We start from the raw sequence: 114,143 nt of genomic DNA on the forward strand, positions 1-114,143 counted from the left end.
GTCGGCGCTGAGCGCCATCGGCGAAGTGTTGGGCGAAATCTTGCCCAGGCGCGCCGTTGCTGCTCTGGGCATTGCCGGCGACTTGGTCGAGAGCTTCGGCAAGGCGGCCGCCGTCGGCGCCGATGGCGAGCTCGAACATGCCGCCGCCATCCTTCATCCAAAGCTCGGTGCCCCGTTCCGCGATGTGCTTGGCAAGGGTGCCGCGCTCATTCCTTCATCGAAGAAGCGCGGCGGCCTCGGCGTGCCACTCGACATTCCGCTCGGTCACAAGGATGCTGCGCGGGTGCGCAGCCATTTCGACGGCATGGAGGTTCGTGTTCCCGACGCACCGCGTGCTGACGAGATCGTCGTCGCTATCGCCGTCACCGATTCCGGCAGGCCGCACCCGCGCGTCGGCGGACTGACCAAGGACAAGATTGTCGGGATTGACGGCGTCGGCTGACCGTCAGGCAGCCAGGACTTCCGGCACCCGTAGCGCCGGCGGGGTGTTGCGGCTCCGGCCGGTCCGCACCACGCCGTCGATGACGACCATTCCAATGCCTGGAAGATTGCCGAGCGCCACGCTGTCGAGCAGCCCGTCGCCGGCGCCGCCGATCGCCTGATCCATGAAGATCAGGTCGGCGGCGCGACCGACCTCGATGATGCCGCGATCCTCCAGTCCGCGCACGCGCGCCGTGTTGCCGCTGGCAAGACAGAACGCCACTTCCGGCGCAATACCGCCCAGCGAAGCCAGCATGGTCAGGGTTCGCAGGATGCCGAGCGGCTGTACGCCGGATCCGGCCGGGCTGTCGGTGCCGAGGATGACGCGCGAAAGTTCGCCGCGCTGCCTTGCCAGGTCGAGCACGAACAGTCCGGTGCGCAAATTGCCGTTATGGACGATTTCAAGCGCCCTCGAGCCCTTCTCGCAGATCTGCCGTATTTCCGCCTCGGGCAGGGCCGTTGGCCCGCCATTGACGTGGGCGACGATGTCGGCGTCGACCTCCAGCACGACATCCGCGCCGATGCGGCCGGAGCCCGGCAGCGACGGGCCGCCCGTGTGGGTCATCGAGGTCATGCCATATTTGCGCGCCCAGGCGATCATCTGCCGGCCGGTCGGCCCATCCTTGACGCCGCCAAGCCCGACCTCGCCGACAAGCGTCACGCCGGCCTCGGCGAGACTGCGGAAGTCTTCCTCGGTAAGGCCGGGTTCCAGGATCGGTGCCCCGGCCAGGATCTTCATGCCGTTCGGACGGAAGTTGGAGAAGGTGCGTTGGGCAGCGATCGCCAGCGCCTTCAGACCAACAAGGTCGCGCGGTCGGCCCGGTGTGTGGACTTCCCCCGCCGAGATGATGGTGGTGACGCCGCCATGCACGGTCGAATCCATCCAGCCGATCTGGTTCTGCCGAGGCGTCCAGTCGCCGGCCACCGGATGGGCGTGGTTGTCGATAAGACCCGGCGCGACCGCGCTGCCCATCGCATCGATGATCGTCGCCGCGCCGCCGCCGTCAATGCCGCCTGCCTTGCCGATCCCGGTAATGCGGCCGTCGGTCACGACGATGGTGTCGGCGTCGATGATTGGTTGTGCGAGATCGCCACTCAGCATGAGACCGATATTGCGGACGACGAGCGTGTTGGCAGACGACTGGAGGTCGGACGACATCGGTTCTCACTTTTGCTGTTATGGAAAAAAGGACTGGACGCGGCTTATTTGCCGCCGTCGCCATTCGATGGGTCGTCGTCGTTGATGCGCTGGAGCAGGCGAAGCAGCGTCGCCTGCTCAGCCGGTGAGAGCGGCGACAGGAACCGCCGCCCGACCTCGACGCTGCGTTCGAGCCGCTCCAGCGTATAGTCGGTCCCTTTGCTGGTCAGCGCGATCATCGTCAGGCGTTGGTCGGTTTCGGAGGCGCTGCGCGTGATCAGCCCGTGTTTGAGCAGTTTGCGCATGACGATGCTGATGGTCGACGGGTCCATCGCCGTCAGGCGGCCGAGATGGTTCTGCGAAACTTCGCCATGCTTGAGGATCGTGGCGAGCGCCGCGAACTGGGTTGGCGAAAGATCTTCGCCGGCCATGACCTGCTGGAAGCGCAGCGTCGCGCGCTGATGCGCCCGGCGGATGACGTGCGCCGGGTGGCGGTCCAGTTCGTAGCCGGTCTCGGCATATTGCTGCAGCACCTGCTCGCGGCTCGGTGACGCTGCATTGCCGCTGGGTGTTTTCAGCGTCGCGCCTTTTTTGGATTGCGGTTTCTTTTCAGTCGTCACACCGGACTCCTATCGCCGCTGTCTCGGATGTCGCCGGTTGGAAAAAGCTCAAGCCGCGACCTCCGCTGGTTGAAGCGACGTCCCGTCGCGGAGGGCTGCGACGACATCAGCCGAATTGCTGACCACGCCGAAATGCGTCGCTATGTCGTAGAGCGAACTTTCCTGCTCGCGCGGCCCCGTCGCCGCGCAGCAATCGCTGGGCACCACCACCTCATAACCCTGGAAAAAGGCGTCATGGACGGTCGAGCGCACACAGATGTTGGTGACCACGCCGAAGATGACCAGCTGATCGGTCTGCATGTCTTTCAGCGTCAGATCGAGGTCGGTTTGAAAGAAGGCCGAGTAGCGCCGCTTGATCACATGGATCTCATCGTCGCGGGCGCCGAGATCCTCGATGATCTCCGGCCCCCAGCTTCCGTCCAGGCAATGCGGTGTGCGCTTCAGCCATTCGCGCTCGCGTCGCATGCCCGGCCGGTGGCTGTCATGGACCCAGATCACCGGCACGCCGGCGGCGCGCGCCGCCTCGATCACGGCCAGCTGCGGCGCGACCAGCGTCTCGTACCCAGGCAGGACCATGGCCCCGCCGGGCTTGCAGAACTCATTGACCATATCGATGACGACAACGGCTGCACGGCGTGGATCGAGGCGCACCGCGTCATCGTGCCGATGTGAGGAAAAACTGTCCACGGGCATGGCGAGCTCCTTTGACCGATCGTTGATGCTCATACAAAAAGCCTTGACGGATGCCAAGTCAATCCCGTTCGACGCAAAGCGTGCTGGTCGGCCTTGCGCACCGCGCTCCGACAAGCGTATGCGCTATTTGTCCATCGCGAAATGGCCTTGACAACGCTTGTCAGGCATGTGCTCGATTTGTATGACCATCAATGATATTCAAGCCGCTGAATTGCGGAGCCGAGGCCGAGATATGAAAACCATCGTCACCGGAGCCAGTGGCCTGCTTGGCCGCCATGTGGCCGAGGCTCTGGTTGCGGCCGGCCACGATGTGCTTGGTGTCGATGCCGTGATGCCGGGTGAGGTCGCATGGCGCCACGCAACCGCCGATTTGACCGATCTGGGATCGACGCTGCAACTCGTGCGCGATTGCGATGCCGTGGTGCATGTCGCGGCCATTCCGCGACCGACCGGCCGGGCCGGCGGCGAGGTGTTCAAGACCAACGTCGCGACCGCCTACAATGTGGTCGAGGCAGCTGTCATGGCCGGCGCCAGGCGCTTCATCTATGCCTCGTCCTTCAGCGTTTTCGGCTATCCCTTTTTCGAGAAGCCTGTGCGACCGCCCTATCTGCCGGTCGACCTGAACCATCCTGTCGGCGCGCAGGACCCGTACGGCCTGTCGAAATGGCTGGGCGAGGAAATCGTCGACGCGGCGGTGCGCCGCGGCGCCTTTTCGGCGGTCAGTGTTCGCATGCCGTGGATCCAGACGCCGGGTTCTTTTTTCGAGGGCGTCGGGCCGCGCCGCGCCACTGCCGACAGTGCCCGCGACCTGTGGGCCTATCTCGACGCGCGCGACGCCGGGCAGGGCTTCTTGCGGGCGCTTGAATGGCAAGGCGACGGCCATCTGCGCGTCCTCCTGAGCGCCGCCGACACCTTCATGGAAGAGGAAACCGAAGCGCTCGTGCACAGGGTCTATCCTGATGTCGTTCTATCGCGGCCGATCGTCGGCTTCGGCGCTGTGCTCGACACGGTCCATGCGCGCGAAACGATCGGCTTCGAGCCAAGCCATTCGTGGCGTTCCTATCCGAAGCCGGAGGCCGGACAATGAAACGGTTCGACAAACAGAATGTTCTCGTCACCGGTGGTGCCGGCGCGATCGGCAGCGCAGCGGTGCGGCGTTTCCTTGGCGAAGGCGCGCGGGTCGCCATTGTCGACCGCAATGGCGCGGCGGCGCAGCAACTGGCTCGCTCACTGGGTGAAAACGCCATTGCCATCGAAGCCGACGTCACCGATGAAGCGGATGTGCGGCGTGCCGCCGCAACGACCGTCGAGACGTTCGGCGGCCTCGACGTGGTGTTCAACAATGCCGGCATTTCCGGCTTCGTCGCTCCCGTTCATGACCTGCCGGTCGAGGATTGGGATACGACCATCCGCATCAATCTGCGCGGCATCTTCCTCGTTCTGCAGGCCTCGCTTCGGGCGATGATCAAGGCCGGGACCGGTGGCTCGATCGTCAACATGGGCTCGTCCATGGCCGGTTGGGACGTCCTTTCGGGCGGTGCCGGCTATGTCGCTTCCAAACACGGCGTGGTCGGGCTGACGCGGGTCGCGGCGCTCGATGCCGCGCCCTACGGCATACGCGTCAATGCCATCTGCCCCGGCGTGATCGAGACGACGCTTGGCGTGCCGGCTTCCGGCGACGGCGAATTCAAGAGCAGCGTCCAGCATTTCGCCGACCGCATTCCGTTGCGCCGCATCGGCCAGCCGGACGATGTCGCGGCCGCCGTGGCGTTCCTGGCCTCCGACGAGGCGAGGCACGTCACAGGCGTGGATTGGCTGATCGACGGCGGCCAGACCTTGCAGAGCTGGGCCAACGCGCCGGCCGGCGGCGCGTTTCCGAAGTTTCGCTAGAGCTGCTTTGGCGGCATTGCCTGGATGATCCGGACGGCGAGATCGAGATCGGCGAGCCCGTCCGAAAGCGGCGTGCGCGGCTTCGCACCGGCATGGATGCAATCGGCGAAATGCAGCCACTCGCGGCGAATCCAGCGCTGCCGAAGGTTGAGAGGGACAATGTGGCGTCTGGGCGTCAAGCGCTTCAATGGCCAGGTGACGACCAGAATTGCCGGTATTGCCTGATTGGACTTGGCCTGTTCGGCGGGGCCCGTGCGGTGTTCAATTTGCTTGGGCATTGATCTGTCAAGAAGGTCGGGCGACCCAATTGTCGGATGCTGGCTGCTCCCGGTAACGGACAAGCCCCAATCTTCGCGATCTACTTCACGCCGATGCCGGCGGTCAGGCCGCCATCGATCTTGTAGTCCGCGCCAGTGCAGAAGCCGGCCTTCGACGAACACAGGAAAGCGATGAGTTCCGCCACCTCCTCCGGCTCGCCGATGCGGCCGATAGGATGCGCTTCGCCGAAGCGCTTGTAGGCAGCCTCGACATCGGCATCCGTGCCGTTCTCGCCGCGCGCGGCCCTTTCCAGGATCGGAGTGCGGATCGAGCCCGGGCTGACGGAATTGACCCGGATGCCGGAGCGCGCGTGGTCGAGGGCCAGGGCACGCGTCAGCGTGTGGATGGCGCCCTTGGTGGTGGCATAGGCGGCGACGTTTTGCTGGCAGGCAAAGCCCTGCACCGAAGCGACGTTGACGATGGCGCCGCCGCCCCTTCGGACCATTTCCGGGATACCGAAATGCGCTGTCAGATAGATCGACCCGACATTGACCGACATCGCCTTGTTCCAGGTCTCGAAATCGGTGCTGGTCACGGTTCCATACGGATGCACCGCCGCCGAATTGACGATGATGTCGAGGCCGCCGAACCGTTCCACGCCGACTGCTACCGCGTCGCGAACCTGATCGGGCACCGAGACGTCGGCGCCTATGACCAGCGCCCCGACTGCAGAACTTTCCAGTTCCGCTTTCAGCGCCGCGTTGGCCGCGCGGTCGATGCCGCAGGCGATGATCGCAGCGCCCCCTGCAGCGAGGCGTCTGGCGGTTGCGAGGCCAATCCCGGTCGTCCCCGTCACCAAGGCAACCTTGCCGTCGAAATCCTTCATTGGGAAAACTCCTTCATTCGCTGTCTGAAACCGTTCCTAGTTTGACACCCATTGTGGTCCAACAATAGGTTGCCGTTCTCTCGCAGAAGGAAGCGGCAATGGAACAGTGCTGGCGCTGGTATGGACCGAACGACCCGGTAACGCTCGATCATGTCAGGCAGGCCGGTGCGACCGGCGTGGTGAGCGCCTTGCACGATATCTATGACGGGCGCGCCTGGCCGCTCGAGAGCATTCTGGAGCGCAAGCGTGTCATCGAGGCCGCCGGCCTGACATGGTCGGTGGTCGAGAGCATTCCGGTCCACAACTCCTTCAAGATCGGCGCGCCGGAACGCGAGCGCTACGCCGGCTATTATCGCGACTCAATCCGCGCGCTGGCCAAGGCCGGCATTGCGACGGTCTGCTACAATTTCATGCCGGTGGTCGACTGGACCCGCACCGATCTCGCCTATCGGCTGCCGACGACGGGCTATGCACTGCGTTTCGACGCGATCGATTTCGCGGCCTACGACCTGTTCGTGCTGAAGCGCGTCAATGCCGAGGCCGGCTATACCGCCGCCCGGATCGCCGAGGCGGAAGCGCGGCTGAAGGAATTGAGCAGCGAAGCGATCGACAGGATCGAGCGCAACCTGATCGCCGGCCTGCCGGCGACCGAGCGCAGCTATGACAGGGACAGTTTTCGCGAGGCCCTGGCGGACTACGATGCGATCGGGCCGAAGCAATTGCGCGACAACCTTGCCTGGTTCCTGCGCGAGATCATTCCGGTGGCCGAAGAGGAGGGGGTGCGCATGTGCATCCATCCCGACGACCCGCCCTTCTCGCTCTATGGCCTGCCACGCATCGTCTCGACCGCCGAGGATGCGCGTTTCATCCTCGACGCCGTCGACAGCCCCGCCAATGGCCTGACGTTCTGCACCGGCTCTTATGGCACGCGCGCCGACAACGACATCGTCGCCATGGTCAAGGAGTTCGCTGGCCGCATCCATTTCGCCCATCTGCGCAACATCACCATCGAGGATGACGGCTCGTTCCATGAGGCAGAGCATCTCGAGGGCGGCACCGACATGGCCCATGTCATCCTCGCTCTGATGCAGGAAGAGAAGCGGCGCCGGAAGGAGGGCCGCGCCGACTGGCGCATTCCGATGCGCCCAGACCATGGCCATCTGCTCGCCGACGACATCGGCAAGACCAGGATCAATCCCGGCTATTCGCTGATCGGCCGGTTGAAAGGCCTCGCGGAGCTGCGTGGCATCATGCGCGCCATCGAGCGGTTCGAGCTGGCTTGAAGCCCTCCCGCCGGTCGGCTGGCGGGATTTACAGGCGATCACGCGCGGTTGCGCTTCCGCTGTGACGTATACGATGTCGCACTGGAAAGTGCGGCCCACGACGTGGCGGGTAAAGCACGTGTCGGGAAATTATTTGCCGGCAGTTCACAATATGCAGCGCTGACGTTCTTCCATTCGGGCCGGATTGGACTTCCTGTTGCTTTGATCAGCACGCCTTGCGTGTCACTTTGAGATGCATTCATGCTCGAAGCTCTTGCCGGTGGTCGCTTCTGCTTCTCCTAAGCCAAGGCAGAGAAAAGAAGGAACCTGACCATGCCCAGAATTGTGCCGGTGCTTGATCTGAGCCGTCTCGAACAAGGTGCGTCCGAGTATCGTACCTTTCTCCTGGACCTGCGCACGGCGGCTCGGGACGTCGGCTTCTTCTACCTCAGCGGCCACGGAATTTCGGCCTTGGAGATCGACGACGTGCTTGATGCATCGCGCCGGTTCTTCGCGCTGCCGGAGGCCGACAAGCTGGCGATCGAAATGGTCAAATCCCAGCAGTTTCGCGGCTACACCCGCGCCGGCGGCGAACTGACCAAGGGCGCGGCCGACTGGCGTGAGCAGCTCGACATCGGCGTCGAGCGCCAGCCCATAGCACAGGGGCCTGGAATTGCGCCCTGGACACGGCTGCAGGGGCCGAACCAGTGGCCGTCGGCACTGCCGGAACTCAAGCCGGCGCTGCTTGCATGGCAGGCCAAGGCGACCGCGGTGGCGATCCGGCTGTTGAAAGCCTTCGCGCTGTCGCTCGATCAGCCCGAGGACGCTTTTGATGCGATCTACCGGGACTCGCCCAACCATCGCATGAAGATCGTCCGTTATCCCGGCCGTGACGCGACAGAAGGCGACCAGGGCGTCGGCGCGCACAAGGATGGCGGTTTCCTGACCCTGCTGCTGCAGGACGACAACAAGGGGCTGCAGGTCGAATATGACGGAAGCTGGGTGAATGTGGATCCGCTGCCTGGAACGCTGGTCGTCAACATCGGCGAACTGCTCGAACTGGCATCGAATGGATATCTGCGGGCCACCGTGCACCGGGTCGTGACGCCGCCTGCCGGCGTCGAGCGGATTTCGGTTCCCTTCTTCTTCAGCGCGCGGCTCGATGCGACCATACCGCTGCTCAGTCTGCCTGAAGAACTGGCGGCCGAAGCACGCGGACCGGCGAGCGATCCGGACAATCCACTGTTTCGAGACGTTGGCACCAATGTGCTTAAAAGCCGCCTGCGGTCGCATCCCGACGTTGCACGCCGCCACTATGCCGATCTGCTCGAGACCGGAACGCCTGGTTCGTGAGGTCAGCGGCGCACGGATTTTTGCTGTTTCATATTTTTTTTGGAATACCATTCGTCGCCAACGCTTCGAAATACGCCCAAAAAGGTAAAATCGTTCGGCGGTTTCCTCCCATTCCGCTGGACGGTGTTCCCCTCTGAAGGTTTTGACCTTCTTTTGGCCGGGCCGCATTCGAGCCCGGCCATTTTTTGTCCCGAGGTCTCGGGCACAAAACTGACATGCTGCAAAAGCCCGATGTGGCGGAACAGGATACCTTCCCGAGCCGGGCGTACCGTCCGATCCTGAGGTAAGGATTCGAGCACTGTGCTCGACTGTATCGATCGGTCGGAACGACTTTCATGACACAAAAACAATTGCACCTCGGCGCCTTCATGCGCCCCGTCAGCCTGCACACCGGCGCCTGGCGCTATCCGGGTGCCTATGCCGACGCCAATTTCAATTTCGCGCATCTGAAGCGCTTCGCCCAGACCCTGGAGGCGGCGAAGTTCGACGCCTTCTTCATGGCCGACCATCTGGCCGTTCTCAACATGCCGATCGAGGCGCTGCGGCGCAGTCACACGGTCACCTCATTCGAGCCGTTCACGCTTTTGTCGGCGCTCGCCGCCGTCACCGACCACATCGGGCTGGTCGCCACCGCATCGACGACGTTCGACGCGCCCTATCATGTTGCCCGCCGCTTCGCCTCGCTGGACCATATCAGTGGCGGGCGCGCCGGCTGGAACATCGTCACCACGTCCAATCCGGATGCGGCGCTCAATTTCGGCCTCGACGAGCATGTCGAGCATGACGAGCGCTACCGGCGGGCGCGGGAATTCTACGATGTCGTCACCGGCCTGTGGGACAGCTTTGCCGACGATGCCTTCATCCGCGACGCCGAAAACGGGTTGTATTTCGACCCGGCCAGGCTGCATGTGCTCGACCACAAGGGTGAGCATCTCTCGGTGCGCGGCCCACTCAACATCGCGCGTCCAATCCAGGGCTGGCCGGTCATCGTCCAGGCCGGCGCCTCGGAGGCAGGACGCCAGCTGGCGGCCGAAACAGCGGAGGTCATTTTCGCCGCCCATGCCGATCTCGCGGCGGGGCAGCGCTTCTTCGCCGACGTCAAAGGCCGTGCGCAGAAACTCGGCCGTTCGCGTGACGATATCAAGATCCTGCCCGGCGCCTTTGTCGTTGTCGGTGACAGCGTCGAGGACGCGCAGGCCAGGCGGGCGAAGCTCGACAGTCTCATCTATTACGAGAGCGGCCTCGCCTCGCTGTCGATCGCGATCGGACATGATGCGTCCGGCTTTGATCCCGACGCGCCCTTGCCCGAAATCCCCGAGACCAATGCCTCGAAGAGTGGCCGCGAGCGCGTCATCGAACTGGCGCGCCAGGAGAACCTGACGGTCAGGCAGCTCGCGCAAAGGCTAGGCGGCTATTCCGGCCTTGCCTTTGTTGGCACACCTGAAACAATCGCCAACGAGATGGAGGAATGGCTGGTCGGCGAGGGTTCCGACGGGTTCAACATCATGTTTCCATACCTGCCCGCCGGGCTCGATGATTTTGCCGAGAAGGTGGTGCCCGAACTGCAGCGGCGAGGGATCTTCAGGCGGCAATATGAGGGGTCGACGCTGCGCGAGAATCTCGGCCTGAAGCGGCCGCCCAACCGGTATTTCGATTAGAGCGTTCTTCGCAGGGAGGTTTTCGATGTCGATCCAGTCCAACACCCGCATCGTGCTCGCGGCGCGACCGCAAGGCCAACCAAAACCGAGCGATTTCCGCACCGAGACAGTTGACCTTGTCCAGCCGGGAGAGGGCGAACTGCTGTTGCAGATCCTTTATCTGTCGCTCGATCCCTACATGCGTGGACGCATGAACGCCACGAAATCCTATGCCAGGCCGGTCGATGTCGACGGCGTGATGGAAGGCGGTACCGTTGCGCGCGTGGTGATCTCTCGCCACCCGGAATTTGCCGAAGGAGATATCGTGTTGTCCCATTCCGGCTGGCAGAGTTTTGCATTGTCCGACGGCGTCGGGCTGCGCAAGCTCGATCCCGCGGCTGGATCCGTTACGACGGCTCTCGGCGTGCTCGGCATGCCGGGCTTCACCGCCTATGCCGGTCTGCTCACTATCGGACAGCCGAAGCCTGGCGAGACGGTCGTCGTGGCGGCCGCCAGCGGCGCGGTCGGGTCGGCCGTCGGCCAGATCGCGCGCATCAAGGGGGCGCGTGCCGTCGGCATCGCCGGCGGTGCCGAAAAGTGCGCCTTCGTGCGAGCCGAGCTCGGCTTCGACGCGGTTGTCGATCACCGTGCCAATGATTTTGCCGAGCAGTTGAAGGCAGCCTGCCCCGGTGGCATCGACATCTATTTCGAGAATGTCGGTGGCCCTGTCTGGGACGCGGTGTTTCCGCTGCTGAACGAGTTTGCGCGTGTGCCGGTCTGCGGGCTGATCGCGCAGTACAACGTCATCGCGGATGCCGGCATCGACCGGCTGCCGGTATTGATGCAGCAAGTGCTGCACCGCAGCCTGACGATCAGGGGTTTTATCCAGCGTGAATTCGTCGACCAGCGCCCGGCCTTCTATCGTGAGATGGCCGAATGGATATCGTCCGGCCGCGTCCGCTACAGGGAAGATGTCGTGGATGGCATCGAAAATGCGCCACAGGCCTTTCTCGGCCTTCTCGAAGGCAGGAATTTCGGCAAGTTGATCGTGCGTATCGCGGAATAATTGTTGCGCAACGATCAGTCGGGCTGCCTAGGTAATTTCTGCCGCGGCCGTGACCGCGCCTTTCTGTTCACCACATCATGAAGGAGGCGACGTCTGCGTCCGAAACCTTGCCGGCATTCACGTCGGCGATCGCCTGGTCGACGATTGCCACGCCCTCCGCCACCTCGTCCTGCGTCAGCGTCAGCGGCGGCATGAACTCCAGCACATTCGCCTTCAGCCCGACATAGGTGAAGGCCGCACCCAGCTCATAGCCGCGATAGATGATCTTGGCCGTGGTCGTCGCCGCAACCGGCTCACGTGTCGCACGGTCCTTGACCAGGTCGACGCCGATGGCAAGGCCGCGCCCGCGCACGTTACCGATGATCTCGTGCCTGGCGCCGAGCGCCCGCAGCGCGTCGGAAAACAGCACGCCGATCCGCGCCGAGCGCTCGACCAGGCCGTCCGTCTCGATCGTCTTCAGCACCGCGTTGCCGGCCGATGTCGCCACCGGGTTGCCTGCGGTCGTCTGCAGAGCGAAGGCCGGCGCATGGTCCATGATCTCCTTAGGGCCGATCACTGCCGACAACGGCAAGCCACCGCCGATCCCTTTGCCGAAGACGACCAGGTCCGGCGTCAGTCCTTCATGCTGGAAGCAGTGCATCATGCCGCTGCGGGCGAGCCCGACCTTGACCTCGTCGACGACAATCTTGATGCCGTGCTTGCGGCAACGCTCCTGCAATGCCTTGAGAAAGCCGGGCGGCGGCACGATCAATCCGCCATCCGACATCAACGGCTCGATGAACACCGCCGCGACCTGATGCGGCGGGCAGGTGGTCCCGAACTGGTAGTCGAGCAGCGCAAGCACGTCCTCGCTGCTGAAGTTCGGCCGGAAAGGATCGGGATAGGGCAACAGAAGCACGCCTGGTCGGGGCAGTGTGTGGGTCATGGCGGTATGGCCGCTGATGCCCATCGAGCCGGAGAGATTGCCGTGATAGGAGCCGATGAACGAGATGAAGCGCGAACGGCCGGTGGCCGCCTGCAGCACGCGCACCGCGCAGTCATTGGCATCGGACCCGGAGTGGCCGAACCAGACACGCCGTTCGCCTTCTCCGGGCGTGATTGCCAGCAGCCGCTCCGCCAGCGATACGGCGGGCTCGTTGGGGTAGAGCAGCAGGCTGGCGCCGGCCATGTCGCGGATCGACGTCTCGACTGCTTCGACAACAGCCGGATGGCCGTAGCCGAGCACCGCCGGACCGGCCGATCCCGACAGGTCGAGCAAGGAGCGGCCGCCTTCCTCGATCAGCCGGTTGCCCCGGCCGCCGATGACGCTGAGCGGCGAGAAACGCAGCTTGCCGATCTGGGCGATGGTCGCGGCGTCGCGCTCGCGCAGGCTTAGTTTGCTCACGACACGGTTTCCGTCTCGAGTGCAGGCAGTGCCGCCGCCAGCCGGTCCGCCCATTCCTCGATGCCGGACCGTGTCGACAAAAGGTCCTGCCGGATCTCGACGAGGACGGCGGCGATGCCGCGATCGTCGCCATGGATGGGCACGGCGTAGTCGGCGTCGCGGCTGATCACATAGGGCACGTTGGCCGCGACATTGAGCCCGGCGTCGGTGCGCAGGCCCGAAAGGATTGCTTCGGCGAGACCGCTTGCATGGTCATGCAGCACGCCGGCATGCCAGGGTCTGCTGACACCGAGGAAGACCGGCGTGAAGGAATGGATCGTCACGATCCGTGTCTGCCGGCCTGCCTGTGCCCGGCCATCGAGATGGGCGGTCACCCGGTCATGAAACGGCGAAAAGATGATCTCGGCACGCCGGGTCCGCTCCGTCGCGCCGATGCCGACATTGCCGGGAATGTCGGTGTCTTCCGACAGCACCGGAATGCTGCCTTGGCTATGAAGCGGCCGGTTCAGGTCGATCAGCAGCCGCGAATAACCGCTGAGGAAGGCCGGAGCATCGAGCTTAGACGACAGCAAGCGGGTCACTTCGGCGGCGCCGATATCCCAGGCGATGTGGCGCTGCAGATGGTGGGCATCGAGGCCGAGCTGCCGATATTCGGCTGGCATGTGGTTGGACGCATGCTCGCACAACAGCACGATATCGGAACGGCCGTGCTCGTTGAGGACCTCGACGGCCTCGGGCCAATCTTTTCCGGTCTGTGCGGTCATCAATAGAGCGTCCGGTAGAGATCGCAGATGGAGGCCGGATCGAGACCGGCAAGACGCTCGGCTTCATGTTGCTTGAGGCCGACGAAGGTTTCGATGAAGACAGGCGCGAACCATCCCGTCACGGTGCCGTCGGCCAGCAACGCGTCCAGTGCCGCGGGCAGGGTTTCGGGCAGGCGCACCAGACCGAGACCTGCCCGTTCCGCCTCGCTCATCAGCGTCGGGTCGCCGGTGACCAAAGGTGGCGACGGCAGGCCCGCCTTCAGCCCTTCCAGCCCGGCGCGGATGATCGCCGCCAGCGACAGATAGGGATTGCCGGTGGCGTCCGCCGCCCGGTATTCGATGTTGTATTGCCGCGCCGGATCGCGTCCGCCCATCGTCACAGTCGGACAGATGCGCAAGGATGCCTCGCGGTCGCGGTCGGCAAGCCAGGTGTAGGACGAGCTCCAGCTGTGCGGCTTCAGCCGGTAGTAAGACGACACGCTCGACGCCGTCATGGCGGTGAGGCCGGGCAGATGACGCAGCACGCCGGCGCAGAAGGCGCCGGCTTTGGCAGAAAGGCCGCCGGGTTGCGCCGGATCGTAAGTCACCGGCTTGCCGGCCTCGTCAACGAAGCTGAAATGGATGTGGACGCCGTTGCCGACGGCATTCGGCGCTGTCTTGGGGGCGAAGCTCGCACGCCAGCCGGCATTGCGCACCAACTCGCGCGTGATTTCGCGGATGGCGACGGCGCGGTCGGCCGCCGTCAGCGCGTCCGCCGGTTCGTGCGTCACCTCGAACTGCTCGTCGCCGAATTCGGCGATGACCACTTCGGGCGCGACGCCGGCTTCCTCGAGCGCCGCCATCAGATTGGGCGCAAACGGGTCGGCGCGGCGCAGTGCGGCGAAAGACATCGAATGCGCCGGTGCGAAGCCGCCATTGGCAACATTGAATTCATGCTCGAAGGCGGCAATGACCGACAGGCCGGTTGCGGCTTTCAAATCGGCCAACGCGTCTTTGAGCATCGTGCGGGTGCAGCCGAGCCACGGGCTGCCGTCGAGCTCGACGATGTCGCCGGCAACCATGTCGAATGGCGTCGCCGATCCGGTGCGTGTCGTGCGAAAGCGCGCCTTGAGATCGGGGATCAGCCGCAGGTCGCCCGACGAGCCCCAGGGGTTGGGATCGACGATCGAGTTGAACGGCGTCAGCGACAGATTGGCCTGCAGCCAGCCGACGCCGGTCGTGGCGGTCTTCTGCAACTTGCTTTCGGCAACGAAACGGCCCCGCGTGACGGCGGAGAGATCCGTGGTGACGACGGCAACCAGAGTCTCGACAGTCGATGTCATGCCGGTTTTCCCAAAGCGTTGAAGCGGTCGACGACCGTGTCGGTGTCGGCCACCCAGCAGTAGCCGCCGAAGGCCTTGAGCGCGATGTCGTGGCGTTCCTGGGTGATGGTGGCGCAGGCATCCGATACGCAGGTGACAAGATAGCCGCGGTCGGCGCCGTCACGCACCGCCATGTCGACGCATTGATCGGTCAGCACGCCGACCACGACGAGATAGCGGATGCCGAGGTTCTTGAGGAGATAGTCGGCATTGGTCGAATTGAAGATGCCCGACGACGTCTTCGGCAGCATGATCTCGTCGCCAACCGGCGCCAGCGATGCCACCGGCAGTCCCTCGGGGAGGCTGGGGGCAACATGGATCGGTGTCAGCTTGTGGTCGAGCGAGCGGTCACGGCCGTCTTCGGTCAGACTCTGGATGATGGTGTGCAGCACCTCGACGCCATTGGCCCGCGCCGCCGCCAGCAAGCGCTCCTGGTTGGGGATCGTCCGCGAGGATGTCTGCCGGTAGAAATAATGATCGGGGCCACGCTCCGGATGCGACGGATCGGCGCCCGGCTCCAGCCAGATGCGCTGCATGTCGACGAGCAGCAGTGCCGTCTCGCCGGCACGGAAGGCTTCGTCTCGCTTGGGTAGGGCCTGGGTCATGCTTTGTCGTCCTGCTTTGCTGATTTGGGTCCCGGTGTCTTGCGGGGGCCGGGTGTCTTGCGCGCGCCGTTCTCTTGCGGGTCGCTGTCGAGTGTCACGGCATTGGCATGCCGAACGTTTTCGAGCCGCTCGATGCGGGCGCGGCCCTCGTCGCTCAGCGTCGAAACGATATGGGCGACCAGCGCTTCCATCTGTGCGATCGCCGGCGCCAGCGTGTCATAGGGCGAGGCAACTTCGAGCGGGCTGACGATGGTGACTTCGGCGAGATCTGATATCGGCGACAGCCATTGGTCGGTGAACAGGACGATGCGAACATCGAGCGCCGCCGCCTGTCTTGCATAGGCCATCACATCGAGCTGGTAGCGGCGATAGTCGAAGACGACGAGCACGTCGCGGCGGCCGAGGTCGGCCAGCGTGTCGAAGGTCTGCGGAGAGAGCACGCCGAGATCGCGAACCCCGGAGCGAAACTGCACGAGATAGCCGGCCAACATGCCGGCGATGTGACGGCTGAACCGGCCGCCAACCATGACAATCTCCCCCTTGACCTCCATCAGCAGGCGGGCCGCCCGCTCGTATGTCTGGACGGGTGTCGCGGCGGTGGCTTTCTGCAAGGCCGTGGTGACGCTATCAAGGTAGGCCAGCACTGCGCTGTCGTTGGAACCGCTCTGCCGCTTGGCCTCCATCATCAGCAGCGGCGAGTGCAGTCTTGCCTCGACTTCGGCCAGAAGTTTCGCCTGGAAATCCGGAAACCCGTCATAGCCGAGCTTGACGACCAGCCTCACCACGGTCGGATCGCTGACGCCAGCGCGCCGGGCGAGCGAAGAGGCGGTGCCGAGGCCGGAGGTCGGATAGTCCGTCAACAGCAGCCGGACGATCTTCTCCTCCGACGGCGTCAGCGCAAGATCCCCGCGCATCAGAACATCGCGTATCGCCATCGGCCTCCCCGGAAATCCGTGTTCTCTTGTTCTGTCGAGTTTATTACAGAGATTTAAATCTCGGTCAAGAATGAAGAGATGTTGACATTGCGTGGCCGCCGGCCCTACCTTGTCGGAAAGCAGCCAAGAGACTGTGGGGAACAGCCATGCGAAATGGAAGCGACGTCATCGTCGTCGGTGCGGGTATTGTCGGATCGAGCGCCGCCTATCATCTGGCCAAGGCCGGTGTGAAGGTCGCGCTGGTCGAGCAGACCCATCCCGCCGGCGGCCCGTCGGGCAAATCGTCGGCGCTGCTGCACGCCTTCTACCTGATGCCGGAACTGTCACAGCTTTCCATCCGTGGCCGCGAGATACTGGTGTCACTGCCGGAAATCGCTGGCGAAGGGTCCTTTGTCACCGAAATCGGCATGATGTGGGTCTGCGGCAACGACAACAAGGTGAGTTGGACGGCGGCAGCCGAACGCATCCGCGGCGAGGGCGCACGCATCGAGACATTGTCGCCGCAGGCCTTTGCCGACGCGGCACCGGGCTTTGCGCTGGACAATGTCGCGCTGGCGCTGTGGGAACCCGAATATGGCTATGCCGATGCCTTCGGTGCCACCAATGCCATCGCCCGTGCCGCCCGCGCCAGTGGTGCCAGGATCATGCAGAACACATTGGTCGAGAGCCTCCAGCGGCAGGGCGACCGCATCACCGGCGTCACCTTGACCGATGGAACGATGCTGGAGGCCGATACGGTCGTCCTGGCCGCCGGGCCATGGACGCGCCGGCTGCTGGCGACGGTCGGCCTCGATCTGCCGCTGCATGTCGAGCGCCATCCGATGGCCGTGCTCGACGCCGCCGGCAAGGCAAGGCAGGTCATGCCTTTCGCCTGGTGCGACGACATTTCCTGCAACTATGCACGACCCGACAATGACGGCGTCATCCTGGCCGGCGCCTGGGCCGGCGGCGGCACCGGCCTTCGCCACGAACATGCGGGCCGTCCGCGCTTTGTCGAAAATCCCGACACCTACATGGAAGGTGTCGAGGAGCAGGAATCGGTCGAGATCCTGGAGACCTTCGCTACCCGCGTGCCGGCCATGGCCGAACTTGGCATCCGGCCCGGCTATGCCGGTCTCTACGACATGAGCCCCGACGATCTGCCGGTTATCGGACCCATGCCTGGGGTTGAAGGGTTGGTCGTTTCGGCGGGGTCGTCCGGCCACGGCTTCAAGACCGGGCCGGCCGTCGGCGAGGCGGTGGCCAGGCTGGTCACCGAAGGCGCGCAACCGATCCTGGCGCCGTTTTCGCCCAGCCGTTTCAAGGCCGCGTGATGGCGTCGGTGACGATCAGCGAGAGCAAGCTCCGCGGCTTCATGCCGGCCGCGTTTCGCAACGCCACGGCCGATGCCTTGTGCATGGTGGCAGTGCTGCTGCTGGTGGCGCTTGCCGCCTTCATCTTCGGCGGCGCCGCCATGCAACGCGTCGTCACCTATGCCGCGATCATGCTGACGGCGGTGCTCGGCCTGCAGATATTCTCCGGCAACAGCGGCATCGTCTCGTTCGGCCAGGCGGCCTTTGTCGGCCTCGGTGCCTATGCGACCGGCATCCTCACCATGCCGACCGCACTGCAGCGAACGGCGCTGCGCGAGCTGCCGCAATTCCTCGCCGGCCATCAACTGTCCTTCCTCGCGGCGCTGGCCGTCGTCCTGGCTCTGGCGGTTGTCGTCGGCCTGCTGACCGGTACGCCGCTGCTCAGGCTTTCCGGATCGAGCGCCTCGATCGCCACGCTTGCCATGCTGATCATCGTTTACACCCTGCTGGTGGCCGGGCGCGAGATCACCCGCGGCAGCCAACCCTTTTACGGCGTGCCGCGCGAGGTCGGGCTATGGACCGCCGCCTCCGTCGCTTCGGTGGCTTTGGTGGCGGCGAGGCTGTTTCGCGAAACCTCCTTCGGCCTTGCTGCCCGTGCCGCCGCCAATGACGAGCGCGGTGCGGCCGCCGTCGGCGTCGACCAGCGCACGGCGCGTCTGGCCGCCTGGATGGCGGGCGTCGTCGCCGCCATGGCCGCCGGCGCCATGATGGCGCAATTCCTTGGCGCGTTTTCGCCGCGCGATTTCTATTTCGACCTAGGCTTCACCATGCTTGCCATGCTGATCGTCGGCGGCATGACCTCGTCGCTCGGCGCTTTCGCCGGCGTCATCGTCACCATCGTTTTGGTCGAAGTGGTGCGCCGCTTCGAAGGCGGCGGCGAAGTGCTCGGCCTGCATCTGCCTGTCCTGTTCGGCTTGACCCAGGGCGTGCTCGCGATTGCCATGATCCTGGTCATCTGGCGACGCCCGACCGGTCTGTTCGGCGAACGCGAGCTCAATCTTTTGCGCCGGCCCGGACGCCAGGCCGTGACGGCTCCGGCGGCACCTCCGCAACATGTCGAGAGTGACCGGCTAATCGCCGACCACCTGTCGCGCCGCTATGCCGGCGTCGTCGCCGTCGACGACGTCAGCCTGAATTTCCAGACCGACAGCATCACCGGCATCATCGGCCCCAATGGCGCCGGCAAGACGACGCTGCTCAACATGCTGGCGGGCGATGTCCAGCCAAGTGCCGGCACCGTGTCGGTGGGTGGCGTGGTGCGGCAGGCTTCGGCCTTCCGCTTCGCCCGCTCCGGCGTTGCCCGCACCTTCCAGAACATCCGCGTCTTCCCGCACATGACAGTGCTCGAAAATGTCGTCGTCGCCGCACGCCAGGTGGAACCTGATCTTGGCCATGCCGAGGCTGCGGCAATGGGCGAGCTTGCGCGCATGGGGCTGGATAGATTCGCCGATCAGCCGGCCGCCAGGCTCGCCTATGGCCAGCGCCGCCGGCTCGAAGTGGCGCGCGCCCTGGCGTTGAAGCCGCGCTTCCTGCTGCTCGATGAGCCGGCCGCCGGCATGAACGCCGTCGAGACCGCCGAACTGGTCTCCATCCTGTCGATGGTTCGCATGGAGCGCCGCATCGGCGTGGTGCTGATCGAGCACGACATGCGGCTGGTGATGAAGCTGTGCGAACGCATCGTCGTCATCGATCATGGCCGCGTCATCGCCGACGGCACGCCGGGCGAGGTTCAGAAGAACCCCGCCGTGATCGCAGCCTATCTCGGCAGCCGTACGGCGCGCGCCAAGACCGCAACGCCTGTAGACCAGACCGCATGACCCGCAATGACAGCCAACCATAAGAAATCCAGAAGGAGAACCGACATGCCAAGCCTCTATCGCCTCCATCGCGCCGCTTTGTGCGCGGCCGTGTTCGGCATCGCCGCCATTTCGACGTCCAGCGCCGAGGAAATCATCATCGGTGCCGCGACCGCGCAGACCGGCGGCCTTGCTCCCTACGACCAGCCGGCACTTGCCGGCCTGCGCATGTCGCTCGACGAGCTCAACGCCAAGGGCGGGCTCGGCGGCAAATACACCGTCAAGCTGCTGATCAAGGACACCCGTTCCGACACCGCGCAGACCGCCACCGTCGCCCAGGAGCTGATCGACGCCGGCGCCAAGATCATGATCACGCCGTGCGATGCCGACCCCTCGATTTCCGCCGGCCAGCTGACCCAGCCGCTTGGTATTCCGACGCTGACGCTGTGCGGCTCCGCCCCCGTGCTCACCGGCGCGGTCGGCGACGTCATGTTCGGCACCTATCCGGCCGACAATGTGCAGGCGACGGCGGTCGCTGACTTCGCCGTCTCCGAAGGCAAGAAGAAGGTGTTCCTGCTGACTTCGCCGGATTCCACCTACACCGCCAATCTGCCGGAATATTTCGGCAAGGTGTTCGAGAAGAAGGGCGGCGCCATTGTCGGTCGCGGCACCTTCAGCATGGGACAGCCCGACTTTTCCGCCGAGATCACCAACATCAAGGGCCTGGCCGATAAGCCGGACCTGATCATGACGGCCGCCTATGAGCCGGATTTCCCGGCCTTCATCCAGCAATTGCGCGGCGCCGGCGTCACCATCCCGGTCTATGGCGCCGATGCTATCGGCACGCCGACCATCAAGGCGCTCGGCAAACTGGTCGACGGTGTCGTCTACACCGCGGCCGGCTATGCCGAGCCGGGCAGCAAGCTCGAGGCCTTCAACGCCGCCTTCACCAAATATGCCGGCCACGCACCGGAATCGACCTATGAGGTCAATGGCTACGAGATCGCCCTGATCCTCGACCAGGCGGTCAAGACGGCCGGTTCCGACGATCCGAAAGCGATCCGCGACGCCATTGCCGGCCTCAAGGATTTCGAAGGCATCACCGGCAAGATCACCTATGCCGGCACCGACCGCATGCCGCTGCGGCCAGTGGCGCTGATGCGCTACGAGGGCGGCGAGGGCAAGCATGTCGAGACCCTGATCCCTGAAGCCGCCGACGTTCCCGCACCGTGATGTCATGCTGAGCGTCGAAGCCCTGAAAATCCGGTACGGCGAGGTCGAGGCGGTGCGCCGCGTCGACCTCACCGTCGACAGCGGCGAGATCATCGCGCTGGTCGGCGCCAACGGTGCCGGCAAGAGCTCGACGCTCGGTGCCGTCGCCGGGCTGGTGCCGGCGGCGTCCGGCAAGGTGATCTTCGACGGTGCCGACATCACCGGCCTGGCGCCGGAGGCGATCGCCCGCAAGGGCGTCGCGCTGGTGCCGGAAGGCCGCCGTATCTTCGCCAGCCTGACGGTGGCCGACAATCTGCGTCTCGGCGGTGCGGTGCATCAGCCGGCGGCCGAGGCGCGGCTGCGCGAGGAGGAGATGCTGGAGCTGTTCCCGATCCTGCGCCGCTACCACCGCGTCAAGGGCGGCAATCTGTCGGGCGGCGAACAGCAGATGCTGGCCATCGCCCGCGCGCTGATGGGCAAGCCGCGCATGATCCTGCTCGACGAGCCTTCGCTCGGCCTTGCTCCGCAACTGATCGACACCGTCTTCGACCTGATCGCCGAACTGCGCCGCAAGGGCCTGACCATCCTTCTGGTCGAACAGAATGTGGCGCTGGCGCTCGAAATCGCAGACCGCGCCGTCGTGCTCGCCAATGGCGAGGTGGTGCTGGCCGGCACGGCAAAAGAACTCGCCTCCTCGGACCTCGTCCGCCAGGCCTATCTGGGAGCTTGAGAAGCATGATCGCGCAGCAGATCATCAATGCGGTGAGCCTCGGTGGCGTCTATGCGCTGCTGGCGCTTGGGCTGGCGATCGTCTTTTCCATCGTCGGCCTCATCAACTTCGCCCATGGCGAGCTGATGACGCTGTCGGGCTATGCGCTCCTGGCCTCGCTGGTGCTCGGCTTTCCCTTTCCGGTGGCGGTGCTTGTCGCCGTGTCCTGCGGCGCGCTTGCCGCCGTCGCCATGGAGCGCATCGCGTTTAGGCCGATGCGTGGGGCCAGCGTCACCAGTCTGCTGTTGACCAGCTTTGCTGTCTCCAGCCTGCTGAAGGTCGTCTTCCAGAACGGCATCTCGGCGCGGCCGCAGGCTGTCGCCATGCCAGGCTGGATGACCGGCGCCTTCTCCTTCGGCGATTTCACCATCGGCGTCGGTCCCAGCATCTCCATCGTCGTCTCGGCACTGGCGCTGATTGCACTGGAAGTCTTCCTACGGCGCTCGGTGACCGGCACGGCGATGCGCGCCGCGGCGGAAGATTTCGACGTCGTGCGCCTGATGGGCATTCCGGCCAGCCGCATCATCGCCACCGCCTTTCTGCTCTCCGGCCTGCTCGCCGGGCTGGCGGCCATGCTGTGGGTGGCGCAGCGCGCCTCGGTCGATCCGCTGATGGGCTTCACGCCGGTGCTGAAGGCGTTCATCGCCGCCGTCGTCGGCGGGCTCGGCAGCTTGCCCGGTGCTGTCGCCGGCGGCTTCCTGCTCGGCATCATCGAGGTGCTGTTGCAAGCGACATTGCCGGGAGCGATCGCGCCCTATCGCGACGCCATCGTGCTGTCGGGTGTCATCGCCGTGCTGCTGGTTCGCCCGCAAGGCCTGATCCCGGCGGTCCGCGCCCAGCGAAGCTGACCTGATGTACAGCAAGCCTGAATTCGCGCCGCTGTCGCAAGACGAGGTGTTCTGCCTGATCGAAGAGGCGGCCTTCGCCACGGTGGTGACGTCAGGACCGCAGGGCCTCGTCGTATCGCATCTGCCGTTTGTGCTCGATCGCGTGCGCGGTGAAAACGGAACATTGGTCTCGCATCTCGCCAGGGCCAATCCGCAAAGCGCGCTGATCGCCGAGGGCAGGGAGACGGTCGCCATCTTCCACGGCCCGCATGGCTACATCTCGCCGTCCTGGTATCCGCGCAACCCGGTGCGCGACAGCGCGCCGACCTGGAACTTTGCCGTCGTGCATTGTCATGGGCATCCGGTCTCGCTCGACGATCATGCCACCGCAAAACATCTCTTGCAGCTTGTCGACGTGCTGGAAAAGGATCGCGACGATCGCTGGCGCATGCGCGAGCTGGGGCCAGGCGGCATGGAGCGGCGCGTGCCGCATATTATCGGCTTCGACCTGCCGATCGATCGACTCGAGGCCAAGTTCAAGATGGGGCAGGATGAGCGCCTCTACGATACAAGCGAAGCCATCAGGGCGCTGGAGCAAAACGATCCGGCGCTGGCAACGCTGATGACGGCGCACAACGCGCATCGCCAGGACTGACCGCCTGCATGCGACAAGGACAAGAAAAAATGATCCCCAATCTCAACATCGTGCCCTTCATCAGCGTCGACCATATGATGAAGCTGGTGCTGAAGATCGGCGTCGAGCGCTTCCTGGTCGAACTCGCTGGCTACATCGAGGATGATTTCCGCCGCTGGGAGCTGTTCGACAAGACGCCGCGCGTCGCCTCGCACAGTGCCGAGGGCGTCATCGAGCTGATGCCGACCAGCGACGGTGAGGTCTACGGCTTCAAATATGTCAACGGTCACCCCAAGAACATGCGCGAGGGCCGCCAGACAGTGACCGCCTTTGGCATGCTCGCCGATGTCCACAATGGCTACCCCGTGCTGTTGTCGGAGATGACTATCCTGACCGCGCTGCGCACGGCGGCGATGTCGGCTCTGGCTGCCAAGCACCTTGCGCCGGCCGGCTCTAGCTGCATGGCGCTCATCGGCAACGGCGCCCAGGCCGAATTCCAGGCGCTGGCCTTCAAGGCGCTGCTCGGCATCGACAGGCTGAGGCTTTACGACATCGACCGCACGGCCACCGAAAAATGCATGCGCAATCTCGCCGGTCTTGGCTTCGACATGGTCGCCTGCGGCACCGCGCAGGAGGCGGTCGAAGGGGCTGACATCATCACCACCGTCACCGCCGACAAGCAGTATGCCACCATCCTCACCGACAACATGGTCGGCGCTGGCGTGCACATCAACGCGGTCGGCGGCGACTGTCCGGGGAAAACCGAGCTGCACCGCGATATCCTGCTGCGCTCCGACATCTTCGTCGAATATCCGCCGCAGACCCGCATCGAGGGCGAGATCCAGCAGCTTGCACCGGATCATGAGGTGACCGAGCTGTGGCAAGTGATGTCAGGCGCCGTGCAAGGCCGGCGCGATCCCACCCAGATCACGCTGTTCGATTCGGTCGGCTTCGCCATCGAGGATTTTTCGGCGCTGCGCTATGTCAGGGATCAGCTGAAGTCGACCGGCCTCTACCAGGAACTCGACATGCTGGCCGACCCCGACGAGCCGCGCGACCTGTTCGGCATGCTGCTGCGGGCGGCTCAGCAGTGTTGAGGCATAGGTCGTTCAGATAGCCGAACCCCACATGGCATCCGGCACCACCACCAGCTTGCCGACGAAATCCTTGGCGATGAAATCCGCCTGCGCATGGTGGAAATCGGAGAGCTTGTAGACGCCACCGACCAGCGGCCGGATCTTCTTCGCTTCGATGTATCCGACGATGCGGCGGAAATCGGCGCGTGTGCCCTGGCTCGAGCCATGCAGCTGCAACTGCTTCAGATACATGGTCCTGAGGTCGAGCTGCACGACCGGACCGGCGATCGCGCCGGCGGTGGCGTAGCGGCCTTCGGGCCTGAGGATACGCAATAGGTCGTTGAAGATGGCGCCGCCGACGAGGTCGGCGACCACGTCGATGGGCTGACCGCCGGTCGTCTCGTTCACGGCTTGCGGCAGGTCGGCAACGCCACGGGTGATGACAGCCTCGGCGCCGATGTCGCGCACCGCCTGCTCCTTGCCCTTGCCGACGACGGCATAGGGAATGGCGCCGCGCGCCCGCGCCAACTGCACGATGCCGGAACCGACACCGCCCGACGCGCCGGTAACCAGCACGCGCTCGCCGGCTTTGAGTGCGGCCCGTTCCAGCATCTGTTCGCCAGTGAGATAGGCGCAGCAGAAGGTGGCGAGCTCGACGTCGGTCAGGTCCGTATCGACGACATGAGCATTCTCGGCCGGCACGGCCTGATATTCGGCGTAACCGCCGTCGCGGCCGTGGCCCATATAGTCGATGTCGGCGAGCGAATCGTCGTCGCGATTGTAGATCGAGAAATCGACCATCACCCGTTCGCCGATACGGTCCGGCGACACACCTTCGCCGACGGCGGCGACGGTGCCGACGGTGTCGGTGCCCTGGATGCGCGGGAAAACAAGCGTGTTGCCCTGGCGGCGCCAGGTCGACACGGCCGCGGCATCCTCCTCCGTGCCATAGGCACCTTGGCGCACCCAGACATCGGTGTTGTTCATGCCGCAAGCACTGACCTTGACCAGCACCTCGCCCGGAGCAGGCGCGGGCACTTTCACATCGCTGCGGTATACGAGCTTTTCCGGTCCGCCGTGCCCGGTGAGCAGCACGGCGGCCATGGTGGCAGGGAGAGTTCTGGTCATGGCATTCATAGTCGATCTCAGAGATTGGCAAACACGCTCTTCACCGCATCGGCGGCCTTCGAAACGACGATGTCGGCTTCTTCGCGGGTCAGGCAGAGCGGTGGTGCGAAGCCGAGAATGTCGCCCTGCGGCATGGCGCGGCCGATGACGCCGCTTGCGGCAAGTGCTGTCGCCACTTGCGGCCCGATCTTGAGCGAAGCGTCGAAAAACACCCGATCGTCCTTGTCGGCAACGAATTCGACAGCCGCCAGCATGCCGTCGCCGCGCACGTCGCCGACATTCCTGTGGCCGCCGACCGCCTTGGCCAGCTCGGCGCGGAAATAGGCGCCGGTCTCGCGGGCATTTGTCACCAGGTCCATCTCGTCGATCAGTTCGAGATTGGCGACGCCTGCGGCGACGCAGATCGGATGCGCCGAATAGGTCCAGCCATGGCCGAGCGAACCGAGCTTGTCGGAACCGTCAACCAACACCTGCCACATCTTGTCGGCGACGATGACGCCCGACAGCGGAGCATAGGCCGAGGTCAGGCCCTTGGCGATGGTGATCAGGTCCGGCTTGATGCCGTAATGGTCGGAGCCGAACATGGTGCCCAGACGGCCGAAGCCCGTCACCACTTCGTCGGCGACCAGCAGCACGTCGTACTTCCTAAGCACCGCCTGGATCTTCTCCCAGTAGCCAGCCGGCGGCGGCACGATGCCGCCGGTGCCGAGGATCGGCTCGCCGATGAAGGCGGCGACGGTTTCCGGACCCTCGGCCAGGATCATCTCCTCGAGCTTGTCGGCGCAATGCTGCGAAAACTGCTCCTCGCTCATCGAGCGGTCGGCGCGGCGGAAGTAATAGGGCGCCTCGGTGTGCAGGATCGGCGCGCGCGGCAGGTCGAAGGCGTTGTGGAACAGGTCGAGCCCGGTCAGCGAACCGGTCATCACGCCCGAGCCGTGATAGCCGCGCCAGCGCGAGATGATCTTCTTCTTTTCCGGCCGTCCGAGCACATTGTTGTAGTACCAGATCAGCTTGATGTTGGTTTCGTTGGCATCCGAACCGGAGAGGCCGAAATAGACCCGCGACATGCCTTGCGGCGCACGGTCGATGATCATCTTGGCGAGCGTGATCGAGGCCTCGGTGCCGTGGCCGACATAGGCGTGGTAGTAGGCGAGGTTTTTCGCCTGGGCAGCGATAGCGTCGGCGATCTTCTGCCGGCCATAGCCGACATTGACGCAATAGAGGCCGGCGAAGGCATCGAGGCTCTTCCTGCCATTGTTGTCCCAGACGGTGACGCCTTCGCCGCCGGCCATGATGCGGGTCGGGCTTTCGCCCCGCGCATGCGTGCCCATATGGGTCGAGGGATGGAAGAAGTGGTCGCGATCCCAGGCGGCGAGTTCGTTGGACTGGTCGAGCATTCTTTTGACTCCTTGAAAGGTCCGGGTGGGGTCTAGGCCACATCCAGGCAGAGATACTTGATGTCAGTAAAGGCTTCGAGCCCGTGGCGCGAGCCTTCGCGCCCGATGCCCGATTGCTTGACGCCGCCGAACGGGATCGGCGCACCGGTGATCTTGACGCGGTTGATGGCGACCATGCCGTAGTCGAGCGCGCGGCCCATGCGCTGCTGCCGGGCGCCGTTCTCGGTCACGACATAGGCGACGAGGCCATATTCGGTGGCATTGGCGCGGGCGATCACCTCGTCCTCGCTGTCGAATGGCGTTACGGCAGCCACCGGGCCAAAAGTCTCCTCGCGCATGATCAACGCTTCGTCGGTGACATCGGCCAGCAGTGTCGGCTGGTAGAACAGGGGGCCAGCCAGGTGCCGCTTGCCGCCGGTGAGGCAGCGCGCGCCATGGGTCAGCGCGTCTGCGACCTGTTCCTCGACCTTCTTGACGGCGCGCTCATGCATCAGCGGCCCGATGTCGATCTTCTCAGCCAGGCCATTGCCGGTCCGCAGCGTCTCGATGCGCTTGGCGAAGGCGGCGCAGAAGCGCTCGTAGATCGGACGCTGGACATAGATGCGGTTGGCGGCGAGGCAGTCCTGGCCCGACGTGGCGAATTTAGCGTCGATGGCGATATCAACCGCTTTGTCCAGATCGGCGTCGGCAAAGACGATCAGCGGCGCGTGGCCGCCAAGCTCCATCACCAGCCGCTTCATGGTCGGCGCACTTTGCGCGGCGATCAGCCGTCCAATTTCGGTCGAGCCGGTAAAACTCATGGCGCGGACGCGCGGATCCTCGCACATCCGGCCGACGATGGTCGAAGCCTTGCCGGTGACAATGTTGAAGACGCCGGCGGGCAGGCCGGCGCGTTCGCTGAGTTCGGCCAGCGCCAGCGCCGACAGCGGCGTTTCCGAGGACGGATGCGCAACGATGGTGCAGCCGGCGGCAAGCGCTGCCGCAGCCTTGCGGGTCAGCATCGCCGACGGAAAATTCCACGGCGTGACGACACCGACGACGCCGAGCGGCTCACGCCGCACCATCATCTCGGCGTTCGGCAGATGGCTGGTGACGCTCTCGGCATTCAGACGCTTGGCTTCCTCGGCATACCATTCGACGAAGGAAGCGGCATAATCGATCTCGCCCCGCGACTCCTGCAGCGGCTTGCCTTGTTCCAGCGTCATCAGCAGGGCCAGGTCTTGCTTCGCGGCAATGATCAGCTCGAACCATTTTCGAAGAATTTTCGAGCGCTCCTGCGGCAACAGCGCCCGCCACGCCGGGAAGGCACGCGCGGCGGCATCGATCGCCTTTGTCGTCTGCCGGCCATCGAGCGCGGAGACGAAAGCGACTGTGGTGCCGGTGGCCGGGTCGTTGACCTCGAAGCTTTCGGCAGCCTCGCTTGCGGTCCAGTGGCCGTCGACATAGGCGAGTTCACGCAGCAGCCGGCGGTCGGTCAGGCGGTCGAGCGCTTCATGGCGATGCGAGCGGGCGAAATGCGCGGACATGGTCAAGACCTCCCGGTTCGGACTGATGCGGGAAGACTATCCGTCCGATGCAGACAGAGAGGCTGTTTGGATGCCTTGAAGTAGAGAGACTCTCTCTATTGTGGCGCCCCGACAGACGATCTCTCCGGCCTTAAGCCGACGCCGGCAGCAGGTCGGCTATGGGCAGCGCCACCTCGTCCTTCACCGTCTTGATGACAATGTAGGTGAAGTAGCGATCGATGCCGATCTCGCGTTCCAGCAGGCCATCGACCAGCCGCTGATAGGCGTCGATGTCGCGCGCCATTACCTTCAGCAGATAGTCGACGCCGCCGCCGACCGACCAGCAGGCGACGATCTCGGGAACATCGCGGATGACGCGCTCAAAGCGGTCGAAATCGGCCTGGCGATGGTTTGCCAGCGTCACCTCCATCAGCACGGTGGCAACGGGTGCCACGACGCGCATGGCGATCCTGGCGTGATAGCCCGAGACGATCCCGGCCTTCTCCAGCTTGCGCAGCCGCATCCAGCACGGCGTCGGCGACAGGCCGACCTGCTCGGCCAGCGCCAGCTTGGTGATGCGTCCGTCGCGCTGGATGGCGTCGAGGATTTTCAGGTCGATCGGGTCGAGTTTCGCTGATGTCATCAGGGCTCACTTTTCGTCCAGGTACCATGACGGCGCATTATTTCGATTGTCAATTGCACTGATTTCGATCTCTAATAAGTCATGACATTGTGGCAACCAGATCCCGCGCTTATCCGGCGGCCGGCCTATCAGTCGCTGGCCGACCAGTTCGCGCGCGCCATCCATGATGGACGCCTTGCCAATGGCGCGCGGTTGCCGACCCATCGCAGGCTGGCCGACGACCTCAAGCTTTCGGTGCAGACGGTCAGCCGCGCCTATGAGGAACTGATCCGGCGCGGCCTGATTTCTGGCGAGATCGGCCGCGGCAGCTTCGTCCAGACGCAGCGTCGCGAGCCGGAGCCGCCCTATCTGCCGGAGCGCCTGGGCGAAGTCATCGATCTGTCGATCCTGAAGCCGGTCTGCGAGCCGATGCATCTGGAGCGGCTGAAGCAGGCACTGGGCTGGCTGGCTGAGAACCTGCCGTCGAGTTCAGCACTTTCGTTCCGGCCCAACATGGTGTTTCCCCGCCACCGCGCGGTGGCGGTCGAATGGTTGAGACTGTGCGGGCTCGACACCTCCGCGCAGAACATCAGCCTGACCAACGGCGCCACCGCCGGCATGACGGTGGCGCTGATGAGCGTCGCGCCGCCGGGCTCGACGGTCGCCACGGAGGCGATCGGCCACCATACTCTGGTGCCGTTGGCACGCTATCTCGGCTTCAACCTGGAAGGCCTGCCGATCGACGACAACGGCCTGATTCCTGAAGCGCTGGACGAGGCCTGCCGGCTTTCCGACATCCGCGCGGTCTTCGTGCAGCCCTCGGTCATCAACCCGACGGCGACGCTGATGGATGCGCGGCGGCGCGAAGAGATCGCCGCGGTCGCGCGCAAGCACGATATCGCCATCATCGAGAACGATGTGCTGGGTCCGCTGGTCGAAGACCGGCCGCCGCCGGTTGCCGCGTTCGCGCCGGAGCGCACGCTCTACGTCACCTCCTTCACCAAGATCACCGTGCCCGGCCTGCGCATCGGCTATCTGGCCGCGCCCGACCGCTACGTCGCCGCCGTCGCCAACCGGCATCTGGTTTCGAACTGGATGGCGACGCCGCTGGTGGCGGAAATCGCCACCAAATGGGTGACCGACGGCACGGCGATGGAGCTTGTCCACTGGCAGCGCGCGGCTTTGAGGCGCCGGCAGGATATTGCAGCGCAAGTGCTGGCGGGGGTCGACTATCGCGCCCGGCGCGACGGGCTGCATGTCTGGCTGCAACTGCCGGCCGACCGCGCCGAGGAAAGTTTTGTCGCCCAGGCTCGCCTGCAGGGCGTGGCGATTGCACCCGGCACATCCTTCCGTATTTCGGCTGCGCCGTGGCATCCGGCGGTGCGCATCTCGCTGGGCTCGACCACCGAGGGGGAACTGCGCGCCGGCCTCGGCGTTGTCACCAAGCTGCTGCTTGGCGATCCGGAGCATCTGCTGCTCGCAATCTAGCGAGTACGCCGCTCTTCGGCACCTGGTTGCTCAAGAATTGTGCGGAATGGGAAATATTGTCATGATATTATTTTCCCAATTGACATGATTTGGCGCGTTCCGCATCGTTAAGGGGCACAGGCTTCTCCAGCACGGGGAATTTATTTGTCCGCATCAGCGCCCATCATCAAGATCGACGGCATCTCGAAGAGCTTCGGCAGCTTCAAGGTGCTGGACGGCCTGTCGATGCAGGTCATGCCCGGCGAGAAGCTGGCACTGATCGGCCCGTCGGGCTCGGGCAAGACGACGATCCTGCGCATCCTGATGACCCTGGAGCGCATCGATGGCGGTCATATCCAGATCGACGGCGAGCAGCTCTACCACATGGAGCGCAATGGCCAGCTGCTGCCCGCCGACGAGCGGCATCTGACAAGGATGCGCCAGAAGATCGGCATGGTCTTCCAGCTGTTCAACCTGTTTCCGCACAAATGCGTCATGGACAATGTCACGCTGGCGCCGATGCTGACCAAGGGGACGCCGCGTGCCGCCGCCGAAAAGCGGGCGATGGAACTGCTCGAAATGGTCGGTATGGCCGACAAGGCAAAGAACATGCCGGCGCAGCTGTCCGGTGGGCAGAAGCAGCGCGTGGCGATCGCCCGGGCGCTGGCGCTGTCGCCAAAGATCATGCTGTTCGACGAAGTGACGTCGGCGCTCGATCCGGAGCTCGTCGAGGAGGTGATGAACGTCATGCGCAAGCTCGCCGCCGAGACCGACATGACCATGCTGCTGGTCACCCACGAGATGGGCTTTGCCCATGATTTCGCCGATCGGGTGCTGTTCTTCGACCGCGGCAGGATCGTCGAGGAAGGCAAACCGGACGAGATTTTCCGCAATCCCAAGCAGGAGCGCACGCAAGGTTTCCTGAAGAAGATCATCGCGGCCGGACATCGCGTCTGACCGCAATGCCCCAGGGCGACGAAGTCGTCCCGAGGTGGCGAGGGCCGCCCCGTAACAAAGCAAGACAAGAAACAAGGAGTTGGGAACAATGAAGAAACTTGGCATTCTGGCCGGCGTTGCCGGTCTTGCACTGACGGCGGTGCTGGCCGCCTCGATCCCCGGTTCGGCCGACGACAGCAAGCTCGAACAGCTCAAGGCGCAAGGCTTCGCTCGTCTCGCCATCGCCAACGAGCCGCCCTATACGGCGGTCGCCGCCGACGGCAAGGTTTCGGGTGCCGCGCCTGATGTGGCTCGCGAGATATTCAAGCGGCTCGGCGTCGCCGACGTCGCCGCTTCGATCTCCGAATATGGCGCCATGATCCCCGGCCTGCAGGCCGGTCGCTTCGATGTCGTCACCGCCGGCCTGTTCATGAAGCCGGAGCGCTGTGCCGCGGTTGCGTATTCGGAACCCGTGCTGTGCGACGCCGAGGCAATGCTGGTGAAGAAAGGCAATCCGAAAGGCTTCAAGAGCTATGAGGATGTCGCCAAGGATACGACTGCGACCATCGGTGCGCCGGGCGGCGGCACCGAGGAGAAGCTCGCGCTCAATGCCGGCGTGCCACGCGATCGCGTCATCGTCGTGCCGGATGGCCAGAGCGGCGTGAAGATGCTTCAGGACGGCCGCATCGATGCTTATTCGCTGCCCGTCCTGTCGATCAATGATCTGGTCAAGAAGGCCAACGATCCGAACCTCGAAGTCATCGCTCCGGTGCAGGGCGCACCGGTCTATTGCGACGGCGCCGCCTTCAAGAAGGGCGACGAGGCACTGCGCGACGCCTTCGACGTAGAACTGGCCAAGATGAAGAAATCAGGCGAGTTCGCCAAGATCATCGAGCCCTACGGCTTCTCGGCGGCGGCGGCGATGTCGACCAGCCGCGACAAGCTCTGCGCTGCGAAGTGATTTTTCCTTCTCCCCGTTCAACGGGGAGAAGGTGTCACGAAGTGACGGATGAGGGGCGGCGCCAAGTTCTGAGAGTTTAGCGCCGCCCCTCATCTGCCTGCCGGCATCTTCTCCCCGTAAACGGGGAGAAGGAGCCAAACCCAACGTTGGAACATCTGACCCAATGACCCAGTGGTCCGGCTATTTCGGCCTGATATTGCAGGGAGCGCTTGTCACCATCGAGCTGACGCTGATGGGGTCGGTGCTTGCCCTGCTCATGGCCTTTCTTGCCGGAATGGGGCGGCTGTCGCGCTTCTTCGTGCTGCGCGCGCTGGCCACCGCCTACATCGAATTCTTCCGCGGCACCTCGATCTTCGTGCAGTTGTTCTGGGCCTATTTCGTGCTGCCCTTCATCGGCATTTCGCTAACCCCGTTGCAGGCCGGCGTGCTGGCGCTCGGCCTCAATGTCGGCGCCTACGCCGCCGAAGTCGTGCGCGGTGCCATCCAGTCGATCGGCCGCGAACAGTATGAGGCCTGCACCGCGCTCAATCTCGGGCGATGGCAAGGCATGCGCCACATCATCCTGCCGCAGGCGCTGCTGGTGATGCTGCCGACCTTCGGCAACAACGCCATCGAATTGCTCAAGGCGACCGCCGTGGTGTCGCTGATCTCGCTCACCGATCTGACCTTCCAGGCGCAGGTGGTGCGCGCCCAGACCGGCAACACCCTGGTGCCGTTCACCACCATCCTGATCATCTATTTCATCCTCGCCTTGCTCATCTCGTGGGGCGTGCGTTCGCTGGAACGCCGCATGGCGCGCGGCCTTGATGGGGTGCGTGCCTGATGGCCAATGCCCTTCTGATAAATTGGGCTTGCTGATGGAGTGGGATTGGAACTTCGTCTGGGAAATCATGCCGACGCTGATCCAGGGCGTGAAGATCACCATCCTGGCGACGCTGCTCGGCTCGGTGCTGGCGGCGATCGTCGGGCTGGGCATTGCGCTTGCGCGCCGCTCGCCCAACAAGGCGTTGTCGCGCACGGTCGGCTGGGCAGCCGAATTCATCCGCGGCACGCCGCTGCTGGTGCAGCTCTATTTCATCTTCTACGTGCTGCCCGACATCGGCATCCTGTTGCCGCCGCTGGTCGCCGGTGTCATCGGGCTCGGGCTGCATTACGGCACCTACACGGCCGAGGTGTATCGTGCCGGCATCGACAATGTGCCGCGCGGCCAATGGGAGGCGGCCAAGGCCTGCAATCTAAGCGCCAGGCAGACCTGGACCCACATCATCATTCCGCAGGCCATCCCGCCGATGATTCCGGCATTGGCCAATTACTTCATCGCCATGTTCAAGGAAACGCCGCTGCTGTCGGCGATCACCGTGCTGGAACTGATGAACCAGGCCAAAAGCGTCGCCAACACCTACTATCGCTATATCGAGCCGATCACCCTGGTCGGTGCCTTCTTCCTCGTCATCAGTCTGTTTTCGGTCGTGCTGCTGCGCTGGCTGGAACGCCGCTACGGTAAGATCGAGAGGTAGCCGTTGAAACCCTTGCCCGAGATCAAGATCTATCCAAAACGGCCGGCGCTGGATGCGCGCCCGCTCGACATGCGCATCGGCCTGATCATCCTGGCCACCGACCATACCAGCGAACAGGATTTCCGCCGCATGGTGGCGAGCGAGCGGATCGGCGTCTATGTCGCCCGCATTCCCTACGCCAACCCGACGACGCCCGAAAACCTGCGCAAGATGCAGCCGGCGCTGACGGCGGGCGCGGCCCTGATCCTGCCCGACGAGCCACTCGATGCCATCTGCTATTCCTGCACCTCGGCCTCGGTGGTGATCGGCGATGCCGAGATCGAGGCGGCGATCCAGGTCACAAAGCCCGGCGTGCCAGTCGTTACGCCGCCGATGGCGGGCGTGCGCGGGCTGCGTGTGCTGGGCGCAAACAAGCTCAGCATCCTCACTCCCTACACGGTCGAGACATCCAGGCCGATGGCCACGTATTTCGCGGCGCGCGGCTTCGAGATCGTCAGCTTCACCTGCCTCGGTTTCGAGGACGACCGCGAGATGGCGCGCATCGCACCGGCAACGCTTGTCGATCTGGCGCGGGAAGCGACCGACGCCAGCGCCGATGCGCTGTTCGTGTCCTGCACGGCGCTGCGTAGCGCCCTCGCGGTCACCGGCATGGAAAAGGCTATTGGACGTCCCGTGGTGACCAGCAACCAGGCGACCGCCTGGAATTGTCTGCGGCTTTGCGGAGATGACACGCCGCATCCCGAATTCGGCCGTCTGATGACGCAGCCATTTGCCGCCTGATTGATGATCATGACACAGGTCACTCTTGAGCACATTCGCGCCGCGCGTGAGCGCATTGCCGGCAAGGTCGAGCGCACGCCGACCGTGCTATCCCAAAGTCTTTCCGACGAGCTGGGCGCACAGGTTCACCTCAAGCTCGAACACCGGCAGACCACCGGCAGTTTCAAGCTGCGTGGCGCCTCGAACGCCATCGCCTCGTTGAGCGCCGAACAGAAGGCGCGTGGCGTGGTCGCGGCCTCGACCGGCAATCACGGCCGCGCGCTGGCGCATGCGGCGAAGCTTGAGGGCATGCGCGCCGTGATCTGCATGTCGCGCCTGGTGCCCGGCAACAAGCTCGAAGAGATCCGCCGGCTGGGCGCGGAGGTCCGCATCGTCGGCGACAGCCAGGACGATGCCCAGCAGGAGGTCGATCGGCTGGTGGCGCAAGAGGGGCTGGTTATGCTGCCGCCCTTCGACCATCCCGACATTATCGCCGGGCAAGGCACGCTCGGGCTTGAGATGATCGAGCAGGTCCCGGATGCCGCCCTCGTTCTGGTCCAGCTCTCCGGCGGTGGGCTCGCCTCAGGCGTTGCTTCAGCCATCAAAGCCGTCAGCCCCCGGACAAAAGTCATCGGTGTCTCGATGGCGCGCGGCGCGGCGATGAAGGCCAGCCTCGATGCGGGCCACCCGGTGCTGGTGGAAGAGTTGCCGACGCTTGCGGATTCGCTCGGCGGCGGCATCGGCCTCGACAACCGGCTGACCTTCGCCATGTGCCGCGACCTGCTCGACGATGTCATCCTGCTCAGTGAAGACGAGATCGCCGCCGGTATCCGCCACGCCTATGCGCGGGAGCGCGAGATCATCGAGGGCGCCGGCGCGGTCGGCATCGCCGCACTGCTCGCCGGCAAGATCACGACGAACGGGCCGGTGGTTGTTCTGCTTTCCGGCCGCAACATCGATATGGACGCGCACCGCAAGATTGTTTGCGGCGAAGCGCGATCGGAGCGTGCCGCATGAGCCGGATGACGATCCTCACCGAGCAAGAATTGCGCGCGATCGTGACACTCGATCTCGATGCCGTCGCCTGCGTCGAGAACGCCTTCCGCGCGCTTGCCACTCTGCCGGTGGCGATGCCGCCGATCCTGCGGCTCGACATTCCCGAGCATCGCGGCGAGGTCGACGTGAAGACCGCCTATGTGCCGGGCATCGACGGTTTTGCCATCAAGATCAGCCCCGGCTTCTTCGACAACCCGAAGCTCGGCCTGCCTAGCGTCAACGGCATGATGGTGCTGCTTTCGGCCAAGACCGGCCTAGTCGAGGCGCTGTTGCTCGACAATGGCTATCTCACCGACGTCCGCACGGCTGCTGCCGGCGCGGTCGCGGCCAAACATCTGTCGCGGCAGGACTCGTCGATTGCCGCGATCTTCGGCGCCGGCGTCCAGGCCGGGCTGCAATTGGAAGCCCTCAGGCTGGTACGGCCGATTGCCGAGGCACGCATCTGGGCGCGCGATGCAGCCAAGGCCGAGGCGACCGCCCGAGCCCTGCGCGAAAAGCTCGGCATTCTCGTGCGTGCCGTATCAGACGCGGCAAATGCAGTTGCCGGCGCCGACATCATCATCACCACCACGCCTTCGACCGAGCCGCTGATCAAGGCGGGATTCGTTTCCGCCGGCCAGCACATTACCGCGATGGGCTCCGACGCCGAGCACAAGAACGAGATCGCGCCGGCAATCCTGCGCATGGCCGATCTCTATGTCGCCGACAGTGCCCGCCAGACAAGGCGGTTGGGTGAACTGCATCATGCCATCGCGGCGGGTGTGATGGCTGGAGATGCGGAGGTGACCGAACTCGGACAGATCATCGCCGGCGAAAAACATGGCCGCCGCTCGGCCAGCGACATCACCATCGCCGATCTCACCGGCACCGGCGTCCAGGACACGGCGATTGCCACGCTCGCTCGAGACCGCGCGCGGGCGGTGAAGGCGGGAACCATTTTCGAAAGCTGATACCGGCCGCAGGAGCATGATCCGGAAAAGTGGAGACCGGTTTTCCGAGAAGATCATGCTCAAGCAGAATGACCTGGAGCCGGATTCAACGAAGTTGAAACAGGCTCCAGGCCCAACAAACGAGGACTAAGAACAATGCAACCGAATCTGAAATTCTCGCGTGGCGAATTTGCGGATCGCCTCGCCAAGACGCGCAAGGCCATGGAGGTGAAGGGCGTCGATCTTCTTGTTATCAGCGATCCTTCCAACATGGCCTGGCTGACCGGCTACGACGGCTGGTCGTTCTATGTGCATCAGGCCGTCATCGTGCCGCCATCGGGCGAACCGGTCTGGTACGGGCGCGGCCAGGACGCCAACGGCGCCAAGCGCACCGCCTATATCGCGCACGACAACATCGTCGGCTATGCCGACCACTATGTGCAGTCGACCGAGCGCCACCCGATGGATTTTTTGGCCAGCGTGCTTGCGGATCGCGGCTGGGGCAAGCTGACAGTCGGCGTCGAGATGGACAATTACTGGTTCTCGGCCGCAGCCTTCGCATCGCTGCAGAAGCATCTGCCCAATGCCCGCTTTGTCGATGCCACCGCGCTGGTCAACTGGCAGCGCGCGATCAAGAGCCCGACCGAGATCGATTATATGCGCAAGGCCGCCCGCATCGTCGAAGCGATGCACCAGCGTATCGTCGACAAGATCGAAGTCGGCATGCGCAAATGCGATCTCGTTGCCGAAATCTACGATGCCGGCACGCGCGGCGTCGACGGCATCGGCGGCGACTATCCGGCGATCGTGCCGCTGCTGCCGTCGGGTGCCGATGCTTCGGCGCCGCATCTGACCTGGGACGACAGACCGATGAAGCGGGGCGAGGGCACCTTCTTCGAGATCGCCGGCTGCTACAACCGCTATCACTGCCCACTGTCGCGCACCGTCTTCCTCGGCAAGCCGACGCAGGAATTCCTCGATGCCGAGAAGGCGACGCTGGAAGGCATGGAAGCGGGCTTGGCCGCTGCAAAACCCGGCAACGCCTGCGAGGACATCGCCAACGCCTTCTTCGGTGTCCTCAAGCGATACGGCATCGTCAAGGACAACCGCACCGGCTATTCGATCGGCCTGTCCTATCCGCCGGACTGGGGCGAGCGCACGATGAGCCTGCGTCCCGGCGACTGCACCGAACTCAAGCCCGGCATGACCTTCCATTTCATGACCGGCCTGTGGCTGGAAACGATGGGACTGGAGATCACCGAATCCATCCTGATCACCGAAACGGGTGTAGAGTGCCTGGCCAATGTGCCGCGCAAGCTGGTGGTGAAGGATTGAGCCCGATGTCCAGTACCCGCCCGTCGCCAATCGCGCCGACCGTCGATTTCGACCGCGATGGCGTGCAGCATGGTTTCCTGCGCCTGCCCTACAGCCGAGATGACTCGGCGTGGGGCTCGGTGATGATCCCGATCTGCGTTATCCGCAACGGCAAGGGGCCGGCAGCATTGCTTTCCGGCGGCAACCATGGCGACGAGTATGAGGGGCCGCTGGCCCTCTACGATCTCGCCAGGACCCTCGATCCCAAGCAAGTCAGCGGCACGGTGATCATCGTGCCGGCAATGAACTATCCGGCCTTCCGCGCCGGCACGCGCACCTCGCCGATCGACAAGGGCAACATGAACCGCAGCTTTCCCGGCCGGCCGGACGGGACGGTGACCGAAAAGATCGCCGATTATTTCCAGCGTGAGCTGCTCCCCCGCGCCGACATCGTGTTCGACTTCCACTCCGGCGGCAAGACGCTGGACTTCGTGCCGTTCTGCGCCGCGCATACTTTGCCCGACAAGGCGCTGGAACAGAAAGCCTTTGACGCGGTCGCGGCCTTTGCCGCCCCGTTCTCGATGCGCATGATCGAAATCGACGCCGTAGGCATGTACGACACGGCAGCCGAGGAGATGGGCAAGGTCTTTGTCAGCACCGAGCTTGGCGGCGGCGGCACCTCGCGCGCGCAGACGGTGCGGATCGCGCGGCACGGTATCCTCAACGTGCTGCGTCATGCCGGCATCGTTGCCGGAGCGGTCGAGAGGGGCAAAACCCAGTGGCTCGACATGCCGTCGGGCGATTGTTTCTCGTTCGCCGAAGATGACGGCATGATCGAAACCATGGTCGACCTCGGCGAGCCCGTCGAAGACGGCGCGGTACTGGCACGCATCCATTCCACCGGCCGCACCGGCGTCGCGCCGCAGGAAATCCGGGCAAAAATGTCGGGCATGCTGGCGGCGCGGCATTTCCCCGGGCTGGTCAAAGCCGGCGACTGCGCGGCGGTGGTGGCTGTGCACGTCTGAGCGGTTCCGCCGAAGCTTGCTCCACCCGGCTCGGGGCCTTCGTCACTTGCTCTGCGTTCGTCGCGGCCCCTTCGGCGCGGCGCAAAGAAGCAGGATGGCGAGCGGAGTCGACATTGCAGGAGGATGTCACTATATAGCGGCGGCTTCGACCTGCGCGCCCGAGGGCAGCACCTCGAAGCAACTGTGAATGTGTAGTGTGTTGTGCCATCTATTGTGACGGAAATCGGCTCGGAAACCGGAAAAAAGCAAATAGAAACAGTGGCGCAGCGCTGGGTGTGACCCAGCTAACGGTACCGACCCCTCCAGAATCAGAAAATGCTCTTGACCCCTCGATTTCCTATGGCTCTGTGGACCTTGGACGGCATTGGCTTGCCGGCTGACCGCGACTCGGCTGGAATGGGGACATGCATCCTTTGCGGGATGTCGACGTTTATGATTACCAACCGGCTTTGCCGCCAGGGAACAGCAGTATGAGTGAACACGCCATCGAATTCTTGCGGGGATGGATCGGCGAAAAGGTCCATTGCCAGTCCTCCCAGGCAAGGATCGACAAGCAGGCCGAAACCTTGGCCAAGGAGTGCGCCGCCGAGGCGGCCGAGGTCGGCATTCCGCTGGAGGATATCCAGGAAGAAGTCGGCGATATCCAGGAACTTATCGCATCCCGGCTTGAGGAAGCGGCCGAGGCCGAGGAAAGCCAGCAGGCCCCCAGAAAAGCCGCGGAATGATCGCATAGCGGCGACGTTGTTTCATCGCGGGCTTCTGGCCCGCGTTTTGTCTTCAGCCAAACTTCTCCTTCAGCCACGTCTTCGGCAGCGCCGGCACGAAATTCCCGTCGCGTCCGGTCATATCGTCATTGGCGACCAGCGCGTTGAGGATTGCTTCCTCCACGCTCTGGATCACCGCATCGAAAAACGGATCGATGTCGGTGTCCGGAATAAAATCGGCACTGGCGATGCGGCCGGATGGCGCCAGCGCCGCGCTCGCATTGGCGGTCGAGAAGGCGATAAAAATGTCGCCTGAACTGTGATAGCCGAAGCCGCCGGTCAAGGCGACGCCAAGCGGCACCCGTCGGGCCAGCCGCTTCATTTGATGCGGCAGGAACGGTGCGTCGGTGGCGACGACGGCGATGATCGAACCCTTTTCGGCGCGCGGCGTGCGTTCGCGGACCGCCGGTTCGACGAGTTCCGGCCCGGCGCGCAGGCCGCGAATGATAATATTGCGCCGTTTTCCAAAATTGGACTGCACGAAGGCGCCGACGGTGAAGGCATGGCCTTGCCATTCGACGATGCGCGATGCCGTGCCGGAGCCGGCCTTGAAGCCGAAGGTGATCATGCCGGTACCGCCGCCGACGCTGCCTTCCTCGATCGGTCCGGCGGCGGCGCTGTCGAGGGCCTGCGCAACATGCTCTGACGTCAAATGGTGGCCGTTGATGTCGTTGAGGAAACCGTCATAGGTCTCCGCCGCCACCGGCAGCCCCCAGCCGCTGTCGAGCGCCGCCGGCAGCATGCTTTGCATCCAGCGCAGCGTGCCGTCGCGTGAGACGCCGCAGGAATGCGTGTTGGTGATGGTGATCGGGAAGTTGAAAGCGCCGGTTTCCTCGACGATGTGCGAGCCGGTCAGTTCGCCGTTTCCGTTCTGGGAGAAGATGCCGGCGAAGACCGGGGTGGCGAGGTCGGCGAGCGGTCTGGGCAGGATCGCGGTCACGCCGGTGCGCACCGGTCCCTCGCCGACGACAAGCGCGCCCTCGCCCGAGATCAGCGTCGCATAGCCGACCGCGACACCGGGCACATCGGTGATCGCGTTAAACGGTCCGGGCCGCCCGTCGAAGCCGATGCCGAAATTTCGCGCGCGCGGTATGCCTGAGGGCGTTGTCAGATGATGCAAATTGTCGGTCATGGTGTCAGAATAGGGATCCCTGATTGCCAGGCTCTTTGGCCTTGGCCGCCGGCTTGGCTACGGCTTTCGGTTTTGCCGTGCCGCTGATTGCCACCGCATCGGCGGTGCCGTCGGCGAACTCGAGCGAAAGCGCCATTCCCGACGCCACGTCGGCAGCCTGCTTGACGACGGCGCCATCCGCATCTCTCACCAGCGCAAAGCCGCGGGCCAGGACGGCCTTGTGCGACAGCGACGCCATCAACCTGTCGGACTGGACGATGCGGCCGCGCAGGCGCTCCAGCCTGAGCACCACTGCTTGCGTGCCGCGTCTTGTCAAAGCTGTCAGAAAATCCCTCTGCACGCGTTGCCGCCGTGCCGTCGGCTCGATCGTGATGCGGCCTTGCAGCACGGCCAGTTGCTGCTTGTGCCGCTGCAGTGATGCCCTGGCACATTTTGGCAATTGATCCGCCGCTCGGTTAAGCTCCGCACGCCGGGCTCTTGCCAACGCGCGCAGTGCCCCTTGTGCTCGCAAAAGATTGCGTTCGTTGGTGCGCCGCGCCTCTGCAATGCGCTGTGACAGCATTGCCGGGGTCAGTTTTACGGCAAAAAACCTTGCACGCTTGCGTTCGGTGGAGACCATCAGGCCCCGGCCGAGCCGGGATGTCGCCTCATCGAGACGCCGGCGCGGCAGCGCCAGCAATTGATCGGGCGAGGGCAGAGCCCGGGCGGCAGCACGGGCGGCCTGCCGCTTGCGTTCGAAATTGCGCAGGACCGCCGCTTTCAGCCGCGCACCGAGGCTGGCAAGCGTTGCTTCGAGGTCCGCCTTCACCGGCACGGCAATTTCGGCCGCACCCGTCGGCGTCGGCGCCCGCACGTCGGCAACGAGGTCGATCAGCGTCCAGTCGGTCTCGTGGCCGACAGCCGAGATCACCGGAACGCCGGAAGCGGCAACCGCGCGGGCGAGCGCCTCGTCGTTGAACCCCCAGAGGTCTTCGAGGCTTCCGCCGCCACGCGCCACGATCAGCAGATCGGGACGCTGGATGGCGCCGTCCCATGCCAGCGCGTTGAAGCCGTTGACCGCCGCGGCCACTTCCGCGCCTGACGTCTCGCCTTGAACACGCACCGGCCAGACCAGGATGTGCAGCGGAAAGCGGTCCTTGATGCGGTGGATGATGTCGCGGATGACGGACCCTGTCGGCGAGGTAACGACGCCGATGACGCGCGGCATGAACGGCAGCAACCGCTTGCGGCCGGTATCGAACAGCCCCTCGGCCTGTAGCCGCCGCTTGCGCTCCTCCAGCAGCGCCATCAGGGCGCCGGCGCCGGCAGGCTCCAGATTGTCGATGACGATCTGGTAGTTGGACTTGCCCGGATAGGTGGTGAGCTTCCCGGTGGCGATCACCTCCATGCCCTCTTCGGGACGGAATTTCAGCCGGCTCATCGTGCCTTTCCACACCACGGCGTCGAGCCGCGCGCGATCGTCCTTCAGCGCGAAATAGGCATGGCCTGAGGAATGCGGCCCGCGATAGCCTGATATTTCGCCGCGCACCCGCACATTGCCGAAAACGTCCTCGACCGTGCGCTTCAGCGCGCCGGAAATCTCGCTCACCGTATATTCGGCGGCGTTTGTGCGTGATTCGGATGCTGCTTCGCTCATCGGCCGATTGGGGAACGGTTGGGCGCCCGCGTCAAGGCGGTTGCGTCGGGCCAGCCGTTCATAACCCGTATACCTGACCCTGCCTACCAGCCGGGCAGGATCTGGTTTGGCTTGGTTCGCCGCAGCTTGGTGAAGGCGAGTGCCGCGAAATCGAATGTCCCGGGGTCTTCGCCGACCGGCACGGAGATATTGTCCAGGCTTTCCGAAATATGCCGGGCGAGCGCATCGACGATCTCCGGCCGCGACGTCTGGCCGCGCATGATGCCGATGCGGCAATCGGGCAGGGCGCCGAAGCCGTCGGCTTCGCCCAGAACCCGCATGCCGGGCCTGAGCGCGCATTCCGGCAGCACCGAGATCGCCAGGCCGGAAAGCACCGCGGCGGTGATGACGGTGGCCGAGAAACTGGTGAACAGGATACGATAGTCGCGATTCTGCTGGTCGAGCACATCGACGGCGGCGCGCCGCCAGATGCAGTTCGGCCGGCCAAAGGCCATCGGCAGCGTTTCCTGCTCATGCGTCGCATGGTTGGCCGAGGCGACCCACAGCAGCGGTTCGCGCCGCACCACCTCCGACTGGCCGCGTACGTCGTTGTGCGTCACCAGCGCCAGGTCGAGATTGCCGCGCTTGATATGCTCGACCAGCCCCGGCGTCGGTTCGCAGATGACGGTGAGTTCGACGCGCGGATTGGAGCGCGTGAACCGCGCCATGATCTCGGGCAGGAAACGATCGGCATAGTCGTCGGGCGTGCCGATACGGATCGTGCCTTCGAGCCGCCGGTCATCGAAGGCGGCTAGGGTCTCGCGGTTGAGATAGAGCAGCCGCCGCGCATAGGAAAGCAGCTTGTCGCCTTCCTCGGTCAGCCTGTTGGTGCGCCCGTCCTTTTCGAACAGCGGCTTGCCGAGCCGCTCCTCCAGCCGACGCATCTGCATCGAAACCGCCGACTGGGTCCGGTGCACCTCTTCGGCCGCCCTGGTGAAGCTGCCGGTGTCGGCGATCGAGATGAAGGTCTGCAATTGATCGAGATCGAGCGGCGATTTCATCGACATGATCCATCACTAGTGTTGATGGTAAAGATTAGAAACATTCGTTGGATTAATCAATCGGCCGATGGCAAATTGGCATTGTCCACATGAAGGCATGTGAATCGAAGCCGGAACGGCCGCTGTCGCCAGCGCCGATCGCCTGGTTTTGTCCGCCCTGCAGCGCCGCGCGTCCTTTGGATGCGCAAAGGACGCTGTAGCACTTTGATTTCGCGCACGATCCTTTTCCGAACCTCCGGTTCGGGGTCATGCGGCAGTCTGAAGGAGACCGACAATGACCACGTTCGATTTCGCCACCGAGACCTCGCGCATCACCTCGCGTCCGGCCGTTGCGACGCGCGTGGCCAACACCGTCTCCAACATCTATCGCGCCTGGAAAAACCGCCGCGCCTTTTATCGCCTTGGCGAGATGTCGGACGCCGAACTCGCCGATATCGGCCTGACGCGCGCCGACCTGCACGTCGCCATCGACGTGCCGTTTGGCCGCGACCCGACGGCGATGCTGCGCGAAATCGCCAGCGATCGCGTCGAAACGATCGAGGACATCGCCCGCAAGGTGGCCTGATCTGTCGCTTGTCGTTCAGGTTGCCGTGAACCTTTTCGGGGTTCGACGCGACTGACGAGTATGCAGGCTCCCACTCCCTGCCGGATCCCCCCGGCTCGCCTGCACTCTGCCCGGTCCTCCCAGGACCGGGCTTTTCTTTTCTTGGCCGGATGGCGCTTGTTGTCGGCCTATCGCCGGTCCATGTCCCGCTTGAACTGGTCGAAGATCGTCTCCACGCCCTTCTGGTAGTCGTCACGCTGCTGGGCGCCGGTCTCGAACATCTTGCCGAACAGGTCGTCGAACGGGTTTTTCGGCCTGCCGCTCGGATTGGCCTGTGGCTGCGGTGCCTGACGCTGCTGTGGGGGCGCTGGAGGCTGTTGCGGCGCCGGCTGTCCGCCAGGGAGGCCGCCTAAGCCACCGCCACCTTGCCGCAGCATCTCCTCGAAGATTTTCCCCAGCGGATTGTCTCCGTAGGGGCTTTGTGTCTGCTGAGGCTGCGGCTGCGCCCGCCCTTGCGGCTGCGGCGCGCCACCGCCGAACATGTCCTGCAGCACCTTGCCGAGTGGGTTGTCGCCGTAGGGATTGGGCGCCGGCTGCGGCTGGCTTTGCGGCTGTGGTTGAGCAGCGCCGCCGCCGAATATGTCCTGCAACACCTTGCCGAGCGGGTTGTTCATCGGGTTCTGGGGCTGCGGCGCCTGGCGCGGCTGCGGCGCCGGGGTCTGCATGCCGCCGCCTTGCCGCATCATCTGCTCGATGATCTCGCCGAGCGGGTTGTTGCCGCCGCCGCCAAAACCGCCGGCGGCCTGCATCTGATTTGTCGTCTGCTTGAACAGCCCGCCCATGACCATCGATGCGATCGCCGGCAGCATCTGCTGCAGGATCTGCTGATTGACGCCGCTGGCTTGCGCCGCCTGGCTGGCCACGGCGCGCGACAGATCCTTCGAGCCGAACAGGTGCCCGAGGATGCCGTTGCCCTCATCAACGCCTTGCGGCGAGAAGGCCCGGGTTGCGTCCTCGAAATACTTGGCGTGCTGACCGCTGGCCATCGCCGTCATGAAGGCGCCGAGCCCGTAAGGGTCGGCGGTGTTGCGCTGCAGCCCTTGCGAAAAGGCCGGCAGCAATGCGGCGACCGCGGCTTGCGTCTGCTGCATCGAAAGCCCGTATTGTTGGGCAAGGGCCTGCATGCCATTGCCGTTCTGGGCCTGTGTCAGCATGTCCAACAAGGTGGGCATCGGCGTCTCCTCCGGAAATCCTCGCCGAAGAAGCCTAGTTTGTTTCCACCTCCGATTGAAGCGACTTTTGCCGGCCGGTCAGCTTTGCCAAATCCGAGGGTTAATAGGCGTATTCCATGAAAACCGGCTCGATCGAACCGCCCCAGCGCGTGTGGTAGGCCGACAGCATCTCCTCGGCGCTGGTGGTGCCGCGCGCCACGACTTCGTCTAATGTGTTGAGGAAGGAGGTCTCGTCGTAGCCGTCGCGGTTCTTCTTGCCACGGTTCTTCAGGCCCATGCGGGAAATGACCATCACGTCACGCGCGATCTCGCGCAGCGTGGTGTTGCGGAACGGTGCGGAAATGCCTTGTTCCGGCACGGCGTTGCGCATCGCCAGCGTTTCTTCATAGGTCCAGCTCGAGGTCAGCGCCTCGGCGGCATCGAGTGCGGCCTCATCATAAAGCAATCCGACCCAGAAGGCCGGCAGCGCGCAGATGCGCCGCCATGGCCCGCCATCGGCGCCGCGCATCTCGAGGAAGCGCTTCAGCCGCACGTCCGGGAACAGCGTTGACAGATGGTTCGCCCAGTCGCCCATTGTCGGCAGCCCGTCCGGCACTTCATTGCGCGCGGCCCCGGCCATGAACTGGCGGAAGGTGATGTGCGTCATGTCGTGATAACGGCCATAGCGGATGACGAAATACATCGGCACGTCGAGCGCCCATTCGACATAATCGGCGAAGCCGAAATCGGGCGAGAAGCAGAATTCGAGCAGGCCCGAGCGCTGGTTGTCGGTGTCGCGCCAGATGTCGCCGCGCCAGCTCTGCAAGCCGTTCGGGTGGCTTTCGGTGAAAGGCGAATTGGCGAACAATGCCGTCGACAGCGGCTGCAGCTTCAACGACACCTGCATCTTGCGGCGCATGTCGGCCTCGCTCTCGAAGTCGAGGTTCACCTGGATCGTACAGGTGCGATACATCATGTCGAGGCCCTTGGTGCCGACCTTGGGCATGTAGCGCGTCATGATCTCGTAACGCGATTTCGGCATTTTCGGCGTCTCGGCCAGCGACCATTTCGGGCTGCCGCCGAGGCCGAGGAAACGGATGCCCATCGGCTCGGCGATCTCGCGCACCTGCGCCAGATGGGCGTTGCCCTCGCGGCAGGTCTGGTGGATCGTCTCCAGCGGGGCGCCGGAAAGCTCGAACTGGCCGCCGGGTTCCAGCGAAATCGCACCCTGGCCGGTCGGTTCGACCAGGCCGATGATGCGGCCGTCATCGACGATCGGATCCCAGCCGAGCTTTGACTGCATGCCTTCGAGAATGGCGCGGATGCCGCGCTCGCCGCCATAGGGGACCGGTGCATTGCCGTCGACATAGAAGGGGAATTTCTCGTGCTCGGTGCCGATGCGCCATTTGTCGCGCGGCTTGTTGCCTTCGGCCAGGTGCTCGACGAGTTCGTCGACACCTTCGATCGGGCGGAAATCGGTCGTATCGCGCGCCATCTATGAACCCTCTTCACATGACCCCGAAAATCGGCTTTCGACTTTCGCTGGGGATCATGCGCCCCAATGGAATGCTACAGTGTCCTTTGCACGTCCGAAAGGCGGCAGGCGCTGTAGGACGATCGGACGATCGCCGGCGCTAAATGGACGAAATGTCAGCAGACGATCAAGCGAAAAATCCTGAGCCACAGGTCAACAGGAATTGAACGTGGCAGCGCTGCCCATTCCTTGCAAGAGGCGAGGTCTTACCAGTCGCCGACTGTCGCCTGCATCACCGCGAGCGCGGCCACCGCCGCCGTATCGGCGCGCAGGATACGCGGGCCGAGCGGAATGGCGGTGACGAAGGGCAGTGCGCGCAGCATCTTGCGCTCGTCGTCCGAAAAACCGCCCTCCGGCCCGACCAGCAGCCCAAGCTTCTTTTCCTTCACCGCCTGCAGCGCGGCCAGCGGATTGTTGGTCGAAGCATCCTCGTCGCAGAAGATCAACCGCCGCTCTGTGTCCCAGCCGGTCAGCAGGCGGTCGAATTTTTCCGCTTCGCGCACCTCCGGCACCGCCAGGATGCCGCATTGTTCGGCGGCTTCGGTGACATTGGCGCGCAGGCGATCGATCGACGGCTTGGCCACTTGCGTGTGCTGGGTGATGACCGGCTGCAGGATGCCGGCGCCCATCTCGACCGCCTTCTGCACGAGATAATCGAGCCGGCCCTGCTTCAGTGGCGCAAAGCAGTAGACGAGATCGGGCAGCGGTGGCTGTGGCCGTTGCAGCGCCGACACCTTCAGCCGCACCGCCCTTTTTGTCTTCGCCGCAATGGCCGCCGACCACTCGCCGTCGCGGCCATTGAAAACCAGGATTCCGGCGCCTTCGCCAAGCCGCAGCACATGCAGGAGATAGTGGCTCTGCTGTTGGCCGGCGTCGAACTCGACATCCGGCGCGAGATCGTCGGGCACGAACAGACGTTGCATCTTGTAATTGGCGCGCATCGCCGAGGAATGAGCGAGCCTGCCGCCGGCGTCAAGCCTCGGCGGTCGGATGCCACACCGGCCGAAAGCCATGCCGCAGCACGGCAAGCGTTGTGGCCGGCGTCAGCAGCGACAGCGTCTTGCCATTGGGCATGCCGAAATCGTTGGGTTGCTCATATCCGGCAAACGACCAGCGCAGCGTCTTGCCCCGACGCAGGGCATAGACGGTGCCACCATCCGCAACCATGGCGCCGTCCGGCAGTCCGGCAAGGTCTTCAAGAGCAACCCCTGGCGGCCTGCCGCCCGACGCCAGCCGCTCCTTATGCAGCCGCTTGTCGACCTGCGGCGCGCGCGGTTCGGCAATGTCGAAAGCTTCGCCGAAGCAACTGACGAAATCCTTGGCCCGTTCGCGCTGGCAAAAGAAGCAGGGGCGATGCCCGGCCGCCAGTGCCGTCACCTCATCGAGGAAGAACAGTTCGGTCCAGCCCGCTTTACCGCCCGTCCGGTTGCGGCCCATCGGTTCGCGCCGCACATCGCGGAATTGGCAGGCGCAGATGATCCAGGCCCGAAGCGCCCAGCGCTTTTTCAGCAGTGTCTTCGTCTCGGGATCGTGGATAATGCCGCGATTGCCGGTGAACAGCCCGCGCTCGGGCACGGCGCGGATGGTACCGAACGGATCGACCCGGTTTTGCAGTGGCATAGCTTTCTCTCCGAGCGCGCATCTTGGCTGCAATGCTGACGACATGGTATCGCTCGTCGCATCATTTTCATGTCAGCAGGGTTTTTCATGCGGGTGCTGGTGGTCCAGAACTACGACAATACCGGCCTTGGCCAGGTCGGCGCAGCACTTGCGGAAGCGGGTGCCGATCTCGACCTGCGCCTCCCTTACAAAGGCGATCCCCTGCCGGACGACGCGACCGGGCATGATGCCATGATCGTTCTCGGCGGCGGCCAAAACGCGCTGGCCGACGATGAATACCCCTATTTCCCGGCACTGCTCGAACTGACCCGCGATTTCGCCGGCAAGGATCGCGCCGTGCTCGGCATCTGCCTGGGCAGCCAGCTCGTCGCCCGCGCCTTCGGCGGCGAGAACCGCATTGGCGGCGCCAATGAGTTCGGCTGGCACGGCGTGTCGCTGACGGCGGACGCCAAGGCCGATCCGGTGCTGGGCGCGCTGCCGGAGAAATTCCCGATCTTCCAGTGGCATGACGACACCTTCGTGCTGCCTGAGGCCGCCGTGCGGCTTGCCGGCAACGATGTCGCCGAGAACCAGGCATTTCGCGTCGGCCGCGCCGTCTACGGTTTCCAGTTTCACTTCGAGGCCGACCGGCCGATGGTCAAGGATTGGAGCACATCCTTTGCCCCGACCATCGCCGCTCGCCATCCCGACTGGGCCGGCAGGCTCGATGGCGAAATGGCCCGCAACGGGCCCGATGCGGATGCCGCTGGCCTCGCCATTGCCCGTGCCTGGGTAGCGACCATCTGAGCGTTGGTCTCTCCGTACCCTCCAGCGTGACATAATTGGCACGCGGCGGTGAAACCGCCTGGGAAAACGTCTTTCATTCTTGGCTTGTGTCCGCCCGCCATCCTAGAAGGCGCGCGCTCTGCATCTTCCATGCAACAGCTATGAACCTTTTGTGTGACCCGCGCGACACACCGTTGATACAGAACATGCCTAGAAGCGCAAAATCGTCGAAACTTTGAAGCGAATTCTCCGTTTCAACGCATTGGTAACCGGCTGGTGCACAGATGCAGAAAGCTCAACAAGAGATGACCTCCGTGAAAGCAGCGCTTCTGTCCTTTGCCATGTTGTCCGCCATCGTGCTGTGCGGTCTCGGCATCTATGCCGCCGACGCAGCCAACAACCACAACGCCGTCGACGGTTACGGCGTCACCGCCTCGCTGCGCTAAAGCGGGAAGCGTCTTTCGCGTCCTCCGACGCGCGACGCTCAAGCTTCCTTGATCGTCATTGTCAGGATGCGTTTGTCCGCGTCGTCGACGACGAGCGCGCTCAGCATGCCTGATTGCCAGGCAAGCGTGTCGACATTGACGCGGTTGGCCATCACTTCCGCCTCGGGCACCGGCGTGTGGCCGTGCACCACGATCTTCGGATAGAGGTCGGGGTGGTTGTGGAAGACGTCGCGGATCCAGATCAGGTCCTGCGGGTTTTGCTTCTCCAGGGGAGTACCCGGCCTGATGCCGGCATGGCAGAAGAAGAAGTCCCCGAAAGTCACGGAGAACGGCAGCGATCGCAGGAAGTCGATGTGGCTTTGCGGCACGGCCTCGACCAGGGCCTGATGTCCTTTGCGCACGGCCGCTTCGGCCTTGCCGAACCACGCGCTTGTGCCTTCACTGATCGCCACGCCGTAAGACTGTGCCGTCTGGATGCCGCCGAACCGGATGAAAAGCCCTTCCGGGTCAGGGGTCTTGAGAAAATCGAGAAAGCCGATGTCGTGGTTGCCGGCCAGCATCAGGTGACGAGGGTCGCGCTCTTGCGCTTCGATCAGGAAATCGATGACGCCCTTTGAGTCCGGCCCGCGGTCGACATAGTCGCCAAGATGGATGACGCGCCAGTCGGCAGGCGCCTCCTGCTCGATCTCGGCCCCGATGCGCCGATGCATGGCGGCCAGCAGGTCGAGCCGGCCGTGGACGTCGCCGATCGCGTAAAGACGCACACCTTCCGGCCCATGCGCATCGAGAAAATGGACGCCGGGTTCTGCCAATTTTTCGGTGCCTCCCTGGTCAGGCGGTTACGGGACTTAGCGCCGGAGCTGGTCCTTGCCCATGTCGGTGACAAGACGCTTTCCGCACAGCGCCAGCGTGATGTCCATCTCCTTGCGGATGATTTCCAACGCCTTGGTAACCCCTTCCTTGCCAAGCGCACCCAGGCCGTAAAGAAATGGCCGGCCGATATAGGTTCCCTTGGCACCGAGGCAAAGCGCCTTCAGCACATCCTGGCCGGAGCGGATGCCGCCATCCATATGCACTTCGATCGTGTCGCCGACCGCGTCGGCAATCTCTTCCAGCACACCGATCGACGACGACGCACCATCGAGCTGGCGCCCGCCATGGTTGGAAACGATGATCGCGTCGGCGCCGGTCTTGGCCGCCATCAGCGCGTCCTCCTTGTCGAGAATGCCCTTCAGGATCAGCTTGCCGCCCCAGCGCTCCTTTATCCAGGCGACGTCCTTCCACGACAGATGCGGGTCGAACTGCTCCGTCGTCCACGATGCCAGCGAGGCCATGTTGCCTACACCCTTGGCGTGGCCGACAATGTTGCGGAAGGTCCGCCGCTTCGTGCCGGCCATGGCGGCGCACCAGTGCGGGCGGATGGCCATGTCGACGATGTTCGTCAGCGTCAGCTTGGGCGGCGCCGAAAGCCCGTTGCGGATGTCCTTGTGGCGCTGACCGAGAATCTGCAGGTCGAGCGTCAGCACGAGCGCCGAGCATTTCGCGGCCTTTGCCCGGTCGATCAGGTTGAGCACGAAATCCTTGTCACGCAGCACATAGAGCTGAAACCAGAACGGCTTCGTGGTTACCGAGGCGACATCCTCGATCGAGCAGATGCTCATCGTCGACAAGGTAAACGGCACGCCGAATTCCTCCGCCGCCTGCGCCGCCAGCATCTCGCCATTGGCGTGCTGCATGCCGGTCATGCCGGTTGGCGCCAATGCCACCGGCATCGACACTTTTTCACCTATCATCGTCGATGCCAGCGAACGGTTGTCCATGTCGACGAGGACGCGCTGGCGGAACTTGATCTTCTGGAAATCCTCCTCGTTGGCCCGATACGTGCCTTCGGTCCACGAACCGGAATCGGCATAGTCGAAGAACATCTTCGGCACGCGCCGGCGTGCGAGGTCCTTGAGGTCGGCGATGGTCAGGATCTGGCTCATGGGCTTCCCGTTTCGATAGCTAGGAGCGTTTGCGTGCAGGTTCTGTATCGGTGGCGTCGACGCGCTGTTTCAACCTCAGCCGCGAGACGCGCTGCCAGTCGCCGCTGCGCTCGGCCTCCGCCATCGACCGTTCGACATAGGTGATATGGTCCATCGCCGCTTGGCGGGCGGTGGCCGGGTCGCCGGCCTTCACCGCCGCATGGATCGCCCGGTGCTGCGCGAGCAGGGCGTCGCGCGCGCCGGGCACGGTGAACACCAGGAGCCGGTTCTGGAACACGCCCTCCGACAACAGCCGATAACAGGAGCGCAGCGTGTGCAAAAGGATGATGTTGTGCGCGCATTCGCAAATCGCGTGGTGGAACTCGACATCGATCTCGGCTTCGTCGTCGAAGTCGCCGGTCCGGTGCGCATCGTCCATGCGGGCCATGATCTTGTCGAGCAGCGCCATGTCTTCCGGAGTGGCGCGCCGTGCCGCGTATTCTGCCGCGACCCCTTCGATCTCGCGGCGGTATTCCAGATAATCGGTCACTGCCTTGCGGTGCATCGAGATCAGGTCCGTCACCGGTTTGGTGAAGAGCTGGCCGATGACATCGGCGACATGCGTGCCGCCGCCGGGCCTTGTCGTCAGAAGGCCGCGTCCTTCCAGTGCCTTCAGGGCATCACGCAGGATCGGCCGGGATACGTCGAACTGGCGTGCAAGCTCGCGCTCGCCCGGCAGCCGGTCGCCGGTGCGCAGCACGCCTTCGAGGATGAGGCTCTCGATTTGCTGCACCACCTCGTCGGCGGTGCGCGAATGCTCGATCCTGGAAAAAATGTCGCTCAACAGAATGCCTGGAAGGTGAACCGGTGTCGCAGAATAGAGCCTGCCTCGCCAACTGGTCAAATTATTTATCCAATTGACAAAAGCGGGCCGATTTTCCGCCCGATGCCGTCATCTTCGGCTAACTTTGCCGTTTGCGTCTTTCGGCCATTGGCACTAGAGGGACGCGAGTGCAAGAGGGTTCAAGGAAACCCGGGGAACAAGCCGTGTCAGACGACCCGTCCGATCTCGAATTCCAGCCGCGCGCCAAGGGCAGCGTCATGGGCTTTCCCGCGCATGAGGGCCGGCCCGGCGCACTCGGCGAGGTTCATGCCCGGCCGCATCCGCTGATCGAAAAGCCACGCGTCCTGATGCAGCTCGCCTTCATGACGGAGGGTGGCTCCGGCGTCGACCATGCGGTGCTTTCCGAACTGTCGCGGCGCCTCGGCATCGCCGCGCCCGACCGCCAGGCCCGCCACCATGCCATGAAATGGGGCAAGGGCTCGCTGCGCTGGGAGCGGCACACCGAATTCTCGACCTATTTGTGGGAAGGGCCGCTTTCCGAAAGCGGCAGGACGCAGGAGGACTCACCTTTCGGCAACGGGTTTTCCCCGCCGGGAACCTGTATCTCCGGCATCAGGCTCGAGATCCGCAAATGGACGCAAGCGAGCGAGCAACTGATAGCCGGTTTCGATCCGACCAGCCTGTGCTACTCGCTGGTCGAGCGCGGAAACGCCGCCATCGTCACCGATTTTCGCCAGGATGGCGATGGCCTGACGCGCATGCTGGTGCTTGATCGCGGCTTGACCCCGGCGCGCACCGGCGCGTTGTCGCAGCGGCTTATCGACATCGAAACCTATCGGACGCTGGCCATGCTCGGCCTGCCGCTGGCGTTGACCTTGTCCGGCCGCGCCCGCCGCATCGAGGACCGGCTGGCGCAGACCACGCTGGAGATGAAGGGCGCCGAGACACGCGACAGCCAGACCTTGCTGGCCGATCTGACCGAACTTGCGGCGGAGCTGGAGGCTGACGCGGCGTCGAGCCTTTACCGTTTCGGCGCCAGCCGCGCCTATGACGGCATCGTCGGCGAACGGCTGGAGGCGCTCGAGGAAGAGCCTGTGCCCGGCTATGATACATGGCGCGGGTTCCTGCAGCGCCGTGTGGCACCCGCAATGCGCACCTGCCGCTCGGTCGAGGAGCGGCAGGAAAATCTATCGCGAAAACTGACCCGCGCCACGACGCTGCTGCGCACCTGGGTCGATGTCGAGGTCGAGAAGCAGAACCGCGACCTGCTTGCCTCGATGAACAACCGCGCCCGCCTGCAACTGCGCCTGCAGCAGACCGTCGAGGGGCTCTCGGTCGCCGCCGTCTCCTATTATGTGGTCGGCCTTGTCGGCTATGTCGCCAAGGGTGCCTCGATCTTCGGCCATGCCTTCGCGCCGGAGATCATTACCGCTGCTTCGGTGCCTGTCGCCATCCTGCTGGTCTGGTGGGGCGTACGCCGCGTGCGCCGGATGCACTCCGAACCCGGCAAGCCGCCCGGCGAATAGATCTGCTCACCGTCCCCCTTGTGGGGAGTGTCAGCTCATGATCGCCGCGAAGCGAAGATCGTGAGCCGGGGTGGGGGTACTCGTAGAGCGCTGCGCTGCCCCCCCGCTCACTTCGTTCGCGACCCTCCCCACAAGGGGGAGGGTAAGGCAGCGGCAGATTGCCGCTGCGGAAGCCTGTCTCGTCCGTGCGGCTGGATTTCCCACCAAGGCAGCATTTGCACCCAACGCACTTCACTGGTAAAAGATTTTGACCAGTCAAGCGAAATGAGGCTGCTGATGTCCGGCTTGGCCATGCCGAAACCAGACGACGCCACGATGCGCCGGCGCGACGAGATCGTCGCCGACATGCGCATCATCGTGCCGGGTGAGGGCGTCGTCGACGCCGCCAATTCCATGCGCGCCTTCGAGAGCGACGGCCTGACCGCCTATCGGCAGCTGCCGCTGGTTGTCGTGCTGCCGCAAACGGTGGCGCAGGTTTCGCGCGTGCTGAAATACTGCAACGACCGCAACATCCGCGTCGTGCCGCGCGGCTCCGGCACCTCGCTGTCGGGCGGCGCGCTGCCGCTCGAGGACGCGGTGCTTTTGGTGATGAGCCGCTTCAACCGTATCCTCGGGATCGATTTTCCCAATCGCATCGTCGTTGCCCAGCCGGGCGTCACCAATCTCGGCATCACCACCGCCGTCGAGCAGGAGGGCTTTTACTATGCCCCCGATCCATCCTCCCAGATCGCCTGCTCGATCGGCGGCAATGTCGCGGAGAATTCCGGCGGCGTGCACTGCCTGAAATACGGCCTCACAGCCAACAATGTGCTCGGCATCGAGATGGTGCTGATGAATGGCGAGGTGGTGCGGCTGGGCGGCAGTCACCTCGATGCGGAAGGCTACGACCTGCTCGGCGTCATGACCGGCTCCGAAGGGCTGCTCGGCGTCGTCACCGAGGTCACCGTGCGCATCCTGAAGAAGCCGGAGACGGCACGTGCGCTGCTGATCGGCTTCCCGACCAGCGAGCAGGGCGGCCAGTGCGTCGCCGACATCATCGGCGCCGGCATCATCCCGGGCGGCATGGAGATGATGGACCGGCCGGCGATCCACGCGGCGGAAGATTTCGTCCATGCCGGCTATCCCCTCGATGTCGAGGCGCTGCTGATCGTCGAGCTCGACGGCCCCGGCGTCGAAGTCGATCATCTGATCGGTCTGGTGGAGGCGATCGCCTACAAGAACGGCTCGACCACCTGCCGCATTTCGCAGTCCGAACAGGAACGGCTGAGCTTCTGGGCCGGCCGCAAGGCGGCGTTTCCGGCCGTCGGCCGCATCTCGCCCGATTACTACTGCATGGACGGCACCATCCCGCGCAAGGAGCTGCCGCGCGTGCTCGCCGGCATGCGCGAGCTGTCGGAAAAATACGGTCTCGGCGTCGCCAATGTCTTTCATGCCGGCGACGGCAATCTGCATCCGCTGATCCTCTACGATGCCAACGTACCGGGCGAACTCGACAAGGCCGAAAGCTTCGGCGCCGACATATTGCGGCTCTGCGTCAAGGTCGGCGGCGTCTTGACCGGCGAACACGGTGTGGGCGTGGAAAAACGCGACCTGATGCCGGAAATGTTCACCCAGATCGATCTCGACCAGCAGATGCGGGTCAAATGCGCCTTCGATCCCAATCATCTGCTCAACCCGGGAAAAGTGTTCCCGCAGCTGCGGCGATGCGCCGAACTCGGCCGCATGCACATTTCCGGCGGCAAGCTGCCGTTTCCGGACATTCCGAGGTTTTGAGGGACATGTCGGCGCTTGAACACCCCCCTCTGTCCTGCCGGACATCTCCCCCGCAAGGGGGGAGATTGGCTGGCCGCAATGTTGGTGCTTTTCCTTCAACCAGTGGAATTGGCGAAAGCCGCGATGACAAGTTGATCTCCCCCCTTGCGGGGGAGATGTCCGGCAGGACAGAGGGGGGTGCGAAGGATCGCGACATCTCGGTACTCGCGACTGGCGCGTTCTCCTCATGACCACTTTCACGCCAACCACTTCAGCCGAAGTCCTGTCCAGCGTCGCCTGGGCCGTTGCCGAAGGCTCGCCGCTGGAAATCCTCGGCCATGGGTCCAAGCGTGGCATCGGCCGCCCGCTGCAGACCCAACACACGCTCGACCTGTCGAAGCTTTCAGGCGTCACGCTCTACGAACCGGCCGAACTGGTGCTGTCGGCCAAGGCAGGCACACCGCTGGCCGAAATCGAAAAGCTGCTGGCGGAAAACGGCCAGCAGCTCGCCTTCGAGCCGATGGACTACGGCCCGCTGCTCGGCGGCGAACCGGGCAAAGGCACGATCGGCGGTGTTCTCGCCGCGAACCTCTCCGGTCCGCGCCGGCTCAAGGCAGGGGCCGCGCGCGATCATGTCCTGGGCATCAATGTGGTGTCCGGTCGTGGCGAGGCCTTCAAGTCGGGCGGCCGCGTGGTCAAGAACGTCACCGGCTATGACATGTCCAAGCTGATGGCCAACAGCTGGGGCACGCTGGCCGTATTCACCGACGTCACCTTCAAGGTGCTGCCGGCCGCCGAGACCGAAGTCACGCTCGCAATCCGTGGCCTGCTCGACGATGCCGCCGCCGCAGCCATGGCCCTGGCGCTTGGCTCGAGTGCAGAAGTGTCGAGTGCCGCCCACCTGCCGGAGCGGATCGCCGCGCGCGTCGCCAGCGGCAGTCTCGGCAGTGAGGCCGCCACGCTGCTGCGTGTCGAAGGCTTCGGCCCGTCCGTCGCCTACCGCATCGCCGCGCTGAAAACGCTGCTGGGCAATGCCGGGCCGCTGCAGGAGATTGCCGGCGAGGCTTCATCGCTGATCTGGCGCGATGTGCGCGATTGCAGGCCCTTCGCCGACAACAGCGAGAAACCGGTCTGGCGTGTCTCGATGACGCCGGGACAGTGCCACCAGATGGTCCTGACGCTGCGCATGCAAGCCGCCGTCAGCGCCTTCTACGACTGGCAGGGCGGACTGGTGTGGTTGCGTATGGAAGAGGGCGACCCGGAAGCCGCCCTGCTGCGCGGCCTGTTGAGGAAACATGGCGGCGGCCATGCGACGCTGGTGCGCGCCGCACCCTCGCATCGCGCCGCTGTGCCGGTGTTCGAGCCGCAGCCGCCCGCACTTGCCGCATTAGCGGCGCGCCTGAAACAGGAATTCGACCCGAAGCACATCCTCAATCCCGGCCGCATGGCCTAGGACATTAGCGATGCAGACCAATTTTTCGCTTGCCCAGCTTGCCGATCCGCATGTCGCGGAATCGGAAAAGATCCTGCGCAAATGCGTGCATTGCGGCTTCTGCACCGCGACATGCCCGACCTATGTGACACTCGGCAACGAGCTCGATTCACCGCGCGGGCGCATCTACCTGATCAAGGACATGCTGGAGAACGGCCGTCCCGCCGACAAGGAGATCGTCACCCATATCGATCGCTGCCTGTCGTGCCTTGCCTGCATGACCACCTGCCCGTCGGGCGTCAACTACATGCATCTGGTCGACCATGCCCGCGCCCATATCCAGGAAACCTACAAGAGGCCGCTGCTCGACCGCCTGACCCGCGCCCTGCTGGCCTTCGTGCTGCCCTATCCCGCACGTTTTCGCGCGGCACTCAGGCTGGCGAAGCTGGGCAAACCGTTTATTGGCCTGTTCGAAAAGGTCCCGGCGCTGAAACCGCTTGGCGCCATGCTCAAGCTCGCGCCGGCGTCGATCCCGGCAGCTTCGCCGATGGCCTCGCCAGGTATCCATGCCGGGCAAGGGACCAAAAGAGGTCGCATCGCCATCCTCACCGGCTGCGCGCAGTCCGTGCTTGATCCCGCCATCAACGAGGCGACGATTTCGCTGCTGAAGCGGCTCGGCGTCGAGGTCGTGGTGCCGCCGGGCGAGGGCTGCTGCGGCGCGCTGGTCCACCATATGGGCCGTGAGGCAGCCGCGCTTGCCTCGGCAAGGCAGAATGTCGACGCCTGGACGCGCGCGATCGACCAGGGCGGGCTCGATGCCATCGTCATCACCGCCTCCGGCTGCGGCACGACGATCAAGGATTACGGTTTCATGCTGCGGCTCGATCCGGCCTATGCCGACAAGGCCGCGCGCGTATCGGCGCTGGCCAAGGACATCACCGAATATCTCTCGACCTTCGATCTGCCTGAACCGGTGCGCAAGCCGGGCACTGTCGTCGCCTATCACTCGGCCTGCTCGATGCAGCACGGCCAGAAAATCACTCGCCAGCCAAAGGAGCTGCTGGCCAAGGCCGGGTTCAGCGTGCGCGAGCCGCGTGAGGGACATCTCTGCTGCGGCTCCGCCGGCACCTACAACATCCTGCAGCCCGAGATTTCGGCAAAGCTGCGCGATCGCAAGGTGAAAAACATCGAGGCGACGGGGGCTTCGATCGTTGCCACCGGCAACATCGGCTGCATCACGCAGATCGCTTCCGCGGCGAAAATGCCGGTGGTGCACACGATAAAACTGCTCAATTGGGCGTATGGCGGGCCGAAGCCGGAAGGTGTTCTGGAAGAGAGCCCGATCGCCGCGGAATAGGGCGCCCGTCCGTAGCTACTCCGCCGCAAGCCTGTCGGCCGTGCCGTAGGTCGCCTCATAAAGCGCACGCTGGCGGCTGAGCGCCACCATCGTGTTGCGCAGCAGTATGGCGACCGTGATCGGGCCGACGCCGCCCGGCACCGGGGTGATCCAGGAGGCGACCTCGCGCACGCTTTCGGTGTCGACGTCGCCGACGATGCGGCTTGAGCCGCCAGGCCCGATTTCGGAATTGATGCCGATGTCGATGACGGCAGCGCCCGGCTTGACCATGTCGGCCTTGATCAGCCTGGGCTTGCCGACGGCGACAAACAGCGCGTCGGCACGCCTTGCATGGGCGGCAACCGATCGCGTCATGTGGTGGCAGACCGTCACCGTCGCGCCTTCGCTCATCAGCAGGAAGGCGATCGGCTTGCCGACGATTTCCGAATGGCCGACGATGACGACTTCCAGTCCCTTGAGGTCGAGCCCGGTTTCCTTGAGCAGCTCGACCGAGGCGGCCGCCGTACAAGGCGCGAGATCGAGCTGGTTGTAGACGATGTTGCCGATCGAGGCCGGATGCATCCCTTCGACATCCTTCAGCGGATGCACCGCCGCCTGCAGTGTCCTGATCGGGATATGCACTGGGACCGGCCGCTGGATGATGATCCCGGTGACGCGCGGATCGGCATTCAGGCCGTGGATCGAAGCTTCCAGCTCGCCTGCCGTGATGGTGGCGGGAAAGCGCCGCTCTTCGAAATCGATGCCGGCGAGCTCAGCCTTGGCGCGCTGGTTGCGCACATAAACATCCACCGCATCGGTGTCGCCGACGGTGATCGAGATCAGCTTGGGCGGAAAACCCTCGGCTTTGGCGATCGCTGCGTCCTCGCGAACGGCGGCGATGATGCGCTGGGCGACCGGGCCGCCCTTGAGATAACGGCTGTCTTCGGACAGGGGCATGGGTGAACTCTTTTGTGGAACTTGCCACCGAGATAGCAAAAGAATGCGGCAAGGGGCAGCATGAAAGCGAACCGCTATGCCCCTGGCGCGACGTTCAGGCGACGTCTTGCCTCGCTATCAGCCCGATTTCTGCTCAAAAACGGAAAGGGCAGCGCGGTTTCCCGTGCTGCCCTTCCTGACCGGCCGCATCCCCATACGGCCCGTCCCCCGTTGTCCCTAAACCGGCTCGAAAAGCGGACTGCTTTGCAGGCCAAGTGATTCGCAAGACCTACTATATCACCTCGACCGTGGTTCCGACATTGACCCGTTCATAGAGGTCGACGACGTCCTCGTTGCGCATGCGGATGCAGCCCGATGACACCGCGCCGCCGATCGTCCACGGCTGATTGGTGCCGTGGATGCGGTACTCGGTCGTGCCGAGATAGAGCGCGCGGGCACCAAGCGGGTTCTCCATGCCGCCGGCGAGATAGGTCGGCAGATAGCGGCCCTTGGCGGCTTCGCGCTTGATCATCTGCGCCGGCGGGCGCCAGTCCGGCCACTCGCGCTTGTTGGTGATCTTGTGCGTACCCGACCATTCGAAGCCTGGCTTGCCGGTGCCGACGCCATAGCGCCTTGCCTTGCCGTTCTTCTCGACCAGGAAGAGGAAATTCTGCGTGGTGTCGATGACGATCGTGCCCGGCTTCTGGCCTCCGTCATAGTCGACTTCCTGCGGCAGGTAGATCGGATTGATCTGAGGACGCGCGACCATGCGCTTGGCCGGCGGCTGCACCGCCGCCGTCTGCACCCGGTCGGGCTGCGCCGGGCGCAGGCGCCGCTGCTGCACCGCCACCTGGCGGTTCTGGCGTACGACGCCGGGCGCACGGCCAAGCTGCAGCACCCAGGGTGCGGAAAGGTCGGGGCTCACCATCACCGGCGGCCTGTCGGCATAGCGGTCGCCGGCGGTGGAGGGCGTGACGCCGGCGGCAAACACAGCCACGGCGCCGAGCACGGGAAACAACACTGTCTTCATCGCAACGCACCTTGATCGTCTGCTACAAAACGGGTGGAAACGTCCTCCCGGTTCGGCGATCATTGGCGCGCAAGCAGCAACCGAAACATGAATCGGAATGCGTAAAATGCAGAACTGTCGGTAAACCTTTTGGTGTGGTTACCGCGGGGTTCAGGAATCTGGTAAAGCCGCAGTAAATGCCGCGCAAAAGCGCGTTAACGAACGGATTTTGGTTATGGACAAGGAAAACACCGGCCTGCTCGCCGGTCCCGACGGTGTCGCACGCTGCTTCTGGCACGGCAATCTGCCCGACTATCTGCACTACCACGATCATGAATGGGGCCGGCCTGTGGCCGACGACCGCAGGCTGTTCGAAAAGATCTGCCTGGAAGGCTTTCAGTCGGGCCTGTCGTGGCTGACCATTTTGCGCAAGCGGGAGAATTTTCGCGAAGCCTTTGCCAATTTCGAATTCGACAAGGTCGCCGCCTTCACCGACAAGGATGTCGAGCGACTGCTCGGCAATGCCGGCATCATACGCCATCGCGGCAAGATCGTCTCGACCATCAACAACGCCAAGCGGGCCCGCGAAATGGCCGACGAATTCGGCTCACTGGCCGCCTGGTTCTGGAAGTTCGAACCCGGTAAGGACGAGCGGCCGCAAATCGTCGACCTCGCCCATCTGCGCGCCAACCCGACAACGGCCGTCTCGATGCGGATTTCGAAGGAGCTGAAGAAGCGCGGCTGGAGCTTTGTCGGCCCGACCACGGTCTACGCCTTCATGCAGGCCATGGGCCTGGTCAACGATCACCTCGAAGGCTGCGTCTGCCGCAAAAAGGTCGAGAAGCAGCGGAAGGCTTTTAGGCGGCCGAAATAGGCTCAGGTGCCGTTGGCGCTGGCCAGCACCAGGCCGGCGACGATCGCCACCACCGTGGCCACGGTCGGATAGATCACCAGCAGGCCGGTCATCAACGCGTCGCGCATGGATGGACCCTTGCCGGTGTCGGCGGGTACTTCGAACGGGCCGGCAGACTGGCTGACCATTTTCGGAGCGTGAATGTCGGCCGGGCGCAAGCGTGCGGGCATTTCGCCGGCTTCGACATCAATAGCGTGAAATCTTGCTGTGCCGACCATGGCCCCGAGCCCTCATTTGCCGGCCTTATCGGCTGCGATTGTGTCGGCACGATGCCGCACTGGTGGCGGGATTGTTTCATTTTCGATGCGGTTTTGTTTCAAGGATTTCGGTTTCGCCTTCTCCCATCAGGTGAGGCCTGAGGGCTGACCCTTGCCGCATCCAGCCTCTTCGTTTAGGACACCCGCGTTGCGAAAAACGCAACATTGCGGACCTGCAAGCACCACAAAACACCGAGCAAACACCCCATGGCCGATAAATCGGAAAAGACGAAAGCGCGGCTGCCGCGCGGTTTTGCCGACCGCAGCGCCGAGGATATCCGCGCCGTCGAAAAGATGATGGCGACGATCCGCTCGGTCTTTGAGCTCTACGGTTTCGAACCGGCCGACCAGCCGCTGATCGAATACACCGACGCGCTCGGAAAATTCCTGCCCGACCAGGACCGGCCGAACGAAGGCGTGTTCTCCTTCCAGGATGACGACGACCAGTGGTTGTCGCTGCGCTATGATCTGACCGCGCCGACGGCGCGCTTTGTCGCCGAGAATTACGAGCGCCTGCCCAAGCCTTACCGCAGCTATCGCTCCGGCTGGGTGTTCCGCAACGAGAAGCCAGGCCCCGGCCGCTTCCGCCAGTTCATGCAGTTCGACGCCGACACGATCGGCACGCCGGGCGTGGCCGCCGATGCCGAAATGGCGATGATGATGGCCGACGTCATGGAAGCGCTCGGCATCAAGCGCGGCGACTACGTCATCCGCGTCAACAATCGCAAGGTGCTGGACGGCGTATTGGAGGCGATCGGCCTCGGCGGTGAAGAGAATGGCGGCCGCCGGCTGACTGTGCTGCGCGCGATCGACAAGCTCGACAAGCTCGGGCCGGAAGGCGTGAAGCTTCTGCTGGGGCCGGGACGTTGGGATGGCGGCAAGGAAGGCGAGGGTGACTTCGCCAAGGGCGCCGGGTTGAACAACGGGCAAGCCGAGGCGGTTCTCCTCGCCACTGCGAGGACTATACAGGCCGGCCAGGATTCCATGGTCAGTTCGAACGCCATCTACCAGGAAGGCGTCGGCGAACTCGCCACGATTGAAGCGCTGGTCAGGGCGGCAGGATATGGCGAGGACCGTATTGCCATGGACCGCTCGGTCGTGCGCGGTCTCGAATATTACACCGGCCCTGTGTTGGAGGCCGAGCTTCTGGCTGAAATCCCCAACGAAGACGGCCAGATCGTGCGCTTCGGCTCGGTCGGTGGCGGCGGGCGCTATGATGGCCTCGTCTCGCGCTTTCGCGGCGAGCCGGTGCCGGCAACCGGTTTTTCCATAGGCGTTTCCAGGCTGATGACCGCGCTGAAGAACCTCGGCAAGCTCGACGCTTCGGACGTGATCGCGCCGGTCGTCGTGCTGGTGATGGACAAGGACACCGACAGCCTCGGCCGCTACCAGAAGATGGTGGCGGAGCTGCGCGCCGCCGGCATCCGTTCCGAAATGTATCTCGGCGGCGCCGGCATGAAGGCGCAGCTCAAATACGCCGACCGGCGCGGCTGCCCGGTCGCCATCATCCAGGGCGGTGACGAGCGCGCCAAGGGCGAGCTGCAGATCAAGGACCTGATCGAAGGCGCGCGCATGTCGGCCGAGATCACCGACAACGCCGAATGGCGCGCCGCGCGCCCCGCGCAGGTGACGGTGGGGGAGGGCGAGCTGGTCTCCGAGGTGAAGAAGATCCTGGCGGCGCAGGCGGCCGATCGCGCGAAAGGTGGCGCTTGAACACCCCCCTCTGGCCTGCCGGCCATCTCCCCCGCAAGGGGGAAGATAAGATGTCATGTTTGATTTCGCCAATCTCCAGCATTGAAGAAAAGGCGCCGAGTCCAAAGCTGCCGATCTCCCCCCTTGCGGGGGAGATGGCCGGCAGGCCAGAGGGGGGTGCCTCGCGCCCATCTATCCAATGACCTCCCGCTACCCCGCCATATCAGCCGATATCACCAACCTCTTCGCGGCGCGCAACACGCACGCCGTCGAGGTCGCGGTGCTGCAGCCGGCTGACCCTTTCCTCGACATGGCCGGCGAGGATTTGCGCCGTCGTATTTTCCTCACAGAAAGCGAGACCGGCCAGACATTGTGCTTGAGGCCGGAATTCACCATTCCCGTCTGCCTCGACCACATAAGCTCGCAGGCTGGCACGCCGCGCCGTTATTCCTATCTGGGCGAGGTGTTTCGCCAGCGCCGCGAAGGCGGTAACGAGTTCTTCCAGGCCGGCATCGAGGATCTCGGTGACCGCGATACCGCTGGAGCCGACGCCCGCTCGGTGGCCGATGCGCATGCGCTGCTGTCGCTGGTGCTGCCCGGCCAGGCATTGGCGGTCACGCTCGGCGATCAGACGATTTTCGAGGCGGTTCTGGCGGCCCTCGGGCTGCCGCGTGGCTGGCGCATGCGCCTTGCCCGTGCGTTCGGCTCGGCGCCGATGCTTGAGGCGGCACTCGCCGATCTCGCCAACCCGCCGCGCAACAGCCAGCTCTCCGGCCCGGTCGCGGCCCTTGTGCTCGACGGCGACCTGGACGGTCTTTCCGCCCATATCGCGACCGGCATGGAAGAGGCGGGCCTGTCGGCGTCCGCCGGACGCGCGCCGTCCGACATTGCCCGGCGGCTGATCGAGAAGGCCGAATTGCGCAGCGTTCGGCTGTCGAGCGAGGCTTTTTCCGCGCTGAAGGATTTTCTGGCGATCGACGTGCCGCTTGATCGTGCAGCCCAGGCACTGGAGATCTTCGCCAGCGGTGCCGGGCTGTCGCTCGATGTCGCGCTGGAAAAGTTCGCTGCCCGCGCCAAGGCGATCGAAGCGCATGGCTTGCCGGCCGAAAGAATCCGCTACGACGCCGCCTTCGGCCGCCCGCTCGACTACTACACCGGCCTGGTTTTCGAAATCGCGGCCGATAATGGCGACCGGCCGCTGGTCGGCGGCGGCCGCTATGACCGGCTGCTGACCCTGCTTGGCGCCAAGTCGCCGATCCCCGGCGTCGGCTTTTCGGTCTGGCTCGATCGCATCGAGGCATTGCGGGAGACGGTGCCATGATCACGCTGGCGATCCCGTCGAAAGGCCGCCTGAAAGAACAGGCGCTGGACGTGCTGGCCAAAGCCGGCCTCGCCGTCAGCCTGCCCGGCGACGAGCGCAAATACCACGCCCGCGTCGGGGGCCTGGACGATGTCGAAGTGGTGTTCCTGTCGGCTTCCGAAATATCGGGCGAGATCGGCCAAGGGACGGTCGACCTCGGCATCACCGGCGAAGACCTGGTGCGCGAGAACCTCGCCGACTGGGAGACGCGCGCCGAAATCGTCGCTCGTCTCGGCTTCGGCAATGCCGATGTCGTGGTGGCTGTGCCGGACATCTGGCTCGACGTCGACACCATGGCCGATCTCGACGACGTCGCCGCCGATTTTCGCCAGCGCCATGGCCGGCGGCTGCGTATCGCCACCAAATACTGGCGGCTGACCCAGCAGTTCTTCTCGCAGAAGCACGGCATCCAGGTCTATCGCATTGTCGAGAGCCTGGGGGCTACCGAAGGCGCGCCGGCCGCCGGTCTGGCCGATGTCGTCGTCGACATCACAACCACCGGCTCGACGCTGCGCGCCAATCATCTCAAGGTGCTGGGCGATGGCCTCGTCCTGCGCTCGCAGGCCTGTCTGGTGGCGTCGAAGAAGACACGGGCGGCGGCGGATGAGGCCCTCTTGCGCGACATTGCCGCGAAGATGGCGGCGGCGGCCGGATAGCGGCGGGGGCCCACTACCCTCAGGGCCCCGAACCCAGCTTAAGAACCCTGACGGCGGCCCAGCGGTGTCGGTAGCGTTTGCGCCGAGGTTTTCATGTGATAGGAATTTCTTGATAGGAATTTTTTCTTGACCCGTGAGCGCAGCTATGCTACATTTTTGCCCATGGTGCTGATTTGCGCCAGTGACCCGCCGCCCAGGCGGGTTTTTTCGTTTTGACGCTTCGTCAGCCAACGCGAAGCTTCGAAGCACCCTTGACCGGATCGTTGCCCTGCCTCGACCATCGGCGGGATTTCCTCCACCCCGGCAGGCTGATAGGCTCGGCCAGTCCCGGGAGGAGAGAGTGATGCCGGTCAATCTCGACGAGCTGAAGAACGCCACCAATCTGCGCGGACGCCGCGCGCGTGCTGGCGGTGTCTTCGTCGCACCCGTCGACAACAGGGCGCATGTCTCTGGCGAACGCAGCGTGCCCCTGCTCGACAAGACCATCCCCGCGCTGTTTTCCGACACCGTCAGCAAACACGGCACGCTCGACGCCGCTGTCTTCGTCGACCAGGACAAGCGCTTCACCTGGAGCGAACTTTCGGACACGGTGGATGCGCTGGCCGCAGGCTTCCTGGCACTGGGGTTGGCAAAGGGCGATCGCGTCGGCATCTGGTCGCCCAACCGCTGGGAATGGCTGGTGACGCAGTTCGCCACCGCCCGCATCGGCCTGATCCTTGTCAACATCAACCCGGCCTACCGGTTGACCGAACTCGACTATGCGCTGAACAAGGTCGGCTGCAAGGCGCTGGTCACCGCTGCCAAGTTCAAGACGTCAGATTATCTCGGCATGATCGAGACGTTGGCACCCGAGATCGCCAGGGCCACGCCGGGCAAGCTCAAGGCGCAAAAACTGCCGGCGTTGAAGATCGTCATCCGCATGGGTGATGAGAACTCGCCCGGCATGTTCAATTTCGGTGATGTGCTGGCCATGGCCGGGCGTGACGAGCATGACAGCCTCGACCGCATCTCGGAGAAGCTGAAGCCGGGCGAGGCCATCAACATCCAGTTCACCTCAGGCACCACGGGAGCCCCCAAGGGCGCGACGCTGACCCACAGCAACATCGTCAACAACGGCAATTTCGTCACGTCGGCGATCAAGCTGACCGTCGACGACCGGCTGTGCATCCCGGTGCCGCTCTACCACTGCTTCGGCATGTCGATGGGAACGATGGGTTGCGTCTCGAAAGGCGCCACCATGGTTTTCCCCGGCGAGGGGTTCGACGCCGGCGCCACGCTGAAGGCGGTGGCTCAGGAACGCTGCACCGGGCTCTATGGCGTGCCGACCATGTTCGTCGCCCTGCTGGATCATCCGGATTTTCCCGCCTTCGATCTCTCCAGCCTGCGCACCGGAATCATGGCCGGTTCGCCATGCCCGATCGAGGTGATGAAGAAGGTGGTGTCGCTAATGCACATGGAACAGGTGACCATCGCCTACGGCATGACCGAGACCAGCCCGGTCTCGTTCCAGAGCGGCGTCGACGACCCGCTGGAAAAGCGGGTCTCCACCGTCGGGCGCATCCACCCCCATGTCGAGGTCAAGGCGGTCGATGCCGATGGCGCTACCGTTGCGGTCGGCGTACCGGGTGAGCTTTGCACGCGCGGCTATTCGGTGATGAAGGGTTACTGGGACGACGACGACAAGACCCGCGAGGCGATCGACAGCGACGGCTGGATGCACACCGGCGACCTCGCCACCATCGACGCCGAGGGCTATTGCAACATCGTCGGCCGGGTCAAGGACATGGTCATCCGCGGTGGCGAGAACGTCTATCCCAGAGAGGTCGAGGAATTCCTCTACCGGCATCCAAAGGTCAAAGAGGTGCAGGTGTTCGGCATTCCCGACGCCAAATATGGCGAGGAGCTGTGCGCCTGGATCGTGCTCAAGCCCGGCCAGATCGCCACCGAACAGGAGGTCAAGAACTTCTGCGCCGGCCAGATCGCCCATTACAAGATACCCCGCCACATACGCTTCCGCACCGAATTGCCGATGACGGTGACCGGCAAGCCGCAGAAGTTTTTGATGCGCGAGGCGATGGTGGAGGAACTGGGGCTGGTGACGCAGAAGACGGCGTGAGCGAAGGCGGCGCTTCGATTTGTCCTGGGCGCTGGGTGCGGTCAGGTCGCGATCCTGCGGCGCGTTGTTTGTGAGGGGGGCGAACGCCGGCCATCGGGGCCTGCCCGATATTGTCTAATGTGCTCCACTCCACATGGGTTTTCGGCAAGGTCCGCAGAAGCGCACAGGGGCTCGAATGAGTGGTTTCAAACGATCGGTGGTTTCTTATGCGATGCCCTTGGCCGCCTTGGTGATGGCTGTTGCAGTCAGGGCAGGCGGGCTGTCGGCAGACGAAGGTTCGCTGGGCGTCAGGATACTCGTCGGAGCGCTTTCGAGTGCGATTATGTTCATCACCATTTTCGTGGTGCTCGACCACGCCGAGGCGGTGGCTCGGCGTGTAGGAGAGCCCTACGGCACATTGGTGCTGACTTTTGCCGTCACGGCAATCGAGGTGTCGATCATCGTTTCCATGATGCTGCATGGAGAGAACAACCCTACGCTTGCACGTGAGTCCGTCTTTTCAACGGTGATGATTGCATCTACCGGCGTTGTCGGCACGTGTCTTGCGCTTGGCGGCTGGCGTCATCGCAAGCAGGCAATTGTTCGACAAGGGACCAGCGCATATTTGGCGGTTCTGATCGCACTGACCATCATGACACTTATCCTGCCAACCTACACACAAGCCACGGGGCCGGGCACATTTTCGGCAGCTCAACTTGGCTTTGTGAGCGTGCTTTCGGTGCTGCTTTATGCAAGTTTTGTGTTCGCGCAGACTGTCCGCCATCGAGAAGACTTTATCGAAGGGCAGGCCCGCGACGTTTCGCTGCGGACTGTCCCTCACGAAAGCGTCTTTGCCGGCACATTGCTGCTCTTGATCGGGCTGATTGGCATTGTCATGCTTGCCGAGCAGGTCGCCGCAAGTGTTGAAAATACGCTCGTTGCCTATCAGGTGACACAGGCTGACAGCATTGTGGGGGCATTGATCGCCGGGCTGGTTTTGATGCCAGAGGCCATTTCGGCGGTTCGCGCTTCACTCAACAACGAGCTGCAACGCGGTTTGAATGTCGCGATGGGTTCCGCTTGCGCCACAATTGGTTTGACAATACCGGCGGTCGCAGCCGCCAGCCTGCTGACGGGCAGAGGGTTAACCCTGGGGCTTCCGGCGACTGACACAGTGCTTTTGATTTTAGCACTTTTCATATGCAACGTGAGCTTTAGCACTGAAAGAACAACATTCTTGACGGGTGCTGTCCACATCGTGGTATTTCTTACATACTTATTCCTTATATTTGTGCCATGAAACTTTGACTCAGGCTGGCAATTAGATCCGGTGACGCGACTGGTCGCTCGAAATCCACCGACAGCGGAAACTGCCGGCGGCACGGGTCACACGGCATCTCCTCGATGTTTCTCGAGATGCCGTGCTTCTGGGTGAGCAGCCAAGGTGCCGCTACACTACTCGGTTGATTGCGGGCTAAGGCGGGAGAGTAGTCCGTGAATCGAGAAACGCAGGCCATCCGATGCGAAGACGAGATCAGGAGGCTCTCCAAACAGGCTGGTCAGTGCGGCGCGCATATAGCGTGTGCCGTATCCTACTCGCGAGTGCTGAACGACCGGCGGTCCTCCCGATTCTGTCCATCTTAGCGCCAGAACTGGTTCCGAACTCGACGCGATCTTCCATTCCAAATCTATCCTGCCCTCGGGAGAGGACAATCCGCCATATTTGATCGCATTCGTTGCAAGCTCGTGGAGCGAGAGAGCGAGGGTCGTGCCGGCCTCGCGCGAAAGCAACACCTCGGGCCCTTCAATCGTAATGCCGTGCTGTCCGCTGGAAATGTACGGCGCGAGGACCGAATTCACGACGTCTGTCAAAGGTACGGCCTCGCCGCCGGCCGCAAATACAGCGGAATGAACATCCGCCAAGGCTCTCAAGCGGCCCTTGAAGTCTTCGGACAGGCTGGCTGCCGAGGTTGCGCCGCGCCGTGTCATGTCAAAGATTGATACGACTGTTGCGAGGATGTTTTTTACCCGATGATTGAGCTCGAGGCGCAGCTCGGTTTCCCGCTCAAGGTAATCGCGTACTTCGCGCTGGCGGGCTCTTGTGAGCAGTGCCGACTGTATCCCGCTGATCAGTTCCAACGCGGCCACGGGACGTTGGTAAAAAATCTGCCGTGAACGTGGCCAGGCAGCGTTCAGGGCCGCCTGGACGCGCACTTGGGGCGCCGCTCGGTCGAGCAGGATCACGATGGGTATTTCCGACCAGTTCGGCTGATGCTGAAGGAAACTGGCGACAGTTGCGATGGCCGTGGGGTCCAAGGCTTCATGCGTAACGACCAGCACCCCGGGAGATAATGCAAGCAGGTTGTTCAAGTCCGCGGGGTCGGCCGCTTGAGCCCGAACACCGCGCTCCTGCAGCAGGGAGGTCGTGTAAGCAGCGTCCTTGCGGTAGGGCGCCAAAATGAGCACCCAGTCGAGCGTTCCCAGACCGTTGGAATCGGTGCCGCTCACGTCTCAGGCAGAGGATTGTAGGCAATGACCGAAACCCCGGAGCTTGCAATGAAGAGCTCCCGGACATCGAGGTCGTGCGGACCGTGGCGCTTTTTGACGACTGTGATGTTGCGCCTCAACCGTCCCTCGTGCTCAGCCATGCGAAGTAGAAGCACGGTATCCCCGAGAAAGCTGACATCGACGTCAATCCCGACATTCTGCCCGAGCAATCCATGCTGCGCCACGATGAGCATTGTCAGCACGTCCGCACGCGCGAGATGTTTCAGGAGAGATTGGATGTCGAGCACCGCCTTTTCGCGGTGGGGAAGTGAATTCAAATAGCCCGTGAAGCTGTCAATCACCACCACACGTGTATTGTTGCGGCTGACGACTTGCTGCACGATCTGGCCGAACTCGCCTGGCGAGATTTCGTTCGGGCTAAAATCGTAGATGATCAGTTGGCCATCCTTGTGGAACTGCCGCAGGTCCATCCCGAGCCCTTCGGAGCGGCGAAAGAAGGTCTCCAACCGCTCCTCGAACAGGAAGAGGGCAACGCTCTCGCCTCGCTTGAGAGAAGCCGTCGCGTAAAGAGACGACATAGTTGACTTGCCGGTTCCGGACTGACCGATAACCAGTGTTATTGTTCCTGACTCCTGACCGCCGCCAAACATCTCGTCGAGAGCCTCGACTCCCGATTTGATCAGTTGCGGCTTGGTCACCTCGGAAGGCGAGCCCGGCACAATCCTTGGAAACACAACGACGCCTTCACCCTCGCGAATGGCCATGTCATGATAACCGTCGGCATATGGCACGCCACGCATCTTGCTGACTTCGATCCGCCGGCGCACCGCACCGTAGTCCTCGAGCGACTTATCGAAGCGGATGACGCCGTGGGCGATGCCCTCGATTTCCTCGCCATTGTGATCGCCGCCACTGGTCTGGGTATCGAGCAAAACAGCCACAATGCCCCGCCTGGCCAGGAAGGCTTTAAAGCCAATCAGTTCCCGCCTAAACCTTGGCGTATCGCCGGTAATCAGCCGGATTTCGAGCAAGGAATCGTAGACGAGTCTGTGCGGTTTGTATTCTTCGATCGCGCGTTCGATCGCCTTGCGCGTCTCATCCAAGCGAAGGTCCGCGGTCTGGAAAATCGTCTGATCGGCTGCGCCACTCACGGCTTCGGAGGCCGAAAGCTCTTCGACGCGAATTCCATCGAGCGTCCAGCCGTGTGAAGAGGCAATCGCCTGCAGTTCGGAAGCGGTTTGCGAAAGGCTGACGTAGATGCAGCGTTCACCGGCCGCTACCCCGGCACGCAGAAACTGCAAGGCTGCCGTGGTTTTGCCTGCGCCGGGATCGCCCTGCACGATATAAAAGTTCGAGGCAGGCAGTCCACCGCGAAGAATTTCGTCCAAGCCGGCGATACCGGAACTTACAACGGGCTGCTTTTTTCGCTCGGCCATTCCGCCCCTAGTCTCCAACAGAAATGTCAGCCCGTCATTGGGCATCAATAATGTAGAACGGTTGGACCGCTTGGCCACCTGGCCCATGTAAACATCGATTTCCTGGAGCTAATTCTAGTAATCGGCGCGCTGCTGGGAGGCAAGTAGATCTCCTTGAAATGCGGGACGAAGTTCGGATGCACACCGATGCGAGATCCACCACATGCCCGTCGGCACCAATTCATTTGATTTAGCGTGGAACCATAAGGGGACGGCGGCGGTTTTCTCCCGTTGCAACGAAATAAATGGACTGGGGAATGGTTCAAGGGACCTTTAATCCAGCCGATGAGGATCGCTACCGCGTTCTCGTCCAGGCCGTTAGCAATTACGCGATCTACATGCTGGACCCTTCCGGGATCGTGACGAGCTGGAACGCGGGCGCCGAGCGGTTCAAAGGCTATGCTTCCCGCGAGATCATTGGCCAGCATTTCTCCCGGTTTTACACACCGGAGGATCGGGACTCCGGCCTGCCAGCGCGTGCTCTGGAGACAGCAGCCCGTGAGGGCAAGTTCGAGAGCGAAGGCTGGCGGGTCCGAAGCGATGGGAATCGTTTCTGGGCTCATATTGTGATCGATCCCATCCGCGATCCAGGCGGCAAACTGGCCGGCTTTGCCAAAGTCACCCGTGATCTGACCGAACAAAAGAAAGCGGAGGAGGAACTCCGCAAAAGCCAGGAGCAGTTTCAACGTCTGGTCCAAGGCGTCACGGACTACGCGATCTATATGCTCGATCCACAAGGGATAATCACGAGCTGGAACTCAGGCGCCGAGCGTATCAAAGGCTATTCGGCGGACGAAATCATCGGGAAGCATTTTTCCCAATTCTATACGCCCGAGGATCGCGAGCGAGGCGGTCCGCAAAGCGCGCTGGAGACCGCCGCGCGTGAGGGTCGAGTTGAGCGGGAAGGTTGGCGCATTCGCAAGGATGGCACCGCGTTCTGGTCCCACGTGGTCATCGACTCAATACGGCACGACAATGGCGAGCTTCTGGGTTTTGCGAAGATTACCCGCGACATCACAGAGCGAAAGAAGGCGCAGGAGTCACTGGATCAGGCACGTGAGGCCCTTTTTCATTCACAGAAAATGGACGCGATCGGCAAGCTGACGGGCGGCGTGGCTCACGACTTCAACAATCTGCTGATGGCGGTTCTGGGCAGTCTTGAACTCCTTCGCAAACGGCTGCCCGACGATCCACAGCTGTTGCGTCTCCTCGACAATGCCGTGCTCGGTGCGCAACGGGGCGCCTCGTTGACGCAGCGCATGCTGGCTTTTGCGCGGCGACAGCAACTCGATCCAAGACCCGTTGACATAATTAGCTTGATACAGGGAATGAAGGAGTTGCTAGAGCGATCGCTGGGCTCTAGGGCGAGTATACAGACAAAATTTCCGCTTTCCCTCAATCACGTCATGATTGATGAGAGCCAAATCGAACTCGCATTGCTGAATCTATGCGTTAACGCCAGGGATGCCATGCCTGACGGGGGAACGATCTTGATTTCCGCCCGGCAGGAACGGATTGGTGAAAGGCATGGCGCTAGCTTGGCGCCAGGCAAATATGTCTGCCTCTCAATAATGGACAGCGGCGAAGGAATGGACGAGGAAACGCTTGCCCGCGCGACGGAACCGTTCTTCACCACAAAAGGAGTTGGCAAAGGGACGGGACTGGGTCTGTCGATGGTGCACGGGATGATGGAACAGATGGGCGGGCGCCTGGTTCTGATGAGCCGCAAGGGAGCAGGCACGACTGCGGAAATGTGGCTGCCAGTGGCCGCCGCGACATCAGATCGCGCGCGGGAGCAGGAGGCCCTCAGCCCAAAAGCCGCCGAGGCTGCCTCTCTCCGGATTCTAGCAGTGGACGACGACGTTCTAGTGCTGTTGAACACCGCTGCGATGCTTGAGGATCTTGGGCATGCCGTTACCGAGGCGCATTCGGCGGCAGCAGCCCTTGACCTGCTGGAGGAGCAGCCGTTCGACCTCGTCATAACGGACCATGCGATGCCAAAGATGACCGGCCTGCAGCTATCGGACGCAATCAAAAACAAGTGGCCGAAAATCCCCGTCATTATAGCGACGGGCTATGCCGAATTACCGGGCGCTCGCGAGATGAACGTTCTCAGCAAGCCGTTCACGGAAAAAGAACTGGCGAGCTCGATAGCTTCTATTGGTCGTATTTAGGTCGCCCGCCCCGCCGAACCTCCGCGAGCCTCGACCTTCCTTCGCGAGCAGTCATTGGTCGCGTTGACAACAATGCGCTTGGCGTTTCGGCCGCCCTTTTTTCAGCAGTGTCAGGTTGAGAGCACCGTTCTTGCACGCGCACGCCACCTGCAGCCTGCTGTCTGGGTGTCGGCTCTCAGGCATTGGCGACACTAACCTCAACGACCGAGATGAGGCGCAAAGCTCCCATCCAAGGCCGTGCCTATCCAAGTCGTCATTGGGGAGACCTGACGGGTCTCTTGCACCAACCACCTCAGGCGCGGGCCACGGCCCGCGCCTTCGTATTCAATCTTCCAAAGCTCAGTCCTTCTCGAACACCCGCGGCCCGGAAGCCAACGCCTCACTCCGCGGATTTGAGATGATCGATGAAGGCGCGCAGCTTCGGCAGGATTTGGCGTTTGCCGGGATGATAGAGGAAGACGCCCGGCGTCGTGGCGGCGACGCCGTCCAGCACCGATCTGAGTTTTCCCTGGGCTATCGGGCCTTCGGCGACGGGTCGCGGCACCTGTGCCAGCCCGATGCCCTGCATCGCGGCCCCGAGCAACGTCGGGTAGTCGTGCGCGATCAGCGGGCCTGAGACCATCGCCTCGATCGTCCCGTTGCCGTCGGCGAAAGACCAGGGCGCGATGGCGCCGTTCGAACGGCGCAAGCGCAGGCAGGCGTGGTGGCGCAGATCCTCGACATGCTCGGGGCGACCGTGGCGCTCGAGATAGTCCAGACTGCCGACGACCACGAACGGGAACGACGGCGTCAACCGCACAGCGACCATGTCGGGCGCGATGAACTGGCCAAGGCGGATGCCGGCATCGAACCCGCCAGCCGCGAGATCGACCATCTCGTCGCTCGCGGCGATCTCCAGTTCGATCTCCGGATAGGCCTGGCAGAACGACGCGATCATCGGCTCCAGGATCAACGGCACGACGGCGCGGGGTACGGACAGGCGCAGCAGCCCGGTCGGCCGTTGGCCGACGTCACGCGCGGCCTCGCCTGCCGCGACGATCTCCTCGAAGGCGGGGCCTGCACGGTCGAGGAACCGCTGACCAGCCTCGGTCAACCCAACGCTTCGCGTCGTGCGGACGAACAGCGCCGCACCCATGCGGGCCTCCAGCGTGCGCACCGCCTGGCTCACGGCGGACGGCGTCACGCCGAGATCGGCGGCCGCACGGCGGAAGTTGCGGCGCCTGGCAACCGCCAGGAACACCTCGACGCCCTCCAGCGCACCGTGTCGGACTGTGTAGTTCTGCTTCATAGGTTGTTGTGACTACAGCGGATAGTCGAACTATGAAAGCGGGCTTAGATGTAACCGACTGAAGCTGGGGCGGGTGAACCACAGCTGCTGACAGGAGGCCAGATGTCCACGGAAATGGTGTTCCAAACCCATCTCGTTCTAGGCTACGTCGCGTGGCTGCTTTGCTTCGGCGCATACGGTCTGCCGTGGCTGAGCTCAATGGACCGGGTCGCGGCGCAACGTGCTATCGCCACCCTGCACAGTTTCCGCTTCTTCGGGCTCGTCTTCATCCTGCCGGGCGTCGTAAGCCCCGATCTCCCAGCCGGCTTCGCCGTGTTCGCTGCCTATGGTGACTTTGCAACAGGGCTGCTGGCCATGCTGGCGCTGCTCACGGTGAGGCTACCGCGGCTCTTCTGGCTGTTGGTCGTCGCCTTCAATCTCGTCGGCACGGTCGAGCTCGTCGTCGACTATTACCACGCCATCCAGGTCGGCCTGCCCGAACGTGCGGAGCTGCTGGGTGCCGCCTATGCGATCCCGATCATCTACGTGCCGCTGCTGATGATCACCCACATCGCCGCATTCTATTTTCTGCTGCGTCCTCACCAGAACGCGACGCGAGCCATCGCAGACGGCGCGACCGCTTCCTAGAGCATCCGGAGGGGCCGTTTTCGGTTCCTAACGCCGTCCGCCCCGTATCTCCGTCGGCCGCGGCGCCGTGCCGGGTTCCTGGACAAGCGGTCCGAGCAGTACTTCTCCGAACAGCGGCTGGTAGCGGCGGCGCACGGCCGGGTCTTCCTTGAAGGACAGTGCGTACTGGCCGATCTGGTGAAAATAGGTGATGCGCGCCCGCACGATGCTCTCGTCTTCCGAATAGCCCATGGCGCGGAACGACCGGATGAGCAGCGCGATGCGCAGATCGTCGATATCCTTGACTTCCTGAGCGAGCTTTTTCGACGTCCGCGACCAATCGCGCACGGCCAGGTCGAGCAGGGGACTGAAAGGGGCTTCATCCACCCAGACATGCACGATGTCGGTGAAGAATTGCAGGCCGTCTATGTCGTGGATCTCGCGCATTGCCCAGAACGGCGCGCAGTTGCTGTTTCGCCATTCCTGCAACAGGCCGCCACGCAGGTCCGCCAGGCTGGCAAAATGGAAATAGAAGCTGCCGCGCGTGACCTTCAGTTGCTGCGCCAGGCGGTCGATCTTGACCTCGCCGATGCCACGCTTTTCCAGCACCTTGCGCGCCGCCGCGATCCAGGCCTCCCGGCTCAGCGTCTGCCGCGCCGCTTTTGATCGCACCGCCGGTCGAGGCGGTTTTTTCGTTTTCGCCAGCGCGCCTTTCCCGTTCATGAGATTCGAGACCTTCGTCGCCGCGCGCAACGCGCAAGGCCGATTCGCCAATCGAACCGACCCCTGCCTGCTTCGCAATTCTCCGTGTCACCGTCTATCGCTGAACACGCATTTTCAGGGCAGTGCACTGATCCGCTCCAGCATCAACGCGAAGAACGGCGCGGGATCGATTCGGCGCAGCACGTTGCAGTTCTTGCGGCGGCCGGTGACGTGCCACCAGTCGACGACGGTCATGCCTATGGTCTCCGGCGAGACGATATCGACCGTCACGGCGCATTGGCGTTGCTCGTAGATCCCGGGGGCCAGCAGGTAGCCGGTGACGCACGCATCGTGGATGGGGCGCGCCGCCGTTGCGAATTTGTGGGTGCCATACTGGCGATAGAAGTCGGCCATGTTGGCGGCCTCGATCGCCGCGCGACTGCCGGTGGCACGCAGGGCGTCGAGCCATTCAGGCGTCATCAGGGCCGTGTAGGTGCAATCGATGCCGGCCATAGTCACCGGAACGCCGCTGTCGAACACTTTGTGCGCGGCATGTGGATCGACGAAGATGTTGAACTCCGCGGCAGGCGTGGCATTGCCGCCCTGGAAAAAACCGCCGCCCATCAGCACGACTTCGCGCAGCCGGTGGATGATTTTCGGCTCCATGGTCATGGCCATGGCCAGGTTGGTCATCGGGCCGAGCGTGCAGACGGTCAGTTCGCCTTCCGGCGCATCCATGATGGTGCGCACCAGGTAGTTGACCGCGTGCTCGCCCTGCAGCGGCGTGACGGGTTCGGGCAGATCGGCGCCATCGAGGCCCGTTTCGCCGTGGACATACTCGGCCGTGATCAGCTTGCGCACCATCGGCGCCGGGCAGCCGGCATAGACCGGCACATCGGGCCGCCCGGCCAGTTCCACGACCTTGAGCGCGTTCTTCGACGTCAGGGCGAGCGGCACGTTGCCGCCCACCGTCGTAATGCCGACCACCTCGAGTTCGCCCGGCGAACCAAGCGCGAAGAGGATCGCGAACGCGTCATCCTGACCAGGATCGGTGTCGATGATTATCTTGCGTGGTGCCATTGTGTCGCGAATTTCCCGTTGCGTTCGAAAGCCTATTGCTGAGGCGATTTGGATGTGTAGAAATACAGTACTGTATCTTATGTTCAAGACAAGGTGTTCGAATGGACGCACGCGGCGACTTTTCCGAAATTCCGATCCTCGATGTGTCGGCGCTTTATGGCGGCGACCAGGATGCGATCGCAGCGACAGCGGCGACACTGCGCCGGCATCTTGAGACGATCGGCTTCCTCTATGTCGTCGGGCACCCGATCCCGCGCGCCGACGTCGAGGCGGTTCGCGAAGCCAGCAAGCGCTTCTTCGCTCTGCCCGAGGAGCAGAAACTGGCGCTGAAGATCGACAGGAATTTCCGCGGCTACCTGCCCTTTGCCGGCTCGACGATCGTGACGTCGTCGGTGGCGACCGTGAGCAAGCCCAACCAGAGCGAATCGATCTTCTTCATGCACGAGGTCGAGGACGACGACCCCAGGGCATTGGCCGACAAGCCGCTGCAGGGGCCCAACCAGTGGCCGGACGAGGCAACGCTTGCCGGTTTCAGGCCGACGATTGAGCGCTATGTCGATGAGATGAGCACACTCGCACGCAAGATGGTCGGCGCCATCGCCCTTTCGCTTGGACTTCCGACCGACAGTCTCGACCGATATTTCGATCAGCCGACAACCTTCCTGCGGTTGCTGCACTACCCGACGCAGCCGCATGAGGAGGGGCTTTTCGGTTCGGCCCCTCACACCGATTACGGCTTCATCACACTGCTCGCGCAGGACAATGTCGGCGGCCTGGAAGTCAAGAACAAGGCGGGCGACTGGGTTCCCGCGCCGCCGGTTCCCGACTCCTTCGTGATGAATGTCGGCGACATCCTGGCGCGCTGGTCGAACGACCAGTTCGTCTCGACGCCGCATCGCGTCATCAACCGGTCGGGGCGCGAGCGCTATTCCCAGCCGTTTTTCTTCGACCCGTCCATGGATGAAACGATCGAGGCGCTGCCGGTCTGCGTGCCGGCCGGTAGCCGGCCGAAATATGAGCCGGTGCTCTACGGCGACTATCTGATGGAGCGCATCGACAAGAACTACCACTACCGCAAGAAAAAGGCGGCGGAGGCAGCCGGTTCATAGACGGATCGATGCTTGGCTGCGTCGATGAGGACGCGAGGCCCGGATTGGAGAGCAGACTGCAGGAACCGTTGTAATCAAAAAAGGGGAACGAAAATGAGAGCACATTTGCAGATGGCAGGTTTGGCGCTGGCCGCACTGGCCATAGCCTGGAGCGGACCTTCAGGCGCCGCCGAGGTGATGAAATCGGCCGAGGTCCAGCGGACCGGCATGCTGACCGTCGCCAACACGCTGGACTATGCGCCTTTCGAGTATCTCGACGCCGACGGCAAGCAAACCGGGATCATCATAGAACTGGCCGGTGAGGTGGCCAAGCTGGTCGGCGCCAAGCTGGACGTGGCGCGCACACCTTTCCCCTCGATGATACCGGGGCTGGCGGCCGGCCGTTTCAAGGTCGCCTGGGAGACGTTCTCGGCCACGCCCGAGCGGCTCAAGCAGGTCGATTTCGTCATGTTCCTGAAGGCCGGGCTGGCTGTTTCGACGTCGCCGGACAAGAAGGCGAGTTTCAGCGGCGACACCCCGCTCTGCGGCAAGCGGATCGGCGTTTCGGCAGGCAGCGCATCGGATTTCCTGGTCGACAAGCTGAGCACGGATTGCACCGGCAAGGGCCAGGCAGCCATCGAGAAATCGGTCTTCAACTCGTCGACGGATATCGTCCAGGCGGTGCTGTCCGACCGCGTCGACGCCCGCATGGACGATGCGACCGCATCGAGCTATTTCGAGGTCACCAGCAAGGGTCAGCTCGTGGTGCTGCCGACCCTCTACGAAGTCGCGCCGCTCGGCATGGCGATCGCCAAGGACGACAAGGAGACCGCCGACATGATGGTGGGCGCACTCTCCGAGCTGTTCAAGAATGGCACTTACAAGGCTGTTCTCGACAAATACGGCATGGGCGCCTACGCAATCAAGGAGCCCTATTTCGTCGGCACCATGGAGGCGCTGCGCGCCGACTGACAAAGCGCGTCCGTTCCGACGCACTTTGTTCTAAAACTTTGATCATGCTTTCCGAAATCGATTTTCGGGCTGATGCGATAGCGGTTGTCCGGCGTCCGGTCTCGTGCCGGGCGCCGCTTCCGGATCAAGACCAGGAGAACCAGCGATGGGCGTGGCCCACCCAAACGAGATACGCATCGAGCCAGGCGTCGCCGAGGCGGTTTCGCGCCTGACCGTCGTGCCGCAGCGCCGCTACGGCATCTGGGTCGGCACGGGGCTGGCCCTGTTGGTGGCATTCCTCATCATCCGGGCCTTCGCCAGCAATCCCGCCTTTGCCTGGCCCACGGTGGTGGGCTACCTCCTGCATCCCTCTGTCATGCGCGGCCTCGGCAACACCTTGATGCTGACCGCGGTGATCATGATATTGGCGATCATTGTCGGCACGGTCATCGCCATCATGCGCGTGTCGCCAAGCCCGGTGCTGCGTTCATTCGCTGGTCTGTACGTCTGGTTCTTCCGTGGCGTACCGGCCCTGATACAGCTGATCTTCTGGTTCAACCTATCGCTGCTCATACGCGAAGTCTCGTTGACCATCCCTTTTGTAGGCACGCTGTTTTCCGTGCGCACCAATGATTTCATGACCCCGTTCTTCTCTGCCGTCGTTGCCCTTTCCCTGTGCGAGGCGGGCTACATGGCCGAGATCATCAGGGCTGGCATCAAGTCGGTGCCGTCGGGCCAGGCGGAGGCGGCGAGCGCGCTTGGCATGCCCTACCGCATGATCCTGAAGCGCATCACGCTGCCCCAGGCGATGCGCTTCGTGCTGCCGCCAACCGGCAACGAAGCCATCAACCTCCTGAAGATGACGTCGCTGGTGACATTCATCGCCGTCGACGACCTGTTCTATTCGGCCCAGAGCATCTATGCGCGCACCTTCGAGACGATCCCGCTCCTGATCGTGGTCGCCTTCTGGTATCTCGCGGTGGTCAGCATCATGTCGGTGGGGCAGCATTTCCTCGAGCGCCATTTTGGTCGCAGCGACACGCGCCGCGATCCCATGACATTGCGCTTCCTGCGCAATGTCATCAGCCTGCGGGGCATGTCCCGATGAGCGACGTGAAGGACGAAAATCGCGCCCGCTTCGGCGTCCCGGCCGACTCCATGGTTTTCGCGCGCGGCGTGCGCAAATCCTATGGTCCGCTCGAGGTTCTCAAGGGTGTCGATCTCGACGTACCCGTCGGATCGGTCGCCTGTGTCATCGGCCCCTCGGGTTCCGGCAAGAGCACGTTCCTGCGCTGCATCAACCATCTCGAGAAGCTCAGCGCCGGCATCCTGCTCGTTGACAGCCAGTTCGTCGGCTACGACCTCAGGGACGACAGGCTCTACGAGGTCAAGGACGACCTGCTTTGTCAGCGGCGCGCCGAGACCGGCATGCTGTTCCAGTCGTTCAACCTGTTCTCCCACATGACCGTGATGGAGAACCTGATCGAGGCGCCGACGCAGGTGCGGCGCACCCCGCCGGACCAGGCAAAAGCCGAAGCTGAGATCCTGCTCCGGCGCGTCGGTCTCCTGGACAAGGTCGACCGCTATCCGAGGGAACTGTCCGGTGGTCAGCAGCAGCGCGTCGCCATCGCGCGTGCGATGGCGATGAAGCCGAAGGTCCTGCTCTTCGATGAGCCGACATCGGCGCTCGACCCCGAACTCGTTGGCGAGGTGCTGCAGGTCATGCGCGATCTGGCCGAAAGCGGCATGACGATGGTCGTGGTTACCCACGAGATCGGCTTTGCCCGGGAGATCGGCGATCAGCTCGTCTTCATGGATGGCGGCGTGATCATCGAACGCGGCGCTCCGCGCGAGATGATTGCCAATCCGGTATCGCCCCGAACCCGCGAGTTCCTGTCGCGGGTGCTTTGACGGCAAGAGAATCCACCCAAGAGAGAATCCACCCAAGAGAGGATCCACCAAAGAAAAAGGCGCTGGCCAGGGCCCGCGCCTTTTTTGTTCAGCCTTCCGAAGAGCTCAGTCCTTCTCGAAGATGCGCGCCTTGGCGACAGCACCCGCAATGGCGCCGCCGATCAGCGGTGCAACGATGAACAGCCAGAGCTGGCCGATCGCGGCAGTTCCCGAAAACAGCGCCGGGCCGATCGAGCGGGCCGGGTTGAGCGACGTGCCGGTCACCGGGATGATGGCGAAGTGCAATCCTGCCAGCGTCAGGCCGATGACCAGTCCGGCGAACGCCGTCGAGTGCTTTTCAGCCGTGACGCCAAGGATCACGGTGACGAAGGTGAAGGTGCCGATCACTTCCCACAGGAATGCCGAGCTGACGCCCCATTTCGTCACATCCCAGCCATTGGCGCCGAAGCCGGTGGTGTGTCCGCCAACCTGGCCGGAAACGATGATCCACAATGCCAGCGAAGCAAGGACGCCGCCGATGACCTGCGCGATCCAGTAGGGGATGACATCCTTGGCCGGCAGCCGGCCGGCAAGGAAGACACCCAGCGTCACCGCAGGGTTGAGATGCGCGCCCGAAATGGGACCGATTGCATAGGCTGCCGCGATGAGGCCGATGCCGAACGCCAGACCGATGCCTTCCTGGCCGAGCGGCAACGCACCGCCGAAGCCGCCCGTCACCACAGAAGCCGTACCGATGAACACCAATAGAAATGTGCCTAGAACTTCCGCCAGATAAGTCTTCATTGCCCTCTCCTCGTGTCGATCCGCCGGTCCACCTTTTCCGCGCCGCGAATCACAACCGGAACAGTATTCGCAACCAGAAAAGTTGGAAAGCAGAGCGGTTGTGCCGGCCGACCTGCTTGTGCGCGCCGGTTGCGCGCTCTAGAGCAGGGCCGGAATAATTTTCTGCGTGACGGAACAAGACCATGCGACTGGGCGGACGGCTGGCTGCGGCCATCGAAGTGCTGGAAGACATCGGCCGGCGCCACCGGCCGGTGGCGGACGCGCTGAAGGATTGGGGCCTGTCGCATCGCTTCGCCGGCGGCGGCGACCGTGCGGCGATCGGCAACATCGTCTATGACGCCCTGCGCCACAAGCGTTCCGCCGGCTGGCTGCTGGGGCAGGACACGCCGCGCGCCATCGGCTTCGGCGCGCTGCTGCTCGAATGGGGCCAGACCGCCCAGTCGCTCAACGGCGCCCTCGATGGCGACAAGTTCGCACCGCCGCTGCTGACCGCTGCCGAGCTTCAGGCCATCGCCGACCATCGGCTCGCCGACGCGCCGGACGCGGTGCGGGCGGATGTTCCTGACTGGTGCGCGCCGCTTTTCGAGCGAGCCTTTGGCCCGACCTGGGCTGACGAGGGCGCGGCGCTGGCAACGCGCCCGCCGCTCGACCTCAGGGTCAACACCTTGCAGGCCAACCGCGACAAGGTGCTGGCCGAACTGACAGGAACCGGCGCGAAACCCTCGGCAATAGCCCCGCACGGCATCCGCATCCCGCCGATCGACGGCGACGGCCGGCACCCGAACGTGCAGGCCGAGCCGGCTTTCCAGAAGGGCTGGTTCGAGGTCCAGGACGAAGGCTCGCAGATCGCGGCCGCCCTTGCCGGGGCCGAAGCCGGCATGCAGGTGCTGGATTTCTGCGCCGGCGCCGGCGGCAAGACGCTGGCACTGTCGGCTTCGATGGAAAATCGTGGCCAGATCTTTGCCCACGATGCCGAAAAAGCACGGCTGGCGCCGATCTTCGACCGCATCCGTCGTTCGGAAAACCGCAATGTGCAGGTGGTCACCAAGCCCACAGAACTCGCGCCGCTCGGCAATCACATGGATATCGTGCTGGTCGACGCCCCCTGCACCGGCAGCGGCACATGGCGCCGCCGTCCCGACGCCAAATGGCGGCTGACGCAAAGACAGCTCGATGCCCGCAAGGGCGAGCAATCGGCGATCCTCGATGCGGCCAAGGCCTATGTCAAACCGGGCGGCCTGCTGGTCTACATCACCTGCTCGGTCTTCGATGAAGAGAATGGCGAGCAGGTCGCGGCCTTCCGGGACCGTAACAGCGCTTTTGCCCCAGTCGATCATCGCGTGCTCTGGGACAGCCGTTTTCCCGGCCATCGGGCGGCCGCGCGCATCGGCGCCAAAGGCGACATCTCGCTGTCGCCGGCGCTGAGCGGCACCGATGGATTTTACTTCTGCGCGTTGCGCAGATCGGCCTGAAACCGATTGGGTGTCGCCAATCCCTGACAGATCGTGTCGCCAACCGGAAGACGGAGCCGATTGCTGCAGTGCAGCAAAAGCATTTGCCTGCCGTCCATGGCTCTGCAATAAGCTTACCCGCATAAGGAAGGCAGCGGCCATGGCAGCAAAGATAGTACCCGCCCCGGACTATGAGGATCGCGTCAGGACCTCCTTCGCGCGCCAGAAGGCGATGGCCACGATCGGCGCCGAACTGACGCTGGTGACGCCCGGCATCATCGAGATCGAGATGCCCTATTCGGCGGCACTCACCCAGCAGCACGGCTTCCTGCATGCCGGCGTCATTTCGACGGCGCTGGACTCGGCCTGCGGCTATGCCGCTTTCTCGCTGATGCCGGAAAACTCCGGCGTGCTGACCATAGAGTTCAAGGTCAATCTGCTGGCGCCCGGCCGCGGCGAGCGCTTCCTGTTCCGCGGCTCGGTGACCAAGCCCGGCCGCACCATCATCGTTGCCGACGGCCAGGCCTACGCCTTTGCAGCCGACGGCGAGGCCAAGCTGATCGCCACCATGACCGGCACCATGATGACGGTAGTCGGGCGTGATGGCATCGAAGGGTGAGGTGCGGTCCGTGAAGCGGACGGAAAGCCCAGATGGGCATTCCGAGCAACGAACGCCCGGAGCCATAGCGGAGGGCTGGGCACCGGTGAGGGCACGTCACCGTTCTTACCTCCGGCGTAGGTGATTGATTGAGTAGCGAGGTAGATCATGACTGGTAAAGTGTCGCGCCTGTCAGGCAAGGACGTCCTCTTCGTCATGGCGGCGCAGGCCGAATACGGTCCGCACCTCAAGCAGCTGTTCACGCCGCTGATGACCGGTGTCGGCCCGGTCGAGGCCGGCGTCAGGCTGGGTGCCGAACTCTCCTGGCTGAAATCGCAAAAAGCACTGCCGGATCTCGTTGTTTCGCTTGGCTCAGCCGGCAGTCGGACGCTGGAGCAGACGGAAATCTACCAGGCGGTTTCGGTCAGCTACCGTGACATCGACGCTTCGCCGCTCGGCTTCGAGAAGGGCGCCACACCCTTCCTCGACCTGCCGGTAACCGTGCCATTGCCCTTCAAGATACCGGACATCAGGCAGGCGACCCTGTCGACCGGCGGCGCGATCATCACTGGCGCGGCCTATGACGCTGTTACCGCCGACATGGTCGACATGGAGACCTTCGCCTGCCTGCGCGCCTGCCAACTGTTCGACATCCCGCTGATCGGGCTGCGCGGCATCTCCGATGGCGCTGCCGATCTCAGGCACGTCGGCGACTGGACCGAATATCTTGAAGTCATCGACGAGAAGCTGGCGGACGCCGTCATACGGCTTGAACAGGCAATCGGCGACGGCGCTCTTCGGACGGAACCATCCCATGAAGATGCCAGACCAGCCTGAAAGTCGGGCTACGCAACCCATTGCGCCGACTCGTTTCTTTCTCTAAACGCTCGCCATGAAAACAGCCAATCATCCCGACACCGTCCTGATTGTCGATTTCGGCAGCCAGTTCACCCAGCTCATCGCCCGCCGCATCCGCGAGGCAGGCGTGTTTTCCGAGATCGTGCCGTTCCAGTCGGCCGAAGCGGCATTCAAGCGCATCAATCCGAAAGCGGTGATCCTGTCCGGCGGTCCGGCTTCAACCGGCGATATAGGCAGCCCGCGCGCGCCGCAGATCGTCTTCGACGCCGGCGTGCCGGTGCTTGGCATCTGCTATGGCCAGATGGCCATGTGCGTGCAGATGGGCGGCGTCGCCGAAAGCTCCGACCATCGCGAGTTCGGCCGCGCCTTCGTCGAGATTCAAAAGGACAGCCCGCTGTTCGAGGGCCTGTGGGCGCCCGGCCAGCGCCACCAGGTGTGGATGAGCCATGGCGACCGCGTCATCTCCTTGCCCAAGGGCTTCGAAGTATTCGGCAAGTCCGAGGGCTCGCCCTTCGCCATCTTCGGCAACATCGAGCGCAAGATGTACGGCATCATGTTCCACCCCGAGGTGGTGCATACGCCCGACGGTGCCAGGCTGCTCAGGAACTTCGTCCACAACATCGCCGGCATCGAAGGCGACTGGACCATGCGCGCCTACCGCGAGCACGCGGTCGAGACGATCCGCAAGCAGGTCGGCAAGGGCAAGGTCATCTGCGCGCTTTCGGGCGGCGTCGATTCCTCCGTTGCGGCGCTGTTGATCCACGAAGCGGTCGGCGACCAGCTGACCTGCATCCTTGTCGACCACGGCCTGATGCGCAAGGACGAGGCCGCGGGCGTGGTGGCGATGTTCCGCGAGCATTACAATTTGCCGCTCATCCTGGTGAACGCGTCGGACCGGTTCATCGACGCCCTCGAGGGCGAGTCGGACCCGGAGAAAAAACGCAAGACCATCGGCCGGCTGTTCATCGAGGTGTTCGAGGAAGAGGCCAAGAAACTCGGCGGCGCCGAATTCCTGGCGCAAGGCACGCTCTATCCCGACGTCATCGAGAGCGTCTCCTTCACCGGCGGCCCGTCGGTGACGATCAAGTCGCACCACAATGTCGGCGGCCTGCCCGCGCGCATGAACATGCAGCTGGTCGAGCCGCTGCGCGAGCTGTTCAAGGACGAGGTCAGGGCGCTCGGCAAGGAACTCGGCCTGCCCGAAAGCTTTATTGGCCGCCATCCATTCCCCGGCCCGGGCCTCGCCATCCGTTGCCCGGGCGGCATCACCCGCGAAAAGCTGGAGATCCTGCGTGAGGCCGACGCCATCTATCTCGACGAGATACGCAAGGCCGGCCTCTACGACGCCATCTGGCAGGCCTTCGCCGTGCTGCTGCCGGTGCAGACGGTCGGCGTGATGGGCGATGGCCGCACCTACGAGTTCGTCTGCGCGCTGCGCGCCGTCACCTCGGTCGACGGCATGACGGCGGATTTCTATCACTACGACATGGCCTTCCTCGGCGCCGCCGCCACCCGCATCATCAATGAAGTCCGCGGCATCAACCGCGTCGTCTACGACGTGACGTCGAAGCCGCCTGGAACTATCGAGTGGGAATGATTCAGGCCCACTCAAACGCCGCCGAAAATACGCCAATCTGCGACGTAACGTACTGAAACCAAAAATAAATCTCTCTGAAGACAATCAGCGACAATTGGTACGCAGAGATTGGCTGTGACGGAGCGACCGACGGGTCGCATACATATTGTCCACCCAAAATTTTCTGAGTACTGTCACAGTCAATGAGGCTAGGGACGGTACTTTTTTGCCCCATAAGGCATTGAAGAAAAAAGGAATTCTCTGCCGAGAAGCCTCAAAGTTGTGCTGACGGTACTTTTTCAGGAGGCAGTAGGCATGCTGACGGATGCCGCCCTTAAGGCGCTGAAACCAAAACAGAAAATCTACAAGATTGCAGACCGAGACGGCATGTACATCAGGGTCATGCCCAGTGGCGCGATCTCGTTTCGGCTGGATTACAGGCTCAACGGACGTCGCGAGACGGTCTATCTCGGCAGGTATGGGCGGGACGGAATCTCGCTCGCCTTGGCTCGAGAGAAGTGCCTTGACGCGAAGCGCGCTGTTCGCGAGGGACGATCGCCGGCCATCGAGAAGCAGCGCGCGAAGCGCCGCCTGAAAGAGGCTAAGAGTTTTGGCGAGTTCGGGGAGAAGTGGCTCACAGCCGCGCCGATGGCCGACAGCACGCGCGCCATGCGGCGCTCCATCTTCGAGCGAGAGCTTCTTCCGGTCTGGCGCAATCGCCTTCTTACGGAAATCACCCCGGACGATCTGAGAGCCCACTGCGGCAGCATTGTCGAACGTGGTGCTCCAGCGACAGCTATTCACGTACGAGACATCCTGAAGCAGATTTACAGCTTTGCGATCCTGCACGGGGAGAAGGTGGCCAATCCGGCTGACGACGTTGGGCCTGCATCGATCGCTAAGTTCGTTCCAAAGGACCGTTCACTTTCGCCTTCGGAAATTCGAGTGATGCTGAAGCAGCTTGAGCATATCGCCACACTTCCCACGATCCGTTTGGGAATGCGGCTCTATCTGCTCACAATGGTACGCAAGAGCGAGCTGCAGGACGCGGTGTGGGACGAGGTAGACTTCGAAAACGCGGTCTGGACCATCCCGAAGGAACGCATGAAGCGGTCGAAGGCGCATAACGTCTACCTATCGGGCCAAGTGCTCGACATCATGATTGCCCTGAAGACCTGTGCAGGGAATTCCAGATACCTTCTTCCGTCGCGGTACGATGCGGACGCCCCGATGTCGCGTGCCACGTTTAATCGGATCACCTACGCAGTCGTCGAACGGGCGAAGGCGAGCGGACTGCCTCTGGAGCCGTTTACGGTTCATGACCTGCGGCGAACGGGCTCGACGCTGTTGAATGAACTTGGTTTCAACAGCGATTGGATCGAGAAATGCCTGGCGCACGAGGACGGGCGCTCGTCGCGCGGTGTCTACAACAAGGCCGAATATGAGGTGCAACGCCGCCACATGATGCAAGAATGGTCGGATATCGTCGATGCCTGGGTCGGTGGCAAGAAACATGTGCCGACACTGATCCCGCCGTCGATGCCGATTTTGGAGCCTGATCCGGCCCTTTGATCCATACGAGATTGTATGGCGCATCACGCATGTTCTGGCCCGACGTTTGCCGAGTTCGTTGTTCCTGCTACGCATTAATATGGAACTTTGTGGCGCAGATTTTATAGCTGGACAATAATATGGCGAGGCGGTTCGGGACTCACTACTGCCAGGCATTAGTAAGCCACTGGCGTCCGTCGGACGGACCATCTTCCCTGGCTCGCACCAGGACCTTCGGCTGCACTCCGGCAACCCCACATCGTAGACGAAAGTCGAACCACGTTTGCCGGATCTGTCCAGGCCGCCGACTGGCTTCTGCTACCTACCCAAACGCGCAGCATCCTCCTCCTCCATGATGTCTTCGAGTGTCGGGCGCTTGTTGTTGAAGGTCGTTAGCTGGAAATCGAGCCCTACAACGTTCATGAGCGTGAGCACGCGTTTGAATCCCATGTCGGATATCCTGCCATTCTCAAGCGCCTCGATCCTCGCCCGGCTGACCCCGGAAAGCTTGGCAAGTTTCTCCCGTGCTAGCTTTCGCTGGTTTCTGGCATTCTTAATCTCATTCCCAAGATCGTTCAGGTCAATCATTTTGCCTCACAAATTAGCTGTTTCGAGCTTCTGTGAGGAAAATAGCTTTTATAATGGCTGTTTTCGAGGGTCTGATGACCGCGACAGCAGACGGCATCATGCCGATCATAGGCAGCAAGCTCCGCACGCTTTTTACTCCTGATCATCATCGGCATCATGGTGTGCCGGAACGGTTGATCATCGACACCGCACCGTGGCAGTCGTCCCCTATGCTTACGGTATTTGTGCCCGATCTCGCACTTTGGCAGGAGAGGTTTTCCGTAAACGCACATCAGGAGGACTCGCTCGGGGGATCGGAACTGCCCTGCGAGCCTGCAGCCAGGCTTCTACTTCGGCCAGATCCCAAACCACGCACCGAGGGGTGAGAGCGAAACGTCGTGGAAATTGCCCGCGTTGTTCCATTTCATAGATTGTGCTGTCGGCCAGAGGTACGATTTCGCGCAGCTCCTTGCGGCGGATCGTCCGCTTTGTTGCACTTTTCCCGGGACCAGTCATGGCGCCATTCCTCCATCACTAAGCAGACGATTTAAGCTGATGGTCTTCAGGGATGAAAATGGCGAAAGCCGGAAAGCGTATGCAGGGCGGTCATTTCGTAAATATCGGCCGGTGAGGGTTAGCTGTGGCCCGGACCGACCATGCGTCATGCGCGACGGATCGCTTCCTGCTCTGCGGTCAAGTTAGCGAGCAAAGTTTCATATGGTGCCCCTCGCCGGGGGCGGTCGGTCCCGCATCCCGCCTTACGGCGGCGCTATGCTGATGCTCCTTCGGCCACCCTGTTGAACCGGTCTCAGGGCCACGAACCTGCTCCAGCACCGAACTGACTTGGTCGCAATGATGGACATTTCGGTGCTTCCGCTTTGTACGCCGTTTTTCATTTGGTCGGGAGAGCAGGGGCTCTCCCGACGGAGAGTTAGAGGATGGGGCGGGTTTTCGCGACGGGTTGAAAGCGGAAGGAGAGGCCTTCGGCGCCCGTCGCGGAGAACAGCGATGTCTGTCCCGACCAATCGAACCCATGCCGCCGCCGACCGTTCGAACCTCTACGACGAGATCACCGGCAAGATAATTGCCGAGCTGGACCCTTCAGCCTCGCCACCAGCCTGATGGTCAGCATCGTGATCTCCCGTGCCGGCGACGGAACACTCACGGTCGTGCCGGCCGACGAATATGAAGGAGAGGTCTCCCAGATCGTCGGCGAGATCGATCCACACGAACGATGATCCGGACAAGTTGCGGCCGGTGGTCCTTTCCATCCTGGCCCAAGAGCCAATTCTACAGCTCGAACCGCAATTGACGTTGATCCGGCAGCGGCACATCGCCAAGCGACGATAGTGTGATGCCCAACAGGCGGATGCCTTTCCTCAGTGGAAATACCGATCTCAGGAGATCGCCTGCGAGTTCCTCGAAATCTGAATATTCGATTGGCATCGCCACCGTGCGGCTGCGCGTGATCTGTTGGAAGTCGGCGAATTTGACCTTCAGCGTGACGGTCCTTCCCCGGATGCCTTTCCCTTCACAGTATCCCCAGACCTTGGCGACCAGCGGCTTGAGTTCGGCGATTGATGCATCGAGATCGACGATGTCGGCTGTGAATGTGTCTTCGGCGCCGATCGATTTGCGTGGCCGATCCGGCTCGACCGCGCGTTCGTCGATGGCGCGGGCGATCTGATAGTACCAGAGCCCAGACTTTCCGAAATGCTGCTGCAGGAAGGGGAGCGACCTCTCCTTGAGATCGGCACCGGTCTCGATGCCGAGCCCTTCCATCTTCGCGGCGGTCGCAGGACCGACACCGTGAAATTTCTTGACTGGCAAAGTCTCCACAAAGGCGGGACCGTGACGTGGCGTGATGACGAACTGGCCATTCGGCTTGTTCTGGTCGGACGCCATCTTGGCGAGAAATTTGTTGTACGAGATGCCCGCGGAAGCGGTGAGACCGGTCACCAGCAGGATCTCCGCCCTGATCATCTCGGCGATTGTCGTGGCAGATAAAATGTTGAGCCGGTTCTGCGTCACGTCGAGATAGGCCTCGTCAAGCGAGAGCGGTTCGATGAGGTCGGTGTGTTCGGCGAAAACGGCGCGGATCTGAGCCGAGACCTCCCGGTAGACGTCGAAGCGGGGCGGCACGAAGATCAGTTCGGGGCATTTGCGCTTTGCCGTGACCGAAGGCATCGCGGAGCGAACGCCGAAGGCGCGGGCCTCGTAGCTTGCGGCCGCGACCACGCCGCGGGCGGCGGCTCCGCCGACGGCAAGCGGCTTGCCGCGGAGTTCTGGATTGTCGCGCTGTTCGACCGACGCATAGAACGCATCCATGTCGACATGGATGATCTTGCGCGGGCCGGCGCCGCGTTCAGGGGCCATTTGCCTGCAATATCATTTCGCCAGGGTCTAAGGTTCGTCCTGACAGATCCTACAATCTTCAGATCGCAAATTCAGCCTGTCTGTGACCCTGGCGGAGGCGCGAAATCGCGAAACTTGCTCCTGGGAGGGGGCGAAGGACTTCGTGTTCCGGGTGCGTCATGTCGAGCCAAGCCGAACGTTCGTCCCGGCGCAGCACCACCATCTGCCGGTCATGGTAGGGCGCAATATCGTCGTTGGCCTGGATCGTGAGGATTGCGTAGGCTTCCGGCCAATCGTGCGTCGCTGGCCGCCAGATGCCGGCGAAATAGAACCAATCACCGCTTACGAGGCGAAAGCTGTAGTTCTTTCCCTGGCTGCGATGCCGGAATTCGGACGCAGGCACGAGGCAGCGATGGCTCGGAAACGATCGGTCTTCTGCGCGCACGACAGCGAACGGTCGCCCGCCCGGTTCCTTCGGCTGAAGTCCCCACGGCAACTCAAGCATCTCAACATTACCGCCGTAGCGTCTTATGATTATGCGGCGTTCGTCGAGCGGTGCATCGGAATCGAAAACTGTTGCGCTCATAGTCAAAAGAACATAACAGGAACATGATTGCCACGCAACGCCGCGAAACGGGTGACACATGTGCAATGATTATCGGCTGATGGTGGACGTCGCCTCGATCGTCGAGGATTTCGCCGATCTGAAGATCAAAATCCGCTTCAGCGAAGGGGCGCCGAACATTGAGGCGCGCGAGGATATCAAGATAACAGATATCGGGCCGATTATCCGCCCGGTCGCCGGTGCGAGCGGCGAGGGTGACCTGGTTCAGCGCCGGTGGAGCTGGCCTGGACAAAACAAGCGGCCGGTCTACAACTTCCGCTCGGACGGCCGCGAGTTCGCCTCGAACCGCTGCCTCATCCCGGCCGATGGTTTTTACGAATTCACCGACCCGACGGAGAAGGGCAAGAAGCGCAAGGACAAGTGGCTGTTCACCAAGCGCGAGGAGCCGGTTTTCTGCATCGCCGGGATCTGGCGGCAGACCGATGATGTCGGTGAAGCGTTCACCATGCTCACGATGGAACCGGGTCCCGACATCGCCCCCTATCACGATCGGCAGATCGTGATCCTGGAGCGGAAGGATTGGGCGAGCTGGCTTGATCCATCGGTGTCCGCCAAAGCTCTGATCAGGCCGCTGCCGGCCGGGACGCTCTCCGTCGAGCAGGTCGGTTGATGGGACTGTCTGGTGTCGGCAATTCCGGCCTGCGCCCCAGCTGGCCTCGTATGATCGGAACAGGGTTCGTTGTCTCGGAATTGGTCACGAACCAAGCTTGATGCAAGAAGTCCGCGCTGAGGCGAGCTACCGCCGACCCCCTAGCTACTGGACGGTCATTCTCTTGCGCCAATCCCAAGGCTGCTCGAACGATCCGATCCAGATTCCAGACTTCGCCGCTCGAGCCTTCGCTTGTGCCGGCGCATAGTAGCCATCGCTGTATCTCGGCCAGTCGAGGGCGTAGCCGCGTCTGACCAACCACTCTGCGGCATCAGCGCCGCCGGCTGTGCAGACAGCCACCATGCGCCGAAACTGGTCTCGCCCGACCTCGATGCACGACGTGGGGCGGTGTGCGTTGAGGAAGTCCGCGAGGGCCAGGGATGACTCTGCCCGCAGCGATATTTCTTGCCGGACCCATCGAAGCACAACTGAGCGCTTTCGGGCGCGTCGATGCCATAGAGCCGGATACGCGTGCCGTGGATTTCGATTGTGTCGCCGTCGATAACGGACGGAACGCCAACGAGCGGCTGAGCCGTAGCATCTTGGGCGCCGAGAACCAGGACCAGCAAGATCACTCCGGCGCGCACTATTCTGTTGCCAATGGCAGTGTTACAGCTTTGCATGGTGGTGTTTAGGCTGTGTCTTTGTGCTGCGCTGTTGGCGATGATTGGCGCCCAGCCGGCTTTTGCAGCGAACACCCCGTGCAGCGGTCATAAGGGTGGGATCTCACACTGCCAAGGCAGTACCTTTATTTGCAACGACGGTTCGGTCAGCGCCAGCAAAAAGAACTGTTCGGCGGAGATGGGCGGGGCGTCTGGTCAAGCTCTTGGGCTCGTCGATGGCGGATCTGCCGAGATGGCGCCTGCAAGCGAGGGTGAGTGCAGCTGCCGGGACGGACACTTCTGCACCGGGCCTCGAGGCGGGCACTACTGCATCACTGACAGCGGCCGCAAGAGCTACCTGAAAAAGTGATGCACGGCTTGGTCGCAGCATAGCGCTTCAGGCAGTGGTGACGCCTGAGCCGGGCAAGAATTTGGGTCATCTGAAATCCCGCGTCTTGACCTTGATGTTGTCGATGTGCAGGTCCGGGATGTAGATGTCGCGGCTGCGCAGCCCCTTGGGCGGCAGCTCGCGCGGATCGGGCCCCGAGCCGCCATTGCGCACCTGGTCGCCGCGAGCATGCGGCACGGGAAAGCTCCCCTCGCGTTCGCCGACGCTGGCCAATTCGGCGGATAAATCGAGGATGCGCCGTGCGACGAGGTGAACCACTTCGCCCTCACGCTGGATGCGGCCACGCACCGCGACCATGCCGGCCGACAGAACGGTGCGCCGGTGCTGCTCGAATACCTTCGCCCAGACGACAAGGTTTGCGATGCCGGTCTCGTCCTCAAGGGTGATGAACATCACACCCTTGGCCGACCCAGGGCGCTGCCGGACGAGCACTATCCCCGCCGCTTCCAGCCATCGGCCGTCGCGCGCCTCCATCGCCTCGGCGCAGGAGACGATGCGCCGGCGTCGAAGGTCTTCGCGCAGGAAGGAGATCGGATGGCTGCGCAGCGTCAGGCCGATATGGCGGTAGTCTTCCACGACCTCGCCGCCGGCAGTCATCGGCCGAAGCACCACCGCCGGCTCGTTGATCTCCGGGACCATCTTAGCCTCACGGGCCGATGCGGCCGCGAACAGGGGGAGCGGCTCGTCGCGCAGCGCCTTGATCGCCCACAGCGCCTCGCGCCGCGCGAGACCAAGTGCTGGCCGGAACGCGTCGGCTTCGGCGAGCTGGACAAGTGCCGCCTGAGGCACGCCGGCGCGCCGCCAGAGATCGTCGACGGAGCCAAAAGGCTGGTCGGCGCGCGTGGCGACGATCATGCTTGCATGCGCGTTGGCAAGACCGCGCACCATGCGCAATCCGAGCCGGACGGCGAAGCGGCCGTCGTCGACGACAGGCTCGAGCGTGCAGTCCCAGCGCGAGGCGTTGACGCAGGCCGGCCGGATATCGATCCCGTGCGCGGCCGCGTCGCGCACGATCTGCGCCGGCGCGTAAAAGCCCATCGGCTGGCTGTTCAGCAACGCCGCGCAGAACACGTCCGGGTGCCAGCATTTGAGCCAGGCCGAGGCGTAGGCGATCAGTGCGAAGGACGCGGCGTGGCTTTCTGGAAAACCATAGGAGCCGAACCCTTCGAGCTGCCTGAAGGTCTGCTCGGCGAAGGTGCGCTCGTATCCATTGTCCACCATGCCGTCGATCAGCTTCGTCTTGAATGACGACACGCCGCCGGTGAATTTGAAAGTGGCCATCGACTTGCGAAGCATGTCCGCTTCGCCGGGCGTGAAGCCCGCGCATTCGATGGCGACGCGCATCGCCTGCTCCTGGAACAGCGGCACGCCGAGCGTCTTGCCGAGCACCTTTTCGAGCTCAGGCTTGGGGTAATACACCGGCTCCAGTCCTTCGCGGCGGCGCAGATAAGGATGCACCATGTCGCCCTGGATCGGACCGGGGCGCACGATCGCGACCTGCACCACCAGATCGTAAAAGGTCCTCGGCTTCAGCCGCGGCAGCATCGACATCTGCGCCCGGCTCTCGATCTGGAAGGTGCCGAGCGTATCGGCCTTCCGGATCATGGCGTAGGTGCGCGGATCCTCGGCGGGGATGGTGGCAAGGTCGCGCCGGATGTCCTTGCAGTCGGCGAGGAGATCGAGGCCCTTCTTCATGCATGTCAGCATGCCGAGCGCCAGCACGTCGACCTTCATGAATTTGAGCGCGTCGATATCATCCTTGTCCCATTCGATCACCTGGCGGTCTTTCATGCTCGCCGGTTCAATCGGCACCAGGTCGTCGAGACGGTCATGAGTGAGTACGAAGCCGCCCGGATGCTGGCTGAGATGACGCGGCGCGCCCATCAGCTGACGGGCGAGGTCGAGCGTCAGCCGCAGACGGCGGTCAGTGAGGTTGAGATTGAGCTCCTCGACGTGCCGCTCCTCGACGCCTTCCTCTGACCATCCCCAGACCTGCCCGGAGAGGGTGCGTATGAGATCCTCCGGCAGGCCGAGCGCCTTGCCGACATCGCGCAGCGCCCCCTTGGTGCGGTAGCGGACCACCGTCGAGCACAAGGCTGCGTGGTCGCGTCCATAGGTGTCGAACACCCACTGCATGACGATCTCGCGCCGCTCATGCTCGAAATCGACGTCGATGTCGGGCGGCTCCCGGCGTTCCTCGGAGACGAAACGCTCGAACAAAAGGTCGTTGCGGCCGGGATCGATCGAAGTGATGCCCAGCACATAGCAGACCGCCGAGTTGGCGGCCGAGCCGCGACCCTGGCACAGGATATCCTTCGATCGCGCGAAGCGCACGATCGCGTTCACGGTCAGGAAGTATGGGGCGTAGTCGAGCTTCTCGATCAGCCGCAGTTCGTGGCGCAGCGACGCGACGACGCTGTCAGGCAAGCCCTCGGGGTAGCGCGCGGCGGCGCCCTGCCAGGTCAGCTTTTCGAGCGCCTGCTGCGGTGTCAGCGATGGGTCGTCGCGTTCCTCTGGGTATTGGTAGGCGAGCTCATCGAGGGAGAACCGGCAGCGGTTGGCGATCTCGATCGTGCGTGCCAGCGCGTCCGGATATCGTGCGAAAAGCCGGTGCATCTCGTGCGGCGGCTTGAGGTAACGGTCGGCGTGCCGCTCGCGGCGCTCGCCGAGCGCGTCGATGGTGACGTTGTGGCGGATTGCGGTGACGACGTCCTGGAGGATGCGACGTCCTGGCTCGTGGAAAAGCACGTCGTTGGTGACGACGCACGGCACACCCATCTTGAGGGCAAGTGCTGCCAGGTCGTGAATGCGAAGCTGGTCGTTGGGCCGGCGCCTGAGCGTCAGCGCGAGATAGGCCCGATCACCGAATGTCTCGCGCAGATGCCGCAGGCGCAGCGCCAGGGTGTCGTCGGCCAGATCGGGCAGGAGCACGGCGATGAGGCCTTCGCCATAGGCGACGACATCGCTCCACTCCAGATGGCATTTCGCCTTTCCCGCCCGCCCCTTGCCGAGCGAGAGCAGCCTGCACAGCCGGGAATAGGCGTCGCGGTCCGTCGGGTAGACCAGCAGTGACATGCCGTCAGTGAGGTCGAGCCGGCAGCCGACGATGAGGCGCACGCCAGTCGTCCTGGCGGCCTCATGGGCGCGAACGATGCCGGCAAGACTGTTGCGATCGACGACGGCCAGCGCCTCGATGCCGAGAAGGGCTGCCTGCGAGAATAACTCTTCGGCCGACGACGCGCCGCGCAGGAAGCTGAAATGCGAGGTGACCTGCAATTCGGCATAGCGGACCTCGCTCATCCGAACACCCCATGCAGGAACCAGCGGTGCGAGCCCGTCGCCGCATCCTCGCCGTCGCCGGCGCGGTAGAGCCAATAGCGCTCGCCGGCCTCGTCCTCGACCCTGAAATAATCGCGCACCGCCACCAGCTCGGCGTCCCGCTTCCACCATTCGCCGAAGACCCGCTCCGGACCATCCGCGCGCTTCACGCGCCGGCGGATCCCGCGCCAGGTGAAGGACACCGGCGGATGGTCGGGCAACAGCGCCACCGTCTCGACCGGATCGGGTTGCGCCAGCAAGCGCGATGGCCGTGGCCAATGACCGGGCCAGCCCGCGCCCGTGTCGGCCGCCATCGCCGCGATCTTGCCAACCGAACGCTCCGGCACGTCGCTGGCGACGGGCGCAAGCCGGTAGACAGCGCGCTCGCCGACGCGGTTCATCAGCGTATCGACGAGGTCGGATACATCGGGCACGCTCTCCTCGACGAGGGAGCTCACGACCTGACTGCGCTCCAGGGGTTCGGCCGAAGTCGCCGCCAAGATCATCATCTCGATGCCGAAGCCGGGCGTGATGGTTTCGATCTTGTTACAAAGCAGCCGGGTCAGCCGCTTGGCGTCGCGGACGGGCTTCGCCATGCCGATACGGATTGCCTGGGCCTGGCTGTCGACGCGCTGGCAGATGAGATCAAGACGGCGCGCGCCGAGGCCGCGCCGTTCCATCAGGTCGCAGAGCTGGGCGACGAGCTTGCCGGTATAGCGCGCAATGGTCTCCGCCGCGCCGATCGGCTCGGCGAAGGCACGGCGGACTTCGACGATGCCCGGCGAGCGAACTTGGTCGATCGGCTCCGCGACGTTGCCAAGGGCCTGATCGATACGGCGGCCGATCTCCGGGCCGAAGCGCATGGCAAGCGGCGCGCGCGGCTGTTTCAGGAGATCGCCGACCCGTTGGAAGCCGAGCCTTCGCAGCTCGGTCGCTGTCGAAGGCGCGAGCCGCAGCGCCTCGAGCGCAAGCGGTTCGACAATGGATTGGCCGTGGCCGGCCGGCGCGATGACGATGGGTTGGCGGCCATACCGTGCCAGCGCATGTGCGGCGCCCCAGCTGTCGGCGATTGCCACGCGCGCGACGATGCCCGACATCGCCAGACGCCCGACCATGCCTTCGAGCATGGCGGTCTCGCCGCCATGGAGATGGTCGGCACCCGTCGTGTCGATGACGATCCCGTCGGGTAGATCGGGCGCCACGATCGGTGCGAAACGAAGCATCCAGACGGCCAGCCGCTCTAGGGCCTCGGCATCCGCTTGCGGGTCAGCGTCCTGGATCGCAAGGCCCGGCACCAGCACCTGCGCCTTCGTCACGGGCATGCCGGGGCGCAGGCCGGCGGCGAATGCCGCGGCGTCGGCTGCAAGCACGACACGCCTGTACTTGTCGCGGCCGATCAGGACGAGCGGGGCCTCAGCCGGCGGCGCCGCGTCGCCGGTCTTCCGCCGCACCCGGTCGGTGGGCCAGGTCGGCAGGAACAGCGAGACGACCCGTGCCATCGCACGCCTCCAATTCGAAATCAGCGCTTTCGCCCGCGCGGACGCGGATCAATTCGACGAGCCATCGGTGCCGGCCGACGCCTGGGACAGGCAGCGGCGCCGAGGGCAGGACCGAGACGCGCCAGCGCGTCATTGCCGCCGTCGGCTGGCCGAAATCGGCGGCCTCCGTCTGCCGCCGCCATCGCCGTAACGCGATGCCGATCGTATGGGCTTCTTCGGCGGCGAGCTGGAGCCGCCGCGAGGCCGTCATGGTCAGGCGCGCGACTTCACCGACGACCGCGCCCAACCCGCCATGCCGGATGCCTTCTTCCATGCAGGCGAGAATTGTCTTGTCGTCGCCGGCCTCGACATAGATGACGCGGTCCGGTTTCAGGCCCGCCTGCTCCAGCGCCGGCGCAAAGAGATCGGGCCGGGTGATGCACCACAAAACCTTGCCTCGCGTGCGCGCCGCGACGCCGCCCGCAAACAGCGCCGCTGCCGCGGCGTCTATGGCGCCATTGCCACCGCCGGCGACTTCATGCAGCGCGCCAAGCGCCAGGCCGCCGCCCGGGAGTCGTGCATCGAGCTCGGCGATTCCGAAGGGAAGTACCGATCTGGCGCGCCGGCTTCGGCCCTCAATCTTCTCGATCCGCGCGCGCAAGGCGTCTATGGCGGGCTCCGGCCGCAAGATGGTGGGTGACCTCCGGGAAAGCGTATATAAGCATGTTCTCTATTTGTTCTACTATTGCCTGGTGGGGAGTCAAGCGGGTAAGGGCCGACCGCTGGCGTGTTTCGCGCCGCCGCTTGCGAAAGGACCCGCTGCTTCCACCCAACACGAACAGCAGCTATGCGCCCCAATGCTGCCGCGCGGTAATGCGCCGCATGGCGGCCCTAGAAGACACTATACAGCTTCCTGTTCCATCTCTTTTATGTCCTGAAAGCGGTCCGCAATCCGCGGGTGGAGCCGGCCGCCGTCCGCTGCACCGATGGCCACGACGATCTCGTCCGCGGCCGGGCCGTCGGCGATCTGGAAGTTGGCGGTGATAAAATGCGAGCGGCGGCCGTTCTCGCTTTTGTGCATCATCGGCAGCGACAGCAGCGCGCCGGGCGCATTGCGTGTGTTGCAGAATTCGAGATAGGTCGTGCCGCCCACGGCATCGCGGAAGACATTGCCGAAGCGCAGCGTGTGGATCATGGCGGAGGCATGCTCGATTTCGCCGGCGGTTCCGACGGCAGCGGCCTTGCCGTAGCTTTCGATGCGTTCCGCCGGCATCAGCCCAACCAGGCGGCGCGTGAGCTCCTCCCCGAGCCGGGGCGCGATGGCGACAATCTCTGGCCGCAAATCCTCGACGAAGCCGCGCCCGGCCCATGGATTGCCCAAAACGGCGGCGACGACAATCGATGTCACCGGCCTGGCAGCCGCCCTGCTGCCTTCAAGGTGCACTTCCTCGATGAAGGTGCAGACTTTTCGCAATTCCATGATTTGGCCTCTCCACGTGGAAGCTCAAATCTAGTGAGCGCCACTCGGCGTGTATTCCTCCGGTTCGTAGGAAGAATCGGCGTGCGTCCCGCTTGGAAGCGGTGTAGCGTAGGTATATCCGCGACGGCTTAAATTCGCCCTTCGCGAGTGGCGGAAGATCAGGCGTGGACCACGAGTCGCAAATCCTCTCCTTGCGGGACGCCGCCAGCCTCATCAATTCTGGCGGCGATCTCCAGTCCGTGCTGCGCGACCTCGTGCTGGCGTCCTGCCGTCATGCCAAATGGACGTTGGGCTCGATCATGGGCATCGATGCCCCGCATGGCCACGCCTATGTCATCGTGCGCCACGATCCGACGCTCATTCACCGCACGCTGCCGGACCGCTGGGAACTGGCCACCAGTCCCTCGATCGTCGCGCTCAACCGCAATGAACCGGTCTATATCAGGGATGCGCGGGTGTCGGAGGAGTTTCCGGGCTATCGCCGCGAGGCCTTCGAGCGCGACTACCGCAGCGTGCTGGTCATGCCGATGAACTGCGTCGACGAGGACGGCCGGCCGATGGTGCTGACCGTTGTGTCGCGCGAAATCACCGAAGTGACGGCGGAGGATATCGCCTTCATCGGCATGATTGTGCATCTGGGCGAGATCGCGGTCGAGAAGCAGCATCGGCTGCGCCAGGAGAAGCAGGCCGGCGAACGCCTGCAACGCGCCCTCTCGGCGCACACCTCGCTTCTGCAGCAGGCGTTGTCGGACGGGTCCGTGGTCTCGCTCGCCGAAGAGGTCGGCGAGCTTCTGCCCAATCCGGTGGTGGTGATCGATTTCCATGCCAATCTGGTCGTCGCCGGCCGTTCCCCGAGCGAGGCGCATTTCGACATCGCCTCCTGGCAGCAGGCGGTGAGCGGAACGCTCAGCCGACAGATCTTCAAGATAGCGCGCGGCGCGTCCGACGGGCGCCACACCGAGACGCTGTTCGTCGATGACGGCAAGCGCCAGCTCAAGCTTTCGGTGCGCATCGAGCCGCTTACCATCGATGCCGAAGTGGTTGGCGCGCTGATGATTTTCCCGACGCCGCAAGAGTCCGGCCAACTCGCTCAAATGCTGCTCGACAGCGCCAAATTCGCGCTCAGCGTGCAGATGATGCGCAGCTTCGTGCGCTTCCGTTTCGAGACGCGCTCGCTGACCGAGCTTTTCCTGGAGGTGGCGGAGCGCCGCTGGCGCGACGAGGCCGACATCGTCATTCGCGCCCGCCGACTGGGGCTCGACTTGACCGTTGCGCAGAAGATGATCGTCGTCGACCTCGCCGAGCAGGCAAAGGATGGTGCCATCGGCCTTGCCGATCCGCATCATGCGCTCGTGCGTCTCCTGCAGCAGGCCGGCATTGCCGGCACGGCCATCGCGGTGGAAGACGGCCTTGTCTGCCTCGTCCCGACCGATGCCGGGCAGGACGGCGCGCGCTTCGGCAAATTGTCGCAGAGAATAGCGGCCGAGCTTGGCCGCTATTTCGAACGCGAGCCGGTGGTGGTGCTTTCAGAGGCCTGTGCCGCGCTGGCCGATTATCCCATCGCCTGGGAGCGGTGCCGCCGCATGATCCGGATCGGCCGTTCCTTCGGGCGCACCGGTGTTTTTGCCGGCCAGGATTTCGGCCCCCTGCCGATATTGGTCGCCGCCGCCGACGCTCCCGACGTGCGCGGCTTCGTCGAGGACAGTGTTGGCGCCCTGATCGCGCATGACCGCGAGCACGGCACGCCCTATCTGGACACGTTATTTGCCTATCTGCGCGAGGGCTGCCGCAGCCAGGCCTGCGCCGACGCCATCGGACTGCATGTCACCACCTTGCGCTATCGCCTGTCGCGCATGGAGGAACTGTTCGGGATCCGTCTCGACACGCCCGAACAGCGCTTCGCGGTCGAACTGGCGATCCGTCTCAGCGGCATCATCGACAGCCGCGTGCCGCCGGCCCGCTAGAACCACCCCGTCCCGACACCGCTGCCGCTAAAGCTGCCGAGCACAGGCTCGCCGTGCCCGTGCTTGCTCGGGATAACAGCAGCACGCCGCGCCATCTTTCCTACAGACCGGAGGAAGAACACCGACCGGCTCCTGCCTAGCTTTCGTCCGACACTATGGAGGAAAGCAATGGCGGACGCGGTGGCACAAAGGACGATCGACCCGATCGCCTTGCGTCGTGCCTTCGGCACTTTCGTCACCGGCGTCACCGTCATCACCACGCGCGACGGCGACGGCAATCCGCGCGGCATGACCGCCAACTCCTTCACCTCGGTCTCGCTTGATCCGCCGCTGCTCCTGGTCTGTGTCGGCAAGGCAGCGGCGAGCTTTCCCGCCTTCAACGAAACGCGGTCCTTCGCGGTCAATTTCCTGCATGAAGGCCAGGTCGATGTTTCTTCGGTGTTCGCGTCCAAAGCGGCGGACAAGTTCCAGTCGGTCAACCATGACCGCGCCCACACCGGCGCACCGATCCTCACCGACAGCCTGACATGGTTCGACTGCACCGTTCACAATCGCATCGAGGCTGGCGACCACATCATCCTGATCGGCCAGGTCCAGGCTTTCGGCACCAGCCCATCGGCGCCGCTCGGATTCTGCCGCGGCCGTTACGCCAGCATCAAGGATCCGCTGCCCGCCGGCTGGCTGGCCTCGCAGGACATGATCATTGGTTATCTTGTCGAAGCCGGCGACCGCATCCTCTTGCGCACAGATGGCAAGGGAAGCTGGGTGTTGCCGACGGCGCGGCGCCGCAAGGCCGACAGAAAACTTGTGCTGGATGGCGGCGAGGCGCTGAGCCTCGTCCCGGAAAACACCTTCCTCTATTCGGTGTTCGACGTCGCCGACAGCGACCCGGGCTATCTCATCTACCGCGCCGAACTGAGCCGTGAGAGCGCTGAAGCCGCACTGCCGGATGGCCACGTCTTCTTTTCCATCGACGCGCTGCCCTATGAGCGGATCGCCACGCATGAACTGCGCGCCATGCTGCGCCGCTATGCGCGTGAGCGCCAGGACAAGCGCTTCGGCATCTACATCGACACCGGTGACGGTGGCCGCGTCGCCATGATCGACGGCCAGTCGCAATCGTGGACGCAGGCCGCGTCCGAATGATTCACGCAGGACAGACAGCATGAAAACGACGGTCGGATCGCTCGAAGGCTCACGCCAGAACCTGTTCATCAACGGTGCGTTCGTGGCGCCGAAAGGTGGGCAGTACATCGACAGTTTCGACCCGACCACCGGCAAGCCCTGGTACCAGTTCGCCGAGGCCGGCGCCGAGGATGTCGGCGCGGCTGTCGAGGCGGCGCGTAGCGCCTTCGCCAATCCGGCCTGGCGGCGCATGACCCAGACCGACCGCGGCAAGCTCGTTCGCCGGCTGGCGGAGCTGGTGCTGGAGCACGCCGACGAGCTGGCGCTGATCGAGACGCGCGACAACGGCAAGCTGCTCAAGGAAATGCGGGCGCAGATGCGCGCCATGCCCGACAGCTACACCTATTTCGCGGGGATGGCCGACAAGCTGCTCGGCGACACGATTCCGGTCAACAAGCTCGACATGCTCAACTTCAACCTGCGCGAGCCGATCGGCGTCGTCGGCATGATCACGCCATGGAACTCGCCGCTGATGCTGCTGACCGGCACGCTGGCGCCATGCCTGGCGCTCGGCAACACGGTGGTCGTCAAGCCATCCGAGCATGCCACTGCCTCCACGCTCGCGCTGGCCGAGCTGATCATGGAGGCCGGCTTCCCGGCCGGTGTCGTCAATGTCGTGACCGGCACGGGTGCTGTGGCCGGCGACGCGCTGACGCGCCATCCTGGCATTGCAAAACTCGTCTTCACCGGTTCGACGGTGACGGGACGCCGCATCGCTGCCAATGCGGCGGAGAACCTCATTCCTTGCTCGATGGAACTTGGCGGTAAGTCGCCGCATGTTGTCTTCGGCGATGTCGACATTGACCATGCCGTCAATGGCGTCGTGTCCGGTGTGTTCGCGGCCGCGGGGCAGACCTGCGTCGCCGGTTCGCGCTGTTTCGTCGAGGCCAGCGTCTACGATCGCTTCGTCGAGGCGCTGGTCGAGCGCACGAGGCGCGTGCGGGTCGGGCCGCCGACGCTGGAGGAAACCGACATTGGTCCGCTGGCACTGTCGGCGCAGCTTGCCAAGGTGGAAGGATATGTCGCCTCGGGCGTGCGCCAGGGTGCCAGCATCGCGGCCGGCGGCAGGCGGCCACAAGCGGCCGAGCTTTCCGGCGGTTGGTATTTCGAGCCGACGGTCATGACCGATGCCGACAACGGCATGGACTTCATGCAGGAGGAGCTGTTCGGCCCGGTCGTCGGTGTCATGCCGTTCTCGTCGGAAGACGAGATGATCCGGCTCGCCAACGACACCCGATATGGGCTGGCCTCCGGCATCTGGACGCGGGACATCAACCGCGCGCTGCGTTTCGCCAGGAATGTCGAGGCCGGCACCGTCTGGATCAACACCTACCGCGCGTCCTCCTTCATGTCCGCCAATGGCGGCTTCAAGGAGAGCGGCTACGGGCGGCGCGGCGGCTTCGACGCGATGGAGGAGTTCTCGCGCCTGAAGAACGTCGTTATCGACTACTCGGGCGCCATGCAGGACCCCTTCATCATCCGCCTTCGCTGACAAACGCCGACGCAACGACCGGGAGACCGACATGAAATTCGCCGTTTCGCTGACCATGGAACGCTTCTCGCCCGACGTGCCTATGGCAAAGGTGAAGAGCAATCTGCTCGACCTAGCGCGCCTGGCCGATGAGGGTGGCTTCGAGACGCTGTGGACGGCGGAGCATCACACGATCGAATGCACGATCTCGCCGAACCCGCTGATGACGCTGACCTGGCTTGCCCAGCATACCGAGCAGATCCGGCTCGGCACCTCGACGCTGGTCGCGCCCTACTGGAGCCCGATCCGGTTGGCAGGGGAGGCGGCACTTTGCGATCACCTGACCGGCGGGCGGCTGGAGTTCGGCATCGCGCGCGGTTCGTATCAATATGAGTTCGACCGCATGGCCGGCGGCATGCCGCAGCAGGAAGGCGTTGCCTATCTGAAGGAGCTGGTGCCGGCGGTGAAGAAACTGTGGGCGCAGGACTATGCCCATGACGGCGATTACTGGAAGTTCCCGCTCGCCGCCGGCGTGCCGAAGCCACTGCAGAAGCCGCATCCGCCGATCTGGGTGGCCGCGCGAGACCCGGGCACTTTCGACTGGGCGGTCGGCACCGGCGCCTCGATCCTGTCGACGCCCTTGTCGGCGCCGGCGGCCGAGATCGCCGTGCTCGGCGAGAAATTCCGCAAGGCCGTCGCCGATCATCCCGAGGTGCCGCGCCCGCGCCTGATGATGCAGCGGCGCACTTGCGTTTACGAGCGGGAGCAGGACTGGGAGATGGCGGTCGGGCATGCCATCGACTACGGCCGCGCCTTCGAGAACCTGTTCCAGAACATCGGCACCGTGCAAAACGGCTTTCCCGAGGCCGTCCCTTACGAGAGCGTCAAGGGCAAGGACAATTACAATCCCGAGAACATCCGCCGCAACCTGATGTTCGGCACGCCCGACGAGGTGATCGAGAAGCTGCTCGACTATGAAGCGGCGGGCGTCGACCAGTATTGCCTCGGCCTGACATTCAACCTGCCGTTCGAGCTGCAGAAGAAGACGATCAAGCTGTGGGTCGACGAGGTGATGCCGGTCTTCGCCGCGCGCGAGCGCGACAAAGCGCGCCAGGCGGCGAGGGCGTGACCATGGCGCGCTCCGGCCAGCTCGATATCGAGGGCGTGCTGCTCAACTGGCGCCTTGAGGGCGAGGGCGGCGTGCCGCTGGTCTGCATCCATGGAGTCGGTTCCTATCTCGAAGCCTGGAATGGCGTGGCCAGGCAGCTGAATGATCGCTTCGCGGTTCTCACCTTCGATCTGCGCGGCCATGGCCGCTCCAGCCGGGTCAAGGGCCGCTACGAGATCGACGATTTCGTCAAGGAGACGCTGGCACTGGCCGACCATGTCGGGTTTGCCGCCTTCAATCTGGCCGGCTTTTCGCTGGGTGGCCTGATCGCACAGCGCCTGGCGCTGACGCATGCCGAGCGCCTGCAAAAACTGGTGCTGCTGTCGACGGTCGCCGCCCGTACGCCCGAGGAACGGCACGCGGTGCGTGGCCGGCTGGCGGCGCTGATGGCGAGCGATGCCTCGGCACACCACGCCGCCTCGCTGTCGCGCTGGCTGACGGAGGACTTTCAGGACAGCAACCCGGAGGTGATCGCCGAGTTGCGCCGGCGTGACGCCGAGAACGACCGCGACTGCTACGCGGCGGCCTATCGCGTTCTGGCCGAGACCGATTTCGGCGGCATTCTCGACCGTATCACCTGCCCGACGCTGATCGTGACCGGCGAGGACGACCAGGGCTCCAGCCCGCGCATGGCACGGCTGATGCACGAACAGCTGCAAGGGTCGCAACTCGCCATCCTGCCCGGACTTCGCCATTCGATCCTGATCGAGGCGCCGGCTCGGGTTGCCGCCGTGATGGGCGATTTCCTGCTGGACGCTGACCGCGGGAAGGGAGGTGGCGCCGATGAATAGCAGCCTTCGCGATGCGAAAGAGAACGTCGGACGCCAGGCTCTGCACGACACATCGCAGGCAGTGCGCCGGGACCTTCCCTGTGATCGGGGGAACGGCGACGGCAAACGTCCTCCGCGACATCGGAAGACCGGACCGGCCGCGACGTCGCTAAATCCGCGGGCCTTTGGGAGAGGACACCGACCTGGTCGGCACGAAATTGCGACGTCACGACCGGCTGAACGGAAGTGACCGCAAGGGACTGAACAACAACAGGGGAATACGCACATGACAATCTGGAACAGACGACACGTGACGATGGCCGTGATGGCGCTTGCGCTTGGCGCATATCCTGCTCACGCAGGCGCGGTGCTCGACCGCGTGATGGCGGCCGGCACCCTCAAGGTGGCGACTGATGCCAACTGGGCGCCGCAGTCCTTCGTGAATGCCAGCAACGAGCTGGACGGCTTCGATGTCGACGTCGCCAAGGCCATCGGCAAGCACCTTGGCGTCAAGGTCGAGTTCATCACGCCCGGCTGGGACATCATCACCGCCGGCCATTGGGCAGGGCGTTGGGACATGCATGCCGGCTCGATGACGCCGACCAAGAAGCGCGCCGAGATCTTCGATTTTCCGGCCGTCTACTATTACACACCGGCGGCCGTTGCCGTGCACAAGGACAGCAAGGCCAAGACGCTGGCCGATCTCGACGGCAAGGTGGTCGGCGCCACCAGCACCTCCACCTTCGAAGCCTATGCCAAGAAGGATCTGACGCTCGACGCCGCCGGCGCGCCGGCATTCGAATACAAGCTGAACCCGAAGGAGGTCCACTCCTACGAGAATTCGACGACAGCCTTTGACGACCTTCGCCTCGGCGACGGAGTGCGCCTCGACGCGGTGGTTTCTTCGCTGCCGTCGATCCTCGATGCGCAGAAGGCCGGTTACCCGATCAAACAGCTGGGCGATCCGGTCTTCTACGAGCCGCTGGCGATCGCCATCGAACGCGGCGATCCCGAACTCTCCGCCAAGATCGCCGACACAGTGAAAGCGATGAAGGAGGACGGGACGCTGAGCAAGCTTTCCGAAAAGTGGTACGGGCAGGATTATTCGAAGACGAACTAGCCCCTTCAAAGGCGGCCTGCCCCCCAGGCAGGCCGCCGAACAGCCGGTGCTCAAAGATGCTTTATCCGGATACCGTCGAAGCTGAAATCCTCGTCCACAAACCCTGGTTCGTGGCGACGATGTTCGGCGTCGTTCTGCTTCTCTTCATGGCCTTCAACATGTCAGGCACCAGCTTCGCCGAGTTGATGCGTCCGGTGATCGGCGAACCGTCGGTGAGTGGCCTCTACGGCCGCTTTGCCATTGCCTTCGTCATAGCGGTGATCTTCACTTTGAACGTCGTGCTGATCGGCTTCGCGCCGCTCAAGTTCCAGATCGGCATCGTCTGGCTCGAGCTGCTGCTCCTGTTCATCGCCTTCTTCGAGACGTTCCATCTCAGCCTGCCCTTTATCAGAGAGAAGCTGCCATTCCTGATCAGCCAGGGTGTTGTCACCACGCTCTACGTCTCGGCGATTTCCATCGTCATCGCCTCGGTCATCGCGGTCGCTGGCGCGGTCGCCAAGCTTTCCAGCAATGGCTTCGCCTACGCCATCGCCAGCTTCTACACCTCCTTCTTCCGCGGCCTTCCGCTGCTCATGCAGGTCTACCTGATCTATCTAGGTCTGCCGCAACTCGGCTTCGTCATCAATGCCGTGCCTGCTGGCATCCTGGCGCTTTCGCTCTGCTACGGCGCCTACATGACCGAGATCTTCCGCTCCGGCATACAGAGCATCGATCGCGGCCAATGGGAGGCGTCGCGCTCCATGGGCTTCGGCTTCGCGCTGACCATGCGCCGCATCATCCTGCCGCAGGCGCTGCCGGTCATCATTCCGCCGACGGGCAACCAGTTCATCTCGATGCTGAAGGATTCCTCGCTGGTCTCGGTCATCGGCGTGTGGGAGCTGATGTTCCTGGCGCGCACCCTCGGCCAGAAGACCTTCCAGCACATGGAGATGCTGATTTCGGCTGCCATGATCTACTGGATGCTATCGATCTGCCTCGAACTGATCCAGTCGCGGATCGAACGGCATTACCACAGGAGCAAGGTGCGATGAGCGCTCCGGCCATCATTGAAGCCAAAGCCGTTTCCAAATGGTATGGTCAGTTCCACGCGCTGAAGGACATCAACCTGACCGTCCGCAGGGGCGAGCGGATCGTTATCTGCGGGCCCTCGGGTTCCGGCAAATCGACGCTCATCCGCTGCTTCAATCGCCTGGAGGCGCATCAAGAGGGCGACATCGTCGTCAGCGGCGTTGCCTTACACGGCAAGATGACCAACGTCGCTGCCGTGCGCTCCAATGTCGGCATGGTCTTCCAGCACTTTAATCTGTTTCCGCACATGACGGTGCTGATGAACTGCATGGCCGGGCCGATGTGGGTGAAGGGCGTATCGGAAAAGGAGGCGCGCAAGACCGCGCTGACGTTCCTCGAGCGGGTCCGCATTCCCGAGCAGGCGAACAAGTTTCCCATCCAACTGTCCGGCGGCCAGCAGCAACGCGTGGCGATCGCCCGCAGCTTGTGCATGAAACCCGATGTGATGCTGTTCGATGAGCCGACCTCTGCACTCGATCCGGAAATGGTGTCCGAGGTGCTAGAGACGATGACGGGATTGGCTCGCGACGGCATGACCATGGTGTGTGTGACGCACGAGATGGGTTTTGCGCGTGCGGTCGCTGACCGGGTGATCTTCATGGACGCCGGGCAGATCGTCGAGGAGGGCACGCCCGACGCGTTTTTCGGCCACCCGCGCCATGACCGCACGAAGTTGTTCCTCAGCCAGATTCTGAAGCATTAGCCTTTCTAGAAAAAGGCTGCTTTCCAACCTCGCTTTCCGAGAGCGGTCGGTCCGCTTCCGGCCCCGTTCCCGTCAGAAGCAGCCCAGCAGGATTGCGCCTCATGGCAGTCATCCCTGAGGCCCCGTCCATTCACCAAAAGCGGACTTCGCTAAGACAAGTCGCAGGCTGTTATGCGCCCAACATTTGTCTCGAACGACTGGAGCCGATCCTATGCGGACCATCCGACCAATGCTTCGGAACTATCTTCCTTTGGCTTGGCAGTAGTGTCAGACTGGATGGAGGGAGCACGACATGAGGGAGACCCGCAAAATAGCAGCGATCCTGGTCTCGGATGTGGTCGGTTACAGCCGGCTAGCGGGCGCAGATGAAGATCGCATTTTGGCACGGCTGCGGGCGTTGCGCAGCGATCTCATCGACCCCACCATCGCTGTTCATCGTGGTCGCGTCGTCAAGCGCACAGGCGACGGGAGCCTCGTCGAGTTCAGCAGTGTTGTGGAAGCAGTCCGCTGCGCGATCGAAGTGCAGAATGCCATGCTTGAGCGCAATGCCGGGGTGCCCGATGATCGTCGCATTGAGTTCCGGATCGGAATTCACCTGGGCGACGTCGTGCAGGAGCGCGATGGCGACCTGATGGGCGATGGAGTCAATATCGCCGCGCGCCTGGAAGGCATCTGCGAGCCCGGCAATATCTGTCTTTCCGAGCAAGCCTATTGGCAGGTTAGGTCAAGGCTCGATCTCGCAATCAACGATCGCGGTGCGGTGCAACTCAAGAACATCGCAGATCCTGTCCGAGTTTATTCGGTGCAAGTCGGAGTTCCCGCTCAGGCGAAGCCCGCCTCACCCCCGGAGCAAGCTGTGCCGGAAATGCTTTCGCTGCAGCTCGCGCTGCCCGACAAGCCTTCGATTGCCGTGCTGCCCTTCGTCAATATGAGTGGTGATGCCGAACAGGAATTCTTCACCGACGGGCTGACGGAGGACATCATCACCGATCTGTCGAATGTGTCCGGCTTCTTCGTCATCGCCCGGAACTCCACCTTCGCTTACAAGAGCAAGCCCACCGACGTCCGGCGGATCGCTCGCGATCTGGGCGTCAAATATGTTCTCGAGGGCAGCGCCCGGCGATCCAACAAGCGGTTGCGGGTCAATGTGCAGCTTATCAATGCGGCGGAAGGCGGCAATCACGTGTGGGCCGAGCGTTTCGACCGTGATATCGCCGACATCTTCGACGTTCAGGACGAGGTCACGCGACGCGTGGTTGAAGCGATTTCTGGCAAGCTTGGTGAAAAAAATACTATTGCCCGTTCCCGACCGTCGAATCTAGAAGCTTATGATCTTTGTGTTAGGTCGCGAGACAAATGCAACATTTCCAGAGCAGACAACATTGAGGCATGTTCGGATTTGGAACGTGCCGTTCAGCTCGATCCAAAGTACAGCGAAGCACACAGTAATCTAGCCATTTCTCTGCTATTTGGATGGATTATCTGGGGAGAACCACAGGTACCGGGTCGCGCAGAGGCCCTAATGCACGCGCAACGAGCCGTGGAAATCGACCCCGGCGATTCACACGCCCGCAGGATCCTGGGCTGTGTTCAGCTTTTTGAGCGCAATTTGGATGAAGCAAAATTCCAATTCGATGCTGCCATTCGGTTAAATCCCAACAATGCAGATGCCGTTGTATGGGTGGGTGAGCTTCAAATCTACTTAGGCAAGCCGCAAGCGGCGCTCATAGCTTGTGCCGAGGCGCTGCGTCTAAATCCTCGTCCACCCGGTTGGTATTTCTGGACCCTGGGAATGGCGCAGATTTCCTCCGGGCAGTACGAAGAAGCAGTAGCGACCTTGAGCCGGGCGGAAACCTACGGCACTGGTTCGAGAGGGTTTCTGATCGTCGCGCTTGCCCTTGCCGGCCGCGTCCCTGAGGCACAGGAGGAAGCTCGCCTACTTCTTGCGGACAATCCAAATTGGAGCGCAGGTGATTTGGCGAAGAACGCACCATTTAAGAGCGTGAGCGCTGTGCAGCCGTTTTTTGACGGCTGGCGTCTGGCGGGCTTGCAGGATTAAGCTGCATGGGCCGTTTTCCAAGGACGCATGATTTGCAGTTCCAGTTGGGAGCTTGAGCTACGCCCGGGCCGACACTTTCAGGATTACCCCCTAACCAGACGTATCAGCGACTTGGCAAAACCGACGTGAATGCACCAAGAGCTATCAGACGAATAGACTCCTCCTCGTGATGCAAATACAATTTGCCGCAGTGAGAGCACCCCTGCGATGCCCGAAGGACGCGTTCAACGCCGCCTCGCGGCCATCCTTGCTGCTGACGTGGCGGGATACAGCCAGCTCATGGGCAGGGATGAGGTTGGCACGCTTGACGCATTGAAGGAAATCCGTGCCGGGTTGATCGACCCAAACATCGCCGAGCACCAAGGCCGCATCTTCAAATCGACTGGCGACGGCATCCTCGCCGAGTTTCCAAGTGTCGTGAATGCCGTAGCTTGCGCCGTTGCCATGCAGCGTGCCATGCCGGATCACAACGCAGACTTGTCCGAGGACCGAAAGGTACAATTCCGGATCGGGATCAACCTCGGCGACGTAATCGTCGAGGATAACGATCTGTTCGGTGACGGCGTGAACGTGGCGGCGAGACTCGAAGGCATCGCTCCTGTTGGAGGTGTCATGGTTTCGGGCACGGTGCGAGATCACCTTGGAAACCGGCTTGACCTGCAATTCGACGACAACGGTGAGCAGATACTTAAAAACATTGAGCGACCGGTGCGAGCTTATGCGGTCCGTCTCGAAGGTCCCGGAGCGAACACCACTTCGCCGACCTCGCTTTCTGATAAGCCCTCCATCGCTTTGCTGCCGTTCGTCAATATGAGCGACGACCGTCAGCAGGACTACTTTGCGGATGGGATTACAGAGAACGTCATCACCGGATTGTCTCGGTTTCGCGATCTTTTCGTCATCGCGAGCAATTCGACGTTCGCCTACAAGGGCAAAGCCACCAAGATACAGGATGCCAGCCGGGAGCTGGGTGCCCGCTATATCTTGGAGGGCAGCGTACAGAGGTCGAAGGACCGTGTCCGGGTTACGGCCCAGCTCATTGATGGCAAGACTGGTCGGCACCTTTGGGCAGAGCGCTACGACCGAGGCATCGATGATATCTTTGCCGTGCAGGACGATGTCACCGAAAGAATAATTGGCAGTCTAGCCACGGCGCACGGAGGCCGACTATTAAAGGCGTGGCAAGAGCGCCCGGAACTCGCGGGGACACGGAACTTTCAAGCGCTGGACTACTTCGTGCGAGGCATGGAGGCCATAGACCGCAATACCAAGGAGGGCAATCAGCGTGCGCGCGAACTCTTCCTCAAGGCCGGAGAGCTTGATCCCAAATTTGGCAAGGCCTTTGCCAAGGTTGCCTGGACGCACATGATGGACGTAGTCGATGGATTCAGCGAGAACCCCGAGTCCTCGTTGGCTGATGCTTTGCGGTACGCCAATCTCGCGATTGAACGCGACGACGCGGATGCGTGGGGCCATTACGCACTCGCAGGACACTGCCTTTTTTGCGGGCAGTATGAACCTGCCATTGCGGCATTTCATCGCGCCTTTGATCTCAATCCCAATGATGCAGACATTCTCATGGACTATGGCTACTGCCTGAGTTGCGCGGGAAGAACCAGCGAAGGCCTCGACGCAGCACAAAAGGCGTTGCGGCTTAATCCTCGCTATCCCGAGTGGTACGTCCAACAGCTCGGCCAGATTTATTACGACTCCCGACAATACCATGAAGCAGTCACGGCTTTGCGTAGCCTAAAGACAATCGATACGGTGTACCGCTGGCTCTATTTGGCAGCCAGTCATGCTGCATTGGGGAATATGATCGAAGCGACGGAAGCCGTGGAGCGGATCAAGCAAATGGACCCATCAGCCACAATCGTTTCGAGAACCGGCCCCCAAATGACGCCTTACAAAAATCCCGGCGATCTCGAACACCTTCGCGAGAACTTGCGCAAGGCAGGCTTGCCAGAATAAGTGAAAGCGCGCGCTGGCCTTGAAGCACTGCAAATGGCGCAGGGAATACGGCCGACAGAATTGGCAATGCGGCAAGCTAGAGCGAAGGAAATCGTGCAGATTGTATGGGCCCTCAGGTGTGGATTCTATCACGCCTCATGGCTGCTATTGTGTTAGTTTCAGACGTTGGATCGGACCACGCCGAACGTGCGCTGTTGTTCTTCGGACGCCATAAGCCGACCTTCCGAATCCGGCCCCAAAGAACTTCAATACCTCAATCGTTTTCCTCTTCGGCCAATCAAGGCCATGGAGAACGAAAATGGGTTACTCAAGCTATGATCCCGGCATGCAAGGTCGCTCGGCATGGAACGCTGGCAAAACCGTTGGCACAAAGCGACCACTTACCCAGAAACAGATCTGGGCAATCCGCTTCTTCCTCGACCGAGAAGGACGTCTGCGCGATCGTGCACTTTTCGACCTGGCAATCGACAGCAAGCTGCGCGGGTGCGATTTGGTCAAGCTCAAGATTGGCGATGTCGTTGCAGGTGCAGACGTACGGACGCGAGCCGTAGTGGTGCAGCAGAAGACCGGCCGACCAGTCCAATTCGAATTGACCTCCGATGTGCGCTCCAGCCTATCGGCGTGGCTCGAACGTCGAGGCGGCACTGTTGCCGACTATGTGTTTCCGAGCCGCATTGATCATTCAAACCATATGGGCACTCGGCAGTATGCCCGGCTGGTCGATGAGTGGGTCACTGCCATTGGCCTGCGCCCGGCGGAGTACGGCACGCACTCGCTTCGACGAACAAAGGCGGCGATGATCTACCGGGCAACCGGCAACGTCCGCGCGATACAAATCCTGCTCGGGCACACGAAGATAGAGAACACGGTCAGATACCTTGGCGTTGAGGTCGAGGACGCCTTGCTCCTCGCGGAGCGCACAGAAGTCTGAAGTCAGAGCGGTCGTTCGGCCGTGTCGGGCGACCGTTTTCGATATCGCTGCAATCGCGCTGCGACTGCCCTTATTGGGTGGAAAGCGGCTATCTGGCGGACTAGACTGAGCGACCATGCTGAAACCGCTGGGATCGACCCTATGGATTGCGGATGGCGGAATCGTCTCGTTCAAAGGATTCGATTATCCGACACGCATGGCCGTAGTGCGCCTTGCCGATGGGGGGCTGTGATTGTGGTCGCCGGTCGAAAGGACGGCTGCGCTCGAGGCTGAGATTCGAGCGCTGGGGCCTGTTCGGCATATAGTCAGCCCGAATAAGCTGCACTATCTGTTTCTAGGCGAGTGGCAGGCCGCATTTCCGGGCGCGAGTTTATGGGCGACGGCGGCGACAATCGCCAAGTGCAAGGAACTCCATTTTTCCAGAGCTCTGACTGACGAGCCGCCAGCCGAATGGAGAGGACAGATCGACCACTTCTATTTCACCAATTCACCATTCATGGACGAACTGATCTTCTTTCACCGCGGATCGCGCACCGCCATCATCGCTGACCTCTCACAAACCTTCAGCGAGA

General features: G+C 63.3%; 105 protein-coding genes (2 of these 105 cut by a window edge). 63 read left to right on the top strand and 42 right to left on the bottom strand.

The window, feature by feature from the left end:
- Positions 1 to 442, top strand: the 3' portion of a protein-coding gene (locus EOA16_RS00265) for an amino acid synthesis family protein (protein WP_127254729.1). Its footprint begins 143 nt before the window's first position; the window shows 442 of its 585 coding nt (coding positions 144-585); the start codon falls outside the window, past its left edge; the stop codon is at positions 440 to 442.
- A 3-nt stretch (positions 443 to 445) separates the two neighbouring features.
- On the opposite strand, the gene EOA16_RS00270 is transcribed toward EOA16_RS00265, so the two are convergent.
- The 3 genes from EOA16_RS00270 to EOA16_RS00280 are packed head-to-tail and all read right to left on the bottom strand — an operon-like array spanning position 446 to position 2,931.
- Positions 446 to 1,639 (bottom strand): amidohydrolase family protein, encoded by a 1,194-nt coding sequence (locus tag EOA16_RS00270; RefSeq protein WP_127254730.1) that lies wholly within the window; start codon positions 1,637 to 1,639, stop codon positions 446 to 448.
- A gap of 44 nt (positions 1,640 to 1,683) precedes the next feature.
- A complete protein-coding gene (locus EOA16_RS00275) occupies positions 1,684 to 2,238 on the bottom strand; it encodes a MarR family winged helix-turn-helix transcriptional regulator (protein ID WP_127254731.1) in 555 nt (184 codons plus the stop codon).
- A gap of 48 nt (positions 2,239 to 2,286) precedes the next feature.
- Entirely contained in the window at positions 2,287 to 2,931 is a 645-nt protein-coding gene (locus EOA16_RS00280) for an isochorismatase family cysteine hydrolase (protein WP_127254732.1), read from the bottom strand.
- A gap of 232 nt (positions 2,932 to 3,163) precedes the next feature.
- Here EOA16_RS00280 and EOA16_RS00285 point away from each other — a divergent pair, with 232 nt between their 5' ends.
- Complete coding sequence (locus tag EOA16_RS00285; protein ID WP_127254733.1) at positions 3,164 to 4,018, top strand: NAD(P)-dependent oxidoreductase; 855 nt, start codon at positions 3,164 to 3,166, stop codon at positions 4,016 to 4,018.
- Positions 4,015 to 4,821, top strand: a complete 807-nt coding sequence (locus EOA16_RS00290; protein ID WP_127254734.1) for an SDR family NAD(P)-dependent oxidoreductase — start codon at positions 4,015 to 4,017, stop codon at positions 4,819 to 4,821. The genes EOA16_RS00285 and EOA16_RS00290 overlap by 4 nt, the downstream gene beginning before the upstream one ends.
- On the opposite strand, the gene EOA16_RS32970 is transcribed toward EOA16_RS00290, so the two are convergent.
- Both EOA16_RS32970 and EOA16_RS00300 read right to left on the bottom strand, forming a co-directional pair.
- A complete protein-coding gene (locus tag EOA16_RS32970; RefSeq protein WP_245455805.1) occupies positions 4,818 to 5,099 on the bottom strand; it encodes a hypothetical protein in 282 nt (93 codons plus the stop codon). The genes EOA16_RS00290 and EOA16_RS32970 overlap by 4 nt on opposite strands.
- Positions 5,100 to 5,179: 80 nt before the next feature.
- Positions 5,180 to 5,965, bottom strand: coding sequence for an SDR family oxidoreductase (locus EOA16_RS00300; RefSeq protein WP_127254735.1), 786 nt, complete (start codon positions 5,963 to 5,965; stop codon positions 5,180 to 5,182).
- 98 nt (positions 5,966 to 6,063) lie between these two features.
- Here EOA16_RS00300 and uxuA point away from each other — a divergent pair, with 98 nt between their 5' ends.
- From uxuA to EOA16_RS00320, 4 genes are all read left to right on the top strand, one after another.
- Positions 6,064 to 7,248 (top strand): mannonate dehydratase, encoded by a 1,185-nt coding sequence (gene uxuA / locus EOA16_RS00305; RefSeq protein WP_127254736.1) that lies wholly within the window; start codon positions 6,064 to 6,066, stop codon positions 7,246 to 7,248.
- A 312-nt stretch (positions 7,249 to 7,560) separates the two neighbouring features.
- The gene (locus tag EOA16_RS00310) at positions 7,561 to 8,580 is read left to right on the top strand and encodes an isopenicillin N synthase family oxygenase (protein ID WP_127254737.1); all 1,020 of its coding nucleotides are present in this window, start codon (positions 7,561 to 7,563) and stop codon (positions 8,578 to 8,580) included.
- A gap of 335 nt (positions 8,581 to 8,915) precedes the next feature.
- The gene (locus EOA16_RS00315) at positions 8,916 to 10,238 is read left to right on the top strand and encodes an LLM class flavin-dependent oxidoreductase (RefSeq protein WP_127254738.1); all 1,323 of its coding nucleotides are present in this window, start codon (positions 8,916 to 8,918) and stop codon (positions 10,236 to 10,238) included.
- Positions 10,239 to 10,263: 25 nt separating this feature from the next.
- A complete protein-coding gene (locus tag EOA16_RS00320; protein WP_127254739.1) occupies positions 10,264 to 11,283 on the top strand; it encodes an NADP-dependent oxidoreductase in 1,020 nt (339 codons plus the stop codon).
- Positions 11,284 to 11,350: 67 nt separating this feature from the next.
- Here EOA16_RS00320 and EOA16_RS00325 read toward each other — a convergent pair whose 3' ends face one another.
- Genes EOA16_RS00325 through EOA16_RS00345 form a run of 5 tightly spaced genes read right to left on the bottom strand, consistent with a single transcriptional unit; the run spans position 11,351 to position 16,332 of the window.
- On the bottom strand, positions 11,351 to 12,667 hold the full coding sequence (locus EOA16_RS00325; protein ID WP_127254740.1) for an aspartate aminotransferase family protein: 1,317 nt from the start codon (positions 12,665 to 12,667) through the stop codon (positions 11,351 to 11,353).
- A complete protein-coding gene (locus tag EOA16_RS00330) occupies positions 12,664 to 13,431 on the bottom strand; it encodes an N-formylglutamate amidohydrolase (protein ID WP_127254741.1) in 768 nt (255 codons plus the stop codon). Before EOA16_RS00330 ends, EOA16_RS00325 begins: the two co-directional genes overlap by 4 nt.
- On the bottom strand, positions 13,431 to 14,753 hold the full coding sequence (locus tag EOA16_RS00335) for a glutamine synthetase (protein ID WP_127254742.1): 1,323 nt from the start codon (positions 14,751 to 14,753) through the stop codon (positions 13,431 to 13,433). Before EOA16_RS00335 ends, EOA16_RS00330 begins: the two co-directional genes overlap by 1 nt.
- Entirely contained in the window at positions 14,750 to 15,397 is a 648-nt protein-coding gene (locus EOA16_RS00340) for an isochorismatase family cysteine hydrolase (RefSeq protein ID WP_127254743.1), read from the bottom strand. The genes EOA16_RS00335 and EOA16_RS00340 overlap by 4 nt, the downstream gene beginning before the upstream one ends.
- Positions 15,394 to 16,332 (bottom strand): MurR/RpiR family transcriptional regulator, encoded by a 939-nt coding sequence (locus EOA16_RS00345; RefSeq protein ID WP_127254744.1) that lies wholly within the window; start codon positions 16,330 to 16,332, stop codon positions 15,394 to 15,396. Before EOA16_RS00345 ends, EOA16_RS00340 begins: the two co-directional genes overlap by 4 nt.
- Positions 16,333 to 16,478: 146 nt before the next feature.
- On the opposite strand from EOA16_RS00345, the gene EOA16_RS00350 reads away from it, so the two are divergent.
- Genes EOA16_RS00350 through EOA16_RS00380 form a run of 7 tightly spaced genes read left to right on the top strand, consistent with a single transcriptional unit; the run spans position 16,479 to position 24,019 of the window.
- Positions 16,479 to 17,645, top strand: a complete 1,167-nt coding sequence (locus tag EOA16_RS00350) for an FAD-binding oxidoreductase (RefSeq protein WP_127254745.1) — start codon at positions 16,479 to 16,481, stop codon at positions 17,643 to 17,645.
- Positions 17,645 to 19,501: a branched-chain amino acid ABC transporter ATP-binding protein/permease gene (locus EOA16_RS00355; RefSeq protein WP_127254746.1), complete on the top strand. Its 1,857-nt coding sequence runs from the start codon at positions 17,645 to 17,647 to the stop codon at positions 19,499 to 19,501. The genes EOA16_RS00350 and EOA16_RS00355 overlap by 1 nt, the downstream gene beginning before the upstream one ends.
- A gap of 45 nt (positions 19,502 to 19,546) precedes the next feature.
- Entirely contained in the window at positions 19,547 to 20,713 is a 1,167-nt protein-coding gene (locus EOA16_RS00360; protein ID WP_127254747.1) for an ABC transporter substrate-binding protein, read from the top strand.
- 4 nt (positions 20,714 to 20,717) lie between these two features.
- The gene (locus EOA16_RS00365; RefSeq protein ID WP_127254748.1) at positions 20,718 to 21,422 is read left to right on the top strand and encodes an ABC transporter ATP-binding protein; all 705 of its coding nucleotides are present in this window, start codon (positions 20,718 to 20,720) and stop codon (positions 21,420 to 21,422) included.
- A gap of 5 nt (positions 21,423 to 21,427) precedes the next feature.
- Complete coding sequence (locus tag EOA16_RS00370) at positions 21,428 to 22,309, top strand: branched-chain amino acid ABC transporter permease (protein ID WP_027035600.1); 882 nt, start codon at positions 21,428 to 21,430, stop codon at positions 22,307 to 22,309.
- A gap of 4 nt (positions 22,310 to 22,313) precedes the next feature.
- Entirely contained in the window at positions 22,314 to 22,943 is a 630-nt protein-coding gene (locus tag EOA16_RS00375) for an FMN-binding negative transcriptional regulator (RefSeq protein ID WP_127254749.1), read from the top strand.
- Positions 22,944 to 22,972: 29 nt separating this feature from the next.
- A complete protein-coding gene (locus EOA16_RS00380) occupies positions 22,973 to 24,019 on the top strand; it encodes an ornithine cyclodeaminase (RefSeq protein ID WP_127254750.1) in 1,047 nt (348 codons plus the stop codon).
- 12 nt (positions 24,020 to 24,031) lie between these two features.
- Here the strand turns inward: EOA16_RS00380 and EOA16_RS00385 are convergent, their stop codons facing one another.
- The 4 genes from EOA16_RS00385 to EOA16_RS00400 form a co-directional block, all read right to left on the bottom strand.
- Positions 24,032 to 25,135 (bottom strand): alcohol dehydrogenase family protein, encoded by a 1,104-nt coding sequence (locus tag EOA16_RS00385; RefSeq protein WP_127254751.1) that lies wholly within the window; start codon positions 25,133 to 25,135, stop codon positions 24,032 to 24,034.
- Between the two features lie 8 nt (positions 25,136 to 25,143).
- Entirely contained in the window at positions 25,144 to 26,523 is a 1,380-nt protein-coding gene (locus EOA16_RS00390) for an aspartate aminotransferase family protein (protein WP_127254752.1), read from the bottom strand.
- A 32-nt stretch (positions 26,524 to 26,555) separates the two neighbouring features.
- Complete coding sequence (locus tag EOA16_RS00395) at positions 26,556 to 28,049, bottom strand: NAD-dependent succinate-semialdehyde dehydrogenase (protein WP_127254753.1); 1,494 nt, start codon at positions 28,047 to 28,049, stop codon at positions 26,556 to 26,558.
- A 130-nt stretch (positions 28,050 to 28,179) separates the two neighbouring features.
- Complete coding sequence (locus tag EOA16_RS00400) at positions 28,180 to 28,671, bottom strand: Lrp/AsnC family transcriptional regulator (protein WP_127254754.1); 492 nt, start codon at positions 28,669 to 28,671, stop codon at positions 28,180 to 28,182.
- 81 nt (positions 28,672 to 28,752) lie between these two features.
- Here EOA16_RS00400 and EOA16_RS00405 point away from each other — a divergent pair, with 81 nt between their 5' ends.
- The 11 genes from EOA16_RS00405 (at position 28,753) to EOA16_RS00455 (ending at position 39,339) form a co-directional block, all read left to right on the top strand.
- Positions 28,753 to 30,138: a PLP-dependent aminotransferase family protein gene (locus EOA16_RS00405; protein ID WP_127254755.1), complete on the top strand. Its 1,386-nt coding sequence runs from the start codon at positions 28,753 to 28,755 to the stop codon at positions 30,136 to 30,138.
- 144 nt (positions 30,139 to 30,282) lie between these two features.
- A complete protein-coding gene (ehuA, locus tag EOA16_RS00410) occupies positions 30,283 to 31,074 on the top strand; it encodes an ectoine/hydroxyectoine ABC transporter ATP-binding protein EhuA (RefSeq protein WP_127254756.1) in 792 nt (263 codons plus the stop codon).
- Positions 31,075 to 31,162: 88 nt separating this feature from the next.
- Positions 31,163 to 32,014, top strand: coding sequence for an ectoine/hydroxyectoine ABC transporter substrate-binding protein EhuB (gene ehuB / locus EOA16_RS00415; RefSeq protein ID WP_127254757.1), 852 nt, complete (start codon positions 31,163 to 31,165; stop codon positions 32,012 to 32,014).
- 163 nt (positions 32,015 to 32,177) lie between these two features.
- Entirely contained in the window at positions 32,178 to 32,837 is a 660-nt protein-coding gene (ehuC, locus tag EOA16_RS00420) for an ectoine/hydroxyectoine ABC transporter permease subunit EhuC (protein ID WP_127254758.1), read from the top strand.
- Between the two features lie 34 nt (positions 32,838 to 32,871).
- Positions 32,872 to 33,531, top strand: coding sequence for an ectoine/hydroxyectoine ABC transporter permease subunit EhuD (gene ehuD, locus EOA16_RS00425; protein ID WP_127254759.1), 660 nt, complete (start codon positions 32,872 to 32,874; stop codon positions 33,529 to 33,531).
- A 3-nt stretch (positions 33,532 to 33,534) separates the two neighbouring features.
- Positions 33,535 to 34,311, top strand: a complete 777-nt coding sequence (eutA, locus tag EOA16_RS00430; protein ID WP_127254760.1) for an ectoine utilization protein EutA — start codon at positions 33,535 to 33,537, stop codon at positions 34,309 to 34,311.
- A gap of 9 nt (positions 34,312 to 34,320) precedes the next feature.
- The gene (eutB, locus tag EOA16_RS00435; RefSeq protein ID WP_164754052.1) at positions 34,321 to 35,307 is read left to right on the top strand and encodes a hydroxyectoine utilization dehydratase EutB; all 987 of its coding nucleotides are present in this window, start codon (positions 34,321 to 34,323) and stop codon (positions 35,305 to 35,307) included.
- Positions 35,304 to 36,296 carry a cyclodeaminase gene (locus EOA16_RS00440; protein ID WP_127254762.1) on the top strand — a complete coding sequence of 331 codons (993 nt, stop codon included), beginning with the start codon at positions 35,304 to 35,306 and terminating at the stop codon, positions 36,294 to 36,296. Before eutB ends, EOA16_RS00440 begins: the two co-directional genes overlap by 4 nt.
- A 135-nt stretch (positions 36,297 to 36,431) precedes the next feature.
- Complete coding sequence (doeA, locus tag EOA16_RS00445) at positions 36,432 to 37,610, top strand: ectoine hydrolase DoeA (RefSeq protein WP_127254763.1); 1,179 nt, start codon at positions 36,432 to 36,434, stop codon at positions 37,608 to 37,610.
- Between the two features lie 5 nt (positions 37,611 to 37,615).
- Positions 37,616 to 38,614 (top strand): N(2)-acetyl-L-2,4-diaminobutanoate deacetylase DoeB, encoded by a 999-nt coding sequence (doeB, locus tag EOA16_RS00450; RefSeq protein WP_127254764.1) that lies wholly within the window; start codon positions 37,616 to 37,618, stop codon positions 38,612 to 38,614.
- A 413-nt stretch (positions 38,615 to 39,027) separates the two neighbouring features.
- Positions 39,028 to 39,339, top strand: a complete 312-nt coding sequence (locus EOA16_RS00455; RefSeq protein WP_224675447.1) for a hypothetical protein — start codon at positions 39,028 to 39,030, stop codon at positions 39,337 to 39,339.
- Positions 39,340 to 39,391: 52 nt separating this feature from the next.
- Here EOA16_RS00455 and EOA16_RS00460 read toward each other — a convergent pair whose 3' ends face one another.
- The 3 genes from EOA16_RS00460 to EOA16_RS00470 all read right to left on the bottom strand — a co-directional run bounded on the left by EOA16_RS00460 (position 39,392) and on the right by EOA16_RS00470 (position 43,186).
- The gene (locus EOA16_RS00460) at positions 39,392 to 40,510 is read right to left on the bottom strand and encodes a P1 family peptidase (protein ID WP_127254765.1); all 1,119 of its coding nucleotides are present in this window, start codon (positions 40,508 to 40,510) and stop codon (positions 39,392 to 39,394) included.
- Between the two features lie 4 nt (positions 40,511 to 40,514).
- Positions 40,515 to 42,146 (bottom strand): exodeoxyribonuclease VII large subunit, encoded by a 1,632-nt coding sequence (gene xseA, locus EOA16_RS00465; protein ID WP_127254766.1) that lies wholly within the window; start codon positions 42,144 to 42,146, stop codon positions 40,515 to 40,517.
- Between the two features lie 83 nt (positions 42,147 to 42,229).
- Positions 42,230 to 43,186, bottom strand: coding sequence for a LysR substrate-binding domain-containing protein (locus EOA16_RS00470; protein WP_127254767.1), 957 nt, complete (start codon positions 43,184 to 43,186; stop codon positions 42,230 to 42,232).
- Positions 43,187 to 43,460: 274 nt separating this feature from the next.
- On the opposite strand from EOA16_RS00470, the gene EOA16_RS00475 reads away from it, so the two are divergent.
- Positions 43,461 to 43,751 carry a DUF1127 domain-containing protein gene (locus tag EOA16_RS00475; protein WP_127254768.1) on the top strand — a complete coding sequence of 97 codons (291 nt, stop codon included), beginning with the start codon at positions 43,461 to 43,463 and terminating at the stop codon, positions 43,749 to 43,751.
- 167 nt (positions 43,752 to 43,918) lie between these two features.
- On the opposite strand, the gene EOA16_RS00480 is transcribed toward EOA16_RS00475, so the two are convergent.
- The 4 genes from EOA16_RS00480 to EOA16_RS00495 all read right to left on the bottom strand — a co-directional run bounded on the left by EOA16_RS00480 (position 43,919) and on the right by EOA16_RS00495 (position 48,095).
- A complete protein-coding gene (locus EOA16_RS00480; RefSeq protein WP_127254769.1) occupies positions 43,919 to 44,962 on the bottom strand; it encodes a DUF937 domain-containing protein in 1,044 nt (347 codons plus the stop codon).
- A gap of 100 nt (positions 44,963 to 45,062) precedes the next feature.
- Positions 45,063 to 46,436, bottom strand: coding sequence for a glutamate--cysteine ligase (locus tag EOA16_RS00485; RefSeq protein ID WP_127254770.1), 1,374 nt, complete (start codon positions 46,434 to 46,436; stop codon positions 45,063 to 45,065).
- Between the two features lie 245 nt (positions 46,437 to 46,681).
- Positions 46,682 to 47,416 carry a 16S rRNA (uracil(1498)-N(3))-methyltransferase gene (locus tag EOA16_RS00490; RefSeq protein ID WP_127254771.1) on the bottom strand — a complete coding sequence of 245 codons (735 nt, stop codon included), beginning with the start codon at positions 47,414 to 47,416 and terminating at the stop codon, positions 46,682 to 46,684.
- Between the two features lie 31 nt (positions 47,417 to 47,447).
- On the bottom strand, positions 47,448 to 48,095 hold the full coding sequence (locus EOA16_RS00495; protein WP_127254772.1) for a hypothetical protein: 648 nt from the start codon (positions 48,093 to 48,095) through the stop codon (positions 47,448 to 47,450).
- A gap of 87 nt (positions 48,096 to 48,182) precedes the next feature.
- Between EOA16_RS00495 and EOA16_RS00500 the strand changes: the two genes are divergently transcribed.
- Entirely contained in the window at positions 48,183 to 48,881 is a 699-nt protein-coding gene (locus EOA16_RS00500) for a type 1 glutamine amidotransferase (protein WP_127255297.1), read from the top strand.
- 293 nt (positions 48,882 to 49,174) lie between these two features.
- A complete protein-coding gene (locus tag EOA16_RS33455) occupies positions 49,175 to 49,306 on the top strand; it encodes a hypothetical protein (protein ID WP_013893872.1) in 132 nt (43 codons plus the stop codon).
- Between the two features lie 38 nt (positions 49,307 to 49,344).
- Here the strand turns inward: EOA16_RS33455 and EOA16_RS00510 are convergent, their stop codons facing one another.
- From EOA16_RS00510 to EOA16_RS00520, 3 genes are read right to left on the bottom strand one after another with little or no spacing between them, the layout of a single operon-like run.
- Positions 49,345 to 50,118 carry a metallophosphoesterase gene (locus tag EOA16_RS00510; RefSeq protein ID WP_127254773.1) on the bottom strand — a complete coding sequence of 258 codons (774 nt, stop codon included), beginning with the start codon at positions 50,116 to 50,118 and terminating at the stop codon, positions 49,345 to 49,347.
- 36 nt (positions 50,119 to 50,154) lie between these two features.
- Positions 50,155 to 51,291 carry an alpha-hydroxy acid oxidase gene (locus EOA16_RS00515; RefSeq protein WP_127254774.1) on the bottom strand — a complete coding sequence of 379 codons (1,137 nt, stop codon included), beginning with the start codon at positions 51,289 to 51,291 and terminating at the stop codon, positions 50,155 to 50,157.
- Between the two features lie 19 nt (positions 51,292 to 51,310).
- Complete coding sequence (locus EOA16_RS00520; protein WP_127254776.1) at positions 51,311 to 52,114, bottom strand: FCD domain-containing protein; 804 nt, start codon at positions 52,112 to 52,114, stop codon at positions 51,311 to 51,313.
- A gap of 203 nt (positions 52,115 to 52,317) precedes the next feature.
- Between EOA16_RS00520 and EOA16_RS00525 the strand changes: the two genes are divergently transcribed.
- The 4 genes from EOA16_RS00525 (at position 52,318) to glcF (ending at position 58,181) form a co-directional block, all read left to right on the top strand.
- Positions 52,318 to 53,640: a DUF3422 family protein gene (locus EOA16_RS00525; protein ID WP_127254778.1), complete on the top strand. Its 1,323-nt coding sequence runs from the start codon at positions 52,318 to 52,320 to the stop codon at positions 53,638 to 53,640.
- A gap of 276 nt (positions 53,641 to 53,916) precedes the next feature.
- Positions 53,917 to 55,413, top strand: a complete 1,497-nt coding sequence (locus EOA16_RS00530; protein WP_127254779.1) for an FAD-linked oxidase C-terminal domain-containing protein — start codon at positions 53,917 to 53,919, stop codon at positions 55,411 to 55,413.
- A 226-nt stretch (positions 55,414 to 55,639) separates the two neighbouring features.
- The gene (gene glcE, locus EOA16_RS00540; protein ID WP_127254781.1) at positions 55,640 to 56,845 is read left to right on the top strand and encodes a glycolate oxidase subunit GlcE; all 1,206 of its coding nucleotides are present in this window, start codon (positions 55,640 to 55,642) and stop codon (positions 56,843 to 56,845) included.
- 10 nt (positions 56,846 to 56,855) lie between these two features.
- Entirely contained in the window at positions 56,856 to 58,181 is a 1,326-nt protein-coding gene (gene glcF / locus EOA16_RS00545) for a glycolate oxidase subunit GlcF (RefSeq protein WP_127254782.1), read from the top strand.
- A gap of 15 nt (positions 58,182 to 58,196) precedes the next feature.
- Here glcF and EOA16_RS00550 read toward each other — a convergent pair whose 3' ends face one another.
- Positions 58,197 to 59,117, bottom strand: coding sequence for a bifunctional 5,10-methylenetetrahydrofolate dehydrogenase/5,10-methenyltetrahydrofolate cyclohydrolase (locus EOA16_RS00550; protein WP_127254784.1), 921 nt, complete (start codon positions 59,115 to 59,117; stop codon positions 58,197 to 58,199).
- Between the two features lie 271 nt (positions 59,118 to 59,388).
- Entirely contained in the window at positions 59,389 to 60,126 is a 738-nt protein-coding gene (locus tag EOA16_RS00555) for a L,D-transpeptidase (protein ID WP_127254785.1), read from the bottom strand.
- 214 nt (positions 60,127 to 60,340) lie between these two features.
- Here EOA16_RS00555 and EOA16_RS00560 point away from each other — a divergent pair, with 214 nt between their 5' ends.
- Complete coding sequence (locus EOA16_RS00560) at positions 60,341 to 60,979, top strand: DNA-3-methyladenine glycosylase I (RefSeq protein WP_127254787.1); 639 nt, start codon at positions 60,341 to 60,343, stop codon at positions 60,977 to 60,979.
- Between the two features lie 2 nt (positions 60,980 to 60,981).
- Here the strand turns inward: EOA16_RS00560 and EOA16_RS00565 are convergent, their stop codons facing one another.
- A complete protein-coding gene (locus EOA16_RS00565; protein ID WP_245455806.1) occupies positions 60,982 to 61,188 on the bottom strand; it encodes a hypothetical protein in 207 nt (68 codons plus the stop codon).
- Between the two features lie 294 nt (positions 61,189 to 61,482).
- On the opposite strand from EOA16_RS00565, the gene hisS reads away from it, so the two are divergent.
- The 5 genes from hisS to EOA16_RS00595 all read left to right on the top strand — a co-directional run bounded on the left by hisS (position 61,483) and on the right by EOA16_RS00595 (position 68,378).
- The gene (gene hisS, locus EOA16_RS00570) at positions 61,483 to 62,988 is read left to right on the top strand and encodes a histidine--tRNA ligase (RefSeq protein WP_127254791.1); all 1,506 of its coding nucleotides are present in this window, start codon (positions 61,483 to 61,485) and stop codon (positions 62,986 to 62,988) included.
- 178 nt (positions 62,989 to 63,166) lie between these two features.
- On the top strand, positions 63,167 to 64,288 hold the full coding sequence (locus EOA16_RS00580; RefSeq protein ID WP_127254792.1) for an ATP phosphoribosyltransferase regulatory subunit: 1,122 nt from the start codon (positions 63,167 to 63,169) through the stop codon (positions 64,286 to 64,288).
- Positions 64,285 to 64,983, top strand: coding sequence for an ATP phosphoribosyltransferase (gene hisG / locus EOA16_RS00585; protein WP_127254794.1), 699 nt, complete (start codon positions 64,285 to 64,287; stop codon positions 64,981 to 64,983). Before EOA16_RS00580 ends, hisG begins: the two co-directional genes overlap by 4 nt.
- A gap of 343 nt (positions 64,984 to 65,326) precedes the next feature.
- On the top strand, positions 65,327 to 67,099 hold the full coding sequence (locus tag EOA16_RS00590; RefSeq protein WP_127254795.1) for an AMP-binding protein: 1,773 nt from the start codon (positions 65,327 to 65,329) through the stop codon (positions 67,097 to 67,099).
- A 175-nt stretch (positions 67,100 to 67,274) separates the two neighbouring features.
- Positions 67,275 to 68,378, top strand: coding sequence for a calcium:proton antiporter (locus EOA16_RS00595; RefSeq protein WP_127254797.1), 1,104 nt, complete (start codon positions 67,275 to 67,277; stop codon positions 68,376 to 68,378).
- A 155-nt stretch (positions 68,379 to 68,533) separates the two neighbouring features.
- Here EOA16_RS00595 and EOA16_RS00600 read toward each other — a convergent pair whose 3' ends face one another.
- Together EOA16_RS00600 and EOA16_RS00605 are read right to left on the bottom strand one after the other, a co-directional pair.
- The gene (locus EOA16_RS00600) at positions 68,534 to 69,586 is read right to left on the bottom strand and encodes a sensor histidine kinase (protein WP_127254799.1); all 1,053 of its coding nucleotides are present in this window, start codon (positions 69,584 to 69,586) and stop codon (positions 68,534 to 68,536) included.
- A complete protein-coding gene (locus tag EOA16_RS00605; RefSeq protein ID WP_127254801.1) occupies positions 69,583 to 71,022 on the bottom strand; it encodes an ATPase domain-containing protein in 1,440 nt (479 codons plus the stop codon). Before EOA16_RS00605 ends, EOA16_RS00600 begins: the two co-directional genes overlap by 4 nt.
- Positions 71,023 to 71,318: 296 nt before the next feature.
- Here EOA16_RS00605 and EOA16_RS00610 point away from each other — a divergent pair, with 296 nt between their 5' ends.
- Positions 71,319 to 73,235: a PAS domain-containing sensor histidine kinase gene (locus tag EOA16_RS00610; RefSeq protein WP_245455807.1), complete on the top strand. Its 1,917-nt coding sequence runs from the start codon at positions 71,319 to 71,321 to the stop codon at positions 73,233 to 73,235.
- A gap of 379 nt (positions 73,236 to 73,614) precedes the next feature.
- Here the strand turns inward: EOA16_RS00610 and EOA16_RS00615 are convergent, their stop codons facing one another.
- Positions 73,615 to 74,523, bottom strand: coding sequence for a LysR substrate-binding domain-containing protein (locus EOA16_RS00615; protein WP_127254804.1), 909 nt, complete (start codon positions 74,521 to 74,523; stop codon positions 73,615 to 73,617).
- A 102-nt stretch (positions 74,524 to 74,625) separates the two neighbouring features.
- Between EOA16_RS00615 and EOA16_RS00620 the strand changes: the two genes are divergently transcribed.
- Complete coding sequence (locus EOA16_RS00620) at positions 74,626 to 75,150, top strand: hypothetical protein (protein WP_127254806.1); 525 nt, start codon at positions 74,626 to 74,628, stop codon at positions 75,148 to 75,150.
- A 27-nt stretch (positions 75,151 to 75,177) separates the two neighbouring features.
- Here the strand turns inward: EOA16_RS00620 and EOA16_RS00625 are convergent, their stop codons facing one another.
- Together EOA16_RS00625 and EOA16_RS00630 are read right to left on the bottom strand one after the other, a co-directional pair.
- Positions 75,178 to 75,852, bottom strand: a complete 675-nt coding sequence (locus tag EOA16_RS00625) for a TetR/AcrR family transcriptional regulator (RefSeq protein WP_127254808.1) — start codon at positions 75,850 to 75,852, stop codon at positions 75,178 to 75,180.
- Between the two features lie 114 nt (positions 75,853 to 75,966).
- Positions 75,967 to 76,911, bottom strand: coding sequence for a nucleoside hydrolase (locus EOA16_RS00630; protein WP_127254810.1), 945 nt, complete (start codon positions 76,909 to 76,911; stop codon positions 75,967 to 75,969).
- 101 nt (positions 76,912 to 77,012) lie between these two features.
- On the opposite strand from EOA16_RS00630, the gene EOA16_RS00635 reads away from it, so the two are divergent.
- The 4 genes from EOA16_RS00635 (at position 77,013) to EOA16_RS00650 (ending at position 80,861) form a co-directional block, all read left to right on the top strand.
- Positions 77,013 to 78,020 (top strand): 2-oxoglutarate and iron-dependent oxygenase domain-containing protein, encoded by a 1,008-nt coding sequence (locus EOA16_RS00635; RefSeq protein ID WP_127254812.1) that lies wholly within the window; start codon positions 77,013 to 77,015, stop codon positions 78,018 to 78,020.
- Positions 78,021 to 78,113: 93 nt separating this feature from the next.
- Positions 78,114 to 78,971 (top strand): ABC transporter substrate-binding protein, encoded by an 858-nt coding sequence (locus tag EOA16_RS00640; protein ID WP_127254813.1) that lies wholly within the window; start codon positions 78,114 to 78,116, stop codon positions 78,969 to 78,971.
- 145 nt (positions 78,972 to 79,116) lie between these two features.
- Positions 79,117 to 80,058: an amino acid ABC transporter permease gene (locus EOA16_RS00645; protein WP_127254815.1), complete on the top strand. Its 942-nt coding sequence runs from the start codon at positions 79,117 to 79,119 to the stop codon at positions 80,056 to 80,058.
- Positions 80,055 to 80,861 (top strand): amino acid ABC transporter ATP-binding protein, encoded by an 807-nt coding sequence (locus EOA16_RS00650; protein ID WP_127254817.1) that lies wholly within the window; start codon positions 80,055 to 80,057, stop codon positions 80,859 to 80,861. The genes EOA16_RS00645 and EOA16_RS00650 overlap by 4 nt, the downstream gene beginning before the upstream one ends.
- Before the next feature lie 105 nt (positions 80,862 to 80,966).
- Here the strand turns inward: EOA16_RS00650 and EOA16_RS00655 are convergent, their stop codons facing one another.
- Positions 80,967 to 81,644, bottom strand: a complete 678-nt coding sequence (locus EOA16_RS00655; protein WP_127254819.1) for an MIP family channel protein — start codon at positions 81,642 to 81,644, stop codon at positions 80,967 to 80,969.
- Between the two features lie 182 nt (positions 81,645 to 81,826).
- Between EOA16_RS00655 and EOA16_RS00660 the strand changes: the two genes are divergently transcribed.
- The 5 genes from EOA16_RS00660 (at position 81,827) to EOA16_RS00680 (ending at position 87,699) form a co-directional block, all read left to right on the top strand.
- Positions 81,827 to 83,116, top strand: a complete 1,290-nt coding sequence (locus EOA16_RS00660; RefSeq protein WP_127254820.1) for an RsmB/NOP family class I SAM-dependent RNA methyltransferase — start codon at positions 81,827 to 81,829, stop codon at positions 83,114 to 83,116.
- Between the two features lie 139 nt (positions 83,117 to 83,255).
- Positions 83,256 to 83,714 carry a PaaI family thioesterase gene (locus tag EOA16_RS00665; RefSeq protein ID WP_013530371.1) on the top strand — a complete coding sequence of 153 codons (459 nt, stop codon included), beginning with the start codon at positions 83,256 to 83,258 and terminating at the stop codon, positions 83,712 to 83,714.
- 147 nt (positions 83,715 to 83,861) lie between these two features.
- Positions 83,862 to 84,530 carry a 5'-methylthioadenosine/S-adenosylhomocysteine nucleosidase gene (locus EOA16_RS00670; protein ID WP_127254822.1) on the top strand — a complete coding sequence of 223 codons (669 nt, stop codon included), beginning with the start codon at positions 83,862 to 83,864 and terminating at the stop codon, positions 84,528 to 84,530.
- A gap of 55 nt (positions 84,531 to 84,585) precedes the next feature.
- Positions 84,586 to 86,148, top strand: a complete 1,563-nt coding sequence (guaA, locus tag EOA16_RS00675) for a glutamine-hydrolyzing GMP synthase (protein WP_027035553.1) — start codon at positions 84,586 to 84,588, stop codon at positions 86,146 to 86,148.
- Positions 86,149 to 86,442: 294 nt separating this feature from the next.
- Positions 86,443 to 87,699, top strand: coding sequence for a site-specific integrase (locus tag EOA16_RS00680; protein ID WP_127254823.1), 1,257 nt, complete (start codon positions 86,443 to 86,445; stop codon positions 87,697 to 87,699).
- Positions 87,700 to 87,996: 297 nt separating this feature from the next.
- Here the strand turns inward: EOA16_RS00680 and EOA16_RS00685 are convergent, their stop codons facing one another.
- From EOA16_RS00685 to EOA16_RS00700, 4 genes are all read right to left on the bottom strand, one after another.
- Complete coding sequence (locus EOA16_RS00685) at positions 87,997 to 88,266, bottom strand: helix-turn-helix domain-containing protein (protein WP_127254825.1); 270 nt, start codon at positions 88,264 to 88,266, stop codon at positions 87,997 to 87,999.
- Positions 88,267 to 88,479: 213 nt separating this feature from the next.
- Positions 88,480 to 88,761: an AlpA family phage regulatory protein gene (locus EOA16_RS00690; RefSeq protein WP_127254827.1), complete on the bottom strand. Its 282-nt coding sequence runs from the start codon at positions 88,759 to 88,761 to the stop codon at positions 88,480 to 88,482.
- A 774-nt stretch (positions 88,762 to 89,535) separates the two neighbouring features.
- Positions 89,536 to 90,621: a DNA polymerase IV gene (gene dinB, locus EOA16_RS00695; protein ID WP_127254828.1), complete on the bottom strand. Its 1,086-nt coding sequence runs from the start codon at positions 90,619 to 90,621 to the stop codon at positions 89,536 to 89,538.
- Positions 90,622 to 90,679: 58 nt separating this feature from the next.
- Positions 90,680 to 91,186, bottom strand: a complete 507-nt coding sequence (locus tag EOA16_RS00700) for an SOS response-associated peptidase (protein ID WP_127254830.1) — start codon at positions 91,184 to 91,186, stop codon at positions 90,680 to 90,682.
- A 58-nt stretch (positions 91,187 to 91,244) separates the two neighbouring features.
- Here EOA16_RS00700 and EOA16_RS00705 point away from each other — a divergent pair, with 58 nt between their 5' ends.
- Positions 91,245 to 91,835, top strand: a complete 591-nt coding sequence (locus tag EOA16_RS00705; RefSeq protein WP_127254832.1) for an SOS response-associated peptidase — start codon at positions 91,245 to 91,247, stop codon at positions 91,833 to 91,835.
- 144 nt (positions 91,836 to 91,979) lie between these two features.
- Here EOA16_RS00705 and EOA16_RS33610 read toward each other — a convergent pair whose 3' ends face one another.
- Positions 91,980 to 92,177, bottom strand: a complete 198-nt coding sequence (locus EOA16_RS33610; protein ID WP_348630306.1) for a hypothetical protein — start codon at positions 92,175 to 92,177, stop codon at positions 91,980 to 91,982.
- A 77-nt stretch (positions 92,178 to 92,254) separates the two neighbouring features.
- Here EOA16_RS33610 and EOA16_RS32500 point away from each other — a divergent pair, with 77 nt between their 5' ends.
- Positions 92,255 to 92,509 carry a hypothetical protein gene (locus EOA16_RS32500; protein ID WP_164754054.1) on the top strand — a complete coding sequence of 85 codons (255 nt, stop codon included), beginning with the start codon at positions 92,255 to 92,257 and terminating at the stop codon, positions 92,507 to 92,509.
- 403 nt (positions 92,510 to 92,912) lie between these two features.
- On the opposite strand, the gene EOA16_RS00720 is transcribed toward EOA16_RS32500, so the two are convergent.
- From EOA16_RS00720 to EOA16_RS00735, 4 genes are all read right to left on the bottom strand, one after another.
- Positions 92,913 to 96,185 carry an error-prone DNA polymerase gene (locus EOA16_RS00720; RefSeq protein WP_127254836.1) on the bottom strand — a complete coding sequence of 1,091 codons (3,273 nt, stop codon included), beginning with the start codon at positions 96,183 to 96,185 and terminating at the stop codon, positions 92,913 to 92,915.
- On the bottom strand, positions 96,182 to 97,702 hold the full coding sequence (locus EOA16_RS00725; protein WP_127254838.1) for a DUF6504 family protein: 1,521 nt from the start codon (positions 97,700 to 97,702) through the stop codon (positions 96,182 to 96,184). Before EOA16_RS00725 ends, EOA16_RS00720 begins: the two co-directional genes overlap by 4 nt.
- Positions 97,617 to 98,369 (bottom strand): damage-inducible protein, encoded by a 753-nt coding sequence (locus EOA16_RS00730; protein ID WP_127254839.1) that lies wholly within the window; start codon positions 98,367 to 98,369, stop codon positions 97,617 to 97,619. Before EOA16_RS00730 ends, EOA16_RS00725 begins: the two co-directional genes overlap by 86 nt.
- A 213-nt stretch (positions 98,370 to 98,582) precedes the next feature.
- Entirely contained in the window at positions 98,583 to 99,161 is a 579-nt protein-coding gene (locus EOA16_RS00735; RefSeq protein ID WP_127254841.1) for an amino acid synthesis family protein, read from the bottom strand.
- 164 nt (positions 99,162 to 99,325) lie between these two features.
- Between EOA16_RS00735 and EOA16_RS00740 the strand changes: the two genes are divergently transcribed.
- The 12 genes from EOA16_RS00740 to EOA16_RS00795 all read left to right on the top strand — a co-directional run.
- Positions 99,326 to 101,125: a helix-turn-helix domain-containing protein gene (locus EOA16_RS00740; protein WP_127254843.1), complete on the top strand. Its 1,800-nt coding sequence runs from the start codon at positions 99,326 to 99,328 to the stop codon at positions 101,123 to 101,125.
- Positions 101,126 to 101,293: 168 nt separating this feature from the next.
- Complete coding sequence (locus tag EOA16_RS00745; RefSeq protein ID WP_127254844.1) at positions 101,294 to 102,271, top strand: flavin reductase family protein; 978 nt, start codon at positions 101,294 to 101,296, stop codon at positions 102,269 to 102,271.
- Positions 102,272 to 102,290: 19 nt separating this feature from the next.
- Positions 102,291 to 103,802: an aldehyde dehydrogenase gene (locus tag EOA16_RS00750; protein ID WP_127254846.1), complete on the top strand. Its 1,512-nt coding sequence runs from the start codon at positions 102,291 to 102,293 to the stop codon at positions 103,800 to 103,802.
- Positions 103,803 to 103,833: 31 nt separating this feature from the next.
- Complete coding sequence (locus EOA16_RS00755; protein ID WP_127254848.1) at positions 103,834 to 104,910, top strand: LLM class flavin-dependent oxidoreductase; 1,077 nt, start codon at positions 103,834 to 103,836, stop codon at positions 104,908 to 104,910.
- Between the two features lie 2 nt (positions 104,911 to 104,912).
- On the top strand, positions 104,913 to 105,740 hold the full coding sequence (locus tag EOA16_RS00760; protein WP_127255299.1) for an alpha/beta hydrolase: 828 nt from the start codon (positions 104,913 to 104,915) through the stop codon (positions 105,738 to 105,740).
- Positions 105,741 to 106,005: 265 nt separating this feature from the next.
- Positions 106,006 to 106,839: a transporter substrate-binding domain-containing protein gene (locus EOA16_RS00765; protein WP_127254850.1), complete on the top strand. Its 834-nt coding sequence runs from the start codon at positions 106,006 to 106,008 to the stop codon at positions 106,837 to 106,839.
- Between the two features lie 56 nt (positions 106,840 to 106,895).
- Entirely contained in the window at positions 106,896 to 107,870 is a 975-nt protein-coding gene (locus EOA16_RS00770; RefSeq protein WP_127254851.1) for an amino acid ABC transporter permease, read from the top strand.
- The gene (locus EOA16_RS00775; RefSeq protein WP_127254853.1) at positions 107,867 to 108,610 is read left to right on the top strand and encodes an amino acid ABC transporter ATP-binding protein; all 744 of its coding nucleotides are present in this window, start codon (positions 107,867 to 107,869) and stop codon (positions 108,608 to 108,610) included. Before EOA16_RS00770 ends, EOA16_RS00775 begins: the two co-directional genes overlap by 4 nt.
- Before the next feature lie 292 nt (positions 108,611 to 108,902).
- Complete coding sequence (locus EOA16_RS00780; RefSeq protein WP_127254855.1) at positions 108,903 to 110,669, top strand: adenylate/guanylate cyclase domain-containing protein; 1,767 nt, start codon at positions 108,903 to 108,905, stop codon at positions 110,667 to 110,669.
- 207 nt (positions 110,670 to 110,876) lie between these two features.
- A complete protein-coding gene (locus tag EOA16_RS00785; RefSeq protein ID WP_127254857.1) occupies positions 110,877 to 112,640 on the top strand; it encodes an adenylate/guanylate cyclase domain-containing protein in 1,764 nt (587 codons plus the stop codon).
- 298 nt (positions 112,641 to 112,938) lie between these two features.
- Entirely contained in the window at positions 112,939 to 113,571 is a 633-nt protein-coding gene (locus EOA16_RS00790; RefSeq protein WP_127254859.1) for a tyrosine-type recombinase/integrase, read from the top strand.
- A gap of 232 nt (positions 113,572 to 113,803) precedes the next feature.
- A protein-coding gene (locus EOA16_RS00795; RefSeq protein WP_127254860.1) for a DUF4336 domain-containing protein crosses the window boundary here: on the top strand, positions 113,804 to 114,143 show its 5' portion. Its footprint extends 245 nt past the window's final position; 340 of the gene's 585 nt are visible here — the first part of the coding sequence; its start codon is at positions 113,804 to 113,806; its stop codon lies beyond the right edge, outside the window.

It is taken from the genome of Mesorhizobium sp. M7A.F.Ca.US.008.03.1.1, from assembly GCF_003997495.1.
In the GTDB taxonomy this organism is placed as follows: Bacteria; Pseudomonadota; Alphaproteobacteria; order Rhizobiales; family Rhizobiaceae; genus Mesorhizobium.

Coding starts and splice junctions, on each gene's coding strand:
- EOA16_RS00270 (WP_127254730.1), bottom strand. CDS start 1,639: ATGTCGTCCGACCTCCAGTCGTCTGCCAACACGCTCGTCGTCCGCAAT.
- EOA16_RS00280 (WP_127254732.1), bottom strand. CDS start 2,931: ATGCCCGTGGACAGTTTTTCCTCACATCGGCACGATGACGCGGTGCGC.
- EOA16_RS00285 (WP_127254733.1), top strand. CDS start 3,164: ATGAAAACCATCGTCACCGGAGCCAGTGGCCTGCTTGGCCGCCATGTG.
- EOA16_RS00290 (WP_127254734.1), top strand. CDS start 4,015: ATGAAACGGTTCGACAAACAGAATGTTCTCGTCACCGGTGGTGCCGGC.
- EOA16_RS32970 (WP_245455805.1), bottom strand. CDS start 5,099: ATGCCCAAGCAAATTGAACACCGCACGGGCCCCGCCGAACAGGCCAAG.
- EOA16_RS00300 (WP_127254735.1), bottom strand. CDS start 5,965: ATGAAGGATTTCGACGGCAAGGTTGCCTTGGTGACGGGGACGACCGGG.
- uxuA (WP_127254736.1), top strand. CDS start 6,064: ATGGAACAGTGCTGGCGCTGGTATGGACCGAACGACCCGGTAACGCTC.
- EOA16_RS00310 (WP_127254737.1), top strand. CDS start 7,561: ATGCCCAGAATTGTGCCGGTGCTTGATCTGAGCCGTCTCGAACAAGGT.
- EOA16_RS00315 (WP_127254738.1), top strand. CDS start 8,916: ATGACACAAAAACAATTGCACCTCGGCGCCTTCATGCGCCCCGTCAGC.
- EOA16_RS00320 (WP_127254739.1), top strand. CDS start 10,264: ATGTCGATCCAGTCCAACACCCGCATCGTGCTCGCGGCGCGACCGCAA.
- EOA16_RS00330 (WP_127254741.1), bottom strand. CDS start 13,431: ATGACCGCACAGACCGGAAAAGATTGGCCCGAGGCCGTCGAGGTCCTC.
- EOA16_RS00335 (WP_127254742.1), bottom strand. CDS start 14,753: ATGACATCGACTGTCGAGACTCTGGTTGCCGTCGTCACCACGGATCTC.
- EOA16_RS00340 (WP_127254743.1), bottom strand. CDS start 15,397: ATGACCCAGGCCCTACCCAAGCGAGACGAAGCCTTCCGTGCCGGCGAG.
- EOA16_RS00345 (WP_127254744.1), bottom strand. CDS start 16,332: ATGGCGATACGCGATGTTCTGATGCGCGGGGATCTTGCGCTGACGCCG.
- EOA16_RS00350 (WP_127254745.1), top strand. CDS start 16,479: ATGCGAAATGGAAGCGACGTCATCGTCGTCGGTGCGGGTATTGTCGGA.
- EOA16_RS00355 (WP_127254746.1), top strand. CDS start 17,645: ATGGCGTCGGTGACGATCAGCGAGAGCAAGCTCCGCGGCTTCATGCCG.
- EOA16_RS00360 (WP_127254747.1), top strand. CDS start 19,547: ATGCCAAGCCTCTATCGCCTCCATCGCGCCGCTTTGTGCGCGGCCGTG.
- EOA16_RS00365 (WP_127254748.1), top strand. CDS start 20,718: ATGCTGAGCGTCGAAGCCCTGAAAATCCGGTACGGCGAGGTCGAGGCG.
- EOA16_RS00370 (WP_027035600.1), top strand. CDS start 21,428: ATGATCGCGCAGCAGATCATCAATGCGGTGAGCCTCGGTGGCGTCTAT.
- EOA16_RS00375 (WP_127254749.1), top strand. CDS start 22,314: ATGTACAGCAAGCCTGAATTCGCGCCGCTGTCGCAAGACGAGGTGTTC.
- EOA16_RS00380 (WP_127254750.1), top strand. CDS start 22,973: ATGATCCCCAATCTCAACATCGTGCCCTTCATCAGCGTCGACCATATG.
- EOA16_RS00385 (WP_127254751.1), bottom strand. CDS start 25,135: ATGAATGCCATGACCAGAACTCTCCCTGCCACCATGGCCGCCGTGCTG.
- EOA16_RS00390 (WP_127254752.1), bottom strand. CDS start 26,523: ATGCTCGACCAGTCCAACGAACTCGCCGCCTGGGATCGCGACCACTTC.
- EOA16_RS00395 (WP_127254753.1), bottom strand. CDS start 28,049: ATGTCCGCGCATTTCGCCCGCTCGCATCGCCATGAAGCGCTCGACCGC.
- EOA16_RS00400 (WP_127254754.1), bottom strand. CDS start 28,671: ATGACATCAGCGAAACTCGACCCGATCGACCTGAAAATCCTCGACGCC.
- EOA16_RS00405 (WP_127254755.1), top strand. CDS start 28,753: ATGACATTGTGGCAACCAGATCCCGCGCTTATCCGGCGGCCGGCCTAT.
- ehuB (WP_127254757.1), top strand. CDS start 31,163: ATGAAGAAACTTGGCATTCTGGCCGGCGTTGCCGGTCTTGCACTGACG.
- ehuC (WP_127254758.1), top strand. CDS start 32,178: ATGACCCAGTGGTCCGGCTATTTCGGCCTGATATTGCAGGGAGCGCTT.
- ehuD (WP_127254759.1), top strand. CDS start 32,872: ATGGAGTGGGATTGGAACTTCGTCTGGGAAATCATGCCGACGCTGATC.
- eutB (WP_164754052.1), top strand. CDS start 34,321: ATGACACAGGTCACTCTTGAGCACATTCGCGCCGCGCGTGAGCGCATT.
- EOA16_RS00440 (WP_127254762.1), top strand. CDS start 35,304: ATGAGCCGGATGACGATCCTCACCGAGCAAGAATTGCGCGCGATCGTG.
- doeA (WP_127254763.1), top strand. CDS start 36,432: ATGCAACCGAATCTGAAATTCTCGCGTGGCGAATTTGCGGATCGCCTC.
- doeB (WP_127254764.1), top strand. CDS start 37,616: ATGTCCAGTACCCGCCCGTCGCCAATCGCGCCGACCGTCGATTTCGAC.
- EOA16_RS00460 (WP_127254765.1), bottom strand. CDS start 40,510: ATGACCGACAATTTGCATCATCTGACAACGCCCTCAGGCATACCGCGC.
- xseA (WP_127254766.1), bottom strand. CDS start 42,146: ATGAGCGAAGCAGCATCCGAATCACGCACAAACGCCGCCGAATATACG.
- EOA16_RS00470 (WP_127254767.1), bottom strand. CDS start 43,186: ATGAAATCGCCGCTCGATCTCGATCAATTGCAGACCTTCATCTCGATC.
- EOA16_RS00475 (WP_127254768.1), top strand. CDS start 43,461: ATGACCACGTTCGATTTCGCCACCGAGACCTCGCGCATCACCTCGCGT.
- EOA16_RS00480 (WP_127254769.1), bottom strand. CDS start 44,962: ATGCCCACCTTGTTGGACATGCTGACACAGGCCCAGAACGGCAATGGC.
- EOA16_RS00485 (WP_127254770.1), bottom strand. CDS start 46,436: ATGGCGCGCGATACGACCGATTTCCGCCCGATCGAAGGTGTCGACGAA.
- EOA16_RS00490 (WP_127254771.1), bottom strand. CDS start 47,416: ATGCGCGCCAATTACAAGATGCAACGTCTGTTCGTGCCCGACGATCTC.
- EOA16_RS00495 (WP_127254772.1), bottom strand. CDS start 48,095: ATGCCACTGCAAAACCGGGTCGATCCGTTCGGTACCATCCGCGCCGTG.
- EOA16_RS00500 (WP_127255297.1), top strand. CDS start 48,183: ATGCGGGTGCTGGTGGTCCAGAACTACGACAATACCGGCCTTGGCCAG.
- EOA16_RS00515 (WP_127254774.1), bottom strand. CDS start 51,291: ATGAGCCAGATCCTGACCATCGCCGACCTCAAGGACCTCGCACGCCGG.
- EOA16_RS00530 (WP_127254779.1), top strand. CDS start 53,917: ATGTCCGGCTTGGCCATGCCGAAACCAGACGACGCCACGATGCGCCGG.
- glcE (WP_127254781.1), top strand. CDS start 55,640: ATGACCACTTTCACGCCAACCACTTCAGCCGAAGTCCTGTCCAGCGTC.
- glcF (WP_127254782.1), top strand. CDS start 56,856: ATGCAGACCAATTTTTCGCTTGCCCAGCTTGCCGATCCGCATGTCGCG.
- EOA16_RS00550 (WP_127254784.1), bottom strand. CDS start 59,117: ATGCCCCTGTCCGAAGACAGCCGTTATCTCAAGGGCGGCCCGGTCGCC.
- EOA16_RS00555 (WP_127254785.1), bottom strand. CDS start 60,126: ATGAAGACAGTGTTGTTTCCCGTGCTCGGCGCCGTGGCTGTGTTTGCC.
- EOA16_RS00560 (WP_127254787.1), top strand. CDS start 60,341: ATGGACAAGGAAAACACCGGCCTGCTCGCCGGTCCCGACGGTGTCGCA.
- EOA16_RS00565 (WP_245455806.1), bottom strand. CDS start 61,188: ATGCCCGCACGCTTGCGCCCGGCCGACATTCACGCTCCGAAAATGGTC.
- hisS (WP_127254791.1), top strand. CDS start 61,483: ATGGCCGATAAATCGGAAAAGACGAAAGCGCGGCTGCCGCGCGGTTTT.
- EOA16_RS00580 (WP_127254792.1), top strand. CDS start 63,167: ATGACCTCCCGCTACCCCGCCATATCAGCCGATATCACCAACCTCTTC.
- hisG (WP_127254794.1), top strand. CDS start 64,285: ATGATCACGCTGGCGATCCCGTCGAAAGGCCGCCTGAAAGAACAGGCG.
- EOA16_RS00590 (WP_127254795.1), top strand. CDS start 65,327: ATGCCGGTCAATCTCGACGAGCTGAAGAACGCCACCAATCTGCGCGGA.
- EOA16_RS00595 (WP_127254797.1), top strand. CDS start 67,275: ATGAGTGGTTTCAAACGATCGGTGGTTTCTTATGCGATGCCCTTGGCC.
- EOA16_RS00605 (WP_127254801.1), bottom strand. CDS start 71,022: ATGGCCGAGCGAAAAAAGCAGCCCGTTGTAAGTTCCGGTATCGCCGGC.
- EOA16_RS00610 (WP_245455807.1), top strand. CDS start 71,319: ATGGTTCAAGGGACCTTTAATCCAGCCGATGAGGATCGCTACCGCGTT.
- EOA16_RS00615 (WP_127254804.1), bottom strand. CDS start 74,523: ATGAAGCAGAACTACACAGTCCGACACGGTGCGCTGGAGGGCGTCGAG.
- EOA16_RS00620 (WP_127254806.1), top strand. CDS start 74,626: ATGTCCACGGAAATGGTGTTCCAAACCCATCTCGTTCTAGGCTACGTC.
- EOA16_RS00625 (WP_127254808.1), bottom strand. CDS start 75,852: ATGAACGGGAAAGGCGCGCTGGCGAAAACGAAAAAACCGCCTCGACCG.
- EOA16_RS00630 (WP_127254810.1), bottom strand. CDS start 76,911: ATGGCACCACGCAAGATAATCATCGACACCGATCCTGGTCAGGATGAC.
- EOA16_RS00635 (WP_127254812.1), top strand. CDS start 77,013: ATGGACGCACGCGGCGACTTTTCCGAAATTCCGATCCTCGATGTGTCG.
- EOA16_RS00640 (WP_127254813.1), top strand. CDS start 78,114: ATGAGAGCACATTTGCAGATGGCAGGTTTGGCGCTGGCCGCACTGGCC.
- EOA16_RS00645 (WP_127254815.1), top strand. CDS start 79,117: ATGGGCGTGGCCCACCCAAACGAGATACGCATCGAGCCAGGCGTCGCC.
- EOA16_RS00650 (WP_127254817.1), top strand. CDS start 80,055: ATGAGCGACGTGAAGGACGAAAATCGCGCCCGCTTCGGCGTCCCGGCC.
- EOA16_RS00655 (WP_127254819.1), bottom strand. CDS start 81,644: ATGAAGACTTATCTGGCGGAAGTTCTAGGCACATTTCTATTGGTGTTC.
- EOA16_RS00660 (WP_127254820.1), top strand. CDS start 81,827: ATGCGACTGGGCGGACGGCTGGCTGCGGCCATCGAAGTGCTGGAAGAC.
- EOA16_RS00665 (WP_013530371.1), top strand. CDS start 83,256: ATGGCAGCAAAGATAGTACCCGCCCCGGACTATGAGGATCGCGTCAGG.
- EOA16_RS00670 (WP_127254822.1), top strand. CDS start 83,862: ATGACTGGTAAAGTGTCGCGCCTGTCAGGCAAGGACGTCCTCTTCGTC.
- guaA (WP_027035553.1), top strand. CDS start 84,586: ATGAAAACAGCCAATCATCCCGACACCGTCCTGATTGTCGATTTCGGC.
- EOA16_RS00680 (WP_127254823.1), top strand. CDS start 86,443: ATGCTGACGGATGCCGCCCTTAAGGCGCTGAAACCAAAACAGAAAATC.
- EOA16_RS00685 (WP_127254825.1), bottom strand. CDS start 88,266: ATGATTGACCTGAACGATCTTGGGAATGAGATTAAGAATGCCAGAAAC.
- EOA16_RS00690 (WP_127254827.1), bottom strand. CDS start 88,761: ATGACTGGTCCCGGGAAAAGTGCAACAAAGCGGACGATCCGCCGCAAG.
- dinB (WP_127254828.1), bottom strand. CDS start 90,621: ATGGCCCCTGAACGCGGCGCCGGCCCGCGCAAGATCATCCATGTCGAC.
- EOA16_RS00700 (WP_127254830.1), bottom strand. CDS start 91,186: ATGAGCGCAACAGTTTTCGATTCCGATGCACCGCTCGACGAACGCCGC.
- EOA16_RS00705 (WP_127254832.1), top strand. CDS start 91,245: ATGTGCAATGATTATCGGCTGATGGTGGACGTCGCCTCGATCGTCGAG.
- EOA16_RS33610 (WP_348630306.1), bottom strand. CDS start 92,177: ATGGTGGCTGTCTGCACAGCCGGCGGCGCTGATGCCGCAGAGTGGTTG.
- EOA16_RS32500 (WP_164754054.1), top strand. CDS start 92,255: ATGACTCTGCCCGCAGCGATATTTCTTGCCGGACCCATCGAAGCACAA.
- EOA16_RS00720 (WP_127254836.1), bottom strand. CDS start 96,185: ATGAGCGAGGTCCGCTATGCCGAATTGCAGGTCACCTCGCATTTCAGC.
- EOA16_RS00725 (WP_127254838.1), bottom strand. CDS start 97,702: ATGGCACGGGTCGTCTCGCTGTTCCTGCCGACCTGGCCCACCGACCGG.
- EOA16_RS00735 (WP_127254841.1), bottom strand. CDS start 99,161: ATGGAATTGCGAAAAGTCTGCACCTTCATCGAGGAAGTGCACCTTGAA.
- EOA16_RS00745 (WP_127254844.1), top strand. CDS start 101,294: ATGGCGGACGCGGTGGCACAAAGGACGATCGACCCGATCGCCTTGCGT.
- EOA16_RS00750 (WP_127254846.1), top strand. CDS start 102,291: ATGAAAACGACGGTCGGATCGCTCGAAGGCTCACGCCAGAACCTGTTC.
- EOA16_RS00755 (WP_127254848.1), top strand. CDS start 103,834: ATGAAATTCGCCGTTTCGCTGACCATGGAACGCTTCTCGCCCGACGTG.
- EOA16_RS00760 (WP_127255299.1), top strand. CDS start 104,913: ATGGCGCGCTCCGGCCAGCTCGATATCGAGGGCGTGCTGCTCAACTGG.
- EOA16_RS00765 (WP_127254850.1), top strand. CDS start 106,006: ATGACAATCTGGAACAGACGACACGTGACGATGGCCGTGATGGCGCTT.
- EOA16_RS00770 (WP_127254851.1), top strand. CDS start 106,896: ATGCTTTATCCGGATACCGTCGAAGCTGAAATCCTCGTCCACAAACCC.
- EOA16_RS00775 (WP_127254853.1), top strand. CDS start 107,867: ATGAGCGCTCCGGCCATCATTGAAGCCAAAGCCGTTTCCAAATGGTAT.
- EOA16_RS00780 (WP_127254855.1), top strand. CDS start 108,903: ATGAGGGAGACCCGCAAAATAGCAGCGATCCTGGTCTCGGATGTGGTC.
- EOA16_RS00785 (WP_127254857.1), top strand. CDS start 110,877: ATGCCCGAAGGACGCGTTCAACGCCGCCTCGCGGCCATCCTTGCTGCT.
- EOA16_RS00790 (WP_127254859.1), top strand. CDS start 112,939: ATGGGTTACTCAAGCTATGATCCCGGCATGCAAGGTCGCTCGGCATGG.